This window comes from Paraglaciecola sp. (genome assembly GCF_039942875.1).
GTDB lineage: Bacteria > Pseudomonadota > Gammaproteobacteria > Enterobacterales > Alteromonadaceae > Paraglaciecola.
Genome location: NZ_JBDVBQ010000009.1, coordinates 1 through 115,343 on the forward strand (window position 1 = coordinate 1; position 115,343 = coordinate 115,343).

94 protein-coding genes (1 of these 94 running past the window's edge) are annotated in these 115,343 nt (G+C 39.9%); 37 read left to right on the plus strand and 57 right to left on the minus strand.

Annotation, left to right across the window (positions count from 1 at the left end; translation table 11 throughout):
- The first annotated feature begins 97 nt into the window (after window positions 1-97).
- A complete protein-coding gene (gene tusB / locus ABJE44_RS02200) occupies window positions 98-382 on the plus strand; it encodes a sulfurtransferase complex subunit TusB (RefSeq protein ID WP_348113336.1) in 285 nt (94 codons plus the stop codon).
- A 5-nt stretch (window positions 383-387) separates the two neighbouring features.
- Window positions 388-726 carry a TusE/DsrC/DsvC family sulfur relay protein gene (locus ABJE44_RS02205; protein WP_348113337.1) on the plus strand — a complete coding sequence of 113 codons (339 nt, stop codon included), beginning with the start codon at window positions 388-390 and terminating at the stop codon, window positions 724-726.
- A 56-nt stretch (window positions 727-782) separates the two neighbouring features.
- Here ABJE44_RS02205 and ABJE44_RS02210 read toward each other — a convergent pair whose 3' ends face one another.
- Window positions 783-1,661, minus strand: coding sequence for an EamA family transporter (locus tag ABJE44_RS02210; protein ID WP_348113338.1), 879 nt, complete (start codon window positions 1,659-1,661; stop codon window positions 783-785).
- A gap of 50 nt (window positions 1,662-1,711) precedes the next feature.
- Window positions 1,712-3,595: a TonB-dependent receptor gene (locus tag ABJE44_RS02215; protein WP_348113339.1), complete on the minus strand. Its 1,884-nt coding sequence runs from the start codon at window positions 3,593-3,595 to the stop codon at window positions 1,712-1,714.
- Between the two features lie 269 nt (window positions 3,596-3,864).
- Here ABJE44_RS02215 and ABJE44_RS02220 point away from each other — a divergent pair, with 269 nt between their 5' ends.
- A complete protein-coding gene (locus tag ABJE44_RS02220) occupies window positions 3,865-4,380 on the plus strand; it encodes a peptide-methionine (S)-S-oxide reductase (protein WP_348113462.1) in 516 nt (171 codons plus the stop codon).
- Window positions 4,381-4,489: 109 nt separating this feature from the next.
- Here the strand turns inward: ABJE44_RS02220 and hemN are convergent, their stop codons facing one another.
- On the minus strand, window positions 4,490-5,860 hold the full coding sequence (hemN, locus tag ABJE44_RS02225; RefSeq protein WP_348113340.1) for an oxygen-independent coproporphyrinogen III oxidase: 1,371 nt from the start codon (window positions 5,858-5,860) through the stop codon (window positions 4,490-4,492).
- Window positions 5,861-6,115: 255 nt separating this feature from the next.
- Window positions 6,116-7,579 (minus strand): carbon starvation CstA family protein, encoded by a 1,464-nt coding sequence (locus ABJE44_RS02230; protein WP_348113342.1) that lies wholly within the window; start codon window positions 7,577-7,579, stop codon window positions 6,116-6,118.
- A 526-nt stretch (window positions 7,580-8,105) separates the two neighbouring features.
- Between ABJE44_RS02230 and ABJE44_RS02235 the strand changes: the two genes are divergently transcribed.
- Complete coding sequence (locus tag ABJE44_RS02235) at window positions 8,106-10,088, plus strand: alpha/beta fold hydrolase (protein WP_348113343.1); 1,983 nt, start codon at window positions 8,106-8,108, stop codon at window positions 10,086-10,088.
- A 137-nt stretch (window positions 10,089-10,225) separates the two neighbouring features.
- Here the strand turns inward: ABJE44_RS02235 and ABJE44_RS02240 are convergent, their stop codons facing one another.
- The 7 genes from ABJE44_RS02240 to lrp form a co-directional block, all read right to left on the minus strand.
- Entirely contained in the window at window positions 10,226-10,753 is a 528-nt protein-coding gene (locus ABJE44_RS02240; protein ID WP_348113344.1) for a hypothetical protein, read from the minus strand.
- 37 nt (window positions 10,754-10,790) lie between these two features.
- Window positions 10,791-12,080: a serine--tRNA ligase gene (serS, locus tag ABJE44_RS02245; RefSeq protein WP_348113345.1), complete on the minus strand. Its 1,290-nt coding sequence runs from the start codon at window positions 12,078-12,080 to the stop codon at window positions 10,791-10,793.
- Window positions 12,081-12,090: 10 nt separating this feature from the next.
- Window positions 12,091-12,471, minus strand: a complete 381-nt coding sequence (crcB, locus tag ABJE44_RS02250; protein WP_348113346.1) for a fluoride efflux transporter CrcB — start codon at window positions 12,469-12,471, stop codon at window positions 12,091-12,093.
- Between the two features lies 1 nt (window position 12,472).
- Window positions 12,473-13,822 carry a replication-associated recombination protein A gene (locus ABJE44_RS02255; protein WP_348113347.1) on the minus strand — a complete coding sequence of 450 codons (1,350 nt, stop codon included), beginning with the start codon at window positions 13,820-13,822 and terminating at the stop codon, window positions 12,473-12,475.
- Window positions 13,819-14,454, minus strand: a complete 636-nt coding sequence (gene lolA / locus ABJE44_RS02260) for an outer membrane lipoprotein chaperone LolA (RefSeq protein ID WP_348113348.1) — start codon at window positions 14,452-14,454, stop codon at window positions 13,819-13,821. The genes ABJE44_RS02255 and lolA overlap by 4 nt, the downstream gene beginning before the upstream one ends.
- A gap of 32 nt (window positions 14,455-14,486) precedes the next feature.
- The gene (locus ABJE44_RS02265) at window positions 14,487-16,928 is read right to left on the minus strand and encodes a DNA translocase FtsK 4TM domain-containing protein (protein ID WP_348113349.1); all 2,442 of its coding nucleotides are present in this window, start codon (window positions 16,926-16,928) and stop codon (window positions 14,487-14,489) included.
- Between the two features lie 111 nt (window positions 16,929-17,039).
- Window positions 17,040-17,525: a leucine-responsive transcriptional regulator Lrp gene (gene lrp, locus ABJE44_RS02270; RefSeq protein WP_348113350.1), complete on the minus strand. Its 486-nt coding sequence runs from the start codon at window positions 17,523-17,525 to the stop codon at window positions 17,040-17,042.
- Window positions 17,526-17,664: 139 nt separating this feature from the next.
- On the opposite strand from lrp, the gene ald reads away from it, so the two are divergent.
- Window positions 17,665-18,798, plus strand: coding sequence for an alanine dehydrogenase (gene ald / locus ABJE44_RS02275; protein ID WP_348113351.1), 1,134 nt, complete (start codon window positions 17,665-17,667; stop codon window positions 18,796-18,798).
- A gap of 5 nt (window positions 18,799-18,803) precedes the next feature.
- Here ald and pyrF read toward each other — a convergent pair whose 3' ends face one another.
- From pyrF to gyrA, 9 genes are all read right to left on the minus strand, one after another.
- Window positions 18,804-19,499 (minus strand): orotidine-5'-phosphate decarboxylase, encoded by a 696-nt coding sequence (gene pyrF / locus ABJE44_RS02280; protein ID WP_348113352.1) that lies wholly within the window; start codon window positions 19,497-19,499, stop codon window positions 18,804-18,806.
- 1 nt (window position 19,500) lies between these two features.
- Window positions 19,501-20,670 (minus strand): lipopolysaccharide assembly protein LapB, encoded by a 1,170-nt coding sequence (gene lapB / locus ABJE44_RS02285; protein WP_348113353.1) that lies wholly within the window; start codon window positions 20,668-20,670, stop codon window positions 19,501-19,503.
- Window positions 20,670-20,942: a lipopolysaccharide assembly protein LapA domain-containing protein gene (locus tag ABJE44_RS02290; protein WP_348113354.1), complete on the minus strand. Its 273-nt coding sequence runs from the start codon at window positions 20,940-20,942 to the stop codon at window positions 20,670-20,672. The genes lapB and ABJE44_RS02290 overlap by 1 nt, the downstream gene beginning before the upstream one ends.
- Before the next feature lie 166 nt (window positions 20,943-21,108).
- Window positions 21,109-21,399, minus strand: a complete 291-nt coding sequence (gene ihfB, locus ABJE44_RS02295; RefSeq protein ID WP_133469540.1) for an integration host factor subunit beta — start codon at window positions 21,397-21,399, stop codon at window positions 21,109-21,111.
- Window positions 21,400-21,504: 105 nt separating this feature from the next.
- A complete protein-coding gene (gene rpsA, locus ABJE44_RS02300; RefSeq protein ID WP_133469539.1) occupies window positions 21,505-23,172 on the minus strand; it encodes a 30S ribosomal protein S1 in 1,668 nt (555 codons plus the stop codon).
- Window positions 23,173-23,274: 102 nt separating this feature from the next.
- Complete coding sequence (gene cmk, locus ABJE44_RS02305; protein WP_348113355.1) at window positions 23,275-23,973, minus strand: (d)CMP kinase; 699 nt, start codon at window positions 23,971-23,973, stop codon at window positions 23,275-23,277.
- A gap of 141 nt (window positions 23,974-24,114) precedes the next feature.
- Window positions 24,115-25,395, minus strand: coding sequence for a 3-phosphoshikimate 1-carboxyvinyltransferase (gene aroA / locus ABJE44_RS02310; RefSeq protein WP_348113356.1), 1,281 nt, complete (start codon window positions 25,393-25,395; stop codon window positions 24,115-24,117).
- Entirely contained in the window at window positions 25,395-26,477 is a 1,083-nt protein-coding gene (serC, locus tag ABJE44_RS02315; RefSeq protein ID WP_348113357.1) for a 3-phosphoserine/phosphohydroxythreonine transaminase, read from the minus strand. The genes aroA and serC overlap by 1 nt, the downstream gene beginning before the upstream one ends.
- A gap of 132 nt (window positions 26,478-26,609) precedes the next feature.
- Window positions 26,610-29,297 carry a DNA topoisomerase (ATP-hydrolyzing) subunit A gene (gyrA, locus tag ABJE44_RS02320; RefSeq protein ID WP_348113358.1) on the minus strand — a complete coding sequence of 896 codons (2,688 nt, stop codon included), beginning with the start codon at window positions 29,295-29,297 and terminating at the stop codon, window positions 26,610-26,612.
- A gap of 283 nt (window positions 29,298-29,580) precedes the next feature.
- On the opposite strand from gyrA, the gene ubiG reads away from it, so the two are divergent.
- The 6 genes from ubiG (at window position 29,581) to ABJE44_RS02350 (ending at window position 36,161) form a co-directional block, all read left to right on the plus strand.
- Complete coding sequence (ubiG, locus tag ABJE44_RS02325) at window positions 29,581-30,297, plus strand: bifunctional 2-polyprenyl-6-hydroxyphenol methylase/3-demethylubiquinol 3-O-methyltransferase UbiG (RefSeq protein ID WP_348113360.1); 717 nt, start codon at window positions 29,581-29,583, stop codon at window positions 30,295-30,297.
- A complete protein-coding gene (locus tag ABJE44_RS02330) occupies window positions 30,298-30,954 on the plus strand; it encodes an HAD-IA family hydrolase (RefSeq protein ID WP_348113362.1) in 657 nt (218 codons plus the stop codon). It abuts the gene before it with no gap.
- Window positions 30,955-31,410: 456 nt separating this feature from the next.
- Complete coding sequence (gene nrdA, locus ABJE44_RS02335; protein ID WP_348113364.1) at window positions 31,411-33,726, plus strand: class 1a ribonucleoside-diphosphate reductase subunit alpha; 2,316 nt, start codon at window positions 31,411-31,413, stop codon at window positions 33,724-33,726.
- 65 nt (window positions 33,727-33,791) lie between these two features.
- Entirely contained in the window at window positions 33,792-34,922 is a 1,131-nt protein-coding gene (gene nrdB / locus ABJE44_RS02340) for a class Ia ribonucleoside-diphosphate reductase subunit beta (protein WP_348113365.1), read from the plus strand.
- Entirely contained in the window at window positions 34,923-35,192 is a 270-nt protein-coding gene (gene yfaE / locus ABJE44_RS02345; protein WP_348113366.1) for a class I ribonucleotide reductase maintenance protein YfaE, read from the plus strand. It abuts the gene before it with no gap.
- A gap of 72 nt (window positions 35,193-35,264) precedes the next feature.
- Window positions 35,265-36,161: an EamA family transporter gene (locus ABJE44_RS02350; protein WP_348113367.1), complete on the plus strand. Its 897-nt coding sequence runs from the start codon at window positions 35,265-35,267 to the stop codon at window positions 36,159-36,161.
- Here the strand turns inward: ABJE44_RS02350 and ABJE44_RS02355 are convergent.
- The 4 genes from ABJE44_RS02355 to ABJE44_RS02370 are packed head-to-tail and all read right to left on the minus strand — an operon-like array spanning window position 36,158 to window position 42,152.
- Window positions 36,158-38,473, minus strand: coding sequence for an alpha-L-rhamnosidase C-terminal domain-containing protein (locus tag ABJE44_RS02355; RefSeq protein ID WP_348113368.1), 2,316 nt, complete (start codon window positions 38,471-38,473; stop codon window positions 36,158-36,160). The genes ABJE44_RS02350 and ABJE44_RS02355 overlap by 4 nt on opposite strands.
- A gap of 54 nt (window positions 38,474-38,527) precedes the next feature.
- A complete protein-coding gene (locus ABJE44_RS02360; protein ID WP_348113369.1) occupies window positions 38,528-39,610 on the minus strand; it encodes a Gfo/Idh/MocA family oxidoreductase in 1,083 nt (360 codons plus the stop codon).
- A 2-nt stretch (window positions 39,611-39,612) separates the two neighbouring features.
- Window positions 39,613-41,010: a divalent metal cation transporter gene (locus ABJE44_RS02365; RefSeq protein WP_348113370.1), complete on the minus strand. Its 1,398-nt coding sequence runs from the start codon at window positions 41,008-41,010 to the stop codon at window positions 39,613-39,615.
- Window positions 41,007-42,152 (minus strand): Gfo/Idh/MocA family oxidoreductase, encoded by a 1,146-nt coding sequence (locus ABJE44_RS02370; RefSeq protein WP_348113371.1) that lies wholly within the window; start codon window positions 42,150-42,152, stop codon window positions 41,007-41,009. Before ABJE44_RS02370 ends, ABJE44_RS02365 begins: the two co-directional genes overlap by 4 nt.
- Before the next feature lie 202 nt (window positions 42,153-42,354).
- On the opposite strand from ABJE44_RS02370, the gene ABJE44_RS02375 reads away from it, so the two are divergent.
- Window positions 42,355-44,256, plus strand: coding sequence for a TonB-dependent receptor (locus ABJE44_RS02375; protein ID WP_348113372.1), 1,902 nt, complete (start codon window positions 42,355-42,357; stop codon window positions 44,254-44,256).
- Between the two features lie 109 nt (window positions 44,257-44,365).
- Here the strand turns inward: ABJE44_RS02375 and ABJE44_RS02380 are convergent, their stop codons facing one another.
- From ABJE44_RS02380 to ABJE44_RS02420, 9 genes are all read right to left on the minus strand, one after another.
- Window positions 44,366-46,720, minus strand: coding sequence for a PVC-type heme-binding CxxCH protein (locus ABJE44_RS02380; protein WP_348113373.1), 2,355 nt, complete (start codon window positions 46,718-46,720; stop codon window positions 44,366-44,368).
- A gap of 2 nt (window positions 46,721-46,722) precedes the next feature.
- Window positions 46,723-47,421, minus strand: a complete 699-nt coding sequence (locus ABJE44_RS02385; RefSeq protein WP_348113374.1) for a DUF1080 domain-containing protein — start codon at window positions 47,419-47,421, stop codon at window positions 46,723-46,725.
- 27 nt (window positions 47,422-47,448) lie between these two features.
- Window positions 47,449-48,180, minus strand: a complete 732-nt coding sequence (locus tag ABJE44_RS02390; RefSeq protein WP_348113376.1) for a DUF1080 domain-containing protein — start codon at window positions 48,178-48,180, stop codon at window positions 47,449-47,451.
- 110 nt (window positions 48,181-48,290) lie between these two features.
- The gene (locus ABJE44_RS02395) at window positions 48,291-51,008 is read right to left on the minus strand and encodes a TonB-dependent receptor (protein WP_348113377.1); all 2,718 of its coding nucleotides are present in this window, start codon (window positions 51,006-51,008) and stop codon (window positions 48,291-48,293) included.
- A 505-nt stretch (window positions 51,009-51,513) separates the two neighbouring features.
- Window positions 51,514-52,611 carry a Ca2+-dependent phosphoinositide-specific phospholipase C gene (locus tag ABJE44_RS02400; RefSeq protein ID WP_348113378.1) on the minus strand — a complete coding sequence of 366 codons (1,098 nt, stop codon included), beginning with the start codon at window positions 52,609-52,611 and terminating at the stop codon, window positions 51,514-51,516.
- Window positions 52,612-52,637: 26 nt separating this feature from the next.
- Window positions 52,638-53,711: a sn-glycerol-3-phosphate ABC transporter ATP-binding protein UgpC gene (gene ugpC / locus ABJE44_RS02405; RefSeq protein ID WP_348113379.1), complete on the minus strand. Its 1,074-nt coding sequence runs from the start codon at window positions 53,709-53,711 to the stop codon at window positions 52,638-52,640.
- A gap of 6 nt (window positions 53,712-53,717) precedes the next feature.
- Window positions 53,718-54,650 carry a carbohydrate ABC transporter permease gene (locus ABJE44_RS02410; protein ID WP_348113380.1) on the minus strand — a complete coding sequence of 311 codons (933 nt, stop codon included), beginning with the start codon at window positions 54,648-54,650 and terminating at the stop codon, window positions 53,718-53,720.
- A 1-nt stretch (window position 54,651) separates the two neighbouring features.
- Window positions 54,652-55,536, minus strand: coding sequence for a sugar ABC transporter permease (locus ABJE44_RS02415; RefSeq protein WP_348113381.1), 885 nt, complete (start codon window positions 55,534-55,536; stop codon window positions 54,652-54,654).
- Window positions 55,536-56,996, minus strand: a complete 1,461-nt coding sequence (locus tag ABJE44_RS02420) for an extracellular solute-binding protein (RefSeq protein ID WP_348113383.1) — start codon at window positions 56,994-56,996, stop codon at window positions 55,536-55,538. The genes ABJE44_RS02415 and ABJE44_RS02420 overlap by 1 nt, the downstream gene beginning before the upstream one ends.
- A 243-nt stretch (window positions 56,997-57,239) precedes the next feature.
- Here ABJE44_RS02420 and ABJE44_RS02425 point away from each other — a divergent pair, with 243 nt between their 5' ends.
- A complete protein-coding gene (locus ABJE44_RS02425; protein ID WP_348113384.1) occupies window positions 57,240-58,232 on the plus strand; it encodes a Gfo/Idh/MocA family oxidoreductase in 993 nt (330 codons plus the stop codon).
- A gap of 119 nt (window positions 58,233-58,351) precedes the next feature.
- Here the strand turns inward: ABJE44_RS02425 and ABJE44_RS02430 are convergent, their stop codons facing one another.
- The 4 genes from ABJE44_RS02430 to uxaC form a co-directional block, all read right to left on the minus strand.
- Window positions 58,352-61,783 carry a ThuA domain-containing protein gene (locus tag ABJE44_RS02430; protein ID WP_348113385.1) on the minus strand — a complete coding sequence of 1,144 codons (3,432 nt, stop codon included), beginning with the start codon at window positions 61,781-61,783 and terminating at the stop codon, window positions 58,352-58,354.
- A 189-nt stretch (window positions 61,784-61,972) separates the two neighbouring features.
- Complete coding sequence (locus ABJE44_RS02435; RefSeq protein WP_348113463.1) at window positions 61,973-62,779, minus strand: ThuA domain-containing protein; 807 nt, start codon at window positions 62,777-62,779, stop codon at window positions 61,973-61,975.
- On the minus strand, window positions 62,779-64,296 hold the full coding sequence (locus tag ABJE44_RS02440; protein ID WP_348113386.1) for a mannitol dehydrogenase family protein: 1,518 nt from the start codon (window positions 64,294-64,296) through the stop codon (window positions 62,779-62,781). The genes ABJE44_RS02435 and ABJE44_RS02440 overlap by 1 nt, the downstream gene beginning before the upstream one ends.
- Window positions 64,293-65,708, minus strand: coding sequence for a glucuronate isomerase (gene uxaC, locus ABJE44_RS02445; protein WP_348113387.1), 1,416 nt, complete (start codon window positions 65,706-65,708; stop codon window positions 64,293-64,295). The genes ABJE44_RS02440 and uxaC overlap by 4 nt, the downstream gene beginning before the upstream one ends.
- A 269-nt stretch (window positions 65,709-65,977) precedes the next feature.
- On the opposite strand from uxaC, the gene ABJE44_RS02450 reads away from it, so the two are divergent.
- Genes ABJE44_RS02450 through ABJE44_RS02470 form a run of 5 tightly spaced genes read left to right on the plus strand, consistent with a single transcriptional unit; the run spans window position 65,978 to window position 71,915 of the window.
- A complete protein-coding gene (locus tag ABJE44_RS02450; protein ID WP_348113388.1) occupies window positions 65,978-67,006 on the plus strand; it encodes a LacI family DNA-binding transcriptional regulator in 1,029 nt (342 codons plus the stop codon).
- A gap of 51 nt (window positions 67,007-67,057) precedes the next feature.
- Complete coding sequence (locus tag ABJE44_RS02455; RefSeq protein ID WP_348113389.1) at window positions 67,058-69,091, plus strand: glycosyl hydrolase 115 family protein; 2,034 nt, start codon at window positions 67,058-67,060, stop codon at window positions 69,089-69,091.
- A 30-nt stretch (window positions 69,092-69,121) separates the two neighbouring features.
- Window positions 69,122-70,120: a TRAP transporter substrate-binding protein gene (locus ABJE44_RS02460; RefSeq protein ID WP_348113390.1), complete on the plus strand. Its 999-nt coding sequence runs from the start codon at window positions 69,122-69,124 to the stop codon at window positions 70,118-70,120.
- Window positions 70,117-70,629 carry a TRAP transporter small permease gene (locus ABJE44_RS02465; protein WP_348113391.1) on the plus strand — a complete coding sequence of 171 codons (513 nt, stop codon included), beginning with the start codon at window positions 70,117-70,119 and terminating at the stop codon, window positions 70,627-70,629. Before ABJE44_RS02460 ends, ABJE44_RS02465 begins: the two co-directional genes overlap by 4 nt.
- The gene (locus ABJE44_RS02470; RefSeq protein ID WP_348113392.1) at window positions 70,626-71,915 is read left to right on the plus strand and encodes a TRAP transporter large permease; all 1,290 of its coding nucleotides are present in this window, start codon (window positions 70,626-70,628) and stop codon (window positions 71,913-71,915) included. The genes ABJE44_RS02465 and ABJE44_RS02470 overlap by 4 nt, the downstream gene beginning before the upstream one ends.
- Before the next feature lie 289 nt (window positions 71,916-72,204).
- Here the strand turns inward: ABJE44_RS02470 and ABJE44_RS02475 are convergent, their stop codons facing one another.
- Window positions 72,205-73,386: an AGE family epimerase/isomerase gene (locus ABJE44_RS02475; protein ID WP_348113393.1), complete on the minus strand. Its 1,182-nt coding sequence runs from the start codon at window positions 73,384-73,386 to the stop codon at window positions 72,205-72,207.
- Between the two features lie 221 nt (window positions 73,387-73,607).
- Here ABJE44_RS02475 and ABJE44_RS02480 point away from each other — a divergent pair, with 221 nt between their 5' ends.
- The 3 genes from ABJE44_RS02480 (at window position 73,608) to ABJE44_RS02490 (ending at window position 77,444) form a co-directional block, all read left to right on the plus strand.
- Window positions 73,608-74,339: a FadR/GntR family transcriptional regulator gene (locus ABJE44_RS02480; protein WP_348113394.1), complete on the plus strand. Its 732-nt coding sequence runs from the start codon at window positions 73,608-73,610 to the stop codon at window positions 74,337-74,339.
- Between the two features lie 85 nt (window positions 74,340-74,424).
- Window positions 74,425-76,782 carry a GH92 family glycosyl hydrolase gene (locus ABJE44_RS02485; protein WP_348113396.1) on the plus strand — a complete coding sequence of 786 codons (2,358 nt, stop codon included), beginning with the start codon at window positions 74,425-74,427 and terminating at the stop codon, window positions 76,780-76,782.
- A gap of 2 nt (window positions 76,783-76,784) precedes the next feature.
- Window positions 76,785-77,444, plus strand: coding sequence for an HAD-IA family hydrolase (locus tag ABJE44_RS02490; protein ID WP_348113397.1), 660 nt, complete (start codon window positions 76,785-76,787; stop codon window positions 77,442-77,444).
- 36 nt (window positions 77,445-77,480) lie between these two features.
- Here the strand turns inward: ABJE44_RS02490 and ABJE44_RS02495 are convergent, their stop codons facing one another.
- Genes ABJE44_RS02495 through iolC form a run of 4 tightly spaced genes read right to left on the minus strand, consistent with a single transcriptional unit; the run spans window position 77,481 to window position 84,704 of the window.
- Window positions 77,481-79,322, minus strand: coding sequence for a metallophosphoesterase (locus tag ABJE44_RS02495; RefSeq protein ID WP_348113398.1), 1,842 nt, complete (start codon window positions 79,320-79,322; stop codon window positions 77,481-77,483).
- Window positions 79,323-79,380: 58 nt separating this feature from the next.
- Entirely contained in the window at window positions 79,381-80,883 is a 1,503-nt protein-coding gene (locus ABJE44_RS02500; protein WP_348113399.1) for a CoA-acylating methylmalonate-semialdehyde dehydrogenase, read from the minus strand.
- A 34-nt stretch (window positions 80,884-80,917) separates the two neighbouring features.
- Window positions 80,918-82,771: a 3D-(3,5/4)-trihydroxycyclohexane-1,2-dione acylhydrolase (decyclizing) gene (gene iolD / locus ABJE44_RS02505; protein ID WP_348113400.1), complete on the minus strand. Its 1,854-nt coding sequence runs from the start codon at window positions 82,769-82,771 to the stop codon at window positions 80,918-80,920.
- 1 nt (window position 82,772) lies between these two features.
- Complete coding sequence (iolC, locus tag ABJE44_RS02510) at window positions 82,773-84,704, minus strand: 5-dehydro-2-deoxygluconokinase (RefSeq protein WP_348113401.1); 1,932 nt, start codon at window positions 84,702-84,704, stop codon at window positions 82,773-82,775.
- 137 nt (window positions 84,705-84,841) lie between these two features.
- On the opposite strand from iolC, the gene ABJE44_RS02515 reads away from it, so the two are divergent.
- Both ABJE44_RS02515 and iolB read left to right on the plus strand, forming a co-directional pair.
- Entirely contained in the window at window positions 84,842-85,660 is an 819-nt protein-coding gene (locus ABJE44_RS02515) for a MurR/RpiR family transcriptional regulator (protein ID WP_348113402.1), read from the plus strand.
- 11 nt (window positions 85,661-85,671) lie between these two features.
- The gene (iolB, locus tag ABJE44_RS02520) at window positions 85,672-86,475 is read left to right on the plus strand and encodes a 5-deoxy-glucuronate isomerase (protein WP_348113403.1); all 804 of its coding nucleotides are present in this window, start codon (window positions 85,672-85,674) and stop codon (window positions 86,473-86,475) included.
- Between the two features lie 8 nt (window positions 86,476-86,483).
- Here the strand turns inward: iolB and ABJE44_RS02525 are convergent, their stop codons facing one another.
- The 3 genes from ABJE44_RS02525 to dapA all read right to left on the minus strand — a co-directional run bounded on the left by ABJE44_RS02525 (window position 86,484) and on the right by dapA (window position 89,690).
- A complete protein-coding gene (locus ABJE44_RS02525) occupies window positions 86,484-87,587 on the minus strand; it encodes a phosphoribosylaminoimidazolesuccinocarboxamide synthase (protein WP_348113404.1) in 1,104 nt (367 codons plus the stop codon).
- A 105-nt stretch (window positions 87,588-87,692) separates the two neighbouring features.
- Entirely contained in the window at window positions 87,693-88,799 is a 1,107-nt protein-coding gene (bamC, locus tag ABJE44_RS02530; RefSeq protein ID WP_348113405.1) for an outer membrane protein assembly factor BamC, read from the minus strand.
- A 9-nt stretch (window positions 88,800-88,808) separates the two neighbouring features.
- The gene (gene dapA / locus ABJE44_RS02535; RefSeq protein WP_348113406.1) at window positions 88,809-89,690 is read right to left on the minus strand and encodes a 4-hydroxy-tetrahydrodipicolinate synthase; all 882 of its coding nucleotides are present in this window, start codon (window positions 89,688-89,690) and stop codon (window positions 88,809-88,811) included.
- A gap of 156 nt (window positions 89,691-89,846) precedes the next feature.
- On the opposite strand from dapA, the gene ABJE44_RS02540 reads away from it, so the two are divergent.
- Both ABJE44_RS02540 and bcp read left to right on the plus strand, forming a co-directional pair.
- Entirely contained in the window at window positions 89,847-90,383 is a 537-nt protein-coding gene (locus tag ABJE44_RS02540; RefSeq protein ID WP_348113407.1) for an ACT domain-containing protein, read from the plus strand.
- Window positions 90,384-90,424: 41 nt separating this feature from the next.
- A complete protein-coding gene (gene bcp, locus ABJE44_RS02545; RefSeq protein WP_348113408.1) occupies window positions 90,425-90,889 on the plus strand; it encodes a thioredoxin-dependent thiol peroxidase in 465 nt (154 codons plus the stop codon).
- Between the two features lie 21 nt (window positions 90,890-90,910).
- Here the strand turns inward: bcp and ABJE44_RS02550 are convergent, their stop codons facing one another.
- The gene (locus tag ABJE44_RS02550; RefSeq protein ID WP_348113410.1) at window positions 90,911-91,987 is read right to left on the minus strand and encodes an AI-2E family transporter; all 1,077 of its coding nucleotides are present in this window, start codon (window positions 91,985-91,987) and stop codon (window positions 90,911-90,913) included.
- 139 nt (window positions 91,988-92,126) lie between these two features.
- On the opposite strand from ABJE44_RS02550, the gene ABJE44_RS02555 reads away from it, so the two are divergent.
- Window positions 92,127-92,699 carry a hypothetical protein gene (locus tag ABJE44_RS02555; protein WP_348113411.1) on the plus strand — a complete coding sequence of 191 codons (573 nt, stop codon included), beginning with the start codon at window positions 92,127-92,129 and terminating at the stop codon, window positions 92,697-92,699.
- A gap of 110 nt (window positions 92,700-92,809) precedes the next feature.
- Window positions 92,810-94,264, plus strand: a complete 1,455-nt coding sequence (locus ABJE44_RS02560) for a M48 family metalloprotease (RefSeq protein ID WP_348113413.1) — start codon at window positions 92,810-92,812, stop codon at window positions 94,262-94,264.
- Here ABJE44_RS02560 and ABJE44_RS02565 read toward each other — a convergent pair.
- The gene (locus ABJE44_RS02565; protein ID WP_348113414.1) at window positions 94,250-94,717 is read right to left on the minus strand and encodes a TlpA disulfide reductase family protein; all 468 of its coding nucleotides are present in this window, start codon (window positions 94,715-94,717) and stop codon (window positions 94,250-94,252) included. The genes ABJE44_RS02560 and ABJE44_RS02565 overlap by 15 nt on opposite strands.
- A gap of 76 nt (window positions 94,718-94,793) precedes the next feature.
- On the opposite strand from ABJE44_RS02565, the gene arsC reads away from it, so the two are divergent.
- The 3 genes from arsC to ABJE44_RS02580 are packed head-to-tail and all read left to right on the plus strand — an operon-like array spanning window position 94,794 to window position 96,161.
- Entirely contained in the window at window positions 94,794-95,144 is a 351-nt protein-coding gene (gene arsC, locus ABJE44_RS02570) for an arsenate reductase (glutaredoxin) (RefSeq protein WP_348113415.1), read from the plus strand.
- Window positions 95,141-95,734 carry an NAD(P)H:quinone oxidoreductase gene (gene wrbA / locus ABJE44_RS02575; RefSeq protein WP_348113416.1) on the plus strand — a complete coding sequence of 198 codons (594 nt, stop codon included), beginning with the start codon at window positions 95,141-95,143 and terminating at the stop codon, window positions 95,732-95,734. The genes arsC and wrbA overlap by 4 nt, the downstream gene beginning before the upstream one ends.
- Window position 95,735: 1 nt before the next feature.
- A complete protein-coding gene (locus ABJE44_RS02580) occupies window positions 95,736-96,161 on the plus strand; it encodes a DUF2069 domain-containing protein (RefSeq protein ID WP_348113417.1) in 426 nt (141 codons plus the stop codon).
- Window positions 96,162-96,472: 311 nt separating this feature from the next.
- Here the strand turns inward: ABJE44_RS02580 and hda are convergent, their stop codons facing one another.
- Window positions 96,473-97,192, minus strand: a complete 720-nt coding sequence (gene hda, locus ABJE44_RS02585; RefSeq protein WP_348113418.1) for a DnaA regulatory inactivator Hda — start codon at window positions 97,190-97,192, stop codon at window positions 96,473-96,475.
- A complete protein-coding gene (locus ABJE44_RS02590) occupies window positions 97,180-98,265 on the minus strand; it encodes a DUF2066 domain-containing protein (RefSeq protein ID WP_348113419.1) in 1,086 nt (361 codons plus the stop codon). The genes hda and ABJE44_RS02590 overlap by 13 nt, the downstream gene beginning before the upstream one ends.
- A 184-nt stretch (window positions 98,266-98,449) precedes the next feature.
- Between ABJE44_RS02590 and purM the strand changes: the two genes are divergently transcribed.
- From purM to fadE, 4 genes are all read left to right on the plus strand, one after another.
- Window positions 98,450-99,487 (plus strand): phosphoribosylformylglycinamidine cyclo-ligase, encoded by a 1,038-nt coding sequence (gene purM, locus ABJE44_RS02595; RefSeq protein ID WP_348113420.1) that lies wholly within the window; start codon window positions 98,450-98,452, stop codon window positions 99,485-99,487.
- Complete coding sequence (purN, locus tag ABJE44_RS02600; protein ID WP_348113421.1) at window positions 99,488-100,144, plus strand: phosphoribosylglycinamide formyltransferase; 657 nt, start codon at window positions 99,488-99,490, stop codon at window positions 100,142-100,144. It abuts the gene before it with no gap.
- Window positions 100,131-100,859, plus strand: coding sequence for a DUF3108 domain-containing protein (locus ABJE44_RS02605; protein WP_348113422.1), 729 nt, complete (start codon window positions 100,131-100,133; stop codon window positions 100,857-100,859). Before purN ends, ABJE44_RS02605 begins: the two co-directional genes overlap by 14 nt.
- Window positions 100,860-101,034: 175 nt before the next feature.
- Window positions 101,035-103,500: an acyl-CoA dehydrogenase FadE gene (gene fadE / locus ABJE44_RS02610; protein ID WP_348113423.1), complete on the plus strand. Its 2,466-nt coding sequence runs from the start codon at window positions 101,035-101,037 to the stop codon at window positions 103,498-103,500.
- Between the two features lie 345 nt (window positions 103,501-103,845).
- On the opposite strand, the gene sohB is transcribed toward fadE, so the two are convergent.
- A complete protein-coding gene (sohB, locus tag ABJE44_RS02615) occupies window positions 103,846-104,883 on the minus strand; it encodes a protease SohB (RefSeq protein WP_348113424.1) in 1,038 nt (345 codons plus the stop codon).
- Window positions 104,884-105,075: 192 nt separating this feature from the next.
- Between sohB and ABJE44_RS02620 the strand changes: the two genes are divergently transcribed.
- Complete coding sequence (locus ABJE44_RS02620) at window positions 105,076-105,819, plus strand: YciK family oxidoreductase (RefSeq protein ID WP_348113425.1); 744 nt, start codon at window positions 105,076-105,078, stop codon at window positions 105,817-105,819.
- Between the two features lie 91 nt (window positions 105,820-105,910).
- Here the strand turns inward: ABJE44_RS02620 and glnS are convergent, their stop codons facing one another.
- Both glnS and ABJE44_RS02630 read right to left on the minus strand, forming a co-directional pair.
- Window positions 105,911-107,572 carry a glutamine--tRNA ligase gene (gene glnS, locus ABJE44_RS02625; RefSeq protein WP_348113426.1) on the minus strand — a complete coding sequence of 554 codons (1,662 nt, stop codon included), beginning with the start codon at window positions 107,570-107,572 and terminating at the stop codon, window positions 105,911-105,913.
- 102 nt (window positions 107,573-107,674) lie between these two features.
- Window positions 107,675-108,367 (minus strand): rhomboid family intramembrane serine protease, encoded by a 693-nt coding sequence (locus tag ABJE44_RS02630; RefSeq protein WP_348113427.1) that lies wholly within the window; start codon window positions 108,365-108,367, stop codon window positions 107,675-107,677.
- Between the two features lie 284 nt (window positions 108,368-108,651).
- On the opposite strand from ABJE44_RS02630, the gene ABJE44_RS02635 reads away from it, so the two are divergent.
- Window positions 108,652-110,148 carry an amidase family protein gene (locus tag ABJE44_RS02635; protein WP_348113428.1) on the plus strand — a complete coding sequence of 499 codons (1,497 nt, stop codon included), beginning with the start codon at window positions 108,652-108,654 and terminating at the stop codon, window positions 110,146-110,148.
- A 54-nt stretch (window positions 110,149-110,202) separates the two neighbouring features.
- Here ABJE44_RS02635 and ABJE44_RS02640 read toward each other — a convergent pair whose 3' ends face one another.
- From ABJE44_RS02640 to ABJE44_RS02660, 5 genes are read right to left on the minus strand one after another with little or no spacing between them, the layout of a single operon-like run.
- Window positions 110,203-110,790: a nucleotidyltransferase family protein gene (locus tag ABJE44_RS02640; protein WP_348113429.1), complete on the minus strand. Its 588-nt coding sequence runs from the start codon at window positions 110,788-110,790 to the stop codon at window positions 110,203-110,205.
- Window positions 110,780-111,814, minus strand: coding sequence for an XdhC family protein (locus ABJE44_RS02645; RefSeq protein ID WP_348113430.1), 1,035 nt, complete (start codon window positions 111,812-111,814; stop codon window positions 110,780-110,782). The genes ABJE44_RS02640 and ABJE44_RS02645 overlap by 11 nt, the downstream gene beginning before the upstream one ends.
- Before the next feature lie 10 nt (window positions 111,815-111,824).
- Window positions 111,825-112,976 carry an RDD family protein gene (locus ABJE44_RS02650; RefSeq protein WP_348113431.1) on the minus strand — a complete coding sequence of 384 codons (1,152 nt, stop codon included), beginning with the start codon at window positions 112,974-112,976 and terminating at the stop codon, window positions 111,825-111,827.
- Window positions 112,977-112,993: 17 nt separating this feature from the next.
- Window positions 112,994-114,175, minus strand: a complete 1,182-nt coding sequence (locus tag ABJE44_RS02655) for a hypothetical protein (RefSeq protein ID WP_348113432.1) — start codon at window positions 114,173-114,175, stop codon at window positions 112,994-112,996.
- Complete coding sequence (locus tag ABJE44_RS02660) at window positions 114,175-115,011, minus strand: MoxR family ATPase (protein WP_348113433.1); 837 nt, start codon at window positions 115,009-115,011, stop codon at window positions 114,175-114,177. Before ABJE44_RS02660 ends, ABJE44_RS02655 begins: the two co-directional genes overlap by 1 nt.
- 318 nt (window positions 115,012-115,329) lie before the next feature.
- On the opposite strand from ABJE44_RS02660, the gene cysK reads away from it, so the two are divergent.
- On the plus strand, window positions 115,330-115,343 hold the 5' portion of the coding sequence (gene cysK / locus ABJE44_RS02665; RefSeq protein WP_348113434.1) for a cysteine synthase A. It continues 952 nt past the right edge of the window; only the first 14 of its 966 coding nucleotides appear in the window; the start codon lies at window positions 115,330-115,332; the stop codon falls past the right edge of the window.

Sequence of the window (115,343 nt, forward strand, 5' to 3'; positions counted from 1 at the left end):
GAATTAAAGTGTCAGAGCTTTGTATAGACATAACTCTAATTGAGCTACATGAGTTACCTACTCTACTGGCTTGCCAACAACATGTAATGAGCTTTTAATGATCTTACATAAGCTAACAACTAGCCCTTTTAGAGACCTAAACATGCAACATTGTTTGCAACGTTTAGGTGAGAGTGACGGGGTTTTACTCACTCAAGATGCCGTGTACGCATTAATACATCAAGACATCAGAGAAAAGCTAAACGCACTTAGTGGCAAGGTATTTTTACTTGAAGAAGATGCTGACGCTCGTGGGATTGAAGCAAACGGTAACGTTGAAATTATTGATTATGAAGGCTTTGTTGAGCTTACCTTTAAATTTAACAAGGTAGTCAGTTGGTAACTTTTATGGAATATCACTTTGAATATGCTGGTAAAACCATTGCTACAGATAAAGCAGGATACTTACTAAATGTAGATGATTGGCAAGCTGAGTTAGGGCCAATACTCGCGGCAACAGAAAGTATTGAATTAACAGAACATCACTGGGAAGTCGTGAATTTTGTAAGAGGCTTTTATCTAGAGTTTAATACCAGCCCAGCTATGCGCGCCTTAGTAAAAGCTATGAAAAATGAATTTGGTGAAGAGAAAGGCAATAGTCGTTACTTGTTTAAGCTATTCCCAAAAGGGCCTGCTAAACAAGCAACCAAAATAGCCGGTTTGCCTAAACCCGCTAAATGTTTGTAATTGGATAGTCTAACTGATGTATATTCCCCCCTTTCCTTGAATAACAAAGCATACCGTTAATTAGCTTGGGGGTTTGACTTATTCTTTGCAATAACCAAAGCCACTATAATTAGCAATGAACCAATTGTGAGTCGCACTAGCTGCTCTGGTGTACCGCCACTTGCTTCACCAAAAACAAACAAAGAGGTGAACATGGCCAGTGGTACTAGTGCATTATTGAAGGTTGCTAACACCCCCACACTAGTTTGGGTTGCGCCTTTATTCCATAAGAAGAAGCTCAGCCCCGATGCAACTACTCCTAAATACACTAAAACCAACCACTGAGTGGCTGTTGCACTACTGGGGATTGGCGCTTTCTGGGAAAGTAGCAAGGTAGCTAATATAGTGAAAGCGGCCCCGCCAAAATATAAAAAGCCAAACACAGCGCTGTTGTTAATATGCGGTCGAGATAACTTCCAATCGCGATAATAAACTTGTCCAAAAGCAAAGGCCAGATTGGCTATTTGCATTAAACCAAAACCTATCCAAATTTCGTTTGAACCTATCTCATTAAATTTTATGACTGCTGCACCAAAAATAGAGAGTCCTGCAGCTAGTAAGTACCTAGGCGAAAAACTACGTTGACGTAGGTCGTTAATAGCCACGATATAAAGTGGCGTTAGCACACTAAAAAGGGCGACTAAATGAGATGGCAGAAAACGAAAAGCCGACAGATAACAGGTGTACATCACACCATATTGGATGGCTCCAATAAGGGTAAGCTGCCATTTTTCTTGCCAGTTTGTCTCACGGAGCTTTAAAAAAGGAATAAAAGCAAGTAATGCAAGTAAGAGCCGCGTGTCTGCCACTTGCAGCAAATCTAGCCCTTTGAGGGTATTACCAATCAGCCCAAAAGAAAACGCCCAAATCAAGGTCGTGATAACTAAATACAACATTTATAAAAACCTCTAATTCATTTCAGTATGGCTATGCAGTTAAGCGCATTTTACCAGTGGTAACTAACCGCAATAGAGTATTGCTCTCCCCTTCCCGGTGTACCTGGGACTTCTTCGAAGGATTCCCCCCAAGGGTTATCGGCAGCAAGTGTAATGTTTAACCCTTTAAACTGTGAAGGAGCAATATTCAATGTTAGGTGGGTAAAAAAAGCCTGATTGTCACCATTTCGTAGAATGTTTTCTTCATGTTTGCGCCACTCATTATCAACACGTACTTCAACAATATCGGTAGGGCTCCACACCGCCCCTAAGGTTAAACGGTGATCAGGATAGTTAAGAGCATAAAAACTAGCGTCAATCTCAGTAGAACCATAATCTTCTGACTTATCGAGAAACGTATAACTGGTGATGATTTTTGCGTTGTCGAAATGCTTGGTTACCAATAACTCCAATCCTAAAGTCTCTATGTCCACTGGGTTTGCGGCACGAGCAGAAGTAGAGTCTAAGTTATAGGTCCAATCGGTTAGGCCATCATCAAGACGATAAAAAATAGCAGAATCGAGGGACCAATCGTGTTTATCTAATGCCAACCCTACTTCAAAATTTTGGGTTGTTTCTCGTTCAAGATTGTAATTACTTCTAAATAAGCCACCGCTATCACTTCCACCAATGGCAGTATAACCCGACACTTGACTGGCTTGTGCATAAGATACATAAACACTTTGCAAAGAGTTATCTGAGTTAACCTTGTTCCAGGTTATATCGCCCATCAATGAAAAATCAGAGTCGTCTCGATTTGTATCGTCGAAAGCGCCGCCTAAGCGAAATGTTAGGTCTTGCCCACCTGCTAACACTAATTGATATTCAGGTAACACACTCAGCTTATAATAACTGCGCGAGGTGAAATTATTTTCAAGAGAAGTGGATTGGATTGAATCTTCAATAAACTGTGCCGAGTAATTTAAGGCAAACAGTTCAGTTTGTACATGGCGACCAGAAATAGCCACTGATTTAACATCGGTTTCATGAAAGGCTTCAAATAACGAAGGGTTTTCTCGGGAATATACATAATGGTCGTTATGACGACGGTAATAGGCAGAAACTTCAAATGTGCTGTCATTATTAACAAGAGCACCGTAACTCTGTTTGTGATTAAGTACTAAAAGCCGTGTTCTAAGATCTTCAGTTTCATTGACATTAAATGGTGTGTACAAATTTGGCCAACCAAAAAACTTTTCTTGGTAGCCAAAAAACAAATCCGTCTGCGACGCTGGCCCTGTTAATTGAATTCGAGCAGAAGTACGCCTGAAATCATGGTCACCATTTTCGATAGTACCTTCACTTTCAGATAGAGAATGTTCACCTTCAAACCCTATATTCCAATCACTATGATCATCGAAAGGAATACTAAAGCTACTGTGTATTCTCTGTAAATTAAAGCCGTTATTACCTGTGCCAATCGACACACTGCCCATGGTTTTAATGGGTTTCCAACTCCGAGAAACCGTACCCACTGAACTGTTAAAACCAAATAGAGCATTATCAACTCCAGTTAATATATTCGCGCCTGTTAGCATTTCTTGAGCAATGGGGATCTCTGCGAAATAATGTCCAGTTTGCGGGTCGAGTAAAGTGGCACTGCCCACTCTAAACCCCGTATTTTCAAAAATACCGCCACGTATTGTCACATCAGCTTGAGCCTCAGCCATATTGCGTGATTGCAAGTCAACGCGAGGGTCATATTCTAAGTTTGAAACAGGAGAATTGAAGGTCCCCACTGTTTGGGTATTAGCCGTTACTTCTCCCTCAACAATGATTTTTTCTAAATCCCGATTATCTTCATTCTTTACTTCATTGACATCACTAGCTGCCAACGAAAAAGTGGATACGCTAGATAACAAAACAGGCAATATAATTGGTACAACTCGAATCATCTAAATGGTCTCAATATTCACGGTTTGCTTTATGAAAAAGCACAGTTAATTTGAACTAGGCCAAGCGAAACAGTTTTTATGTAACCACTACTATGGATTTGCTTTAAAAAGTAGTCATTACCAAACGTAAATATCGTAAGATAGGCACTAAGGACAGTTGAAATAAAATCGTCTCTACATCAATTTTGGGCGTATATTAACGGATTAAATATTTTAGATGATAACCATTAGTAATTAAATAAGGCTGTTTATACTTGCCAACTCAGAATATGAATACTCAACAGAAAATCAGTAATATAAATATCGAACAAGAAACCATATATTTTGCTGGAGGTTGCTTGTGGGGCGTACAAGAATATATGAAGCACCTACCCGGTGTTTTAGTAACCGAAGCAGGCCGAGCAAATGGGACTAGCAATACAACGCAATGCGAATATGACGGTTATGCTGAATGTGTAAAAGTCACCTTCCGTACCAGCCAGGTTAATTTAACGGACTTGATAAGCTACTTTTTTGAAATCATTGACCCCTACAGCATCAATAAACAAGGTGAAGATGTAGGAAAAAAATATCGAACAGGTATATACAGCACCCAAGACGAACACCTAAAAATAGCGACTCACTTTATAAAATGCCGCGACGACGCAGATAAAATTGTTGTGGAGATACAAGGCCTTACTAACTACGTAAAAAGCGATGATGAACATCAAGAAAGACTCACTCGCTTTCCAAATGATTATTGCCATATACCTAAAAAAACACTACACAAATACAAGACTGATTAAGGTTTGGGCACACTAATTCGAGTGCTCAATACTATGTAAAAATGAATCTCTTGGTAGTGTTGTTAACCATTAAAATATAATTGCTATGGCCGCAATGAATGCTATTGGGTTAAATGACTCTAGAAAAGCGTTGTTGGTTGAGGTGCTTTTTCATGTAGGCATCAAAAGACATACAAATATTTCTGACTAATAATCGGGCACTCGGCGATATTTGAATATTGGTGTCACGGTTAATCAGGAGGTTGTCGCTTTCGAAGGTTTTTAGGCTATCAAGTTCTTCAGCAAAGTATTGGTCGAAATCAATTTCGAACTGCGCTGAAATTTGTTGTTTATTCACATACAAATTACACATTAATTCGCTAATCACCCTTTGCCTAATCAAATCATCTTGTCCTAGAGTTAGGCCTTTTTCTACAGCCTGTTGGCCTTCATCTATGCGTTGGTAATATTCTTTTAGCACTTTACAGTTTTGGCTGTAAATGTTGTCTACCGCACTAATAGCCGACACGCCAAATCCCAGTAAATTACAGTTTTTTAAGGTGGTATAACCTTGAAAGTTTCGATGTAATACACCTTTTTTTTGGGCAATTGCCAGTTCATCATCAGCTTTAGCAAAATGGTCCATACCAATTAATTCATAACCTTGTTGCCTTAATGTATTAATGGCCTGTTTCATCAAACTAAATTTCTCAGCTGCTTTAGGCAGCCATTCATCTTTTATTTTTCGTTGAGCAGCAAAGCGACGTGGTAAATGGGCATAGCTGAAAAGCGAGATACGATCAGCATCTAAGGTTTTAGCATCTAGTAAGGTTTGTTTAAATGACTGTTCGGTTTGATAAGGCAGTCCATAAATCAAATCGATATTAACTGAGTCAAAACCAATAGATTTAGCGCGATTTATAATTTGCTGGATAAACTCAAATGACTGAGTTCGGTTGATAGCCTGTTGCACCTTAGTATTAGTGTCTTGTACGCCAATACTGATACGCTTAAAACCTAAAGAATATAAATGGTCTATTAGCTCAAGTTCAATTTCTCTAGGATCAATCTCAATACTCATGTCCACATCATCAGCAAAGTAAAACTGCTCTTTTAATAAACTAATAATTCGTGTGAGTTGTTGTTGAGATAAATAACTAGGCGTGCCACCACCAAAATGGAGTTGGCGAATTGTTTGACTAGTACACAATCTTGCGCGGTTAATTATCTCGAGCTCTACATAATCGAGATAAATATCTGCTTTATGTTTTTGGCTGGTGACAATCTTATTACAGCCGCAGTAATAACAAAGACTATGACAAAATGGGATATGTATGTACAGCGACAAATCAGGATTAATGGAGTTTTGTATCGCTGAAACAAGATCGTTGTTGGTAAACGTATCATTAAACTCTAACGCTGTTGGGTAAGACGTATAACGTGGCCCACTAGTGTTGTATTTTCCTAATAATTTTTGATCAAAAAAGCTGCATTCAGACATTTACATTACCCATTTAACGTACCTTGAAACTACAAGTATTTTAATCTGAGAGTCTGAGTATTTAATTGATAGTCATCATATTATCTGCATTTTTTATACGCTATGTATGTCAAATTTTTGAATCTTATTTCGCACACACTAAATCAATGAAAAGTGGTTTACGCTAAAAGAAACATTAGAATGACAGACATGGGCATAAAATGAACTGACAACATATAGAACAGTCTTGCGAGCACATTTGTAAAAACTAAAATGCTATGCTTTAGCAGGCTTATGTTTGTTATGCATCAATATCAAAAGTAGCAAGCCCAAAATCACCACAACAATACCAATTGGCCAGCCATAATCAGCCGATAGATTAAAGCCAATAGCAGCGGTCATAATATATGAAATAGTTACACTGCTAGTGATAACGGCTGGAATGCTGGCGATCCAATGAAATGCCCGCCGATCAAATAAATACTTAGTGGCTAGCCATAAAACACTGGTTGATAACAACATATTTGAAAACGCGAAATAGCGCCAAATAACGGTAAAATCTAGCTTAGTCATGAAATAGGCAATAGCCAAAATGGGGACAGCAAGTAATAAACGATTACGAATACTTTGTGGAACACTAAAAGCATCAACTAAGGTTAATCGTAGTGACCTAAATGCAGTATCTCCTGAGGTAATAGGAAATACAGCCACTGCAATAATTGCCATAATGCCACCCAGAGCTCCTAAATAACTACTGGCAATATAATTAACCACTAAACCTGGACCACCACTATCAAGCATTGCCTTGAGCCCAGCATACCCTTCAGGAAAAGCAGCAATCCCTGCTAAAGCCCAAACACAAGCCACCACACCTTCACAAACCATAGCCCCGTAGTAAACTGGCCTAATGTATTTTTCATTAGTTAAACAGCGCGCCATGATAGGAGCCTGAGTTGAATGAAAGCCACTGATTGCACCGCAAGTAATAGTAATAAACAATAACGGCCAAGTGGGTAACCCATCTGGATTAGGGGCTAAAATATCGTGACTATGACTATCTTTGAAATAAGCGAGAAAGTCGCCGGCCATGGGTAAATGAGGCGCATCGACTAATAAAGCAATGGCGATTAGCGTGGTCATCACTATCATCATTAAGCCAAAAATGGGGTAAAATCGCGTAATGATTTTATCAATAGGCAACAAGGTCGCTAAAAAGTAATAGCCTAAAATCACCAATACCCAAAAGGTATTGTCAGCTAAAAAAGTATCTTGAAACACGTCAAGGTTACTTAACAAACCAGCTGGGCTCATAATGAAGACCACGCCAACAAAGAACAACAGCATGGCAGTAAACAACAACATAAAGCCTTTAAAAACAATATTATAATAGTGGCCAGCTATTTCGGGTAAGCTCTTACCATCTTCTTTAATGCTCATTACACCCGAGAAAAAATCGTGAACAGCGCCACCCAAAACATTGCCAATCACTATCCAAACCAAGGCCACTGGGCCATAAAGCGCTCCCAATATCGGTCCAAAAATAGGGCCAACGCCAGCAATGTTTAAGAACTGAATTAAAAATGCTCTTACTGGGTGAACCGGCACATAGTCTACCCCTTCTCTGAAACGCGCTTGTGGCGTAGGAATATTTGGATCAAGGCCGGCTTGTTTTTCAACAAATGGGCTATAAAACTTATAGCCTAGGATCAGTAAGGTGATACAGATAAAAAAGATGAGCATGACTATGTTCTTCTCTAGTTAAGGAACTCATTAATGAGTGCACTTATACACTCAAATACCATTCACGAATTAAACTTTAGGGTTGTCAATCTAGGTCAAAATTCGTGCGCGATAATAACAAAATTGAACCCAACTAAAAATAATAAAACGCCAGAAACAGCAAGTTATAACAAGTCCATAAAACAATGAGGTTCTAACCAATAAGGAACAAGCCACAAGGTTAGATCGCTACCTTATATAGATACCTTTAGAAAAGTAAAGTGAATATGAATGAGAGGTTCTTCAACCTCCCTGAATCAGAAGCTCATGCAGATAACTATCTAACTATTGTAACTACTCTCCTGCCACTACCCCATGTAGTCACAGATAACTCCAACCATTTCGTCAACTAAACAAGCGATTATTTTACCTCTATAACCATCGACACTTTGTTGATTTCTGTTAATCGCCTATTTAGTTTCTGATTTTTAAATGTAATATTACCTACTCAACCTCATCATGTTTTTTCAAGGATAACGAAACAATAATGAAAAAAAGGCATTCATTTCTATTTTTACTAATAGCTACATTATTCTTCTATTCTGGCTCTAGTTTCAGTACCTCACTCACTATTCAAGACTTTGTCACTCCTCCTACTATTCTTAACGCCAGTATTTCTCCAAATGGCAAATATGTAGCAAGTACAATGAATAAGGGTGACGCTCGTTTAATCGTTGTTTACGACATAGACCAGCAGAAAGTAGTCGGGTCCTTTGGCGATCATATCATTAGGCCATATCACGTAAGTTGGGCCAATAACCAGAGACTACTGGTGAATTATTTGGTACCACATGGAGCGGATAGACTAAGGAAAAGAGCTAAAACAGAACAAAATTTTGATTTAAACCAGTACTATATGTACTCAAGGCTGGTTTCCACAAATATCGATGGTACTGAAAGCGTTGGGTTATTTAACGATCAAAGGGCAGCAAAAGATAACAAGAATCTAGTTTCAATTACAGATTACTTACTTAACGATGATGCGCATGTATTAATGTCTGCGAATATAAAAACTAGGCTAACCCTTTTCAAACTCAATATTAATACTGGAAAATCCACAAAAATAGTCAAAGGTGGACGTTTCACCATAGGCTTTATCAATGACTCAGAGGCGAATTTAACCTATAGATATGATTACAAAAGAGTCGCAAAAACTATCGAAATATTTCGATTTAATGCAGCGGAAGATGATTGGACATTAATAGACACCATTTACTTTGATGAAGACGACCAAAGTAAGAATAACATCGAATTTAAAGATCTAGTGGGTGTGAGAGATCAGCATCTTATCTATAGAAGGTTGAATAAAGAAACTGGTTATCACGAGCTAATGTCCGTTAATGAAACGGAAACAAAAGTATTAGTAAGTGTTCCAGACACAGATATAGTAGGCGTCATCACTGAAGGATTTAGCAACAATGTAATCGGTTATAATACAGTCAAGGACGTATACCGTTCACATTATTTTGATGCAGATAGCCAAAAAGCCTACGATAAAATTTCTACTAATTACCCGTCAGAAAACTTTCTTTTTACTAGCTTAGCCACAAATGGAACAAGAGCTTTGCTTGTTTCATGGGGAGCTGATAACCCACTTACCTACTCGCTATACGACTTAAAAACAAATAAGACATCTCACTTTAGCTACCCATATAAAACCTTACCTCAAGCTAAATTAGCAAGTGGCCAAACTATCCATTACAACACCCGAGACGGGCAGAGAATAACAGCCTATCTTTACCTCCCCGCTGATTTTGACGGCAGCAAACCTTATCCTGCAGTAGTGATACCCCATGGTGGCCCGCAATATAGGGATAAACTAGATTATGATGCATTTATTCAGTTTATTGCCACAAGAGGTTACGTTGTCATTAAACCAAACTTCAGAGGCTCGTCAGGCTATGGAATGGCATTTCAAGAAGCAGGATATAAACAATGGGGCAAACTAATGCAAGATGACGTTGAAGACGCAGTGCACTATTTAGTTGATAAAAACATTATCAATAAACAGCAAGTGTGCATTGCTGGAGCGTCGTATGGTGGCTATGTAGCATTAATGGCAACGGCAAAAACACCAGACCTATATAAATGTGCAATCAGTATAAATGGATTATCTAACTTGCCAGACCTTGTGGAGTATGAACTTGACAGAAAAAACACAAACGTCAGAAAAGACTTTGTTAGAACGTCAATTGGCGACCCCAAACTTGATAGAGACTTATTAGAAAACAACTCACCAGAATTATTAACAGAGAAAATCAATGTACCAATATTATTGATTTATGGTGATGAAGATAAAGTTGTACCCTACTCTCAATCCAAACAAATGTATAAAGCACTCACTAAGATCAAAAAACCGGTGCAAATAGTCAGATTAGAAGACACAGGCCACAACCCCTTCAATAACAAAGAAACAAGACGCAAAGTATTCGAAGAAATGGAAACATTTTTATCTGAGTATATAGAGTAAATGTAATTTTAAGAGCTCAAAAAGTAAATCGAGCAGCAAGGACGCTGTTTTAAACTCACAATAGATTGCGATTAGCTTAGTGAATAAGTAAACAAAGTAGACTCAGATGTAGTAGCTCAGATTTTCTGACAACATTTTTATTGTAAAAAGCGCTCTTCATCGTTGATTTCACAATTATCTACTGAAGTCGTCTTATTACCTTTATCGAGAAGCCAACATTCTTCATAGATTGAGCAATAACAAAGTTCAACTGTCACAGAGCTCATAGACGTTTTGAACATCTGCTGCTGCTCTTGACTACTGGTTTCGTGCACTGCTATTGCAGGAATAATTTCGTTGCTGGGCAGTGTCATACCACCTACATGTGACTGAACCGTTTTAGTTGGAAAGTTGCGGATATCTCTCCAATATTTAACATACTTTTCCCCGTCATTGATTTTTGCATACTTGATCAATGCAGGTCCAGTACCTCTATTAGAAACGTGAAAACTGGGTCTTGGAAAAGAACTTCCATACATAACCAACTTAGGCCAAACCGAAGCTCTTGCATATTCCCTATCAATATAGGCCGAATAAATACCTACAACGGTAGTCACCAAACTAATAAATAGTGCTGAAAACGCCACTATCATTTCGGGTTTTTTATACCATTTAGAGTTAGGCATTTATTCGTCCTTTTAACTTATGCGAACTATTAAGCTCTTATCCTATTTTCTGCAACCCGCCCATATACGGCTGCAACACTGTTGGTACATTCACTGAGCCATCAGCTTGTTGATAGTTCTCTAAAATAGCCACTAAGGTACGCCCTACGGCTAAGCCAGACCCATTTAAAGTATGTAATAGCTCGGGTTTATTACCTTGTGCACCTCTGAATCTTGCTTGCATTCTACGGGCTTGAAAATCTAGCATGTTTGAACATGAAGAGATTTCTCGGTACGTGTCTTGGGCTGGCAACCAAACTTCTAAGTCATAGGTTTTACAGGCACCAAAGCCCATATCGCCAGTACATAACAACATTTTACGGTAAGGCAATTCTAATAACTGCAACACTTTTTCAGCTTGGCTTGTAAGCTCTTCTAAGGCATCAAACGAGGTACTTGGCTCTACGAGTTGGACTAACTCAACCTTCTCAAATTGATGTAAACGAATTAAACCACGGGTATCACGGCCGTACGAACCAGCTTCACTCCGGAAACATGGCGTAAAGGCAGTCATTTTTAAAGGCAATTCTTTTGCAGCATAAATTTCGTCACGGGCAATATTAGCAAGTGGTACTTCAGACGTAGGAATAAGAGATAAGCCCTGTCCTTCTTCTGTAGCTGGTTTGGTATGAAATGCATCACCCATAAACTTAGGAAACTGCCCCGTGCCAGTCATGCTTTCTGCATTAACCAATAACGGCACGTTGGTTTCTTCGTAGCCGTGTTCTTGGGTATGAAGGTCTAACATAAACTGAGCAATAGCTCGGTTAAGACGAGCGACTTGACCACGCATCACAACAAAACGTGAACCCGCTAACTTAGAGCCTGCGTCAAAATCGACACCTTTATTTAAACCTGCCCCTACATCAACGTGATCTTTTATTTCAAAATCAAATTCACGAGGTGTTCCCCATTTACTGACTTCAACGTTATCGTCTTCGTCTTTACCTTCTGGTACAGAGTCGTCTGGTAAGTTAGGAATGCCAGATGCCAAAGTTTGAATTTCTTCTAATAACTCAGATAACTCTACCTTTGCAGAGTCGAGTTCTGCACCTAATTTACCCACTTCAGCGAGTAATGGCTGAATGTCTTCACCGGATGCTTTGGCTTTACCAATTGATTTAGAACGCACGTTACGTTCATTTTGTAATTCTTGGGTTTTAATCTGTAGTGATTTACGCTTTTCTTCTAAAGCAGAAAAGGTATCAACATCTAATGTGTACCCTCTTCTTTTTAGTTTATCTGCTGCTTCTTGAATGTCGCCACGTAAATATTTTGGATCTAACATCTTGTTTTATTTAACCTTTAACTATTTGAGAGCCTACCCATGCTGCGAATAAACAGCACAGAATATTTAATGTTATGTTAAGTGCTGCTTTCAACCATAAGCCTTGTTGAAAGAGAACTATTGTGTCTACGGAAAAAGTGGAGAATGTGGTAAGCGCCCCCAAAAAACCAATTCCTATTGTTGTTCGTAATAATGTGGTTTCTAGATGTCCATGCTCGAACAATGAATACAAAAAACCTAATAAAAAAGAACCGACAACATTGACCAGAAGTGTACCAAAAGGAAAGCCTTTACCAAACCATTGAAACATCAGTTGAGTCAGAAAATAACGTAAACATGCTCCCGTTGCGCCACCTAGGGCAATAAATATGTAAATGGTGGTGCTTTGCATGTTATTTGTACCTATGTTGGGTGCTTGATGCGTCTAAATTTTTTAAGAAATTTAATTTTTCTTGAAGCTTTTTCTCTAAACCACGATTAGTCGGTTGATAGTATTGAGTTTGCTGTTTTTGCTCAGGAAAATAATTTTCTCCGGCTGCATAACCGTTGGGCTCATCATGGGCATAACGATATTCTTGACCATATCCTAAATCTTTCATTAACGCTGTTGGTGCGTTTCTTAGATGCTCTGGCACTGGGTAATCAGGGTTGTCTTTGGCATCTCGCACTGCTGCTTTAAAAGCAACATATACCGCATTACTTTTAGCGGCACTGGCACAATAAATTGTGGCTTGAGCAATCGCTCTCTCGCCCTCTGCTGGCCCTACACGGTGGAAAATATCCCACGCATTCAAACAAATTTCCATGGCTCTTGGGTCAGCATTGCCAATATCTTCTGTAGCAATGGCGAGTAAACGTCTTGCTACATACAATGGGTCGCAACCAGCTGTTAGCATTCGTGCGTACCAATATAAGGCAGCATCTGGGGCTGAGCCTCTGACTGATTTATGAAAAGCAGAGATTAAATCGTAAAATTGGTCACCATTTTTATCATATTGTGCCACTCGCTCGCCTACAGCAAGTTTTACCATTTCTACAGTTAATTCGTGACAATGCGCCGGCAAAAAGTCTGCGCTCAACTCAAGGTAATTTAATAATCTACGGGCATCACCGCCTGATAAATCAATTAATACAGACTTGGCGTTATGTTCAACTTGAATACCTAACCTACCTAAACCACGGTCTGCATCTGTCAATGCTCGATTTAACACTTCTTCTAGATCGGTTTCGTTAAGGCTTTTTAAAACATACACCCTAGCCCTAGAAAGCAAAGCATTGTTTAATTCAAAGGAGGGGTTTTCGGTAGTCGCACCCACAAAGGTAACAGTACCATCCTCAATATAGGGTAAAAAAGCATCTTGTTGGCTTTTATTAAAACGATGCACTTCATCTACAAATAAAATGGTTCTTTGTTTGTGTTGTGAAGCGAACAGTTTAGCGTTATCGATAGCTTGACGTATGTCTTTGACACCACTACTTACTGCCGATAAACGCTCAATATGGGCGTTGCAGTGGGACGCGACTAATTCAGCTAATGTCGTTTTACCTGTACCTGGTGGGCCCCATAAGATCATAGAGTGGCACTGGCCACGCAATAGCGATGCACGTAAAGGTTTGTCTGGCCCAATGATATGCTGTTGCCCGAAGTATTGTTCAATTGAACTGGGGCGCATACGGGCAGCTAAGGGAACAAAGTCCTCAGTATCTGCTTGGCTGTCTGAAAAATCGAACTCACCTGTCATGGATTACGTTGGTCATCTAATTCGTATCCCATAGGCAAGCTAAAAGAAAACATGGATTGCAAAATATCTTTATTTTGTTGAATATCTGAAAAAGTCAAACGACTAGTTTGTTGCTGAGTATCTCGGGTTTCTAAACCTAATAATTTATCTCCTTTAAAAAACAAACGTAGTACTTCAATGCTGCCATTTGCAGAAATAGGTTCAATAATAAATTGCTCAGCAGCGATTGCTACATTGTAGTCTTGCCACTTTTTGCTATAGGGGTCTGTTAATAAAATAAGGGGGTTATTTTCGATTGCCGAATTTTGGTCATAAGCAACCACTTGCTCCATAAAAGAGTCTATATTCCACAAAGTATCACCATCTGCTAACAATATGCTTTCATTAGGTTCTAATAATTCCCAATAAAGCTTATTTGGTTGGCTCATCACAATTTTACCTTGGGCTTCCTGTAGTACCGCGCCTTCGGAGTCTGTAACGGTTTGGGTAAACTTGGCTTGATAAGTTCGCAAATTATACAGTTTGTCTTTTAACTGTTGTTTCACATTACTCGCACTATCTTGAGCAAACACATGGCTAGCCAAGCATAAACTGGTGATAAGTAATCCAGTAAAAATTATAGATTTTTTCATAGTTATATTTCTCGAATATCTAAAAGTGGCTCTTAATCTCTTGGAGCAGGTGAAGCTAACACTTCCCTATTACCGTTATGGCCGGGTGCAGATACGACGCCACTTTGTTCCATTTGTTCAACTAAACGCGCTGCGCGATTGTAACCAATTCTGAATTTACGCTGCACACTAGACACTGAAGCTCGACGGGTTTCTGTTATAAACGCCACGGCTTCGTCATAAAACGCATCAAACTCTTGGTCTTCACCCTCTGGTTGTTCTCCAGGAAGGAGTATTTCAGCGCTAGCGTCTCCATTGAGGATTTCATCAATATATTGGGGGGCACCACGCTTTTTCCAATCAGCGACAACCGCGTGCACTTCATGATCATCCACAAACGCGCCATGAACACGAGTAGGTACGCCCGTTCCCGGTGGTAAATACAACATATCACCCGAGCCTAATAAGGCTTCAGCGCCTTGTTGGTCGAGTATTGTTCTGGAGTCAATTTTTGAAGATACCTGAAACGCAATACGGGTCGGGATATTCGCTTTAATCAAACCTGTGATAACGTCTACCGATGGTCTTTGAGTTGCCAGTATTAAATGTATGCCAGCCGCCCTCGCCTTTTGGGCAATACGGGCAATTAACTCTTCAACCTTTTTACCCACTATCATCATCATGTCGGCAAATTCGTCAACTACCACCACAATCGCCGGTAACTTTTCTAAAAATGGCGCTTCGGTTTCCATACTTTCTTCTGACTTCCAAAGAGGATCACGAATCGGCTCACCATCTTCTATGGCTTTGAGTATTTTAGCATTACAGCCTTTTAGGTTTCTAACACCTAAGGCTGACATTAATTTATATCTACGCTCCATTTCACCCACACACCAGCGAAGCGCATTAGCCGCTTCTTTCATATCGGTCACGACTTCAGCTAACAGGTGTGGAATCCCCTCATACACTGATAACTCAAGCATCTTAGGATCAATCATAATTAAGCGAACATCTTCTGGCGTCGACTTATAAAGTAAGCTCAAAATCATCACGTTTACGCCCACAGACTTACCCGAACCTGTAGTACCCGCCACTAACAAGTGAGGCATTTTTGCCAAATCAACAAACACAGGTTTGCCAGAAATATCGGCACCTAACACCATAGTTAAGGCAGATTCTGACGACTGGAATACATCATCGGTAATCACTTCACTTAAGCGCACCATGTCGCGCTTTTTATTGGGGAGTTCTAGGCCAATTACTGACTTACCGGGGATAACCTCAACAACTCGTACTGATATGGCCGACATAGAGCGGGCTAAATCTTTAGATAAAGTGGTAATTTTACTGACTTTCACGCCGGGTGCGAGTTCCATTTCAAAGCGGGTAATGACAGGACCGGGGTACACTCCGACTACTCGAGCTTCGATATTAAAATCGGCTAATTTGCTTTCTAATAGGCGAGAAACGATTTCAAGCTCTTCTGGCGTAATAGGATTCTTAACCTTATCTGCCCGTTCAAGCAGGTCAAAAGACGGCATAGGCCCTTGAGCTTCACCATTTTCATCAGGCTCAGGTACGTGAACAGCCGTGGCTGTGACTATGCCACCAGAACCCGCTGCTGGTTCGAATTTTGGTTCTTTATGCGCTTTAGGTTCACTACGAGATTTAGTGATTTTTTTCTTTAACTCACTAAAAGATACAGGTGACTTAGATTTGTCTTCTGGCTCTTCCAAAATACTTTGCGGAACGGCTGGCTCAGGGCTTGACTCTTCAGAAACTGTAGCAAAAGGGTTTTCGTGCACAGTTGAAGGCTCTTCTCCCCAAAAATCGCTTTCTGTATTTTCTAAAGCGGGATGTTTTTTCTCAGGGCGCTTAAAGGTCAATAAGGGGATGGAAGATTGCTTTAATTTAGCAGGAGTGTGGTAGATATAGCGGCTAATAAAAAGCGTTATCTCACCCAATTTATCAACAATAAACAACCATGAAATACCGCTCAACAAGGTGAAGCCTGTGCAAAAAAAACATAGAAGTAAAAGAGTTGTACCCACTACACTGAAGTACGGGATTAAAGACGAGCTAAGAATATCTCCCACCATACCACCAGAGGTATAGGTATGAATGTCTGCTGCATTCATACTAAGCAGGCCAGTGACACCTAAAACCAATAAAATGGCACCGATTAATCGCAAAGCGATGGTGAGATAATCTATTTCAAATAGAGTTTTAGTTTGCTGAAACAAAAACCAACCTAAAAATGCACAACAAAAAGGTAAACAATAAGCAAAAGAGCCTAAAGTAAAAAACAAGATATCAGCGAACCAAGCGCCTATAGGCCCAACCCAATTGTTAACATCGTTTTGTAAACCTGCCTGACTCCAACTGGGATCAGCAGGATGAAACGAGGCCATGGCTAGTAATAGGAAAAATGCAAAGACACAGCTTACAATCATGCCCACTTCCATAACTCTTTGAATGCCACTCAGTCTTGCCATAGGTTTTATTTCGTTACTTTTATGAAGAAATTAATGCTGTATAAGATACCAGTGTCGTTGTAAAAATCCTAGTTTAGAAGGTTTCTTCGCTTAGTAATTAAACGATTAAAATCAACGAAGACTAATTTTCACTTGGGTAGACTCTTTAACCTCTTCCATCACCACATAAGTTCGAGATTCACTCACCCCAGGTAAACGTAATAAAGTGTCACCTAATAGCTTTCGATAACTAGACATGTCTGCGACTCGAGCTTTGAGTAAGTAATCAAAGTTGCCTGATACAAGATGACATTCTTGAATATCATCATGTTCCTTAACCGCAGTAGAAAATTCTTCAAATATATCAACAGATGTTTTCACTAAGGTAATTTCAACAAAAACCAACATAGCTGCGCCTAGCTTATCTGGGTTAACCCTAGCGTGATAACCACTTATATAGCCTTCGCCCTCTAGTCTTTTAACCCTTTCTAAACAAGGACTTGCGCTTAACCCTACTTTATTTGCAAGTTCAGAATTAGTGATTCTGCCATTTTGTTGTAGCTCAATTAGTATATTTCTATCTATTCTATCTAAGTGTTTTGGGGTTTTGATCAACATATTTAATTTTGCTATTTAATAGTTTTACAGAATTTTATACTTTAACTAATTTTTATTCAAAACTTCTTACTGAACAAGTTCCTTTATACTAATTCCAGCGATTAACAACTAAAACCTTTAACCATATGGGAGTAATAAAATGCTGATTGGTGTACCAAAAGAAATAAAAAATCACGAATATCGTGTAGGACTCACTCCTGCTGCTGTTAAAGAGTTTGTAAATAATAACCATCAAGTCTGGGTAGAGAAAGATGCCGGTACCGGCATAGGCTTTACTGACGAGCAATATGTAACGGCTGGCGCTAAAATTATAGCGACGCCTGAAGAAATATTTGCTGATGCAGAGATGATTGTAAAGGTAAAAGAGCCACAACCAAACGAATGTAAAATGTTACGTCCAGGTCAAATCTTATATACCTACCTACATCTAGCACCCGACCCAACGCAAACTAAACTATTAGTAGAATCAGGCGCAACCTGTATTGCTTATGAAACAGTAACCGATCGTAATGGTACCCTTCCATTACTTGCTCCAATGAGTGAAGTTGCCGGAAGAATGGCTGTACAAGCTGGTGCTCATTACTTAGAGAAAGCACAAGGCGGAAGCGGTACATTATTAGGTGGCGTTCCTGGCGTAGCGCCTGGCAAAGTATTAGTAATAGGTGGCGGTGTAGTAGGTCTTAATGCAGCCAAAATGGCTATGGGCTTAGGCGCAAACGTTACCATACTTGATAGATCATTAAATCGCTTACGAGAGCTTGATGATATTTTTGAAGGTCGTCTAGCTACGGTTTATTCTACTGCTGAAGCAATCGAGTATTACTCTTCAAGGGCTGATTTAGTTGTTGGCGCGGTATTAGTGCCTGGTGCTGCTGCACCTAAATTGCTAAACCGTGAACATATTAAGAATATGAAAACAGGCTCTGTTGTAGTGGACGTAGCGATTGACCAAGGTGGCTGTTTTGAAACATCAAAAGCAACCACTCACCAAGACCCAGTTTATGTTATTGATGATGTAGTACATTATTGCGTAGCAAACATGCCAGGTGGTGTGGCTCGTACCTCAACTATGGCCCTTAACAATGCTACTTTGCATTATGGTTTAGCCTTAGCAAACAAAGGTGCAAAACAAGCCATGCTAGATGATGCACATTTACTAAATGGACTAAATGTACATCAAGGTAAAGTCACTTATAAAGCGGTAGTCGATGCTTTAGGTGCAGAACTAAACCTTGAGTACGTTGAACCTAAAACGGCGTTAGAAACACTTTAAGTGATTTAATAAATTGATTGGTTTATATCAATCAATGCTTGTAATGGGTCGGCCGCTTGTGTAATTGGTCGGCCTATTACTAAATAATCAGAACCCGCAACAATGGCATTTTTCGGTGTCATAATTCTAATTTGATCACCTTTGTCAGCTCCGACAGGACGAATCCCAGGCGTCACTAAAGTAAAGTCTTGTGCCACTTCACTTTTTAGTAAACTAGACTCTTGTGCAGAACATACCACTCCATCTAAACCACAATTATGAGTAATCTTAGCTAGATTTAATACTTGTTGTTGCGGCGATAATGTTATGCCAATCGCATTTAGCTGTTCTTGATCCATGCTGGTAAGCACTGTCACCGCGATTAAAATTGGTTTATTGGCACCATACCCCTCTAACCCTAATCTGGCTTGCTCCATCATTTTAGGGCCACCAGAAGCATGGACATTAACCATCCATACACCTAAATCAGCTGCAGCCTGACAGGCTTTAGAAACAGTATTAGGAATATCATGAAATTTTAAATCAAGAAATACATCAAACTTTTTATTAACCAAGGTTTTCACAAACTCTGGCCCAAAGTGAGTGAACATCTCTTTACCCACTTTTAGGCGGCATAACTCTGGGTTTAATTTATCAACAAATGTTTCGGCTTGTGTCAATTCTGCAAAATCTAATGCAATCACTACTTTTGGATCTTTCACGCTACTCCCCGTCTAAGCCTTTAATCGGTCTAACCACACCCCATTTTTTACAGGAAGGGCATAGCCAATGAAGTTGACTTCCTGAAAAGCCACAACTATGGCACCTGAATTTGGGTCTTTGTTTAATTTGTTCTTCTACTAATTCTTTTAACAGGCTCAAGCTATTAGTTGATTGGTCATTGTGCTGTAAATCTATATATAACCCCATCAAGGTTTTAAAGCCTTTCATTGTGGGGTGTCTTCTAAGTTGGCCTAACAACACCTCAGCGGCTTTGTCTACATCACCGTCTTTTGCCATCAATTTAACTTTAGCCAGATAAGCAGTCGCACATTGTTGCCAATACTCATCTAACACTTGATTTAGTTTCTGATCGTCATTTAACTTTTCAGCGCACTCTTCGATAAGAGGTACCGCTTCACTTAACCAGTTAATGTCACGTACAGGTACTTCTGATAGGTAATCTAAGGCTTTTTCATATTGGTTTTCTTCCATGGCTATTTCGCCTAGCATTAACCAAGGTCGAACTGCGTTTTCATCCGCTGCACTGGCTTTATGAAGACTATCTAATGCTGACTCTATCTGAGTGTCTTTCCAATCAATATTAGCCTGTTCACAATAAAAATGAGCCACTCTAGTATAAAGCTCATTACTATCACCACCCGCTCCTATCATCTTTTCTGCAAGCTCTATGGCACGTTGCCATTCTTTTGTTGTTTGATAAATATTAAACAGTTGAGTTTGAGCATTAATGAAATGGCGTTCGCTATTCAGTAATTGCAAAAATGCATTTTCGGCACGTTCTAAAAAACCGGCAAGAATATAGTCTCTGCCTAACTCATATAGAGCAGACTCTCTTTGAGAGGGAGATATTTCTTCTTTACTCACTAAGTTTTGGTGAACTCGAATAGCTCTATCAAGTTCCCCTCTGTGTCGGAAGAATTTACCCATAGCAATATGCGTTTCAACAGTATCACTGTCTAAATCTATCATTTTAATTAGGGTATCAACGGCTTTATCAGGTTCATCTGACAGTAAAAAGTTTAAGCCTTTGTAATAATGTTTAGCAAGAATACTTGATTGACGACGCTGGGATTGCCTAGCGCTATTGCGGCCCATCATCCATCCATAACCAGCTGCTACAGGTAATAGAAGGAATAGAAGCTCTAACATTACTTATCGATTACCTGTTGGCTAAGCTTTTTATTTTTACGAGTCAGTGCCGTGATTTTCCATTTCATACGAAAATAGAAATAAATAAACCCAGTAAAACACGCACCAAACCCCAACATAAAGGCAGACACTAATACTGTAGACATTTTAACTTCTGTCTCAGCCAATAAATAGTTAACCAAAACGACATGGCCATTTTGAGTACCAATAAACCCAGCGATAATTAGCATCATCAATATAAAAATGAGTAGCACTAAACCTTTAACTTTCATTTGATGCCTCCGAGATTGTTGCTAGAAGAAGTCTAATTTGGCGTATACAACATGAATTTCTAAACAATGAAATAGGTAAGCTTTGGCCAGATATCAAAATTTGTAGCTTACTCTAACAAAAACGGCACCCTAATTGGAGTGCCGTTTTTAAAAAAATACTAAAGTATCAGTTAGCTAAGCTTTCGTTAACCCTTTCTCGTAATTCTTTACCAGGTTTAAAATGGGGGACGTATTTGCCTTCCAATTCTACTGTTTCACCGGTTTTAGGATTACGGCCAACACGTGGGGCGCGATAATGTAATGAGAAACTTCCGAAACCTCTGATTTCGATACGCTCACCTTTTTGTAAGGTTTGCGCCATTTGCTCAAGCATTTCTTTTATCGACGTCTCAACATCTTTAGCTGGGACATGGCTCACTTTATCGGCTAGTCTTTCGATAAGTTCTGACTTTGTCATTGTTAAACTTTCCCTCAATCAAAAAAACTTTCAGTACCGATAATAAGCGCGTAAGCATTTTTGTCAAAACATTAATGACTAAAAATAAATTACGCGCTGACCATTTTAGTCGTTTTTAGCTGCTTTGAACGCGTCAGCGAATGCATTAGAGAAACCAACTTCTTCTTGTTGATTTACTTTATCTAGTGCTTCTTTCTCGTCAGCTTGGTCTTTTGCTTTAACAGACAAGTTAACGATACGGTTCTTACGATCAACACCCATGAACTTAGCTTCGATTTCAGAATCAACGCTAACTACTTCAGATGCATCTTCAACACGGTCACGAGACAAGTCGCCGGCACGTACATAACCTTCAACTTCTTCAGCCAACTTAACTGTTACGCCTTTAGCATCAACTGCTGTAACGGTACCAGTAACGATTGTGCCTTTCTTAGTATCAGTGATGTACTGATTAAACGGGTCTTCTTCAATTTGCTTAACGCCAAGAGAAATACGCTCACGCTCTGGGTCAACTTGTAAAACAACAGCTGAGATTTCGTCGCCTTTCTTAAAGTCACGAACGGCTTCTTCGCCAGTTTTGTTCCAAGAGATATCAGATAAGTGAACAAGTCCATCTATGCCGCCATCAAGACCAATGAAGATACCGAAGTCAGTGATAGATTTGATCTTACCAGAAACTTTGTCACCTTTACTCTGTGCTTTAGCGAACTCTTCCCAAGGGTTAGGGATACATTGCTTAAGACCAAGAGAAATACGACGACGCTCTTCATCAATTTCTAGAACCATAACTTCAACAACATCACCTAAGTTAACAACTTTAGATGGGTGGATGTTTTTGTTAGTCCAATCCATTTCTGAAACGTGAACAAGACCTTCAACACCGTCTTCGATTTCAACGAAACAACCGTAGTCAGTAAGGTTAGTTACAGCACCGCTTAATTTAGCGCCTTCAGGGTAACGGTTAGCAATTTCTTGCCAAGGATCGTTGCCCATTTGCTTCATACCTAGAGAAACACGTGATTTTTCTTTGTCGAACTTAAGTACTTTAACGTTGATTTCGTCACCAACATTAACAATTTCACTTGGGTGCTTAACACGTTTCCAAGCCATATCAGTAATGTGTAGAAGACCATCTACACCACCTAAGTCTACGAACGCACCGTAATCTGTAAGGTTCTTAACGATACCTTTAACTTCATGACCCTCTTCAAGGTTAGCAAGAAGCGTATCACGCTCTGCACTGCTTTCAGCTTCGATAACAGCACGACGAGAAACAACAACGTTATTACGTTTTGCATCTAGCTTGATTACTTTAAATTCTAATTCTTTACCTTCAAGGTGCGCAGTGTCTCTAACAGGACGTACGTCAACCAATGAACCAGGTAAGAAAGCACGAACAGTGTTAACTTCAACTGTAAAGCCACCTTTAACTTTACCGTTAATTACACCAATGATCGTTTCTTTTTCAGTGTACGCTTTTTCTAATTCTACCCAAGCTTCGTGACGTTTCGCTTTTTCGCGAGACAAGATAGTTTCACCGAAGCCATCTTCAACTGCATCCAAAGCAACATCGATAGAATCACCAACAGCAACATCAAGTCCACCATCAGCATTTCTAAATTGTTCTACAGGGATTGCACTTTCAGATTTTAATCCAGCGTCTACCAGTACGATATCTTTATCGATTGATACGATAGTACCTTTAACAATAGAGCCAGGGCGGGTTTCAAGTTCTTTTAAACTTTCTTCAAATAGATCAGCAAAATTTTCCATATAGGTTTAATTCAATTCTTTTTTAGACATCCACGTACAATCCAGTGGGCGTGGGGTTGTTATTCATAACCAAATCAATCCTTAACTTGGCGGGCTTGTACTTTATTTACTAGCAAATAGTTTTTCTTTTGTTAACTTCTGCTTAGCAAATACTTCTATCTTTTCAATCACTTGCTCCACACTCAACTTAGTTGAATCTACAACAAGTGCATCTTCAGCCGGAACTAATGGAGCGACACTGCGATTAATATCGCGGTCATCCCGAGCTCTTATGTCGGCTAAAAGGCGCGGTATGCTAACATCATGTCCCTTTGCTTTCAACTGCTTATAACGTCTATCTGCTCGCTCTTCGGCACTGGCAGTCAAAAATACTTTAACTTCGGCCTCTGGAAACACTACCGTTCCCATATCTCTGCCGTCAGCTACTAAACCTGGAGATTGTTTAAACGCCCTTTGTCTTCTTAATAACGCTTCACGTATTGATGGTAATGATGCCACTTGAGATGCTACAGCCCCTACTTCTTCGGTGCGAATAGAATCACTTACATCTTCACCTTCTAGCATGACCTTTACACCACTTTCTGTGGCATCAAACTGCACGTCTAAGCTTGACGCGAGGGGTAATAACCCCGCTTCATCTTCGCTAGGAATTTGATGATGAATAGAAGCAACCGCTAAAACACGATAAATCGCCCCACTATCAAGAAAATGCCAACCTAGTTTTTTTGCCAACAAAGTACTTGCGGTTCCTTTGCCAGCACCACTTGGCCCATCAATTGTGATGACCGGTTCTATGTACATGTGCTCTCCTGAGCCAATAAAATCGGGCGCAATTATACGGATAGCTAACAGATAAGCAATGATACTAAAGTGACAAATAATGTAATTTTTGTGACAATTTAACACAGATGTTGAGGGGCATTGCCCCTCTAGAGGTTTATACTATTGACAAATAGTGGCAAAGCGCTGGAAATAATCAGGAAAGGTTTTCGCCGTACATTTAGGATCATTGATCGTTACGGGAGTATCACTTAATGCAACCAGTGAGAAGCACATGGCTACACGGTGATCATTATAGGTATCAATGTCTGCATGGATCAGTTGCGATGGAGGTGTAATCGTTATGAAGTCTTCACCTTCGATGACCGTTGCTCCAACCTTACGAAGCTCAGTGCTCATGGCTGCTAAGCGATCAGTCTCTTTCACTCTCCAGTTATAAATATTACGAATACTGGTATCACCCTTCGCAAATAAGGCAGCAGTTGCAATTGTCATTGCTGCATCTGGTATATGATTCATATCTAAATCCACCCCATGTAACGGTGCACCCGTGACTTCTAAATACTCTTCTTGCCAATTAACTTTTGCGCCCATTTTCTCCAACACTTCTGCAAACTTAATATCGCCTTGAATACTGTTTTTACCAATACCTGTTACACGAACGGTGCCGCCTTTGATTGCACCAGCAGCTAAAAAGTACGACGCAGAAGAGGCATCACCTTCTACCATAAACTTGCCAGGAGACTGATACTGTTGTGAGCCTTTTACTACAAAAGCTTGGTAGTCTTGGTTTTTTACTTCAATTCCAAACTTAGCCATAGTGTCTAAGGTAATATCAATGTAAGGCTTAGAAACTAGCTCACCACTAATGCTGATAGTTGTGTCGTTTTCAAATAAAGGTGCACTCATTAACAAGGCAGTTAAAAATTGACTAGAGACACTACCATCTACTGTGACATTACCACCAGTTAAGGTTTTTCCTTTTATCAATAATGGAGGGTAGTCAGGATTTTTCTGATAACTGATATCAGCACCGGCCTGACGGAGGGAATCCACTAAAGCCCCTATCGGCCTTTCTTCCATTCTGGGCTCACCGGTGAGTTCGAACTCGCCCTGACTTGCAGCTAATGCTGCACATAAGGGGCGCATAGCGGTACCAGCATTTCCTAAGAACAAAGTGATAGGGTTATCTACTTTAAATGCCCCCTGATTACCTGTCACCCAACATTCAGTCTTACAATCTGATAAACGATAATTAACACCTAACTTAGTTAAGGCATTTAACATATGATGAATATCTTCACTGTCTAATAAATTCGTTAAATGCGTTTCACCTTGAGCAAGGGCCGCAAGCAGTAAAGCACGGTTAGATAAACTTTTAGAGCCAGGTACATTCACTGTACCTTGTACTTTTGTAATTGGGGATAACATCAATTGCTGCATTATTTATGTCTCCTAGCAAACTCTTGCATAAAATTAGTTAAGGTTATCACGCCTTCTAAAGGCATAGCATTATAAATACTAGCGCGCATCCCCCCAACTTTACGGTGCCCTTTCAACGCCACTAAACCAATTGCCTCAGCTTGTTCTAGAAAAACACTATCTAAGTCTGTATTGGGTAAATGAAAAGTCACATTCATCTTAGAGCGAAAGTCAGGGTGAACCTTATTGATATAAAAATCACTTTCATCAATACACTGATATAACAGCTCAGCTTTTTGGCTATTAACAACCGCTATTTTCTCTAATCCACCTTGGGCTTTTAACCACTTAAAGACTAACCCTGCTAAATACCATGAGTATGTAGGTGGCGTGTTATACATGGAATTAAATTTAGCTATAGTTTGATACTTCATAAATGAAGGAGTTTCAGCCATAGCACTATCAAGTAAATCATCTCGAACAATTACGACAGCCAACCCTGATGGTCCTATATTTTTCTGTGCGCCAGCATAGATGACGCCGAATTTCGATACATCTAGTTGCTTAGATAAGATATTTGAAGACATATCAACAACTATAGGGACATTTCCTGTTTCTGGAATGGTATTAACTTCTATGCCATCAACGGTTTCATTAGAGCAATAATGGAAATAAGCGGCGTCTTGGTTAATCATTTCAGCCGTAATACTAGGAACAACAGACAAGCCGTCTTTATGCTCTGTTTTTGCTACTAAATTGCTAGATAAATACTTATTGGCTTCATCAAATGCGTCTTGGGACCATGATCCTGTGGTTAGAAAGGCCGCTGTTTTACCCCTACCTTGCAAGTTCATTGGAACCGCAGCAAATTGCCCACGTCCACCACCATGTGCAAACAGCACTTTATAGTTGTCTGGTATAGCGAGCAAATCTCGTAAATCTTGTTCTGCTTGTTCTGCTAGGTCTATATACTCTTTACTTCTGTGACTGATCTCCATCACAGAGCGACCTAAGCCTTGCCAATCTAATAGCTCATTCTGAGCTTGTTGCATTACGTCTACTGGCAACATTGCGGGACCAGCACAAAAATTATAAATCGTCATAACCTTCCAATATAAAGGGCGTCAAAAAAAACGAGCGGCATTGGCCACTCGTTTTGTGTTTTCAATTAATGGGTATTAATACTCATTAATTAGTAATTTTCCATATTTTTCAATATAAAAAATTAGACTCTATTATTCGTCTTCGTTAGGTGCTGCTGAATCATCAACAGCATCTGTTGAACTAGCTTCGGTGACTTCTGCGTCGGCACCTTCAACTAATTCAACTTCTAGCTCTTCGATTTCGTCAATACGCTGTAAGCCAACAACGTGTTCACCTTCAATAGTGCGAATTAATCTAACACCTTGAGTGTTACGACCAACGGTTGAAACTTCTTCAACACGAGTTCGAACTAGTGTGCCTTGGTCACTAATCAGCATAATTTCATCAGAATCATTAACCTGTACTGCACCCACTACTTTACCGTTTCGCTCAGAGACTTTTATTGAAACCACGCCTTGAGTCGCACGACTTTTAGCAGGGTAATCTGCAACAGGCGTACGTTTACCGAAGCCATTCTCTGTAGCTGTCAAAATTGCACCGTCACCTTTTGGTACAATCAAGGACACAACTTTCTGACCTTCTTGTAAACGAATACCACGAACGCCTGTGGCCGTTCTACCCATTGGACGTAATGCAAGTAACTCTTCTCCAGACTCTGGATCAAGCTTCACTGCACCGGTTTCTGAATCACGTTGTTTCTCGTTAAAGCGTACCACTTTACCCGCATCAGAGAACAACATAATGTCGTCTTCACCGTGGGTGATATCCACCCCGATAAGCTCATCGCCATCATTTAAGTTAACAGCAATTATACCGTTAGCTCTTGGACGAGAGTATGAAGTAAGTGCGGTTTTCTTAACGGTACCGTTAGCGGTTGCCATCAACACATATTTACCTTCTTCGAACTCTTGAATTGGTAAAATAGCAGTAATACGCTCACCTTCTTCCAACGGTAATATGTTTACAATTGGGCGACCTCGAGCGTTACGGCTCGCTAAAGGTAATTGATATACTTTTAACCAATACAAACGACCACGGGTAGAGAAACATAAAATATGATCATGGGTATTAGCCACTAATAGCTTTTCAATGAAATCTTCATCTTTCATCTTGGTTGCAGATTTACCGCGGCCACCACGACGTTGAGATTCATAGTCATTTAGTTTTTGATACTTAACATAACCTTCACGAGATAAGGTAACGACCACTTCTTCTCGTTCAATTAAATCTTCGATGTCTATATCATGCGAGGCAGCTGTAATTTCAGTACGGCGAGCATCGCCGTATTCATCACGCACTTTCTCTAGTTCTTCACGAATAACTTCCATTAATCGCTCTGGGCTACTCAAAATGTGTAATAACTCAGCAATGACTTCAAGTAACTCTTTGTATTCTGACAATATTTTGTCGTGCTCTAAACCGGTAAGCTTGTTCAAACGCAAGTCTAATATTGCTTGGGCTTGTTGCTCGGTTAGATAATATTGTCCATCACGAATACCATATTGAGGCTCTAGCCAATCAGGTCTAGCGGCGTCATTTCCAGCACGCTCAAGCATTTCTGCTACATCACCTAACGACCAACCTTGGGCAGTTAACGAAACTTTTGCATCTGCAGGGCTTTTAGATGCCTTGATTAACGCAATAATTGGATCAATGTTGACCAATGCAATCGCTAAACCTTCAAGAATATGAGCGCGCTCACGGGCCTTCTTAAGTTCAAATACCGTGCGTCTGGTAACAACTTCACGTCTATGTAAAACAAATGCTTTTAGGATATCTAATAGGTTGAAAATTCTTGGTTGGGTTTTATCCAGCGCCACCATATTGATACCAAACACAGTTTGCATTTGGGTTTGAGAATAAAGGTGATTCAACAGCACTTCAGCTGATTCGTTACGCTTAACTTCAACCACAATACGCATACCGTCTTTATCAGACTCGTCACGTAAAGCAGAAATGCCTTCTATTTTTTTCTCTTTAACTAAATCCGCAATTTTTTCAATTAAGCGAGCTTTGTTAACTTGATAAGGTATTTCATGAACAATAATGGTTTCTTTACCATTATCTTCTGTTTCTATTTCTGCCCGGGCACGCATATATATTTTGCCACGACCAGTGCGATAAGCTTCTTCTATACCTTTTCTACCACTTATAAATGCAGCAGTTGGGAAATCAGGACCAGGTATATGCTCGATTAACTCTTCAATAGTAAGCTGAGGATTGTCTATTAACGCGATACAACCATTTACCACTTCAGTTAAGTTGTGAGGCGGTATATTTGTCGCCATGCCCACAGCAATACCTGAAGAACCATTTACCAATAAATTAGGTACTCTGGTTGGTAATACTTCTGGGATAAATTCTGTCCCGTCGTAGTTAGCAACAAAATCAACGGTTTCTTTTTCGAGATCAGCTAGTAATTCATGAGCAATTTTTGCCATACGAATTTCCGTATAACGCATTGCTGCCGCTGAATCACCATCAACAGAACCAAAGTTACCTTGACCGTCGACCAACATATATCGGAGAGAAAAAGGCTGCGCCATACGAACTATTGTGTCATATACCGCAGAATCACCGTGTGGATGATACTTACCAATTACGTCCCCTACTACACGAGCAGACTTTTTATAAGGTTTATTGAAATCATTTTTTAATTCGTTCATAGCAAATAAAACCCGGCGATGTACCGGTTTTAAGCCATCTCGAACATCAGGCAGCGCCCTGCCAACAATAACGCTCATCGCATAATCGAGATAAGAGTTTTTAAGTTCTTCTTCAATATTAATAGGAAGAATTTCTTGGGCGTGATCAGTCATATACAGCCTTGTCCCTAGTCGTTAGTATTAGAATGTGTAAGAAGCATATTTCTGATAACTTTTGTTAGGCTAGGACTTAACATTGTTACTACCTTTACCATGCTTTTTAACACTGAATCGTTTTTCATATTGAACAAGTTATCCTACCACCTACAGATGAAAATAAATAGCCAGATGTAGCTCATATAGTGTGCAATTGGACCTCAAAACCTCATATAGACGATTTTATTTGATAAGATACTGGTATAAGCTAAACACCAAATAATAAACACAAACGCCATACATGACCCAAAATCAAAATGTTGACCCAGTTGAAATCCAAAAATTCTCAGATTTAGCATCGAGATGGTGGGACCTCTCTGGAGAGTTCAAACCCTTACATCAAATTAACCCTTTAAGAACGGATTACATCAATCAACACAGTTTAGGTTTACAGGAAAAAAAGGTAGTAGATGTAGGATGTGGAGGCGGTATTTTAGCTGAGAGCATGGCTAAGCACGGTGCAGATGTCACCGGAATTGACATGGGAGAAGCGCCACTAGAGGTTGCTCGGCTACATGGTTTAGAGTCGGGGTTAAATGTTGACTACCAACAAATCACTGCAGAAGAGTTTGCAGATAAACACCCTGCTACATTTGACGTCGTAACATGTATGGAAATGTTAGAACACGTACCCGACCCCAGCTCTGTCGTAAAAGCCTGTTATAAAATGGTCAAGCCTGGTGGTCATGTGTTTTTTTCTACCTTAAATAGAAATATTAAATCTTACCTTATGGCCATTGTTGGAGCCGAGTATATTTTAGGGCTTGTACCTAAAGGCACTCATCAGCATGATAAATTCATAAAACCCTCTGAATTAATGTCATGGATTGATGACACCCAACTACAAGTACAACGAATGATTGGTTTGCATATTAACCCTTTCACTCAAGAATATTACCTGTCTCAACAGAATGTTGACGTCAACTACATCATTCATTGCCAAAACGAGCCTAGCTAAATGCTGACAAAACCCAATGCCATGTTGTTTGATTTAGACGGTACCTTGTTAGAAACAGCCAAAGACCTAGGTAATGCCCTAAACCATGTTTTACTAGCAAAGGAACGTCCTTTAGTCACCTACGAGCAATATAGAAATATTGCATCCGACGGCGCCAAAGGCATGTTAGAACTGGGGTTTGGTGAAGAGTTAGAGTCTTTAGATTTTGAAAGTTTACGTCAGCAATTTTTAACTCATTACGAGAATAATATCTGTGTCGATACAATTTTTTTTGAAGGGATAGAAACCTTACTTAATGAACTTAATCAACAATCTATTCCTTGGGGTATAGTCACCAACAAACCAGAATTTTTAACTCAAAAATTAATCCAGTTTTTTCCGTTATTGCAAGCGTGCAAAGTTGTAATCAGTGGCGACAGTTTGCCCGAAAGAAAGCCTCATCCAAAACCTTTACTTTATGCTCAAGAACAATTGGAAATTCAATCTCCGAACACTTGGTATATTGGAGATGCGCAACGTGATATTGAAGCCGCAAATGCTGCTAACATGACTAGTGTTGTCGCAGAATATGGTTACCTGCCAAGCATTCAAGAAAGCCACAACTGGTTAGCAGATATTCATATTCGTCAACCATTGGATTTACTTGCTTTTTTATGAAAACACGACCTTAGTCTAACTTTACAAAACACGACATATAGTGGTAGATGTTGCAAGCACCCCCTATATATCGATAAATAATAAAATCGTGTTTTTTAAATCAAAAAAGTTTTAATAAAAAAAATATTACCAAATTATTCCTTGCATTCTTTTTACACGCAACTCAAAAGGAGGTTTTAGGTGAGTCACTACTAACCTTTTTTTCAATGCACCATCAGTGACCATAAAACCACCATATATTGGGTTGCAATCATCCTAAAACCTCACTATCTTGTGGTCTGTTCATAACTCAATACCTATGTATAAAATTTATGGTATTAATCCAGTTACTTTACAAAGTATGAACACATCAAAACATAGAGAATAAACATACGAGTCAGCACAAATAGCTGTTACCTCGAGCAATACACTGTCATCTCTACTACTTACAATTATAAGTTACGGCTAAACATAAATATGAATAACAATTTATACGTCACTAAGCGTACTGGCGAACGTGAAATCATTGACTTGGAAAAAATCCATAAAGTGATTGAATGGGCAGCCAAAGGATTAAATAACGTCTCTGTCTCACAAGTTGAAATAAAAGCGCATATTCAATTTTACGACGGAATTAAAACTGCCGATATTCATGAAACCCTAATTCGTTCAGCCGCCGATCTTATTTCGACAGATTGCCCTGATTACCAATACCTTGCCGCACGGTTAGCCATATTTCATTTACGTAAAAAAGCCTACGGTTGTTTTGAGCCACCTAAATTGTACGACCATATAAAAACTATGGTTGCTAAAGGCAAATACGATGAACATTTATTAGAAGATTACAGCGAAGCTGAATTTGCAGAGATGAATGAATACCTCGACCATTGGCGAGATATGAATTTCAGTTATGCTGCAGTAAAACAGCTTGAAGGTAAATACTTAGTTCAAAACCGGGTAACCGGTGAGATATATGAAAGTGCCCAGTTCTTGTATATTTTAGTCGCCGCTTGTTTATTCGCTAACTACGAAAAAGACACTCGCATGGACTATATCAAGCGTTTTTATGATGCCACGTCTAAGTTCAAAATCTCTTTACCTACTCCTATTATGGCAGGTGTAAGAACCCCTACCCGCCAATTTAGCTCATGTGTACTAATTGAGGCTGGTGACAGCTTAGATTCAATTAATGCCACTTCAAGTGCTATTGTAAAATACGTAAGTCAACGTGCAGGAATTGGTGTAAATGCTGGACGTATTCGAGCATTAGGTAGTCCAATTCGTGGAGGTGAAGCCTTTCATACTGGTTGCATTCCATTTTACAAACACTTTCAAACGGCTGTTAAAAGCTGTTCACAAGGTGGAGTTCGTGGTGGTGCCGCTACTTTGTTTTATCCTCTATGGCATTTAGAGATTGAATCACTTCTAGTATTAAAAAATAACAGAGGTGTAGAAGAAAACCGCGTACGCCACTTAGATTACGGTGTTCAGTTCAATAAATTGATGTATACACGTCTGATAAAAGATCAACACATCACCTTATTTAGCCCCTCTGATACTCCTGGGTTGTATGACGCATTTTTCGCTGACCAAGATGAATTTGAACGTTTATACGTACAATACGAACAAGACGACAGTATCCGTAAAGAGCAAATCAAAGCCATTGAGTTGTTCAGCTTATTTATGCAAGAGCGAGCCAGTACTGGACGTATTTATCTACAAAACGTAGATCACTGTAATACTCACAGTCCATTTAACCCTAAGTTAGCACCAGTGCGTCAAAGTAACTTATGTTTAGAAATTGCTTTACCTACTAAACCTTTACAACATGTAAATGATGAAAATGGTGAAATTGCACTTTGTACATTATCAGCATTTAACCTAGGTGCGATTGAAAGCCTAGACGAGTTTGCAGAACTGTCTGACTTAGCGGTACGTGCACTTGATAACTTATTAGATTACCAAGACTATCCTGTACCAGCAGCCTATAACGCAACTATGGGCAGGCGTACACTCGGTATAGGCGTGATTAACTTTGCTTATTACCTAGCGAAGAATGGCGTTAAATATTCAGACGGCAGCGCGAATGGTTTAGTACATAAAACCTTTGAAGCCATGCAATATAACCTGATGAAAGCCTCATGTAATCTGGCCAAAGAAAAAGGTGCGAGTCCTAAATTTGACGAAACGACTTATTTCCAAGGGTTAATGCCTACCGATACTTATAAAAAGGACTTAGATAAAGTATGTGATGAACCATTACATTGCGACTGGGATGCCTTAAGAGCAGACATCAAGCAATATGGTCTACGCAATAGTACATTATCAGCCTTAATGCCTTCAGAAACCTCTTCACAAATATCTAACGCCACTAACGGAATTGAACCTCCACGAGGTCATATTAGCGTTAAATCAAGTAAAGATGGGGTGTTAAAGCAGGTTGTACCTGAATACGAAAGATTAAAAGATAAATACGAATTGCTATGGGATTTACCTTCTAATGATGGTTACTTAGAGCTAACTGGCATCATGCAAAAGTTTGTTGATCAAACTATTTCTGCTAACACCAGTTACGACCCTAATAAGTACGAAGGCGGAAAAGTTCCTATGAAATTACTGCTTAAAGACTTATTAACCAGCTACAAGCTAGGCGTTAAAACCCTTTATTATCACAACACCCGTGACGGTGCAGATGACTCAACTCAGCAAGAACTGGCTGGTCAAAAGTTTGTACCTCAAGAGGTTGTGGTAGAAGAAGATGACGACTGTGCTGGCGGCGCATGTAAGATCTAAATTCGATTAGCTGCCTCGGCAGCTTTTTTCTGAGCAGTTTGAATAATAAATGGCAACAAGACTTAATGAAATATACAACTTTTAATCAAATTAATAATAACCCACTAACAGAGCCAATGTTTTTCGGTAACCCGGTCAACGTAGCTCGTTATGATCAACAAAAACATCAAATTTTTGAAAAGTTGATAGAAAAGCAAATAAGCTTTTTTTGGCGCCCTGAAGAAGTTGACGTGAGTAAAGATAGAGTTGATTTTCAAAAGTTAAGTGACTCAGAAAAGCACATTTTTATTTCTAATCTAAAATATCAAACGCTACTTGATTCCATACAAGGTAGAAGCCCAAACATTGCGTTTCTGCCGATTATCTCTATCCCAGAATTAGAAACTTGGGTAGAAACCTGGTCCTTTTTTGAAACGATTCATTCACGTTCTTATACTCATATTTTGCGTAACCTTTTTGGTGACCCAAGTAGTATATTCAACGATATAGTCGAGAACGAAGAGATCAAAAAGCGGGCTGCAGATATTTCAAAATATTATGACGATCTAATTTTTGCTACCCAGCTTTGGCAAACTCTAGGTGAAGGAGTTCATACAGTCAAAGGTGTTACGCACACTATTACCATGCGTGAATTAAAGAAAAAGTTATACCTATGCATGAACTCAGTTAATGCCCTTGAAGCTATTCGCTTTTATGTTTCTTTTGCTTGTACTTTTGCGTTTGCAGAAAGAGAGCTAATGGAAGGCAATTCTAAAATCATTCGCTTAATAGCTAGAGATGAAAACTTACACCTTACCTCTACTCAGCATGTCATTAATTTGTGGGCAAAAGGCAAAGATGATCCAGAAATGGCCGAAATTGCAGAAGAATGTAAAGAAGAAGCCACGGAAATATTTCTTAACGCTGTTGAGCAAGAAAAAGAATGGGCTGCATTTTTATTTCAACATGGCTCTATGATTGGTTTGAATAAAGAAATTTTATGCCAGTATGTTGAGTTTATTGCAAACCACAGAATGTCGGCAATAGGCTTAGGGCAACCATTTGATGTCAAAAGTAACCCTTTACCTTGGATGAATAACTATCTAAGTTCAGACAACGTACAAGTAGCACCACAAGAATCAGAAATCAGCTCTTATTTAGTGGGGCAAATCGACTCAGAAGTCAGTGCTGAAGATTTTGGTGACTTTGATTTATAAATGAGTAAAAATAAAAGCAGCTTTATTGTTGATATTAAAAACCATAAAACTGTTCAACATCAACCTAATAAAAGCTTATTAGAAACCATTGAAATACATAACATTGAAATACAATATCATTGCCGTGAAGGGTATTGTGGGGCCTGTCGTACGAAACTTCTTAAGGGTGAAGTAGAGTATCAAACTGATCCCTTAGCCTTTATTGATGATAATGAAATTCTACCCTGTTGTTGTTTTCCTTTAAGCTCGATTGAAATTGAAATTGACTAAGTCCTAGAATTCACGGCACCGGCTTACATGTAGTGACTTACTTGTAAAAGCCCTTTAATTTAAGGACATACCATGACACCTAAAGACTTACTTCTTGCCGTCTTTATAATAGTAGTTTGGGGTGTCAACTTTGTTGTCATCGCTTGGGGGCTAGAAGGCATGCCGCCTCTATTAATGGGCGGTCTACGCTTTTTGCTAGTTGCCTCTGTTGGCTCATTATTCTTTAAACGTCCTAATACCCCCATTAAGTGGTGGTTTGCCTATGCATTACCTATTAGCTTTTTACAGTTTGCATTTTTATTTTCAGCACTGGCTTTTGGCATGCCAGCGGGCTTAGCCTCTCTAGTACTTCAATCTCAAGCATTATTTACCTTAGTTTTTGCCAGTTTTCTATTACACGAAAACATTAAATCACATCAAATTCTAGCACTCGTCATTGCCGCTTTAGGCTTATCACTCATCGCCATAAGCCAAGATAACCAAAACATGACGGCCATAGGTTTTGCTCTTACCTTAGCGGGTGCCGCAGGTTGGGCCTTAGGTAATATTAGCGCCAGAAAAATTAGCCAAAAAGGTTACACATCAAATGTAAACTTGGTTATCTGGAGTGCGTGGATCCCCCCTAGCCCTTTCTTTATTTTTAGTTACTTTTTTGAAGGTCCAGAAGTCATTTATCAAACATTAACTAATTTTAGTATGCAATCTTGGTGGGCATTAGTTTATTTGGCCGCTGTTGCAACTATTATGGGATATGGACTTTGGGGGTATTTATTAGGGCGTTACCCAGCAGCACAAATAGCCCCTCTCACACTTGGTGTGCCACTCGTTGGCTTAACAGCTGCTTCGTTACTCCTTAGTGAAGAAATAACCACTCCTCAATGGCTTGGTATTTCATTAGTTCTATTAGGTTTAATAACCAACCTAGTCGGTGGAAAATTAATTAAAAAACGCGCCACCAAACTAACCTAGTACACCTCAATAATATATTTACCAGATACTAGGGGAATAAGTTTACGTTTTTCTCCCATGAGCATGCTCTGCATTTTAGGAGCATATAGCTCTCCATTAACGTTAAACTGATTAAACATGGCAGGAAGCCATAATTGTGCTTTTGTGTTGGCTGGCACTTCAATTTGCAATGTCCATTTCAACAGCTCTTGTTCATAACTTACTTTTAACTCAGTGTGAATAGGGCCTTGTATCGTAGGTGTTTTTAACTTTACATCTGAGAGTGTAGCGGGTTGCGGCACGATACGAAATTCTTTAAAGCCTGACTCAATCGGCTCTATCCCCATTAAGCGTCGAGGAATAACATTAGCAGGAGCGCTTCCCCATGCATGATTCCACGTAAGGTTAGGCTTATAATGCTCATCCCATGCCTCAGTCGTCATGGTCGATCCCACCCTTAACATGTTTAACCAACTGCGTTTTTTATCAGAAGTCATTAAAGACAACGCATATTCAGCTTCACCGGCTCGATATAAACCATCTAACAAATGCTGCGCACCATATACACTTGCAGCCATACCTCGGCTTTTGACAAACTCAGTAACAGATGAAATATACTCTTCAGGGACTAGACCAAACGCTAAGGGAAACATATTGGCATGTAATGACGCATGCTTTGTTCCAATACCATCAACAAAATGCCCTTTTTCTTTATCAAACATATGAGCCAGCATACTTGCCTTAACGATACTTGCTTGCTGCTTAAACCATGCTTGATCGCTTGTATTACCTACTACTTCAGCAATATCAGACATGATGTTTAGTACATTAAAATGAAACGCATTAACTACAGTATTGTAATCAGTAAAAACGTAACCGTCTCGCTCTCCTTCGGGTGTAGGCCCTGCATTTCTAGCTTGATTTTTGCCCGCTTCAGTACCTTTAGGCCAATCAACAATATCTCTAAATTTATTACCGTCGTAATGTAAGCGGTTTAATAAGTCTTGGGTTAGCTTATCAGTTTTAGAGCTAATCAATCCATCTTCTCTGGCCAGCTCGTGTAGAGTCTTAGCCTTTAGGTCAGTATAATAATCGACTAAGAAGTCACTGTTACCACTATACATATAGTCTTGCCATGCAATCATCAACATGTGCATATGCCACTCTGTTGGCCAAGACGCATGGTGTAGTAAGAATTTAGCGGTATAACGCGCCACACTATATTCTCTGTCTACATTGTAATGTCCTAATTGCTGTATATAAGCATCCGCTTCATAAGGCATACGCTCACGATTTCCATCAGCATAAACCCCTAAGAATGGTGTTGCTTTTAATGTGTACTTACTTAGATCCCACACTTTATTTAACGCATCACTGTTACTCGTAAAAGATGATGCCTCATCATCAAAAGGATAATACAGCGCATATTGAGTGACAGCATCAATCACTACACCTGTATTTGGAAGGATAATCTCGGCAAACCTAAAGGGTAAGACTTCTGGATAAAAAGGCGCTAACTTTTGGTGATGAGGAGACTTTGAATGGTTAGCTGGAATTTGTGTTTGATACTCGTGGGTGCCTTTTTTAATAGACAAGCTTAGCTTTTCATAACCAATAAATGAGTGCCCAGGATGTTTATTGATTAAACCATCATCAGACAAACGCTCACCTAAAAACACGGTTAACTCTGCATCTTTTGTAGCGGTAATTGTTACTTTTAAAGTAGAAAACGCCGCTTTTTCAAATTCTGCCAAATAAATGTTAGGTTTTACTTCAGCCATACTAATAGGAAGAATATCTTCGAATATTGCGGTTTGTCTGTCTTCCGATACCCATTGCTTATCGGTTAACTCAACCCATTGGCTTTCTCGTGGCCACAATTCACTTCTCATGTCATGATTGGTCTCACCCATATTGAATTGTTGCCCCTGACTGTACTGGCTTAGCTCCCCGTCAGTGGTCCATATTCTTACTTTCCAATAATATGATGTATTTGCTTGCAGAGGTGCTCCGGCATATTCAATATCTAGGTTTGACGCCCCATCAACCTTTCCGCTATCCCACATATTTGCATTATCTTGAGCGAGTAACACTTGACTACTCGCTACGAGTATCTGAAATGCCTGCTGGTCTTGCCCCTCTTGACCTAGCATCCAAGAAAACTCCGGCGCCTCGTCGGTGACGACCGCTTTTTCTGGCCAACGTAACAGTTCAGTCAACAAACCTTTAGGTGCGGTGACTAACTCTTCAGAAGTAACCGTAGACATGGATGACGGACTGGGTGAACAAGATAAGAAAATAACAATGAAAAACAAATAAACTACTGCACGCATAATACAATTTCTCTCATGATTGAAGTTTTACTAAAGACTAAAAATAATAACGATTTAACCGACTTTATTTGCCAAGTTTTGCGCCTGCATACTTAGCTCTGCAGCCTTAAAGGTATGGGCTTGTGTCATGGCGTTTTCTGTCCTGTTAATCACATCTAGAATTAGCCGCCCGAAAAATGGAAAACCACTTTTTCCTGAACAGTCAATTTCTTGCTCGGTATTACTGTTGGTTAAAAACAATTTAGAAGCTGGCGCTTGACGAGCTACATCATTATATTTTCGGCATTCAATACTGCCTTCGGTACCTAATATAAAGATACGGCCATCCCCCCAAGTTGCTTGTCCATCTGGCGTAAACCAATCGACTCGAGCATAAAAAGATGCACCGTTATCACCTGTCATTGATACTTCACCGAAATCTTCTAGTCCTTCTTTATCGGGGTTATTCATGTTGCTAGCACGAGCAAAATTTATATTGGCGCTCGTCGCACCAGAATACGTAAGAAACTGCTCGACTTGATGGGAGCCGATGTCTGTTAATATTCCTCCGTAGGCTTCTTTGTTAAAAAACCAATCTGGTCGAGTATTTTTAGACAAACGGTGCGGGGCCAAAGTAATCACTTGTAATACGCGACCAATAGCACCTGCGGCTATTAATTCACCAGCTTGCCATGCTGCCTCATTATGTAAACGTTCGGCGTAATATACTGCATACTTTTGTTTAGTCTTTGCCGCGATATCTTTAACCTGTTGCAGTTGTTCAATAGTGGTAAAGGGAGATTTATCCGTAAAATAGTCTTTACCTGCCTCCATAACTTGAATACCGATATTCGCTCTTAGATTTGGCACTGCTGCGCTGGCAACCAGTTGCGTTTGATTATCTTGCAGAATTTGTTCAAAAGAAGTCGCAACTTCAACCTGTGGAAACTTATCGCAAAAATCAGATAAGCGTTTTGCATCAGTATCGTATACATATTTAAGAGTCGCCCCTGCTTGCACTAAGCCGTTGGTTTGGGCATAAATATGACCGTGATCTAAAAACGCTACAGAAAAAAAGAACTGTCCTTGCTCGACTACTGTTTCAACGCGCCCTTCAGGGCTATAATTTGCTCCGTCTTTGATATTTTTCTCCGTCATTTTCATCCCAATTTTACATAAGTTGAATACACTACACTGGCCAAGACCGTGACAATACATAACAGCATAGCCAGATTAAACAGCAGCCTTTTCACACCTTTGGGCCTCGCATCACCTAAATAAGCTTTATTGTTATGCAATGATGCCCAGCCAATATAAGCAATAGGAAGTAAAAAACCACATATTGCTGAAGTTGGTAACACTACGTACGCCCCCATAGTCGACCATACAAATACTCCTAATACCGCTGGAGTTGGCGCAAGTAAGGCCAGTTTGTATGGCAAACTTCCTTCTTTCCAATTAAACATTGCAGCGGCAGCTGAACCACAACACAGCATGTGCATAACAAGTGAACCTACCGCCATACCTAAAATACCAAATGCAAAAATCAGACGACTGGTAACCTCATCTAAGCCAGCAGACATAAACATCTTTCCTGCTTGGGTTGGGCTTAACTTACCTTGAATATCTAAGTCTGAGCCGTAAAAAGCGCCTGCAGCTGCAATACTAATTAAACTCGTAACCAAAATGTATGGCACAACCAAACCGAAACCGATGTCGTATCGCGATAACTCAACGTGGTCGGGTGTCCATTTTTTATGAAGCAAGGTATAACCATATATAAAAGTCATATTAATACCGACAGCACTACCAAGAGCCGCCATCATGGTGGTTACACCTTCTGAAGTTTGCGGTAAAGAAGAAGGAATATAACCGGCCATCACTGCAGACCAATCAACTTTGCCATTAATTGAGGCGCTTATAACCACCCAAGCAAACGCAACAACAATCAAGCCACTCAATACTTTAATACTGGTTTCGAAAACCTTAACCGCACTATGCTTTCCAGATGGATTTTCCTCTACTTGATCACCATAACGCCAAGCTGTAAAAGCACACCCAGTCCAAATGAGTACTGCCAATAAAAGCAGATATAAATCTCTAGTAAAGTCACCTTTTTGTTGCTCTACCGAAAACCCTGTAGACACCACAATTATTTCTTCCAACATCCCAGCACTTAATGGGTAATGGGCAAACCCCCAGATAATACTCGAAGCAAAAGCGGCAATGGCCCATGCCCAGGCTAGAGGAGTATTAACATGTTTTTTCATAGACTCAAAAGGAGACGTTTGACTATGTAAGGTTTGATGGGCTAACGCAAATAACATAATACAACCAATAATCATCGCAACCGGCTGTACCCACAAAAATTCATATCCAAAGACAGCGCCTATGGTTAAAGAAGTAACCGCACTCCCTCCACCCAAGGTCATCGCTCCTTGTAACCAGCCTGGCCCACTTAATTTTAAATAAGTAGGGACTCTCGCATACCAAGGCTTTTTCGCTAGGGCTCTAAGTACTTCAATTTCATTATTCGTTTCTGGGGTTGATTGGATCATCGATAGGATGCCCCCATGTCAATGTTTGCCTTAACATTAGACTTAGTACGTAACCGTGAATGAACTAACTTCTTATTTAAAGCCTGCTGGTAACCACCACTATCTAATGGCAACACGATTCCCTGTTTTGTCCACGCAGACCACAGAATAGCATTCGCAATTGACAAAGACTTTATGCCCTCCTCTGCAGGGGCAATGAGAGACTGTTGGTTTAAAGTAGCTTCTATGAAGTTGTTGATCACCACAGCATGTTGGTTTACATCTTCTGTGGGCGTAATGTCTTGGACTGATTTTTCAGGTTGCCCAAACATATCCTTGGTTTCGCGATTATAAACTGAGGTAGAAGGAGCATTTAAGGTAAGGGTTAGTCGCTCTCCATCAAAACTTAACATCCCTTTATCTCCAACTATTTCTAAGCGATTTACACCTGGAGATTCGCCAGTCGAACCAATAAACACACCGGTAGCGCCATTGGGATATTCAAAATATGCAGTTGCTTCATCTTCTACTTCTATATCATGATATTTTCCAAAACCACAAAAACCTTGGATAAAAACAGGCATGCCACACAACCACTGTAAAATATCGACATTATGAATACATTGATTAACCAGCAATCCGCCACCTTCACCATGCCAAGTCGCACGCCAATCAGATACCTGAAAATACACCTCCGGGCGAAACCAATTAGTCATAGTCCAATGAGTACGTTGTAACTCTCCAATGACTCCAGTGTCGATAAGGTTTTTCATCTGAGTGAAAACAGGAGAAACTCGCTGATTTAACATCAGACCGAAGACTTGCTTAGGACCAACAGCGGCAAGTAATTGCTCTCCTTCAGCAACAGATAAACCAATAGGTTTTTCCATTAGCAGATGTATACCTTTACTTAATACGTAAAGACCCATTTCAAGATGTTCCATGGTAGGAGTTGCGACAAGTACGCCATCACATAATCCTGAGTCAACTAATGCTCTGTAACAGGTAAAATGTTGTGCCCCAATGCTCTGTGCTAGCTCGTTGGGTGCTCTTGAAGCAACAGCCGTGACGGTACAATTCTTCACATCACCATTAATAACATGTTTAATATGTTGCTGGCCTATATTGCCTAGCCCTACTACACCTAACCGAAAATCACTCATACGTTACCAATTTTTTATCTGTGTTAATTCGACCTACCAATAGACATAATGTAAATTGCAATTGACACCGGTGTCAATAAGCATTTACATTATAGCTACATTTAAATAGCAATTGTGAAAATCAACACGCCCAATTACTAGCACTTCATGTAAAGTAATAGGCAGTATTAATGTTTCACTTGGATATATTTCACTACCATTTATGTCAACAAACACGAAAAAAAAACTACAACTTAATATACTTACTCCTCTATATATCGCAGGCTTAGCCGCCTTTTGTAATGATATTTTTGCAAACGAAGTAGAGATATTTACTGTTACAGGCTCCCATATTCAAGACTCATCATTAACTGAGGCAGTTGCAAATATTAGTTTATCTGCTGCTGATATCGCAGCCATGGCACCTAACAACCTCGCAGATGTTTTAACAGGATTACCGGGAATAGATATTAGCCAACAAGGTGGAATTAGTGGTTTAACTTATTTATCGATCAGAGGAGGAGATCCTAACTTTGTTGTTATCTTAATTGATGGTGTAAAAGTAAATGACCCTACCAATAGTCGTGGAGGCGCATTCGATTTAGGTAGCATTGACCCAAGTGTGATCGAAAAAGTTGACATTTTTTATGGTAGTTTTTCAACAGTCTATGGATCTGATGGTTTATCTGGGGTATTGAGTGTTACGACTAAAAAATCTGACCAATTTGCAGCAAGTGCTGGAGTTAAATTAGGTGAAGATATAATAGGAGGAAATATTCGCGTCAGTTCCCCCATCGGCGAGAGTGTTAATTTCAATCTAAACGCCTCTTTACAAGACGGTGATAGCAGTACGTTTAGTGAAGCATTTCAACGTAAACAATTTACAACCTCGATACGCTCTAATGAAAATTTAAATACTCAATGGGATGTATCTGCATTCTATGTTGACGGCGAAGGCCAATACTTTCCAGAAGACAGTGGTGCAGATAGACTAGCTGAGATACGTACTCCAGAAACACGGGCTTATACGCAAGCTAATGCTGCAGCTCGTATACAACACGAGTTTACAAACGCCCTTAATGTCAGTGTACATGCTGCATTTTCCAAACGTGATGAACAACTCTCAAGCCCAGGTATTGCAGGAGGAGTGTTAGATAGCGTACCGCCAATCGAAACTACTACGAAATACAAGCGAACCGATATCAATGTGACTGCAAACTATCCATTGCTAGATAGTCTACAAGCCGCAATTGGTCTCGCTGCCAGTGATGAGGATGGAGGGATGCAAAGCATCATTGATTTTGGGTTTCCGTTGGAAGCAAATTACTCCCTAAACCGACAGGTAGAATCCATTTTTACAGAGTTAGCATTTACACCATTCGCAGCGCTAAATGTGATGTCTGGCATTAGATACGACAAAACCGATAATCTAAGTGTGACGACGAAACGCCTACTCGCTAATTTGAGCTTAGATAACAACACCCGTTTATCCGCTCAATATAGTGAAGGGTTTAAACTATCTAGTTTTTTTGCCTTAGGGCATCCTTTGGTAGGTAATCCCGAGCTGCAACCTGAACGCAGTGAAAACATTGAACTGAGTCTTGCTCATACTTTATTAAAAAGCCGCTTATCAACAAGCATGAGCCTTTATCAAAATACATATTCTAACCTAGTAGACTTTGACCCAGAGACCTTTACCAACGTTAATCGTTCAAAGGTAAGAGTAAAAGGTGCCGAAGCCTCAGGTAGCTTCCAAGCAAGTGAAGCGGTTAAGCTTACAGCCCAAATTACCTATACCAATATTAATACCTTTGAGGCAGATGTTGTTCTGCGCCGTAGGCCAGAATATAAAGGAAGTGTGAATGTAAATTATGAGGTAACGCCTACACTGAATGTGGCGGCCAAATATACAATTAACGGAAAGTATTATGATAGCTCGGTCCCGACAGGACAACTTGAATTAGATGGGTATAACCAATTAGATATATCAGTCTACTGGGCGATTAACCATAAAACTAATGTTCGCTTGAATATACAAAATGCTTTAAATAATGACCAAGAGCAGACCATAGGGTTTAGTAATTTAGGTAGCCAAGCTAGCCTTCGTATTTATAGAGATATTTGATTTACCCTAGTCAACATTAAGAAATATACGAGACAACCACCCGAATTATGTTACCTGTGACGGGGGCAAGCCCCCGATATTTACGTAAATCGATAAAATAACAGTGTTGTCACCGGTTTAACTCTTTTTCTGTGTAAGGAATATCTCTAGAAGAAGCTGCTTTTCGAAGTTTCTCAAACACGCCCCTAGCGACTCTCGGTGATGTGTTACCCCAATTATTACGAATATAAGTACTGATATCAGCCAGCTCTTGGTCTTTTAAGCTAGCAGTAAAGCCAGGCATAATCATACTCACATTGTATTGTTTACCATTTACTTTTATTGGCCCCATTAATCCGTTTAATAGTACCTTAGCTAAACGTTGCTCCGACCCATTAACCCAGTCACTCGACTTTAGAGGTGGTCCCATATTGTCAATGCCAGCGCCATCAGCTCCATGACACCCAAAACATGCGGCCTTGCCACTGTATAACGCTTTACCTCGGTTATAACTAGTTTGCTCATCAGCTGTTAAGTTAAGTGCATTACTATTATTGACATCCTCTTTACCCACACTATTCAGCATTTTCATGAACTCAGGTAAATTAGTCCCTACAAGTAATGCCTTAAACTCCTTTTCTCGACCAGTTAGCCCACTAATAGCCGCCTCTTTAATCCATGGTTTATCACCGTAGTTAATGAGTACATCTTTTAAGGCAAGCAATGCATCATCCCCCTTAATTTCACCTGCTATCAAAGCCACTTGCAGAGCATCTTCGTAACTAAGTGAAGCGAACCTTCTAAGGTATTGACTGATCTCTTGATGAGCAGACTGATCTAAACGAGTAGTAAGCTCAATAGCAGCAGCCCTCACTTTTGTATGAACATCCTCAAGCCCAACCTTGATAATATCGAGGTCAAGTTGTCCTAACCCTTCAAGGGTCCACAATGCATTAACTCTTGCACGATGGTCTTCATTACTTTCAACAAGCTGTTTAATCGCTGTCGTTACAGACATAACTTGATTTTGGACAATCAAGCGCCTTGCTGTATCTCGCCACCAAGCGTTTTCATGACTCAAGTATTCTACCCACTGAGAGGGGGGTTGCTTTGACATAGTTGGTTGCGGCCCTAAAGGCTTAGACTCCCAGCGTAAACGATATAGACGCCCCATCGAGCGATTATTTTTATCTAACCCTCGTGATTCATACTGATTACGTAGATAAGTTGTTAAAAACTCTTTGTGTTGAATAACGCCGTGGTACATGTCTACCACATATAAAGATCCATCCGGTGCGGTATTTAAATTAACAGGTCGAAAGCGTTCATCTGTCGATGCCAAAATTTCTGACTGAGGATACAACTCACTCCCCTGTAGTTTTCCTTCTGATTCAAAAACTACTCTCGCTGAAATTAAGTTACCAGCGGGCTCCGGTGTAAATGACACACCATAGAAATCTTCGGGAAATTGATCGCCACGGTATAATTGATTACCACTGGCCGCGGTAAACTGAGCTAACTTTCCGGCGTTTTCACCTTCAGATATTAACGTATTAGGTAAATAGGCACGGTTCACTCCAGGGTTTATTCGAGCAGGATAAACCCGGTTTGAGCCCAGAGCATTAGCTTTAACTGATGATTGAAAACCTGGATTTTTCATCAAGACACCGGGTCTCAAATATTCTCCCTCAGCGGGCGAACTATTGCCATTATGATATAAGCGGCCATAGTCATCCGAGCTAAGACCCCATTGCCCTCTATTATCAGTAGTGGCAATGACCATCTTCCAATATTTATTACGATAAATCTCTTTTGCTCCATTAGGAACTGCTGAGCTATGGGGTAACACACGGTACTTACGATTACTTTTAGTGTTGTAATACCAGTTATCAAGGTTGTACAACATCCCATTAGGTTTATGCTCCACATTGCCGCCAGCGGCATAGGTAGAGTCGATAACCTCACGTATCCCTAATGCATCGCCAGCCAGTACTTCAGCAAAATAAAGTTGTTGTTGATCAGCGTATAATATTCCACCTTTTACTACCGCCACAGTTCTAGGCAAAACTACATCATTTAAGAACTCTGTACGTTTATCTATTTTGCCATCGCCATCGGTATCTTCTAACAACGCAATGGTACCTTCAGGTACTTCTTCACCATTGCCATCCATGTTTGGCATAAAGGTCAGCATTTCAGCTACCCAGATTCGCCCATCAGCATCAAACGCAATATCAATAGGACTTGCAACCAAGGGTTCTGAGGCAACATTTTCTAATACAAAACCAGGCTGAATTTGCATAGAAGCCAAGGCCTTTTCAACACTTAATATAGGCGCTGGCGGAATATTCTCAGCTGCAATAGGATCAGACATATCATGCCCTTCCCTATCCCCTTTGTTTTTAGAAATTTCAGCAGCAGCTAACGTTGTAGTGATACCATTAAAAAAAAATAAACCTATAGCAAGGCCAGTCACATACTTCATAGTTAGTCCAATTCTTTAATGGTCACATTGCGAAAAAGGACCACGTTATTTGTTTTACCAGTGCTCGCTAGTTCTTTACTGCCATGATGCTGAAGCCCTATTAATCCTTCAGCATCTTTAGTGTCAATAATATGGGTCGTGAGTACATCATTTAAATAAATTTTAATGTTACTACCACGGCATTCAATTCTATATTGGTTCCACTCATTGGCTTTGTATGCTTTGCGTCGTTCTTCAGACCACTGTGGTGAGATGTCACGAATAAAATGGTGGTCAGGATGTGAACGAGTTGGATGAGTCGGGTGTAACCAATCTCGCCTTGCTTGATCATACAATCCCCCACTCCATTTTCTATCAGAAGGATCAACTTCAGCTTGATAACCCACGGCCTCTTGATAGCCATCTTTTGTTGGCTTAAGCTGCGCTCTAAATATAATCCCAGAGTTATTATATTCTTCAACATTTGGCATTTTAACTTCAGCTTTAAACACAAAGTCCTTATAAGTTTTTTTAGTCAGTAAAAAGAAATTACCTGTGGAATATATTTCAATGACTCCATCAACGACTTCTGCTACACCATAATTATATACATTTTGAAAATTGCTTAGTTGCGGATCAATAAGAGCAACGTCTTGTGCTTGTAATGAGTAAACATTAGTGACTAATGCCAAACCACAAAAAAACCTTTTAAATAATTTCATTTTTGACCTTTTTAGATGTATTAAAAACTAGAGCTTTCGAGCCCAAATATTACGGAAACTGACATTAGCGGTATGCTCTTGAATTTTTAATGGTGCACAACCATGTGCTGCATAGCTAGGATCCCCCACATTTTTGGTAGTCCCTTTAACTTCAACATGATTTTGGACCAGAACACCATTGTGTAACAAGGTAATATAAGCAGGAGAGACAAGCGCCTTATTCTGATCAAAACGTGGGGCCTTATAAATAATATCGTAGGTTTGCCATTCACCCGCTTTTAAACTCGCATTTACCAAAGGTGGATATTGCTTATAAATAGAGCCAGCCTGTCCATTTACATAAGTGGGATTATCAACCGATTGAAGTATTTGTACTTCATAGCGTTCTTGTATTTTAAGCCCACTATTGCCCCAATGTTGATTGCTATCGCCATACCGAGACATCGGCGCTCGCCATTCTACGTGAAATTGAGCATCACAAAATGACGCTTTGGTAACAATATCTCCAGTCCCCGCTTTGACTGTCATCACCTCATTTCTAAGATACCAAGAAACATCTCCCTCATCTTTACTTAACAGAGCATCAAAATTTTTACCGTCAAAAATAATCGTAGCGTCGGAAGGTATCCCTTTTTGATTAATCGTAACTGGCTTAGGAACAGGCTTCCAAACTTCCGTTCGTTTGGCGGGATCTGCCACTGTTTCAATTGATAGCAATAATGCACTTAGAATACATATATAATAAAACCGTGACTGCATAAACATAACTCCTTACTTTATTAATTTTTGTGTATACAAAATACGATTAATTTTCTAAAAATAAAAAAGACCGATTGTGAAAACACAACCGGTCTTGTATTGATGCTTAATTAAAATTTATAACTTGCACCTAAATAGAATGTTCTGCCACTAGTAGTGACGTTATAAATACGGTCAGCCGAATCATTATATTGTTCTTCTGCCACATTAGTTAAGTTAATCCCTTCAAGTGTAACTTTAAGGTTTTCATTAACTTGATAGAACGCAGAGAAATCAACATTGGTGGTAGCATGGAAGCCAATTTCATCTGCATCACTGCTCACTCCGTCACCATCTGTGATGTAGTCGCTACGATAAACAGTTGATAACCTCGCTCCCCAAACATCTGTTTCATAATACAAAGTAAAGTTTGAACTATGCTCAGATAAACCTGGGAATGATTTTGTTTGACTAAAATCTCCACCTTGGATGTTTTCATAGAAAAACTCACCATCAGCATAAGTATAGTTTGATGCAATACCTAAATTATCAAATGGAGCCGGTAAGAAATCTAAATCTAATTGGAACGAAACCTCAAGTCCAACCACGTCAGTATCATCACCATTCACTGGACGGGTATAAGTATAGATTGTGTCACCGGTTTGATCTGAACCTAAAAGAGAGAGAGGGAAACCAGTTTCACTATAAGGAATATCTACACTTTCATTCACGATAAAGTTTTCAATGTCCTTATAGAACAACCCAATAGCTAGCGCACCTGCTTCTGCAAAATACCACTCCAAAGATACATCGTAATTCAAAGACTCAAACGGTTTAAGGTCTGGATTACCAGAACTTGCAACAGGGTCATCACCAGACACACCACCATCACCAACATCCACTGTACCACCAAGGTTTAATGCACTAAGAGATGGGCGAGACAGGTTTTTTGCTACACTACCGCGTAACACCCAATCATCATTAATATCCAAGGCTAAATTTACTGTAGGTAAAATACCATCGTAGTCTGATGTAAGCGTCACAGTACTACCGTTAGTTATACCAGAGGTACTAATGTCTGTTGCATAATATCTTGCTCCAACAGCACCTCTTAGTGTCATATCACCTATCTCACTGTTCCATTCATATTCAACAAAAGCAGAAACGGTTTCTTCTTCAACATCTGAAATTGAACTTTCTTGTAACGCATCTTCGCCTAAATTAGCGTCAACGCCATAAAACGCAAGCGCTTCATTAACGTTAGCTCCTACCCATTGAATGTCATTGTGACCAGTGAAAGTAAAGAGTAAATTGTCAACTGTACGGACATCATTGTTTTGTGGTGCATCAATACTTCGACCAATATTGTCAACCTTGCTTTGCTCGTAATGATTACTAAATGTTTTACTGGAGATCCCAGCTTTTAAGAGACCTTCATCACCTACATTATATTCAATATCGACTTTAACAAGATCGAATTCACTATTGATGTCTCGTTCATCAACATCAATTTCTCGGAAAGTCCAAAAGCTTGTATCAGTTGGGTCGAAGCTATAGGTATTTACGGGATCAAAACGAAGGCCATCACGGTAATCTGTTGTAATATAATCAGCTACACCTTCGGTATAGAATTTCTCTTTATCTAAACGGAAGTCAGAAGAAGAATGCCCAGCCATGGCATTAACTACTAGCTCATCACTAACATTCCAATCTGCGGCTAATGTGAACTGTTTAAAAACAGTAGTATCTAAGTCTTGGCGACTCTCTGTACGCATTGTAACGTCTGTAAACTTACCATACACAGCTTCATAACCATCACCATCTGAAGCAGGGATGATTTCCAATTCCTCAATTCCCCCTAACGCAGTACTACTTGAGCCTGCCGTAGGTAAATGCCATTCGTTGCGGTTATTAGTTAATTTGCTATACAACGCATCAAATTCAATTGATACATCATCAGTAGGCCTGAATTGTAACGCTGTAGTTAAGCCTAAACGCTCTTGGTCATTTTCCCAAACAGTATATCTGTTACCTCGGTTAAAAAAGATTTCACCAGCGTCTAATGCTTCTCTGGTAGCCCCTGTAATATCATCGCTTACAGCTGATGCATCACTACTAGAACGCTTACGCCATCTATAACCATTATAACCTTGTTCATTAATTCCTCGCTTGCTATACGACACCGAGGCCAACGCACCAAACTGATCCCATTTGTTAGAAATTATTCCCGCAAAACGAGGATCTGTGCCGTCAGTTTGTGAATTTGTGCCAAATTGGCCGCTCGCAGCTGCAGTAAAACCGTCATAATCAAAAGGCTTAGCTGTACGAAGTGCCACATTACCACCTATACCGCCTTCATCAGTGCTTGCTTGATAAGACTTCTTAACCGTCACTTCATTGAATAGTTCTGAAGCAAACACATTAAAGTCAAATGCTCGATTACGAGAAACAGAACCTCGACTGTCCATAGCTGAGGCACTTGTGGCTAAACCTTGCATTCCATTTATATGGACTGTGGTAAAATCTGGTCCCATACCCCGTAATGAAATCTGGCGACCTTCTCCACCTTCTCGGGTAATAGTGACACCCGGGATACGCTGCAATGCATCAGCAAGGTTTAAATCTGGAAAATCAGCGATATCTTCTGCAACTATTGAATCTTGTGACCCTAATGCTTCGCGTTTTAAATCCCGCGCCTTTATTAAAGAGCCACGAAATCCCTTAACTTCAATAACCTCAGTATCATCAACGCCAGCCTCTTCTTGAGCAATCGCAGAAAGACTTAAAGTACTACCCAATGCCGAAATAATGGCGAGAGAAAGTAAATTTTTCTTATAGATATGTTTCATATTTTTGTGTCCCATCTTCAAATTCAAAACTTTAGTTCTTGTCTTTTTTCTATTTAAGATAAACGGGATTATGAAAACATTTCTCTTCCCGCCACTACCGAAACATGTTGTTTACATGTTATTAACACGCATATTAACCAAACTGACACCGGTGTCAACCCCAATAACTAATGAGACCCTGTTTTTATTAAATAACACTTATTGATTAATTAAAAACCACAACTCAACAAAACATTACAACTAGCTAAAACCGCAGAGGAAAAAGACCTATACCATTAATTAATATAGCTTTTTAAAATAAAAGAGGATTATTTAATTTATTGATAGCTAAGATAGCCAAACAAAATGACCAGCTCAATTTCCCGAGGAATGACGACCATCAATAAATAAAATGACACCGGTAACAACAAGCTGCGAATTAATGGTTACAAAGTAGGTAAAAATACTACCTACCTCTCAACATGTTAACCACATTATTTTCTATTAACATAAACGGAGGCTAAATTTATAGTAGGCAATAAGTTTCTAAGAATAACGGATTACATCGATTCAATTTATGCCCTTTAAAGCTCACCGAAAAATCATCAGATAATTTTTGTGGCGCACTAGGATAAAAATCTGTAGAAATAATTTGAGCACCACTGTCAATGGCAGATTTAGTTCGGACTTTAACATCATCTATTTTCGAGTCCGAGCCTTGGCCAGAGTCAGCTCTGGTTCGTACCATATAACCTAGCTTCACTAACTCTTTTATTTCGTCAAACTGTTTAATAGCATTATTACGCACCATAAATGCAGCTTCGGCTTCGCCGGGTAAATAAGAGCTAAATAGTGCCCTACCAGATAATGAAGGGTGGTGTTCTCGGTAAGTTTCACGCTCTTCTGGTTTTCCATCGAGAATAAATAAAAACCTACCTCGAGCTACCTCTAATAATGGCCAGCCACCATTTAGAGCACCTTCTTCTAAGGTTTTATGGTCACCACGCACTTCATCTGGTGTGATGAGTTTATCTCCAAAAGTTTCAAATAAAATATTATCGACTTCTTCGTAATCGTTACGATTAAATGGCAGTACAGGTGTGCCATTTATAAAACGATTACCGTTACCTTTGAAATTCATTAATATAACGATTGGAAGGTGTCTCGGATTGCTATTAGAAAAATGAAGCAATGCATTAAGGCAGCCCTCAAATAAAATACAATGGCTGATGAAATCGATATCTGGAATATGCATGACCTTAAAACCTGGCTTCTTAAGTTCAGTTAACTGTCGCTCACTTAAAATGTGCTGATTAGTCAACCTCTCACCTAATGGCTTTGCAAACTTTCCACCTTGAGGATCCTTAACAATATCAATTTCAAAATGCCTCATTCCCATTGCTAATTGAGTAATGAATGGAGGGTGAGAATAATCGATTTTTGCGACTGCAGCGGCATCTTTTTCAGCCACCAACGCTTTGATTTTTGGGTCTAGAGGCCCTTTATAACTATTATGAGAGCCTACCATTTGAATGTGGTTAAGCTTTGGGTTTGTATTGGGAAAACTACAAGCAGTAATGAGCATAAATAACATACCCATCACCACAAAAAATGACCGACTCATTGATGTATTACTCTTTGCAAGATTGATTAATGGGTACTAGGCAAAAGTACCTGCCCTACTTCATCAAACAAACGACACTTGTCACTTGGAAAATGTAAATTAACTTGCCCCGCATCAAGGTTGTGGTCCCCTTCGAGGCGCACCACTATTACTTCATCGTCAGCACGCTGTAAATGCAGATAGGTTTCTATCCCTAAACGCTCAACAATTTTAACGTCATATTGTCCATTATCATTATCAGCCAACTCAATATGTTCTGGCCTGATACCTAGTTTCAAACCACCACTTGCACCTTGATAACTTACAGCGAGCGGTATCCGTAAACCATTACTGCATACAAAAACGTCTGGTTCATCTTGACTGATTTCTCCGTCTAAGAGGTTCATTTTTGGGATACCAATAAACTCAGCAACAAAGGTATTTTGAGGTTGTTGGTATAAATCCATCGGTTGTCCAAGTTGCGAAATATGCCCTTGATTTAATACAACAATTTTTTCTGCCATGGTCATGGCTTCCACTTGATCATGGGTAACATAAACAATAGTTGAACCAAATTCTTTGTGTAAACGCTGTAATTCAGCACGCATTTGCACCCGTAATTTTGCATCTAGATTAGATAATGGCTCATCAAATAAAATAACCTTGGGACGTTTGACTATTGCCCTACCAATAGCCACCCGCTGACGCTGCCCACCAGAAAGTTCGGCTGGTTTCCTTTGTAATAAATCTTCTAATTGAAGCATTTTTGCGGCTTCTTTAACTCTTTGTGCGACCTCTGCTTTGTCATGTTTTTTAAGGGTAAGTGCAAAACCAATGTTTTCAGCAACGGTTAAGTGTGGGTACAAAGCATAGGATTGAAACACCATAGCAATACCACGCTTATCAGGAGAAACCTGATTCGCTACCTTGCCATCAATACGTAACTCTCCAGAAGTAATATCTTCTAAACCAGCAATCATGCGTAATAAAGTTGATTTTCCACAGCCACTTGGGCCAACCACGACTGCAAACTCACCGTCTTCAACAGTAAAAGTTACGCCTTTAACAATTTTAGTGTCACCGTATTGTTTTTTAATATCGATCAGTTCAATTTTTGCCATAAGTAATTAGCCTTTCACTCCTCCGGAAAATGTTTGGGTTAAAAATTTGCGAGCAAAAGAGAAAGCAATCACTGCAGGCAAGGTATAAATTACAGCCAATGCGGTTAAAAACCCGTAATCAATTGCATCAACTCGTAAAAAGGCACGAAACAAGCCCAATGGTAAAGTTTGTAGCTCTGGGGAAGAGGTAAACATCAGAGGCATTAAAAAATCCCCCCATGCGTTAATAAATGCAAACAGCCCAGCAGCTGCAAATCCTGGCATAGCTAGAGGGATCAACACTTTTCTTACAGTTTGCCATTGCGTCGCACCGTCTATTGCCGCCGACTCTTCATAGTCAATAGGAATAGCATCAAAGAAGGTTTTCATGATCCAAATTGCTAAAGGTAACTGCATCGCCGCTAAAATCAAGATTAGCCCCAAATACCCATCAACAAATGAAAATGCGCGACTCATGGTTTGTTGAGTTGCTACATCGGTAAACACAGCATTAATCAATGCGTTGACCCAATCGTTCAGTGTCAACATCACTTTATAAACAGGCACAATAAGTGCCGGTGGCGGCACGATACGTACGAGTATAATTGCGTACAGCAGAGGCAGTTTCCACCAAGCTTTAGTGCGAGAAATGGCATAGCCCCCAAAGCCCGCGAATACCAATGCTATAATGGTCGCAGATACATTGATAACAATAGAGTTTAAAATCCAGCGCAAGCCACTCTGGTTTGCAAATAAGTTCCAATAATGCTCCATTGAAACCGATTCTGGTATGCGCAAAAATTGACTGGCCTTGGGGTCAACAGAGGCAAGCACCACCCAGATAAAAGGCACCATGCAATACAAAGAAATTAAAATAAGCGTTAAATAGGTCTTAAACTGACTTTTAGTCATTTTTTGGTTAGTGCCCGTAGAGGCCACAGTGTTGCTAGCTAGGGTCATATCACACCTCTACCTTAAACATACGAACATAAAACACGCCAATTAACATAGACACCACTAAACTTATTACCGCTACCGATGCACCATATCCCAGTTGAAATGCCGTAAAGGATTGGTTGTAAATATAAATGCCTAGAATTTCGGTACTGTTTGCAGGCCCTCCGCGGCTTAACGTGTAAACCAAACCGAAAATTGCGAAGGTCGTCACAGTTGACACAAACATATATAAGAAAATAGTTGGCATTAGCATAGGGATAGTTATTCGCCAAAATATTTGCCTGTCCGTTGCCCCATCAATTCTTGCTGCTTCATAAATATCTTTAGGAATAGAAGACAACCCTGATGTGAGTAATATCATGGCAAAGGCTACCCCTCGCCATGTGTTTACTATGATGATCGCAATTAATGGAAAGCTGTATAACCACTGCTGAGGATCTACGCCAAACCACGCTACGATGCGATTTAAAGTGCCGTATTCACCACTTGCATACATAGAAATCCACAAAAATCCCACTACCATTTCAGGCACTGCGTTTGGCAAGCAAATCATCGCGTTAAACATGGCTTTGAAACGGATAGGCCTAAGTAATAAAACAGCAGATAAAAACCCTAGTAAAAACTGTCCAATTACCGCAGAACCAATAACAAACAAGAGGGTGACTTTAAGAGAATTCCAAAATAATGGGTCATCAAACAAGCGCTCAAAGTTAGACAAACCAACATAAGAAGACTCTTTTGCGGCAAAACCTAATAAAGCTTCATTTGTTAGACTTAATGAAAAGGCATAAAACGCTGGAAAAACAATGAATATAAACATCAGAAGTAAAGCTGGTGTCATCATAAAACGATACGTTAATTGTTTTCGGCGCTCATAGGTTAATTGCATTAGTGTGACCCCTTAACTCGTTCTTCACCAAGCACACTGGTTACGTAGTTTCTCAAAATATCCTCAGCTCCTTTGGCATCGACTCTTTGGGTTAATAAGCCCTCGGTGGCTCTAGCTACACCAGATATCACAGCGCTTGCACCAACAGTTGTGGTCACTGCACGTGCTTCAGGTAACAATTGATGTGCCTCTGTTGCATTACCTAAACTTGGATACCCAGGATGATATTTGGCATCCATTCGAGCGGGTACATTTCCTAAGCGCTTAGCATAAGCAATCGCTACATCAACCTCTCCCATCGCAAGAGCCAATTTTTTAGCGGTAAGTTTTTGCCTTGATTTGTCGTTTACTGCCCAGCTATACACCAAAGAAGCAAGTACAAAAGGTTTACCGTTTTGCGCAGGAATTTTCCATGTGGCGACAGCTTTATCAATATTGGCTATAGGATTACGGCTATTTTCACCCCAATCAAACACCACACACCATGTTCCACATGTGGTAATCATTAGATCACCATTTGGAAACATTTCATATTTAGGTATTACCCAAGGTTCAGGGTTTAGTAGCGGATTCACTGGCATAAACTGATTGGATACTAAATCAGCATAAAATTGAAAACTGTCCACAAGGGCAGGATGAGAAAGGTCATAGCGGCCATCTGAAGTTAGCAGTGAATAGTCATCACGGCCTGCTAGTAAGTATCTAAACCCTTCAGTATATGAGCCCATTCCCCAAGTAAGGCCTGCAGGAAATAACATTGCATATTTAGCTGTCTTTTCCTTTATTTGCTCAGCTCGCTGAGTTAACTCTTGCAAAGTTTTAGGCTGACTTGTATCAATACCGTATTTCGTCAACAAATCGTGTCGATAATAAAGTTGTTCTACGGCAACAATTGAAGGTACCACATAGTTCTTTTTGTCAAAGCTTCCCTGGGTCAGTGTTTTAATTAGCTCTGGTAGTTGCGAATACCCTTCCCAATCTTGCATTTCAGAAGTTAAATCAGCTAAATAACCCGCCGCAGCTAAATCATCCAATTGCAGATCTCTTGGGACACTGAAAACGTCAGGAGCATTTCCAGAGCGCAATTCAGTCACAAGTTTAGTAAAATAATCCTTAGCTGGTGCAGGGTATTCGACGACTTTAAGTTTAACATTTAGGCGTGATTCTAATTCTGGAGCCATTTCATATAGCGCTGCAAGCCTAGCAGCTCTGTGCTCTGCTATCACTAAAGTCATTTTGGTTTCTAAATCACTGTCTTTGGATGGCTGTGAGCAACTTGCCCCCCCAAAAATAAGTAAAAACAGCATACCTACTTTAGAAAAGTTGGCTCTACATACAAGCTTACTAAGCAAACAAGTTCTGAACTTCATCTTAACTGCGTGTCCCTCATCGATAAATAACATGTCAATATCAAGTAATACTTGTGCATAAATTGCATACCTTGTAAAAATATTTAACATAAGACCAACATTGCGCTAAATAATACACCGGTTGACACCGGTGTCAATATGCAATCTAATAAAAGCCTGAGCAAATTTAAAAAACCATGATTGAGAGTTTGTTGTTGTAAAAAGAGATGACTATACGACCAAAACACTAATGTAAGCACATGAAAACATAGGTTTTATTTACCTTTCGTATGTAGTAGCTAAGTTTTGTGTAATGACTATTTTTTCGATTAATGATTATAGGAGTAAACAATTTTGAACTTAAAACTAGGAATAATTGGCTGCGGAGTTAAAGCTTCACAATACATCGCAACCTGGATTGAACGTAAAGATGTTGAAATCGTCTGCATAGCAGACAATAACGAAGAGGCATTAACTCGGATTCGAAAACTAGCTGTGGACCGTTCTAAACCTGAACCTTATACCAATGTTGATTGGCAAGAGATGCTAAAGCAGCAATCTGACAACATAAATTGTGTGTATATTTGCACACCTCACGTTGCCCATGCAGATCAAGCAATTATGGCATTAGACTTAAGATTAGATGTATTACTAGAAAAGCCGATGGTAACCACAGTTGCTGAAGCAAAAGCATTGCAATTCGCTCAAGAGCGTTCTGGCAAAGAACTGGTTGTGGCTTATCAAGGGGGATTATCTCCTTTAGTACATCAACTTAAAAAAGATATAAAGACCGGAACCTATGGCAAGCTAGTCAGTCTTTCAGCCAATATATGGGAAAACTGGGCTGATACTTACAGCGGACACTGGAAACAAATGCCAGAGATATCAGGCGGAGGCTTTATGTTTGACACAGGGGCGCATCTAATGAACACCACCTCAATGCTCTGTGATAAAGAGTTCGCTAGTATTTCAGCTCTCATGCAAAATCGTGATAAACCCGTTGATATTGTAACAGTCGTTATGGGACAGCTAACTGATGGAACTTTGTTTACCATGCAAGCTTGCGGTGAAACCATTGGCTGTACATCACGTATAGAGTGCTATTTTAGCAAGTGCATTATTCGTATTTGTGCTTGGGGTCGCTGGATAGAAATAGAAGATAAAGACGGCAACATCACTCGAAAAGAACAAGAGTCAGCGAATAATTTAATAAACATCTTTCAGCAGACTTTAAAAGGCGAAATGGAAAACCCATCAGCCATAAAACAAGGCTTAAAAATGGCTATTTTATGGGATGCCATCAAAGAGTCCGCAGGTAATAAAGGGCAAGCAGTAACGCTAATGTAGTCGCTTTGAGCTTCGAGCTAAAATATGTAGGTTCAAAATTACCTAAACCTATATTTATTTTCTAAAGAAAAAAGGCATGTCGCTAATAGCGCCATGCCTTTTTTAATAGCTTCTATTAACTACTTACTAATAAAAGTAAATGAATATAGATGGGCTGCCAATGCGTCTTTTTTATCGTCTGTGATGTTTACTACTAAATAAAGCGGTTCATAAGTATTAGCATGACTCACATCTAACGTCAGCTCAATCACATCTTCTTGTTTGGCTCCTTCATAATTAAACGCGCCTTTGGCGATAGTTTTTCCGGTAGCGCTGCCGACTCTTAGTTCAGCCTCTACATTGTTATTAAGCCGCCACCAATATTTTTGTGAGATGGTGATTGCTTTTACCTGACGAAGATCAATTTTTCCAATCAACACATGGGTTTTATCACCATACATAGCAAGCGTAGGCAACCCATCAGCTTCCCTCGCCCTTAATCCATTCTGTTCGCCCACATGACTGACTAATGTATTGGCAAAAATTTGAGGAGCACGGAGAGTGAGCGATTTTTCACGAGTAATAGCCGACAATCCTATGGCACCCTGATCGGTATATTTAGCCTTTAACTGATATATTCCCGGTTCGGTGACTTTAGGCAATGCAGCATGCATAGGTAAGCTAGGCGTTGTTGATTGCAAAGCCAAAACATAACGCACCAACACATTTAACACATCATCCGACAAAAAGTCGTGGGCTGGCATTTGATGTTGTCCCCACTTTCCAGTACTACCAGCGGTTATGCTTTGTTTCAGGTAGGCTTCAGCATCACCTCTCACAGAATATCTATCCGCCACTTTTTGAAAAGCAGGTCCCACAGAATCAGCTTGTTCTTGGTGACATCCAGCACATAGACGCTTTTTGCTTTCTTTTCTACCTGGCTCTATAGGCCCACTAACATGATGCCCTAGGGTTTGTTCCTTGTCCTCTTTTTCTACCTTGGTAAAAGTAATGTCTACATTTTCAAAAGTGGTGGAGCCTTGTTTTACATGACCATCTTCGACATCGGTGATCACAACTTGATATTTAGCAGGTATTTTATCGGGCCAGATAAAGCTTTGATCGCCAATCACACTAATATCAATAGAAGGAGGGGTATTGCCCACCTCTATTAAGTGAAAACGCGTATTTGAGAGGTTTTGTTGATCACGTACTGTAAGCGACAATGCGTATCGCCCTATTTTATCCAAGGTAAAACTTGCCTTGATACCCTCATTTTTTTTGGCTTGAGTAAAATCGGCGTCCTTTAAGGTTTCTTCTGATTTTAGCGAAGTTATCTGCCATGTATATTGCAAGGGGTCATTATCTGGATCACTTGATTCTGCAGCAGATGTATTAACAGTAAGCGGTGCAGTTCCTTGTATCGGTGATGCTGACATTTTAGCGAGAGGGGGGCGATTCCCAGCCCCTGTATAAACTATCCTTGAGAGTCTCGAATCCGGATTGCCTGTATGCCACTTCGAACCATATTCCAATATATATAATTGCCCTTGATGACTAAATTTAAGATCTATTGGTGCCACTAACTCTACATCAGGGGCAAATTCTTCAAGTTTATAAATATCACCATTTACATCACTAAATACGACTTTGATCCAGCGTCGCATAAAGTCAGAAATAAATAAGCCCCCGTCATAATAATCGGGCAACGCATCAGCATGTTTGTTACTACGATAAACACCAGCAACTAAGGCATTTCGGCCTCCAGCTGCAAGTTCTGGGAAGATATCAGATTGCGCATAGGGATAATAAATAAACGCCGATTGTGCTGCAGGTAAGTCTTTTGCACCCGTATTATTAGGTGAGGTATTTTGTGGACTCAGTGGATTGTGCCATTTACCCGCCTCATCAGCTTCATAATCAAATTGGCGATAGGCTTTATTGTTAGCGATAAACAACGGCCACCCAAAATTTCCAGCCTGGGTCACTTTGTTGATTTCATCATAACCTTTAGCCCCATGTTCATCAGTGAAAGCCCTAGCATCAGGACCCACATCACCGTAGTACAAGGTATTTTCTTGATCATCAAACGCCAACGTATAAGGATTACGAGTGCCCATCACATAAATTTCGGTTTTGCCTTCAGTCGAGTCTAAGAACAGATTTCCTTCAGGTATCGTATAACTGCCATCTGGCTGCGGTTTAATACGTAAAATCTTACCGCGATAGTCTTGGGTATTGGCTGACGAACGTAACGCATCATTAATTTCTGAGCCAGCTCTAAAATCACTTGGACCTACACCAAAAGCTTTAAAAGGATTGGTATTATCACCAAAACCAATATATAGATTGCCTTCTCCATCAAACTCCATATTACCGCCAGTATGGCAACAGGTGTCATCATTTTCGGCATCTAACATAGGGATTTCAGAGCTAAGATCCAATTTGCCATTTACTAAGGTAAATCTAGATATACGTTGCAAAGGCCCTTGATTTTCTAAAGGCGAAGCTAAGTTGTACATCATATACAGATGTTGGTTCTCTGCAAAATTAGGATCCAGTGCCACGGTTAATAGACCAAACTCACCAAAACCTTCAGCTGAATATACAGGTAGGTTACCAACTTCTTTTAATGCTTTACGCTCCACATCAAACCAATGAACTTTACCTTTACGTTCAATAAAAATGACCCCTTTGCCATCTTTCGTTATATCTAAACTAATAGGTTCGTTTAAGCCTTCAAGTAAGGTTTCTTTAACAAAACGATTAGGCTCTGGGCGCGATTTTGAATAATCTCGAATATTTTCACCAATCGCATATTCAATTCCTCCCAATAGATGCTGCATATATTCTGGCTTACTGAAGTTATCAGCATTATGACCTATACCGGTATAAAACGAGCGCCCACCATCAAAGTCGTGATACCAAGCGATAGGGTGGTAACCTTTATGGCCACCACCATGGTAAGATTTTTCATCCACAGTTAATAAATCAGTTCTGCGGTCAGATAAGCTTTTAAAGTCGTACCATTCGTCAACGATTAAAAAATTATCAGCAAGATGAGCAGTTGCGGGGTGGTCCTTTGTGACGACTTGCACCCTAGCAGTTTGTACATTTGATGGAATACCTGGATGTCCAGCAAATACTCCACCCACTAAACGTCGATACCAATACCAGTCTCCTTCCCACTCTGTATCTGTCGCTGAATGTATTCCTACGAACCCACCCCCAGCCTGAATATAACGTTCCATTGCCACCTGTTGCTGCCTATTTAGAATATCTCCAGTGGTATTTAAAAAAATGATGGCCGAAAAGGTAGATAAATCAGCATCGTTAAATATTTTCGAATCTTCAGAAGCTACAACTTGCGTTCCTTCTTGAGCTAAAGATGTCGATAAATACTCAATACCAGGCTTAATAGAGTTGTGGCGAAACCCTTCAGTTTTACTAAAAACAAGCACCTTTAAATCTTGTTTTTTATCATTTTGTTGAATATTTTCGCGACCACAAGCTGTGATGGCAAATATAAAGAAAACAACACTGAAAAGGGTATTGAATAGATGAGACTGCATATCAAGAGATCCTCTGGAAGCACAAACGGTAACCGTTCACCCCCGTGAACGATGTTCCCATAAATTTATATGAATACTCTCAATAGTAGGTAAATCGTCAACCTGCGAGACGATAAGTTCATTGAGAGTATCCATCAATTATAGTTTTCTAACGTTATAATGGTTAAATAGTGTAAAAATGGTAGAGATTCATTTCGGCTTCTTGCTAGCAGCTAACTTCTCAGCCACCATAAGTTTTCTGGGCTTTTTAAAATAGGTTTGTCTAGGTGCGCCGGGTTCTAATGGCTCTGGTCGCCCCCAATTTCCGAGACTCCAGCCAGTTTGATGTGACTGATTAGTCCATTGAATAGCATTTGCTAGCACTCTGATAATGTGAGGATTACGGAAAATAGGGAACGTTTCGTGACCAGGAGAAAAGAAGAACACTCGCCCTCTCCCTCTGGTATAGGTACACCCACTACGCATGACTTCGCCACCTTGATACCAAGAATTAAAAATGAGTTCATCTGGCTCAGGAATATCGAACGGCTCTCCATACATTTCTGACTGAGGTAATTCGATCTGTGCAGGGATCCCTTCTGCAATTGGGTGTGAAGGTTTTAAACACCACACTCTTTCTCTCTCCCCTCCCTCGGCTTCACGCCAGCTTAAATTACAACTGGTCCCCATTAAACGCTTAAACAACTTTGCATGGTGAGATGAATGCAGCATGATTAGCCCCATGCCAGCGAGCACCCTTGCTTGCAACTTATCAATGAGTGCATCGTTTAATTCATCGTGATACCTATGGCCCCACCAGATTAATACGTCGGTATTTTCAATTAACTCATCAGATAAGCCTTGCTCTGGATCATCTAAGGTCGCAAGCGTTAAATTAAAACCAAAAGGCTCTAGATTATTAACTATGCAGCCCCCTATTGTTTCTGGGTAAACTTCTTTAACGTCTTCATCTTCCACTTCGTGGCGACATTCATTCCAAACCGTTACATTAATCATCACACATTTTCCACTGAGCTATTAGAACATTCCATCAACAATATTTTTAGAGCGGTTTCTACACCATTTGCCAGAATAATACCTAACCAATAAGTTAATTTTTGCCTAAACACATCTGACTCACAAAGTGATTTAGAAAACACTTTATCAAAGGTTAAATAACCATTAATTAAATTATCAATATCATAAAAATCACGTTTTTGAATATTAAATAACTGCTCTGCTAGAGGGTCTTGGACTTCTATAGGATCACCTTTTAAATCGAACCCCATTGAATACCTTAACCAGCCAGCTACTGCAAAACACAAACCATCAAAAGGAGTATTCTGGTGTAGTTTTTCCTCTATGGTGTGAAGTAAACGTTGGGGCACCTTTTGTGACCCATCCATGGCAATTTGGTAAGTACGATGATTCAATGCGGGATTTGAAAAGCGTTGCAATAGATCTAAACTATATTCCGTTAAATCAATGCCTTGTGGTGGCTCAATGGTAGGAATAATTTCTGTCTGCATTATGTGTTTTAAAAATGCGGCTAAATCCTTATTTTCCATCACTTGATGAACGTAGTCATAGCCCATCAGAAAACCTAAGTAAGCCAGAGAAGAATGGGCACCATTTAGCAAACGCAACTTAGCATTTTCAAAGGGCTCTACATCTTTCACTAAACTTACCCCTACTTTTCCCCACTGAGGTCTGTCGCTTACAAATTTATCTTCAATTACCCATTGACTAAAACGCTCGGTTTTCACCATAGCTAAATCCTGATAATCAAGCTCAGCGGTTAGCTCGCTTATATCGTCCTGAGTCGTTGCGGGCACAATCCGGTCAACCATAGTATTAGGAAACGGAACATTTTCTGCAATCCATTGCGCCAGCCCTTCATCTAGCTGCTCAGCAAACTGGATGACAATCCGTTTCAAGGTCTGCCCATTATTAGATAAGTTATCGCAACTCAACACTGTAAAAGGAGCAAAGCCTTGTTCGTATCGCTCCTTCAGGCTACTTACCAGCAATCCAATGGCGGTTGTAGGCACAGATAAATTATCTAAATCATGTCGAATCTGAGCATTTTCACAATCCAAATTACCGCTGGCAGGATCATGGCAATAGCCCTTTTCGGTAACCGTTAATGACACGATATGCGTATTCTCTTGTCCCAGAGCTGTCAGCACTTTTTCTGGTTCGTTTGGCAATACCAAAACGCTCTTTATAACAGACATCACACTATTACTATTACCACTAACATCTGTTTGACATACTGAATAGAGACCATTTTGTGGCATCAGTTGCTCTTGCACTGACGCACTTCGCAGTGACACTCCAATAATTTGCCAATTATCATCACACATCTCGTTAGCATCTTGGGTATAGACCGCTTGATGAGCCCTATGAAATGCCCCAATTCCTAAATGTACTATTTGTTTTACGGCACCTAACTCTGAGGATTTAACATTTAGTAAACCTCTTTCTTTGGCAAGGGCTAAATTCAGTCTAGGAGACAACGCTTTTTTACTCATAGTTTGTAAGCCTTCTTAGCAAGGTTGTAGGCCAAATCAGTGGCAATTGCACTGGCTTCTTCTTCATCAATTTGATGGCTAGCAACAAGTTCAGCAAGGTAAGCGCAGTCCATTCTTCGCGACATATCGTGGCGAGCGGGAATAGACAAAAACGCTCTAGTATCGTCATTAAAACCAACAGTATTATAAAAACCGGCTACTTCTGTGGTTGCCCGTCTAAAGCGAGTCATGCCCTCTGGGCTATCATGAAACCACCAAGCAGGGCCTAGCTTAATTGCTGGATAATGACCAGCTAAAGGACCTAGCTCTCTACTGTAAACAGTTTCATCTAACGTAAATAAAATGACACTCAAGCGGGGGTCATTACCAAATTTATCTAATAAGGGCTTTAACGCTTGAATATATTCCGTTTGTATTGGCAAGTCTGCGCCTTTATCTCTACCAAAATTAGTAAATACACTGTGATTATGATTACGATAAACGCCAGGATGAATTTGCATCACTAAGCCGTCTTCAATAGACATTTCAGCCATGACCATCAACATGTGAGCTCTGAACAACTCAGCATTTTGCGGAGTAACATCGCCAGCTATCAACTTATCAAACAGGGCTGTGGCTTGCTGGTGACTTAAGTCTGCTGTTGCAGGTGTTGGATGACCGTGATCGGTTGAGGTGGCCCCCATCTTTTTAAAATAAGCTCGTCTTTGTTTGAGTGCATCAATATATTGGTCATATTGGCGACAATCTAACCCAGTCACTTGGCTTAATTGGTTTAACTTTCTTTGAAATGATTCGTGCTCAGCATCAATAACCGCATCTGGTCGAAACGCAGTTATTACCCTACCCTGCCAATCAGAATCTATAATTTGTTGATGATAACGTAAATTATCCGTTGGACACTCTGTCGTCGCCAACACTTCAATGTTGTATTTCTCAAACAACGCCCTTGGTAAAAATTCAGGGGAATTCAACTTGTGATTGATAACTTGGTAGTAATAACTCGCCGTCTGAGCATTCAGTTTTACATCTAAGCCAAACGTATTGGCAAATACATAATTCAACCAAAAATACGAAGGTGTACCTTGGAACAAATAAAAATGTTCAGCAAAAATCTTCCAAACTTGCTCAGGATCTGCCGTCGTAGGACCTTGACCTACACGGGAGATACCAAGTTCATCCAATGTAACCCCCTGACTATATAACATTCTGTAAACATAATGATCAGGTTGGATTAATAATTCCGCGGGGTTAGCAAAAGGTTGATTTAAAGCAAACCACTTAGGATCAGTATGCCCATGAGGGCTAATAATAGGTAAATTGGCAACGTTCAGATATAAGCGTCTAGCGATATCTCGTTCACTAGAATTGCCTGAAAAAAGAGCGTCAGGGTGCATGCCCAAAGAGGATGTCATAAAACAAAAAGCTCCCGATGATGTAAAAGGTTAGTCAATGGACCGCCTATACTTTGCATATTAGATAAACAATTTATAAAGCTAGTTGACACCGGTGTCAACTAGCTTTATAAATTAACACTGCAAAAACGTTAAATATTTGTTATTTTTCCAATTCAGCATAAAAATTGGCAGCCACCTATAGTAAAATCAACGGCTTGTATTTTTAACGACATGAAAAGTACATAAACAATTTGATAAATTTTCTAACTAAGAGTGAATAAATATTCATGAGAGCTGCCACTATTATTGATGTTGCAAAACATGCAGGCGTTTCTAAGAAAACTGTTTCTAGAGTCATTAACAATGAAGCGAATGTACGTAAAGAAACAAAAGAAAAAGTACAAGCTTCTATAGCTGCGTTGGATTTTAAACGAAACCCTCTAGGTATGGCACTGGCTAAAAATAGATCTTTTTTTATTGCTTTACTATCTGATAACCCTAGCCCTGGTTACCTTATGAACCTACAAAAAGGGATATTACAAAGCTGTACTGAACAACATATGGGTTTATTTTTATACGATTGTAGTTATCGCTCAACAGGTCTTGTTACTGAAATAGAAGATTTAGTAGAAAACACCCTAGTAGATGGTTTGATATTAGCTCCTCCCATCTGTGACAAAATTGAATTGTTAGAAATGTTAGATGCACGAAATATCAAATATATCCGAATTGGACCAAAAGACTTGGAGCGTGGCGAGTCTATTGGTTTTAACGGCATGAAATCTAGTTACGACATGACCAATTACCTATTAAAACTCAACCACAGAGATATAGGTTTTATCACCGGTCATCCAGATCAAGAGTCAGCTCGGCGCAGTGAAAAAGGTTTTAGACAAGCTTTTGAAGATGCAGGATTAGAAGTGAATGAGTCACTCGTTGTGCAGGGCTATTACACCTATCAATCAGGTATTAATGCAGCGAATACTTTATTAAATAAAGAGAAGCGCCCTACTGCTATTTTTGCTGCTAATGACGAAATGGCCGTGGGCGTACTTTACGAAGCCCAAAGTCAGAATTTGCGAGTACCCGATGACTTATCCATTTGTGGTATTGATGACATTTCCATAACCACTAAAGTTTGGCCAAATATTACAACTATGCGTCACCCCTTATTATCTATAGGTTATCAAGCAGCTAGCCTACTGATAGACCGTCTTAAAGATAAAAAATCAATGATGCCAGCTATGGGTCCCGATCATGCCACCATTATTGATGGTGAATTAGTCATAAGGGATTCAACTAGCAAACATAAATAAATGAATAACACTAACGCAGTCAATTTCAACCACTACATAATGAGTCTTTGCATGAAATACAACCCGGTTCTATTTACATTACTACTTTTACTTTGTTGTCTTCAAACTGGATGTGTATCTCCCAAAAATGACACCGGTAACAATTCTAATATTGTTATTATTTTACCTGAAAATGCAGGTACACCAATTAGGTTGGCTGCAGAGGATTTAAAGCAAGATTTAGAAGCGGTACAGCACCCTAAAATTGACATAGCGTACACCACTGATTCATTACCCAATGCAGATTTGTATTACTTAATTGGGCAAAGCAATCAATTAAAAAACTCTTCACTACTGAGCCAAACGACTAAAACAAAGCTCGAACAACTTAAGTCTCGCGCATCTCTACTAAATGTAGGCGAAGTCAATAATCGACCGTTAGTAATATTAGGTGGTCTAGACGTTCAAGGTACCCAGTATGCCGTTTATGAATACAGTCATAAAATACTCGGCATTGATCCACTTGCTTATTGGACAGATAAACAACCCACAGCTAAAACATTTTCACAATTATCTAGTTTTGATGACCACTCAATTGCAGCGCCTGTAGTACCATTACTGGTTTATTTTGAAAATGATGTCGACGAATTACTTAATTTAAAGTCGCCTAGCCTAGAATATGACTGGGAGTCATTCACTAACATGATCGACTCATTAGTCCGCCTAAAATATAACGGCATTGAAATGTTTGATATGTTGGGCAGAATCGAGTTTTATACACGCCCAGCTTATTTAGAACGCCATCCCGATTATCAGTTAAACGTGCCTCACCTAGAAAAAATGATGCAGTACGTGCATGACAAGGGCATGTATATTCAAGTGGATATGATGCAAGGTAGGCAACTACATACACTAGATGTAGCAGCTTCGACGTGTTGGACTGATTACAAACAAGAATGGATTGATGGCTGGCGCTACTACCTCACTCACACACCAGTAAAAAATATTGATATCTTCGCTTTACGCCCTCGCAATCAATTACTCGACTGGGAGTACAAGTCTAGCTGTGGAGAAGACAAAATCAGTGTATTCAATGAGGTTTATGTCGAATTTAACAAAATAGTTAATGAATTTAAGCCCGATGCCCCCAGAGTTTGTATTTGTTATAGCGATGGCATGGAAATGTTTAATAATGGCTTTGCTCCACCAAAAGATTTTATAATTGCTTGGTCAGACGATGGTTGGGGAACATTTAAGTATCAACCAAACAGTACTAAAGGTTATAAATTCGGTACCTATATGCATGCAGGCTACTGGAAAAACCACGATGTAATGGCACCCTACCCAGAATTGGTCGAATCGGTCATGGATCAAATGTATTCAGACTACGATGCCACTCACTATATGGAAGTGAATGGCCAAACCTTCCGACCATTCATACTAAATATTGAAGCCTATGCTCAATCAGCTAATTTAGGCAAAGCATTTAATGCACAACAATTTTATAGACAGTGGATCACTCGCTATTTTGGAGATGCTGCATTAACAGATACCCAACAAGCACTTCAATACTTGTTTCAAGCGAATAATCAGCACATTGGGTACGTTGAAATTTTATGGCATGTCAAAACAATCCAAGCTTACTTGGCAGATATTCCAGTTCGCCAACCAGGCAAAAATGAATTCACTGTCACCAAAAAGATGATCGACAAATATTTACCCATCACTCAGCCTAAGATAGACGAGCTACAAAAAGCTCTAAAACATGCCGAAATGGGGAGTCGTAAAAATTCAGGCGATGCAACCTTCTATCATGATCACATCATATTACCGATTAAATTATATTTAGACTTGTTGCAGTACAATCAAACCCTAATTGACTTAGTGAGATTAAAAGACGCGCCTGCAAGTAGTCAGTCTCAATTAGCCATCAATACATTGGTGATGCAAGGTCAAGAACAGTTGCAACAAATCTACAGTAGACGTCAAGAAGGCGACCTCAACCCTAAATGGGACTCTTGGTATTTACCCCAAAAACGCCGCCCTAATAATGGCTTCCCTACCCTTATGGATTTCGAAAAAATTGCAGTGAAATTAAGTCAATGAACGCCTTCATAATATCAATGGAAGCTCACAATGAATAAGCCTAAATCCGGTATATTCCTACTCACTGCTTTGTTTATAACTGCGCTGGCGTCTGGGTTAGCGTTAGTTACTGCATCACAAGAGGAAGGGCAAATTACATTGCGTCTTCCCCACTCACTTGATCCTGAGCATGTGGTACATAAATCGTTATTGCACTTCAAACAACAAGTAGAAGCGCTATCAAATAATCAGATTAACATTCAAATATATACCAATGGGCAATTAGGCTCAGAACGAGACCAGATAGAGTTGCTACAAGTAGGTAGCCTTGCCATGACTAAGGTATCTATAAGTTCAATGGAAGCCTTTGTCCCAGAGATGCAAGTCTTCAATCTGCCATATGTATTTAGAGATAAAACTCATTACTGGCAAACATTAGAAAGTGAGTTAGGAGCAGAACTGCTCGATGCCCCCATTGATGTGGGGTTAAAAGGGCTAGCTTATTTTGATGCGGGCAGTCGTAGCTTTTATACCTGTAACAGAGCCGTACAACATCCTGATGACTTATCTGGCCTAAAGATCCGCACCATGAAAAGTCAATCAGCAGTAAAAATGACCTCGGCTATGGGAGCATCTGCTACGCCAATATCCTTTGGTGAGCTTTATACAGCCTTGCAACAGGGTGTAGTGGATGGCGCTGAAAACAATGCTATTACGCTATATAAATCAAGACATTATGAAATATGCAAAAACTACACACTTGATGAGCACAACTCTATTCCAGACATCATTATTATCAGTCAGTTAGTCTGGCAAGGATTAACACCGCAACAACAAAGCTGGATCAACCAAGCTATGCAAAGTGCTGTTTCGTATCAACGAGCCTTATGGAAAAAAGATACAGAGCTAGCCCTTGAAGCCCTAAGAGCAGAAGGTGTCAATATTATTACTCCAGATAAAGCTCCGTTTATGCAACGTGTGAGTGCCTTTAAAAGTAGCTTTAACGGCACAGAAGTTGGCGACCTGTTAGAGCGGATTGAGCAATTATGAAAACAGAAATGAAAAATAACGGGTCTTCCCTCATATTATTTTGGTTTGACAGTCTTAATATTCGGCTGTTGCAGATTATTTTAGTGAGTATTACTGCCGTCGTTTGTTGGCAAGTGTTTTCTCGATATGTGCTTGCTGAACCTAGCTCAATAACTGAAGAACTTTCTAGATTTTTACTTATTTGGTTAACGGTTCTAGGTTCGGCCTATGCCTATCGTAAAAGAAGCCACCTAGGACTAGATATCATATATAACCAAGGAACTAGATTACAACGCAGAATAATGCACATTATGATACACACGAGTGTTGCCTTATTTGCTTTGTTCGTGATGATATTGGGTGGCATTCGCTTGGTACTTATGACCTATGAGTTGGGGCAAAAATCAGCCGTCATGGGTATCGATATAGGTTTAGTCTACATAGTGCTACCTACTAGCGGGCTACTTATCCTTATCTACGCATTAAACTTTATATTCTCCTCAGCAGAAAATTTGGAGGACGCCCTATGACAGTCATATTTTTGTTGGCTTGTTTCTTTTTCTTATTGTTACTCAACGTCCCCGTGTCATTTGCCATAGGTTTAGCCACATTTTTGTATATGTTAACCGCCATGGACTTTCTTCCTGCAGTTACCACAGTCGCCCAGCGTATGACCAATGGTGTCAACACCTTCGCATTATTAGCTATCCCATTCTTTATTTTATCTGGACAGATTATGGCACAAGGAGGAATAGCCAAGCGTTTAATAAATTGTGCGATGGCTTTGCTTGGCACACTGCCAGGAGGACTTGCACTAGTTAATGTTATGTCATGTGTATTTTTTGGCGCATTGTCAGGCTCTGCCGTTGCAGCGACATCTGCTATTGGTAGCTTTATGGTGCCCCAGATGGAAAAAGCCGGTTACGATAAAGCATTTAGCGGCGCAATTACGGCAACGGCTTCTACAACAGGTCTACTGATCCCCCCAAGCAACATCCTTATAGTGTACGCTATCGCCAGTGGAGGAGTATCCATATCAGCATTGTTTTTAGCAGGCTATATTCCCGGTTTATTGGTCGCTTTTGCGCTGATGTTACTTTGTTATCTTTATGCTAAACGCAAAGGATTTAAAGGAGCTCCACGGCTTCCTTTTAACGTCGCGCTTACCCAAATATGGAAAGCCATTCCGAGTCTTGCGCTAATTGTGATTGCCATGGGTGGAATAGTCAGCGGTATATTCACCCCCACAGAAGCCGGTGCAATTGCAGTGGTGTACGCATTAATTTTAGCGGTAGGCGTGTACCGTGAAGTAGACCTCAAAGCATTAGGTAGCATTCTTACGAAAACTATAGAAACCACTTCTATCGTATTGTTTTTAATCGCTACCTCTTCGGCACTGAGTTGGTTGTTGTCCTATGAAAACATCCCTCAAGAACTAAGTGATGTGATGCTTGGTATCAGTGATAACCCGATTGTTATCTTACTTATCATTAACTTAATACTGTTGGTCGTCGGTGCATTTATGGACATGACCCCAGCAGTGCTAATTTTTACGCCTATATTTTTACCGATTGCCACAAGTTTAGGTGTTGACCCACTGCAATTTGGAATAATGATGGTTCTTAATTTATCCATTGGTTTATGTACCCCACCGGTCGGTAATATTTTATTTGTAAGTTGTGCTGTGGCCAAGACTAAAATGGAGCAAATGATAAAGCCTATGCTCCCTCTTTATGCCGCTATGATAATAGTGTTAATACTCGTCTCAGCCTTTCCTACACTAAGCACCTTACTACCTAATTTATTAGCGCCATAATCAAATGCCTAAACTAAAAACAATAAAAATAAAAAGCCTAAGCATCGAGCTTAATTGCCATACTTGAGGAAGCTACTGGCTCCAAAACAATGGCACGATGGCAAATAGATTAAATAGATTAAATAGATTAAATAGATATGCTAAGAGATATTGGATAAAGAAATAGCGTGAGTTTCGCTTTTGTTGCTTCGAATAATGTTAAAAAATTATGGCCTAAAAAGGTTCAACTTCAATGCGTAAATACCATCTTACCTGTGCATTGAAGTTGATGAAAATTCGTTATAAAGCTCTACAAACCAACAAGTGCATCGAGACAGGCACCTAATGTATGGTAGTCACATTTAGCGCCAGCGCTGCTTTTTTCATCCGAGTATTTGTCATTATTACGCTTTAGCACTCTAAACCATGCACCATACTGATGGTCTACAAGATTGTGCCAACTGTAGTCCCAAAGCTCTCGATAAGCGTCCAAATATTTAATATTATGAGTTTCTTGGTATAGCATAGCGGCGGCGGCGAAACTCTCAGCTTGCACCCAAAAATACTTATCATCGTCACACCAACTCCCGTCTGGAGCAAAACCATAAATAAGTCCCCCATGCTCTTTATCCCAAGATTTTTCATAAGCTAAGTCGAATAACTCCTGAGCTTTCTCAAGTAACCAAGACTCTTTACTATGACGATAAATTGCAATCAGTAACTTTGCCCACTCTGTTTGGTGGCCGGGCTGAAACCCCCAAGGACGATACAGGTTTTTGGGATCTTCTTTGTTGTACTCCCAGTCTGGTTGAAAATCTACTTGGTAGTGTTCCCAAACCAAACCATTAGTTAAGTTGGCCTGACCTTGAGTAATATTTTTAGCCAATACTTTTGCTCTTTCTAGATATTGAGGCTCAGCACTCGCTTCAAAGGCAGCAATCATTGCTTCACATAAATGCATGTTTGAGTTCTGACCTCGATAATCACTCAGCACCCCAGTTGGACTGATTTCATCTGCATATAGTCCAAAATCAGCTTGCCAAAATTTATTCTCTAAAAGATCAAATGTGCGGCGCATGTCACTTAAACCATCACGCACACCATGCTTATGGACAGCTGCATAAGCAAGCATGACAAACGCATAGCCATAGGCTTGTTGTGTCATATCTAAGGCTTTATGATCTTGTAAGGTCCACGCGTAAGACTCAGTACTAGGTTGCCAATGAACTTGCTCTAAATATGTTAAACCATGCTCAGCTATATCTTTATAGTGACTTCTATTTAACGCAGTTGCTGCTCTTGCATAATTTACAATGATCCTAGTGCTACTAACGAGTTGCTTAAACCCACCGTTAAACACCTCTCCATTATCTTTAAAGTTTTGGAAATACCCTCCAGACTCATCCACAACAATAGGATCGTAAAAATCTAAAATTGACTCAACATGCCCAAATAAAAACGACTTTGTATAAGAACTATCTGGTTTTAACACAACTATACTCCCGTTAATGTAGCGATATGAATATTTGAAGAATGAGGCAATCTTAAAAAATGTGAATCCCTAATCTTGGTAAATCCTTCAATCTATCCGAAAACAGATAATTTATGGATCTGTCTACAAATAAGACTAAACACGCCCCTACTTGATTAATGTTATCCAAAACGATAAATTGGTTAACCTTTATCACAAATACTACAATTGGACAGTCCAATTTGCAACAATCATCAACCTTAGATTCTCTTACAAAAGCGCACATTTCAAGCAAACGATTATATCTACAAATTGCTCAACAACTTGCGCACATGATCAATGATAATCACTTAGTTGAGAATGAGCGGCTTCCGGCCGAACGTGATCTTGCAAGTAAATATGATGTAAGTCGGCAAACGGTCCGTGAAGCACTTATCGCACTAGAGGTTTCGGGGTTAGTTGAAATAAGACCCGGTTCAGGTGTATATGTCGTAAAACTCACATCAGTTAAAAGCTCACTTATAAATGAAGATGCCCCAGGACCATTAGAAATATTAGAGGCGAGAAAATTAGTAGAAGGTGACGCCGCAGCCTTAGCTGCTATGCGTATTAGTAATGATGAACTATTAAAATTAGAAATATATTTACGAAAAATGGAAATATTAGTCACAGATAAAAAGATAACTGAGGCTGAAATTATTGACCGTAAATTTCATAGTTTAATCGCTGAAGCATCAAGAAATAGTGCCATGGTGACTATGGTAGATTGGTTGTGGGAACAGCGTAATTCATCTGAGATTAGTCGGGTTTTTGCTCAAAAAGTACGAGAGCTAAATAGCGTTCCTAACATTGATGCTCACAACGCAATTTATCAACAATTATCACGGCGTGACGCCCAAGGTGCACAACTAGCTATGCAATCACACTTGTCTGAAGTGGCAGATGCTTTTGTACAATTAATGGCCGAAAGCTAAGTTTATTTTGGACAGGCCAATATTGATGTTGGCCTAAACTCCTGATATAAATACCTATCTATTGACTAAACTTGGTATTTTAACAGTGAAGCATTCAGTCCTACTTAGATTCAAAGTCGCAATTGTCTTTCTGGCATCTTGTATATTCATGATGAACTGTTCGGCTACTGCCGATGAGCCCGTTGACCTCGTTTATCCTCATTTAGACTCTGTTAATAGCCGCTGGTTTTTCTTTGACTCAGCATCACGCCCTTTTGGACTCGTTAACCTCAGCCCTGACACAGGACTAGGTGGAGCTTGGGGTAGTGGATATCGATATAACGAAACGGAAGTTAAAGGTTTTAGTCATGTGCATGCATGGCAATTATCTGCAGTATCCATGATGCCTATATCTTCTAATCAAGACATAGCAGACATCAAACAAGACTATTTTTCTAATTTTAGTCATGACACTGAAACTGTAAAACCTGGTTACCATAAACTTCATTTAGACAGATACAACATTGATGTAGAACTGACATCAACTACCCGAGTCGGTTTTCATAAATATGACTATCCGAAAGGCCAACCGCAACAAATTCTGATTAAACTTGGTGGCGAAATGGGCCCCTCAAAATTTGGCCATGGCGAAGCACACTTAATTAGTCCAACAGCCATAGCAGGATACGTTACCAACCAAGCAACCCACAGACGCCCCAGACCTAGTAAAGTTTATTTTCATGCCGAATTTAAACAGAAAATTGCTGATATCAGTGCGTGGCGAAATGGAAAAATAGAGCCAAACGTAAACGGCACAAGCGGACTAGATGCAGGATTGTTAGTTTCGTTTGATAGTAAAGGCGATGCTCCATCAGAACAATTAATGAAAGTAGGAATATCTTACGTTTCTGAAGAAAATGCATACGCAAACATTGCAACAGAATTACCTCATTGGAATTTTGAAAAAGTTGTCACTGACTCTAAACACGACTGGAATAATTGGTTGTCTAAAATAAAAGTTACCGGTGGCACCCAACAACAGCAGCAACGTTTCTATACTGACCTGTGGCATGCCCTGCAAGGTAGACGTATTATTTCTGATGCCAATGGACAATATACTGACCAAACAGGCACACGAGCCATAGTGAAACAATTACCCCTCGATAGTCATGGGGTGCCTTTGTTTAACCATCACAACTCTGATTCTTTTTGGGGAGCTCAGTGGACCATAGCGACACTTTGGCCCTTAGCTTATCCCAAGGTCGCCTCTGACTTTACCAACAGTTTATTACAATATCACCAAGACGGAGGAATCATTCCAAGAGGTCCAAGTGGTGGAAATTACACCTACGTAATGACTGGCGCGTCATCTACGCCTTTTATAGTATCTAACTACATGAAAGGCATACGAGACTTTGATGTAGAACTTGCCTACACAGCCCTCAAGAAAAATCACAGTACTGATGGCATTATGTCTCGAGCAGGATACGAACACTTCACACAAACCGGTGGTGGTATGCAGCATTATCTTGAAAAAGGTTATATCCCCTACCCGCTTTCAGAAACTGAAAGCCTATATGGCAACCACAGACGTGGACCAGGACAAACTTTAGAGTATGCATTTCAAGATCACACTTTGGCCAACTTTGCTGCATCGTTAGGTAAAAAAGATGATGATATATACTATAGAGCTCGTTCTAAAAATTATCGTAATGTTTATGATAGTGAATCAGGCTTTATGCGACCTAAGAACGTTGACGGAACTTGGCAAACGCCGTTTGACCCTTATCAGTACGAAAATGGATTTGTAGAAGCGAACCCTGCCCAAGGCACGTGGAATGTCGCCCATGATATAGATGGTCTAGCGTCACTAATGGGCGGTAAAGATATTCTTATATCTAGACTAGAAGCTGCCTTTGAAACTGCTGAAAAACAAGGTTTCACCTCTGGCACAGCCCATGCTGATGAAAGCCTTGAGGAATTCCGACGCACCCCTATTAATTATGGCAATCAACCCAGTATTCAAACAGCTTTTATCTTTAGCGCAGTAGGTGCTCCTTGGAAAACCCAATATTGGTCTCGTAAAGTGGTAGACACGGTTTTTTCTAGTTTAAGCCCCACAAGCGGTTACAACGGTGATGAAGACCAAGGGTTAATGGGTAGTTTGGCAGTACTTATGAAAATAGGATTATTTCAGTTAACCGGTGGTACCGAGCAAGATCCAATTTATTTCATAGGCTCACCCATTTTTGATAGCATTAGCATCACATTAGATGACCAATACTACAGTGGTAAAACCTTTACCATCAAGACTCTAAATAACGGCCCTGAAACGCCTTATGTCAAAGCCATATCACTCAATGGAATCCCCCTAGACAGAACCTACCTGACCCATCAAGAAATTGTATCAGGCGGTGAACTAGTACTAGAAATGTCTAACCAACCTAACATGAACCTGCATTAGTCATGACTAAAACTTGTTTACTTTTTGATAATGATGGCACCTTAGTCGATAGTGAATACTTGTGTAATTTGGCCATTGCGCAACAGTTTGCCGAATTACAAGTAACCTTAGATGTTGACTATTTAGTTGAGCACTACCGCGGCAAAAAAATGGCCAATATATTGGCAACCTTAGGTGCTGAACATAATGTCGCCATTCCAGATAACTTTTTACCAGAGTATCGCCAGCGAGTTGCCAAATTATTCGAACAAGAGCTAAAGCCTATAGCCAATATAAAAAAGGCATTGGATAAGCTGCCACAAAAAAAGGCGGTTGTGTCTAACGGGCCAAAATTTAAAATAGAGCAAGCTCTGGCGTTATGTAAACTGCAACATTATTTTGGCGAGCATATATACAGCGCCTATGATCTAGAAGTGTACAAACCTGACCCACAAATATACCTTCAAGTTGCAAGTCGTTTGGGCGCACATCCTAGTGAATGCGTGGTGATAGAAGACAGTATTACAGGGGTAACTGCTGGTAGCCAAGCAGGGATCAGTACGCTCTTTTACAACAAAACTAAACAACAGCACAGCTTACCCCATGTCATTGATTTTGATGACATGGCACATTTGCCAGCACTCATCGCAGACTTATCACAGAGCTCAATCACACTTAAATAAGTTGGCTTGATGAAGCTTTTAATGGATGGTTGAACATTAATTTAGCTCTTTAATCTCTCCGGTTTCTAAGTGCAGACGAATGGTATCGCTGGGCTGTGCATTAGAAAATTTTGCCATGATTTCTAACATCAGTGACAACTTGTAGTTCAAATCATCTTGCTTAAAAGAACATTGGTTTAAAGCTCTGTGAAACCATATATAAAATACTTGCCGCGCTCCTGATACCTGAGCAATGGAGTCGGCATTGCGTAATCGATAAAAATCGTTAAAGAGTTCGCTCGTTTTCCCCTGTAATAATGTATTGGCGTGACTGACCGCCGTGTCTACATTAAAGCTATCACACTCCAGTGCTATAGTTTCAAACAAGCCTGTAAAGGTGTGCTCAGAGACATAGGTTACCAAATCATCAGGCCACTCTCTGGGCAAATATCGCAAGCGGATCAACTCCTGTAAATGATGGTCAGTGAACTCCCCATAATTACCAACCTCTAGTATTTTATCATTCCATAACTTACTAGGAGAGTAACGCCGTAAATGAGAGTGTTCATCTTTGTAATGACCAAATAATTCATCAAAGCGAGGTACCTCATCTAACACCACAGTTTCTACATCAACGAAATCATCACTTAAGGTAAGCAGCTTATACCCGGGGCGATATGCAGCCAAAGACGGGGCTTGAATATTAAAAAGCGTATTGTGCTCCCCTACTACACTGCCCGTGTCATTGATATGCATATGACCAGCTACATGCACCTGTAAGCCTGTGTTAGCAAGTACCTTTGCAGTACTTAACAATGGCATTCTGGCCATCTGTTGTTTACCTTTCCCAAATAGCGTTTCCATTTCGGGCTGGGCAGCATCATAAAAATCTGTCATAGGAAAATGGCTAAATGCCACTAGTTGTTTATTCTGCTTCTTTGCCCGTTGTACTACATCTGTTATCCAATTTAATAATTCAGGTTTGTACTGCAGCAAGGCGTTGTAGCCTGCACCGCTTGATCCCTTAAAATCCTCGCCCTTTTGAGTCAAGTGTTCATCATCTTTTGGTTGATACACATTAGCATCTATCGCCAGCAGCCATAGCCCATCTATAGGTTCGACAAGGTAGCTGGTGTCAGGCATGGCGATACACTTTGTTGGATTATTAGTTTCACACCACTTGAAGTAACGCTCCTCAAAAATGAATTGCTTCTGATTGGCTTGGGTAAAAGGCGTTTCAAAATACTTATCTTGAGAATTAGGATAAAACCCAAAGTCAGCTAAGGTAGCTACAATTTCTTTGTAACCCCATTTTTGCAAATCATTAGAGCACACAAGTCCATCCGTTTGCCCCTGTGCACAGCGCTTATCATCAAGGCTATAGATTGCAACCTCTTGGCCATTATCTCCTAAAAAATCCTTTTTACCTGATGCAGTGGTAAATGGACGTACCGGATCGTGATTACCTGGGATCGCGAAAAAACGCATGCCGTGCTCTTCTTTGTAACGCTTCAAAATACTGGCAAGCCCCCTTAAATGCAGGGGTTGACCATCATCAGAAAAATCTCCTGGCAAAGCCACTAGCTTAACGTCTCGCTTTACCAAGTCGTCCAATGCCGCCAGTAACACAAAGTAGGTTTCATTAAATAAACGGGTAGACTTTAACTGCGCGCCCATGCTTCGAATTAACGCATGCTTTTCACCATCAGGAGTTTGAGTAGATAAACCAAGGTATTGGTTATCATGTAGTTTTCCATACACATTATGAAAATGAATATCAGCTAAAAATGCTACTTTCTGCGGGCTATCACCACCTTCTACAGGTGCAGCCTTATCAAGGCTTTGGCATCCTAGCAGAACACTAAAGCACATACCCAAGATGAGGGATTTTTTAAACATGACTTTTATACTCACTGCATCATAGACAAAACAAAGGGGCGTATTGCCCCTTTTGGTTTTATTTCATTGTAGGCATAGTGAAGTGGTTCACATTTTGTTGCCCCTTGGGCCACCTAGCAGTGACTGTTTTCATTTTAGTATAAAAACGTATGCCGTCGGGGCCGTGCATATTAAGCGGTCCAAAAATAGAGCGCTTCCAACCACCAAAGCTATGAAACGCCATAGGAACAGGAATAGGTACATTAACACCTACCATACCAACTTGCACCTGATGGGTATAAGCATGCGCCGCTTCACCACTTGCAGTAAAAATAGACGTGCCATTACCATACTCGTGTTCATTCACTAGCTTTAAGGCTTCTTCAAAACTGTTTACCCTAACAACTGCTAAAACAGGACCAAATATTTCTTCCTGATAAATACGCATGTTAGCTTTGACGTTATCAAATAAAGTTGGACCTACAAAGTAACCTTGTTCATTGCCTGTCACTTTAAAGTCTCGGCCATCAGTTACTAATGTAGCCCCTTCATCGACACCGTAGTTAATATAATCAAGTACCTTGTCTGCATGCTGCCTACTGATAAGTGGGCCCATGTGAGGCTCTTCGGTTTCTCCTAGCCCAGGACCAACCTTCATACTATTGATTTCTTGCTGCAATTTACCAATCAAGGCATCAGCTGCCTCATCACCCACACATACAGCAACAGAAATCGCCATACAACGCTCACCGGCAGAGCCGTAAGCTGCGCCCATTAATGAAGCACTTACCAAGTCAATATCTGCATCTGGCATAACAACCATATGATTTTTAGCGCCACCTAGAGCCTGCACTCGCTTACCGTGGGCACTACCTGTTGCGTAAACATATTCGGCTATTGGTGTTGAGCCAACAAAGCTAACCGCCGCGACAGCTGGGTCTGTCAGTAATACGTCCACAGACTCTTTATCACCATTTATGACATTAAATACGCCATCTGGCAAACCTGCTTCAGTCAATAGCTCCGCAATCCTAAGCACGACGCTTGGATCTTTCTCTGAAGGTTTCATCACAAAGGTATTGCCACAAGCGATAGAAACAGGAAACATCCATAGCGGCACCATAGCAGGGAAATTAAAAGGAGCAATACCCGTACACACTCCTACAGGTTGCATTAGCGAATAGCTATCCACGCCACGGCCCACGTTCATGGATATTTCACCTTTATTTAAATGTGGAATACCACAGGCAAATTCAACCACTTCAATACCACGAGTAAGCTCGCCTTGGGCGTCTGAGAACACTTTACCGTGCTCTTGTGAAATTAATCGCGCCAATTCATCTTTATGTTTTTCTAATAACCCTTTAAATGCAAACATCACGCGAGATCTATTTAAAGGTGTTACTCCGCTCCATGCCGGTAAAGCATCTTGTGCTGACTTTATTGCAGCTTGGGTTTCTGCAGCAGTTGATAGTGATACCTGTTTAATCTGCTCTCCTGTCGCAGGGTTATATACTGCACCCTGTCTGTTTGACTGGCTTTGAATATGTTTTCCACCGATATAATTACTTAAAGTTTGCATTAATGATTCCTCAATATGACCTTAGGTCAAAAAATTAATATGGCTGTTTAGCCTGATTATCTATGTACTCTGCGTGCGCTAGATTTACCGTATCTCGCTCTGATACTTGTGGGATTGCCACATCCCACCACGAACCATTATCAGTGGTTTCATGAGGGTCAGTGTCAATGCAAATAAGCGTGCTCTTTGAGGCCTTTTTGGCTCGTAATAACGCCGCTTCTAATGCTTCAAGATCAGCCACCTTTTCACCATTAGCTCCCATTGCACGTGCATGGGCAGCAAAATCAATTTGCATGGCTTCAGGCTCACCCGCACAGTTTTCCAATAAATTATTGAACGGAGCATTACCTGTTCCCTGTTGTAAACGGTTAATACAGCCGAAACCTCTGTTGTCTAATAACACCACCACAATCTTTTGGTTGAGCATGACTGACGTAGCCAGTTCAGAGTTCATCATCATGTAAGAGCCATCACCTACAACTACGATAACGTCTCTTTCAGGACTTGCCATTTTTACACCAAGGCCACCGGCAATCTCGTACCCCATACAAGAAAACCCATATTCAACATGGTAGCTTCCGGGGCCTTCTGCACGCCAAAGTTTATGTAGCTCACCTGGCAATCCTCCCGCAGCGCAAACCACCACATCACTTTTGTCGCTGGTACGTTTAATCGCGCCTAAAACCTGAGCGTCAGATGGTAAGGATGCAGTATTCATTGCAGTTAACTTGTTATAGGTAACTTGCCACTTTTGGTCTAAATGATGGGCATAATCGAACCACTTTTGCGGCGCAGCCCAATTCCCAAGATTCGCTGTCAACTGCTTGAGTACGGCTTTGGCATCACCCACTAAAGGAATCGCACTATGTTTAATGGCGTCAAACTCTGTCACATTTAGTTGTACAAGTTGCTTATTGGGTTTTTCGAGTAAGGTCCGTGATTCTGTAGTGAAATCTTGTAGTCTCGTTCCTATGGCAACCACAACATCAGCTTCGCTTGCTAGTACGTTAGCCGCTTCACTGCCTGTCACACCAATACCGCCCACAGCACAAGGGTGTGTCCATGGCAAGCAGCCTTTCCCTGCTTGGGTTTCAGCTACTGGAATTTTATGTTTAAGAGCAAAATCAGCCAGTAAAGGCGCAGCACCAGAATACAACACACCACCACCAGCAATAATCAGCGGATTAACAGCCTCTTTAAGCAAATTTAATACAGTATTTAATTCATAGTCTTCGGCTCTTACACGGCGAATACGGTGTACATGTTTTTCAAACATATAACTTGGGTAATCAAAGGCTTCTGCTTGAACATCTTGCGGAAATGCTAAGGTTACCGGGCCACAGTTTACTGAATCGAGTAAGGTTTTAATGGCAACAGGTAAACTATGAATTAACTGCTCAGGACGCGTGATACGATCAAAGTAACGGCTAACAGGCTTAAAACAGTCATTTGCAGAAATAGTCGGGTCAGAAAAATCTTCTATTTGTTGTAAAACAGGATCTGGCTTACGGTTGGCAAACGTATCGCCTGGCACAAATAATACTGGCAACCTATTAGCGTGAGCCAGTGCCGCTGCCGTCACCATATTAGTGGCTCCAGGTCCAATAGACGAGGTACACATCATCATTCTATTGCGCTGATTACTTTTAGCGTATGCAATGGCCGCATGGGCCATGCCTTGCTCGTTATGCGCCCTATAAGTCGGGAACGTTTCCTGAGCTTGGTATAACGCCTCACCTAAACCCGCAACATTACCATGTCCAAAGATTGCAAATGCGCCAGCAAAAATAGGGACAGGCTGACTCTCTGGTTGCTCATCTAGCTGAATATATTGTTGACTCAAATAACGGATCATTGCTTGTGCAGCAGTTAACCTAATGGTTGTCATATTAATGCTCCTTACGCTTATTCCAAGCATCAACTAAGGTCATATAATTCTGACCAATTTGTTGTTTTAATTGGTCATCTGAAATTTTATTTGATAACCACGCTTCACTTGGCCCAGAAAATATAGAACGCCCAACAGCAAACCCTTTACACAATGGAAAAGAAGCACTATCGACAAACCCTTGGGTTAACTCTTCAAATGGCGCATCCAAACCTAGCAGAATAACCCCTCGGCAATGGGGAGAGCGTTGCTCAATCAAATCGCTCATTTTAGCCCATGCAGTTTTTGATGGAGAAGGCAGCTTCCACCAATCAGGACGAATATCTAAGTCATAAATCATCTTCATACAAGCAACGACAGTATCGTCGTTGCTTGACATATCTTTGGGTGGGATCACTTCCAAAAGCAGTTCATGGCCACTAACACAGCAAGCTTGATAGAGCTCTAGCAACTGTCTTGATTGGACTTGCCACATTTCTGCCTCATCATCTGGATGCATAAAGACCAAACACTTCACCACATGTTCTTTTGGCCAAGTCACTAAACGTGAACCGATTGACCGCCCGCCTTCTAACTCAAGAGGTCTAGACGCCGGTAACTCAACGGGACGACCTATCCATATATTTTGTCCTGTCACTGTGTTTAAAGCATCTTGTCCGTAGGTATCATCAATCAACACCCCAACTTGATTATTGGCTAATTGATTAGCATGCTCCTGCTGACCTAAAACTTGCTGTAATGCACTTAATATTAACTGTTTAAGAGGTTTAATACGGGAAATATCGGCACCAACTTTGTTGGCCATATCCACCAATTGAATACGATGATCGAATGCCAAAATACATAACTCTCCCCAATCATTAGGGAAACTTGTTGTCACTCTGTGTAAATAATTTAATTCAGGGTCAAGATCTGGACGCTTTATCTGATGTTGATGAGCAATATAGTAATCTAGCTCTTCAGGAGTAGGGATTGCTGGTGCACATCCATGACGAGACACCACCAAAGCACCGGAGGCATTAGCAAAGGTACAAGTTTGTTCATAATCTTTACCTGTTAACCACCCTCTTAAAAAGCCAGCCATAAACGCATCACCCGCTCCTAGTACATTCAAAATGTCGACTTTTACACCTTCAGCAAAAAATGCATCATCAATAGACGCAGGAATATCCCCATCAAAAATAGAGCATCCCATTGCCCCGCGTTTTAGCACTATTGTTGCAGCACTCAACTTGCGGATAGTACGCAGAGCAGCAACCGTATCAGTTGTACCTCCAGCGATGTGTACCTCTTCTTCTGTACCAACAATTAAGTCACATAAAGGCACAATGGATTGCAAATGCTGAGTGACGCTATCGGCAATGACAAAACGGTTATCACCATCTCCAGGTCGAGTTAAGCCCCACAAAACAGGTCTGTAATCTATATCCAAAACCACCTTAGTTTTATTAGCTTTAGCATAACGAATAGCCTGACGAGCAACCTTATCTACATGAGGTGTCGAAAAATGAGTCCCGGTAATAAGCAATGACTTTGACGACGCGATATAAGCTTCATCGAAATCATCAACATCTATTGCCATATCAGCGCAATCTGCGCGATAAAATAGTAACGGGAATTCGTCTTTGGATTTAATAGACAAAATAGCAAGTGCTGTTAACCTTTCTTTATCTGTCACTACGTGACTGGTATCGACACCTGCTCGGCTTAATTCTTCACGAATAAACTCACCAAACTGTTCATCGCCAACACGAGTCAACATAGATGACTTAAGGCCGAGTCTTGCAGCACCAAAGCAAATATTGCATGAAGAGCCACCTAACGTTTTTGAAAACGACGAAATATCTTGAAGTCGATCACCTATTTGTTGCCCATACAAATCCACTGAAGCACGTCCAAGACAAATTACGTCTAAACTCTTAGTATCTTTCATGTGTTACCCGCATATTTTAATTGAATGTAGAACATGCCAAATAAAATAGAACATATTTTCTATTTTTTCAACTATGGAATATTTATTCCTTATGCGCTATCCTTGTTTACATTAGATTTCATTACAAGAATATTTTCATGGCAGTGACTCAATCTGAACTTGAAGCAAGAATACAAAAACAAAGCGCTAATTTAAGTAAACGTCTGCAACAAGTTGCCCGATACATATTAGATAACCCAAGTGGTGTCGCATTTGGAACAACCTCAAGTATCGCAGCTGATGCAGGTGTTCACGCATCTGCCTTAATTAGGTTTGCCCAAGCATTTGGATTTGATGGTTTTAGTGATATGCAAAAGCTCTTCAAAGATAAGTTAATTATAGCTGCACCAGATTATCAGGTACGTATAGAGTCCGTTTTAAACGATCAGCCTACTCATGATGAACAAAACGGACTGGGTTGGTTAAAACAAATATCCCGAGCAAATACTCACGCCCTTGAAGATATGTGTAACCAAGTAGATGACGTCGCCTTAGATGAAGCAATAACCTTACTTAACAAAGCCCCTCTTATTCATATCCAAGGGGTAAGGCGCTCGTTTCCTACGGCATGTTATTTTAGTTATTTACTTAACAATATTGGTCGTAAATCCCATTTGATTGACAATGTGGGGCAGATGTCTCGCTCTCAATCTAACCTAATGTCGGAAGGGGAAACATTATTTGCCATCAGCTTTGCGCCTTATGCTCAAGAAACCCAAGAGATTGTAGAAGAAGCCAAATTAAGAGGATTGTCGATTATTTCGTTAACAGACAGTCAACTAAGTCCACTGATAGCGTTATCTGATGTTTGTATAAAAATTAAAGAAGCTGAAATTCACTCGTTTCGCTCTTTAACTGGCAGCATCAGTATCATCCAAGCACTCATGCTTGGCTTAATACACCATTCAACAAGCTAGTAGGAATATTTATGTCATATTTACATAGCCGCCCCCAACAACCGGATCAACAAAATAGAATTCAACATATCACTCCAGAATCAGCAAATTGGGAATATGTGGGTTTTGAAGTACTCACACTAAGTGCTGGCGAACAGCAACAGTTTTTAACCGAACAAACCGAAGTATGTGCGGTTATTGTATCCGGAAAAGTCGATATTTCTACTCAACAACAGCACTACCCTAACTTAGGTGAGCGGGCCTCGGTGTTTGATAACATCGCTCCTTTTGCAGTTTATGCGCCACCGTCAGAGACGATTACAATAAAAGCCAATACCGATGCTGAAATAGCCTTATGTAGAGCACCAGCAACAGGTAAATACCCAGTTCGACTAATCACCCCCGATGACTGCGTATCTATGGTTCGGGGAGAAGGTACAAATACACGTCACATCACTAATATCATGATGGACAATGTTAACGCCGAAAAGCTATTAATAACTGAAGTGATTACCCCAAATGGACATTGGTCTAGTTACCCTCCTCATAAACATGATACGGATGCCCTTCCAAACGAAACTGCATTAGAAGAAACGTATTACCACAAGTTTAATCCCCAACAAGGTTTTGCATTTCAAAGAGTTTATACCGATGACCGTAGTATTGACGAAACAATATGTGTTGAACAAAATAGTGTGGTGATGGTTCCTGAGGGTTACCATCCGGTTGGAGCTTCCCACGGTTACGATCTTTACTATTTAAATGTTATGGCTGGACCAAAGCGTGAGTGGGTGTTCCACAACGATCCAGCACATGAATGGATGTTAAAAAAATAGAAGCTCTATTAATCAACTAATTGATATTTATCTTTTAGAATAGTGATGATCTCAGCTTTGGGATTGTCACTAATCACAATTGCTTTACCTGTAATCTTCTCAGCGATACTCATATAAGTTTTTGATACTTGCATAAGTACCTCTACAGGTAGTGCGTTATCGCGAGCTAAAGCTTCACGTTCAGGCATTCTATTTTTGTTTAACAAAATATCTGGATCTGGGAAGTGATTCAGTAGTAACTGCCTAAAGCCTTCTTTAGAGTTCTCCTCTACTTTTCCTTGTTGGTACTTATCAGCATCCCAAATGCGTGATGAGTCGGGAGTCCCTACTTCATCCATATAAATCAGCTTGTCGTGACCTTCTAAGTCTTTTACATATCCAAATTCAAATTTAGTATCGACAAATATCTGACCGATACTCTCTAGAGCATCACTGATGACATTAAAACCTTCGGTTAGCAGCTTCTCATATAATGTAATGTCTTGTTCTTGTACAAAGTTAAAAGCAGCATAATTATCTTGAATATTCTGACGAGTGATATTCACATCATCGGCTTCCGGTACACCATCAATCCCTTTTAATACTCCTTTTGTAGAAGGGGTCATTAATAACTTTGATAGCTTACTATCTTGGGTTAAACCTTCTTCTAATTTAATACCACAAAAATCTCTTTCGCCCTTTTCATAAGCACGCCACATAGAGCCCGTTATATACTGCCGACATATGGCTTCAATCATCACAGGCTTAGCTTTTTGTACTATCCACACAAAAGGATGGGGAATATCTAATATATGACTATCTGCTAAACCTTGCTCTTTAAATAACCTAAACCAATGATTTGAGATAGCATTCAAGGCTGCTCCTTTGCCAGGTACACCTTGCATTCCTTGTTCACCGTGCCAAATACAATCGAACGCAGAAATACGGTCACTAATAACCATAATTGCCAGTGGTGTATCATGTGGAACAGAATAGTTATGTTCTTCTATTAACCGGCGGCTGTCTTGTTCGGTTAACCAATAAACCGAGCGGACTTTTCCGCTATGAACGGGTAAATGAGTACGTATAGGTAGGTCATCGTTTACTGATAAAATCGAGTCTGCAATCGACATTTAAGGTCAACTCCACAAGGTCAAACACAAAAGAAGCAACTAGTGAGCACTAGTTGATAGTTGCCAACCCAACACCTAAAACTTAAGTATTAGGTTGGCGATATTTTAAATATCTAAATTATTATCAGACATGTTTTCAGAGAAAGGTTGAAACAGGTCTGTCAGTTTGTTTACCGGAAATGGTTGGCTTTCTTCATCCATAAACGTAATGGAAGTTTTATTTCCAATATCTAGCACTTTAATTCTATATTCGTCTTCGTCAAGAGGTAGCTCACCACTTTCACTAGACCAAATATTACTCCACCAAGAGCCTTCCCCATCACTGTAACTAGTGAAGAGCATACCACTTGATTTATCGAGATCTTTTACATCAAAGCCAAGCTTCTTAAGTACTAACAACAATCGAGGCCAAGCAATGTCATAATCTGCATCAACTATAAATGCCGGTTCACCGTCTGCATCAAAACCTAGCTCTGTTTCTAACCCTTGGCGAATTTGACGGAAACGTTTAACAGATTGAACTCGAGTATTGAATTCATAATGTGCTACCACTTCATTTAAAACATTAACTTCAAATCGTCTTTGATCTTTGGGGACCAAAATTTCGGGGCTTTCAGGGGTTAACTTTTCCTTATAAGCCACTAAGTTAGCACTTAACGAAGCCGTTCTACCATGAGGCTTTTTATCGATTTTAAATTCAAAACGTTTACTTACAACGCGCTCTGAACCGTAAATTGTGTACCAACTATTCTCCAAACTTGCATCAGAAACAATCCAATCTGTTACAAGGCGCCAATTTTCTTTATCTAATTCTTGTATACCATAGCCCTGCTCTTCAACAAAACTAATAAGCTGATTCCAAATAGAGACTTCTAATGGTTCATCATCATCCATTTGATCAAACCATACTCTAGCAACTCTTGAACCTTCTTCAATATGTGAACCAGCAACAACAGGCAACACTAACGATGGAGACAAAACACTTAGCTCTTTTCCTAAAGTATCTGTCGGTGCGGCAGCACCTAACTCTGGTAACTTATAACTCTCACTAAATTTTGGAGAATCAACCCCTTCAGGGATATTAATACGTTGCCCCGGTGTTTCTTGGGTATATTCAAAGCTTCCACTAGCTAACTCTCGTTCTTCAACTGAACTACAGGCCGCTAGTAAAGTTACTAGAGCAACACCTGTTACTTGATACTTATAGGTCATGCATTCTCCTTAAGAAAGTACGCCAGAACTGCGCATGACATCTTCGATATGTTTTTGGCTCTCAAGTTCCGACTCAACCATAGGTAAACGTAAAAAAGCTGAATTAGTTTTACCCATTTTGTATAAAGCCCACTTTGGAAGCACTGGATTAGGTTCAACAAATAAGGCTGAGTGTAAACCTTCAATCTGTTTGTCGATTTTTTTCGCTAAGTCGAAATCTTTATCTTTGGCAGCATTACACATCTCTGCCATTTGTTTTGGTGCAATGTTTGCGGTCACTGAAATCACACCATGACCACCATTTATAAGAAACTCACATCCCGTTGAGTCATCACCACTTAACAACACGAAATCGTCTGGGACAAGAGCTTGAGTTTCTTTCAAGCGACCTATGTCGCCAGTCGCATCTTTTAGGCCCACAATTTTAGGGTGTGATGCAAGTTCAGCAACAGTTTCAGGTAACATGTCAGCCACAGTTCGACTAGGAACGTTATACAACAAAACCGGTAAATCAGTAGAGTCAGCAATTGCTTTAAAGTGAGCAACCATTCCCTTTTGTTGCGGCTTATTATAATAAGGCACCACGCTTAGAAAACCTTGTATGCCTGTTTCCGCCATTTGCGTACTTAAGAAGATCGCTTCCTCAGTCGAATTTGCACCACTACCTGCAATCACAGGAATCTTACCTTGGGCATACTCCACTGTTTTGCGCACAACTTCAATGTGCTCAGAAAAAGGTAAAGTTGCAGATTCGCCAGTGGTACCAACGGCTACTATACCATGGGAGCCATTTTCGATATGAAACTCAACAAGATGCTTTAATGAAGGGTAATCAATTTCACCATTATCAAACATAGGCGTGATCAGCGCCACAAAACTACCAGTAAACATGGTCTCTCCGTAAAAAATTAGCGCCTAATGGTAAAGACCTAGCCCATTAAAAACAAGCATTGAATAACTAAACACACACTTTATAAGGGAAACTGGATCAACCTCCCTAAAATCATGTATGTTATAGCCAATTTAAACAGTGGAATTTGCTTAAAAATGAGTCAACAGTTGATAATCACCATCTTAGGCGCCAACCAACTTGGGGTGTTAAGCGACTTAGTCGATACGGTGTTTAGTATTGGATGTAATATTTTAGATAGTCGACAAGCCGTATACGGTAAAGATTTCTCTCTCACTATGATTGTAGAAGGAAGCCAAAGCGCGATTACTCAAGCCGAATGTTTACTACCACAAACCTGTCAAAAGTATAATTTGTTATCCATTATGAAGCGAACCACAGAGCATTCTAAACAAAATTTGGAACATATTGCAGATGTGGTAGTGACAGGTCTTAGAACCCGTGGATTAATTGACCAAGCCACACAATTCTTCGACCAGCATAACATTTCAGTAAGTGCATTCAGGTTAAAATTTATTAATGATGAAGACGAACCCAACGCATCAAATAAACAAATGAAATGTAAAATGGTTATTTCAATTCCACATGATTTAGACGTAAATATGATTGAACAGTCTTTTCAAGCTTTGTTATCAGAGCATAATTTACAAGGTACAATTACCTTAAATCATTAATTTTATATTTTAAACAGTAGTATTTTTTAAGGGCTTCTATAATGCAAACACTTAAAGTTGGCGATCCAGCACCACAGTTTTCACTTTCAGATAAAGATGATAAAACCGTCTCTCTGACAGATTTTAGCGGCAAGAAAGTATTGGTATACTTCTATCCTCGCGCTTCAACTCCGGGCTGCACTGTGCAAGCTTGCGCCCTGCGAGATACAAAATCTGAGTTAGATTCTCTTAACGTTGTGGTTTTAGGCATCAGCCCAGACACTCCCAAAAAGCTTACAAATTTTATAACCAAGCAAGCGTTAAACTTCACCCTATTAGCTGATGAAGATCATGCAACCTGCGAAGCATATAATGTATGGCAGTTAAAAAAGTTCATGGGAAGAGAGAATATGGGGGTAGTCAGAACGTCTTTCTTAATTGATGAAAAGGGCAATATTGAACATGTATTCGATAAGTTTAAAACTAAAGACCATCACCAAGTGGTTCTAGATTATTTAAATAGCTAATAGCACTCTTTGGAGGCCAACTTAGTTGGCTTCCATATTTTTGTTGTGTATTTTAGGACTAGACCAAGCAGTACTTACTGCTTTAACTAATGTTGCCAATGGGATAGCAAAAAACACCCCCCAAAATCCCCACAAACCGCCAAAAAACAACACTGCGATAATTATATATACTGGGTGCAAACTTACTGCTTCTGAAAACAAAATAGGCACCAATGCGTTTCCGTCTAATGCTTGAATAATACTATATGCAATCATCAAGTACCAAAAGTCTGGGGTCAGCCCCCATTGAAACAATGCCACTATGGCAACGGGTATTGTGACTACAGCAGCACCGATATAAGGGATCAATACCGAAAACCCAACCAAGACCCCTAATAACAACGCATATCGCAAGTCCATAAATGCAAAAGTAACCGCTGAAACTGTGCCAACAATCACAATTTCAATAACCTTACCTCGAATGTAATTAGCAATTTGGGAGTTCATTTCGGTACCAACTTGTTTTATCAAGCGACGCTCTGCGGGCAACAAAGAAGAGACATTGCCTAACAAGATGACTTTATCTTTTAGCATAAAGAACACCATTAATGGTACTAGGATCACATATATTAACAAGGCACCTAATCCCCCTAAAGAACTAAATGATGCTGAGAGAAACTGCTCACCTAAAGAGACTATTTTTTCATTCACCCCTACTAGCATATTTTGAATATGAGAGGTTTCTACAAAATCTGGATATGTTTCTGGCAATTCTAATAACCAAGTTTGCCCCTCTTCCCAAATCTGAGGCATTTCTGTTATTAGATTAATACTTTGTTGCGTAACTACAGGCACAATGCCTATGAAAGCTAATATTGATATACTTAAAAACCCAAACAAAACTAAAACTGTCACATAACTTCTAGATAACCCCAGTTTTTCTAATTGAGTCACTGGCCAATCTAGTAAATAGGCTATCACCGCAGCCACAATTACAGGCATTAAAATGCCTCCCCACACAGCTAACAATAAAGATGTTATTATTAGTAGCATGAGTAACATGACTGAATCTGGATCGGAAAACTTGCGTTTATACCAACGTTCAAAAATGCTTAACATTTAGATCCCTTATTTTTCCATAAAAAACAATAGCTAACACCTTTGACACTTCTCATTTATGGTTAATGTGTGTGAGAATGACATTATTGCACAAAGTCATCCTGATAAAATAATCAAATAGCTCAAAGGGAGGCAATTTTTGCTACAAAATTGGAACTGTCGATTTGGCAGTATAAAGACCATAACACAGTTAAAAAAAACTATAAATATGGGGGAAATCCCTAATTATTATAGCTTGGTGGCCAATAAGCTTTATGAATTAGAAGGCACCTTTACCGATGGCTTTGATAACAATATTAAATATTTATTGAAAAAAGATAACTGGCAGTCAGCCAACTTAGTTAATGGAAAGCCTCAAGTTAGTTTAATCAAACATTTAAACGCTTATTCATTTGATTTGCATTGTTTTCCCATCATTAATGACGAACCACAAATGCTCGTAAAACCTTACGACCCTTTGTCGCCTTTTAAAGAATTTAATCCAGCAGTTCTCGGTCCATTATTACGGATACCAAATTTACAGGAGTTTATTACTGTAACGCTGCGATTAGGTGATGAGGCAGACTTGGAACTATTAAAGTATACCCATATGTTAATTGAGCAACTCATCGCTTTATTGAAGCAGAATATTTTAGTTACGGATGACACGGGGCCATCTATAAAAGAGATTTATACTGAATCAATGGCGCAACTCAATGAACTAGGCAGTTAAAGCCGATATAATTGAACTAATAATACAAAAATGATTCATAGGCACTAACCAAAACATTTAAAATTACCCAGTGATTGCTCACAAACAAGAGCAAAACCTAGAATAAATTTATGCTAAAACAAATTTTGACCACTTTATTGTCAGCACTTTTGACTGTGTTAATAAGCAGCGCTTCAGTGGACGCTGCAAATAAAAAGAATGCGCTACCCGAAATAGGTGTCGTTGCATCTAGTGCTATCACTTTAGATAAAGAGGTACTAATAGGTGATGCACTGATGCGGCAGTTGCGAGGTCAAGGGCCAGTAATTAGTGATCCTCTACTTGATGAATATATTCAAGACATTGGGAACCGATTAGTTGCACAAGCTGAAAATGTGAAATTTCCTTACACTTTCTTTATCTTGAACAGCCCAGATATCAACGCTTTTGCATTTTTTGGTGGCCATATCGGTATCCATACAGGCCTTATTTATAACGCAAGAAACGAATCAGAACTTGCTTCAGTGTTAGCCCATGAAGTAAGTCATGTTACTCAAAGGCATATAGCTCGTAGCATTGAGGCCAAGCAAAAGTCTTCACCGCTGCAAATAGCTTCGATGTTAGGCTCAATTTTACTAGCCGCAGTTAATCCAGAAGCTGGGATTGCTGCACTATCTACCGCTAATGCAGCGTCTGCCCAATCGTCAATAAACTACACCAGACAAAATGAAAAAGAGGCTGATAGGGTTGGCATTAACATATTGGCACAAGCGGGTTTTGATCCAAATGGAGCCAGTAGTTTTTTTGGCATTTTAGCCGAAAAAAGTCGCTTAAAATCGACTCGTTTAGCTTTTTTACAAACTCACCCCTTACCTGAGTCAAGAATAGCTGACGCTCGATCTCGAGCCGCTTCATATAGACCTAGAAACGTGCCCCCAAGCTTAAATTTTCATTTAGCAAAATCAAGGATTTTAGCTCGGTATTATGGCAACCCTAAAAATAACATTGCTTATTTTTCAGCATTACTAGACAAGCAAAATTATGTATTTGAACAGGCTCCACAATATGGCCTTGCCTTAGCTTATTTAGCGAATGAACAACCTAAAAAGGCCTTAACTTTAATTGAAGACTTGCTAGATAGAGACCCTAATAACTTGTTCTATCTAGACACCTTTTCTGATATTGCCATTGAGACTAAACACTACGCAGAGGCAATTGAAAAACTCTCGATACAAAGCGCATTAACTCCATACAATCAAGTGGTTACATTGAATCTCGCCAACGTACTGATTCAGAGCCAGCAACCAGAAAAAGCAGTTGCCTTGCTGAAAGATTACCTATTGATTAACCCAGAAAGCATGCTTGCCTATGAATTATTATCTGAAGCGTTTCGTAACAGTGAGCAAAAGTTAGAAATGCATCAAGCTAAGGCAGAGTTATACTCTTTAGTTGCCTCCTACCCTAGGGCTATAGATGAGTTGCATACCGCTTACAACTTTGCAGGAGATAGGCAAATCGAAAAGCAAAGAATTAGAGCCAGAATAGACCAATTCAGAACGGCTCAAGAAAGATTACAAACGCTGTAATTTATCTATTGTTTGTTTTAATTTTGCTGCACTTTGTTCACCTTTTAATTGAGTAACCACTGTCCCTTTAGGATCTAAAATAAAAGTAGTAGGTAAGCTACTAGGTACTTGCTGCCAGGGAATATTTTTTAGGGTTTGAATTATGGGAAATTTAATTTCATATTTTCGTTGTACTGATGACAATTCATCAGCCGTTAGAGGATCGTAACTCACGGCAAACAGTCTTATAGAATTTCCATACTGATGATGAAAGTCATTTAACTCAGGAAGCTCCCGTAAACATGGTGTGCACCACTCAGCAAAGTAGTTTACGACAGTCCATTTTCCTTCAGAACTGCGCCATTTATGTGCCTTCCCGCTTAGTACCTCAAAATCGCTTGCAAGGTATTGATTCAAACCAAAGCCCAGCACTAAAGCTAGCAAAGATAAAACTACAATTAAAAGCTTCTTCAAGGTTAGATATTCCTTAACAAAAACAGCAAAATTAACGGTAGAATACGTCTTTTAACCTAAGCTGAAAATTAAATTTATGTCAGAACTAATAATTTTACATAACCCTAGGTGTTCTAAAAGCCGTCAAACATTGCAATTACTGCAAGACAAAGGTTATACACCCGAAGTCATAGAATATCTAAAAACACCAATAGATAAGATGCAGATTGCAAATATCATCGAATTATTAGGATTTTCTAGTGCTAGGCAACTTATGCGAAAAGGTGAAGACGCCTATAAAGAACAAAAGTTGGCAAAAGAAGAAAACGAAACCGCTTTAATTCAAGCTATGATAAATACCCCCAAGCTCATAGAAAGGCCTATAGTGCTCGCCAATGGTAAAGCTGCAATTGGACGCCCTCCTGAATCTGTACTGGATATTTTATGAGTCGTCCAGTTTTGATTTTGTATTATAGTCGTCATGGGTCTACCCTTGCTATGGCTAAAAAGATAGCTCAAGGCATTGAGCTGCAAGGACTTGAAGCTAGACTGCGCACCGTACCTGAAGTCAGTACTAATATAGACAACCAACAAGCTGAAATACCCGCTTCAGGGGATCCTTATGTGACCCAAGATGATTTGCAAGAATGTTGTGCTTTAGCGCTAGGTAGCCCCACCCGATTTGGAAATATGGCGGCCCCCCTTAAATACTTTTTAGATGAAACTAGTGCACAGTGGTTAGCCGGAACCATGGAAAACAAACCAGCCTGTGTATTTACCTCAACATCTAGTATGCATGGAGGCCAAGAAACCACCTTAATTACAATGATGATTCCGCTTTTACACCATGGTATGTTTTTGTGTGGTTTACCCTACTCGAGTCCACAGCTACATACGACTCAAACAGGTGGAAGCCCCTATGGTGTTACTCACTTGTCCCAAGGGAAGCTTGGTAATAAATTGAGTGAAGATGAGCAAACTCTGTGCATCCAACAAGGCAAAAGACTTGCAAAATTTGCCAGTAAATTAGAGAAATAACATGACTTTTAATACCGCCTTTTTTAGAAAACTCACCCTTTTCAGCTATTTTCCTTTGGTGATTTGGCTTCCCGTATGGCATTTTTACCTAACACCAGATAAAACAACCTCGACAACTTTCACTATATTGTTTTGGATCGTGCCTATATTGTTACCGGCAATAGGCATAATAAAGGCAAAACCTTATACCCATGCCTGGACCAACTTTATTGTAATGTACTATTTACTTCATGGCCTAACGGCCATTTACGCCGTTGAAGGAGAGAGGTTATATGCTTTTATTGAAATTCTTTTATGTTGTTTATTATTCACAGGATGTAGTGTTTACGCCCGTTTAAGAGGCCGAGAGTTAGGCTTGGGCATACGCAAGTTAAAAGAGGAATTAGCGGAAGAGAAACAAGCCTTTGAAGGCCAAAAGCCCCAATAAACTTCAGCTTATTATTTTACTAATAAAATAAATGACACATGAAATACTGACACGCCATGATACGAGTCAGAAATATAGTTAAATCGTACATTTTTACCTAGAGTTACTTGGCTCAACCCTTATAAAAAATTGAAAAATAAAAGAGGCCGTTTTTCTCTGTATTACCTAGCGACTTCATAGGGAGAGCCTGAAATTAAATTACCTCATAATTAGAATCCTAATTGAGTGATTACAAAAAGGGGCTGACCTGCCTGAACATAATCAATGGGAAAATATGCAGAATTCAGGCTCTTGGTAACCTTGCAGTTTTACTATAGTGAGAGAGTATCTTTTACAAAAGGGATAGTAAGTTTTCGTTGTTGTTGCAGAGATTTTTCATCCAAAATATCTAAAGATTGTATCAGTGCCGGCATATCTCTTTGCCAATGGGTCACTAAATACCTAGCAACATCCCGAGACATATTAAGCCCCCTATGGCTTGCCTTTACTATTAAGGCTTCTTGGCGTTGCTCATCAGTCAAAGAATGTACTTGAAAGCTAGTCCCCCAAGAAAGTCGAGAAATTAAATCAGGAAGTTGCAACGTTAACTTTTGAGGGGTTTGATTACCGGTAATCACCAGGCAACTATCACCTTTTTCTTTGACGCGATTTATTAAATTGAATATTGCCTCTTGCCAATCCTGTTCGCCATCTAAATATTCTATATCATCTAAACAAATTAACTGATAATGCTCAAGACTCTGCAAAACATCAGGAGACATCTGTTGCTTTTCTTTAAAACTAAAATAAACACAAGTAACATTTACATGTTCTGCTTGCAGGCATGAAGCATACAACAAGTGACTTTTCCCCACCCCAGTGTCAGCAAACAAATACGTCAACCAATGCTCAATATTCTTATTGGTATGCTCTTCCAATAGATTTAATAAATGATGGCAGACTTGTTGATTTTTCCCTGGGATAAAACTCTCAAAAGATTCAGTATCTTTTAACCCTACAGGTAACAACAACTGACTAGTTACTTGACCCAAAAGAACTCCAACTCAAGAATTGGTTGCCCAAACTCATCCGTAACAGCTTGAACATGTTTATCTAGTCGTAATACGATTTTCAAATCTTCCTCAGTTCCTAACAAGGCTAGCTCGAAAGTAGCTTGCTCCCCAACCTGGCTAACTAAAGTACCACGGCTCACTACACTTAAGCTTTCCAAAAACTCTAAAGCCTCTGCATAGTCAGTCAACGATTTAAGGTTATTAAATTTTAACTCTATTTTATTTTCATTAGGGTTGATTGAAGCTAAGTCTACTGCATATTGTAGGGCTAAATTATCCGCTAATACATCAACTAATTTAACTGCTATAGAGTCGTGATCCGCTGCAGAAACCTGTCCTGACAATAATTTACCATCCCCAAGCATTGTCCAATCAGCAAGCCAAAGGCTGTGTAGTTGGTTTTCATTATCCAAATCTTTCGCTTTATAGATTCTGGCAGACAACACAGACTTAACACCGTACCTTTCACTTGCTCGAGTTAAATTTAGAGTGAAGCCTCCCCACACATCATAAACATTTAGGGCTTGTCGGTCATCTAAGTCCCATAAAGGCTCAGTAAACCTAACCCCTCTTAATCGCCCCTGTTGATGCAATCCATTGAATAGCTCAGGAAAGTTCTCTGCATTAATGATTTCTTTTGCACCATTATCAGACTCTGTTACCAGCCACACTAGAGTATCTGGGCGTCTTTTATCCCATATAGGAAAGCCTGCATTACGAATAAGCGTTTCGATACGTTGGGGTTCAAAATTAATAAGAAGATACAGCTGAGACTCCCGGTTTTCGTAACTATAAGAACGAATAAACCTAGTAGGCTTAGATATAGCATTTCTAATTTGCGCATCAGTCAAAATATCACTGTTGCCACGAACTTTTACTAAAACTTGTTTAATCGCCAACGTAAATGCAGCACTTTGCACTGTATTTGATTGATCAGAAACCGCTATCGTGGCATCAAACAAATCTTCAATAACAGCTGCATGTAGCGGTTGCCAAGCATTGAAACACCAGAACACTACAACCAAAAACGCAGATTTAATCTTTATTGGCATCTGGGCCAACACTCCTCAAAGCAAATATGTACTAATCAGAAAGTATTGTCTTTTATTTAGCAACAAAATTCACCTATTGTTTAGTAAATTATCTGTTCTATATAAAAGAGTGATCTGTGATTGGTATTAATTAAGCAAGCTGTTAAAATCTGCGCTCTTTTTTAGGGCCAACCGAGGAACACCCGTGAGCGAGAAGAATTCATCATTAAGTTACAAAGACGCTGGAGTAGATATTGACGCAGGAAACCAGCTTGTTGAAAGAATAAAATCGGTCACAAAAAAAACTCACAGACCCGAAGTTAAAGGGGGATTGGGTGGATTTGGAGCACTATGTTCGCTACCTGAAAAATATAAAAAACCACTTTTAGTTTCTGGTACTGACGGTGTAGGTACAAAACTTAGACTCGCCATGGACTTAGAACAGCATTCTGGCATTGGTATAGATCTAGTTGCTATGTGTGTGAATGACCTCATTGTTCAGGGTGCTGAACCATTATTTTTTCTAGATTATTATGCAACTGGTAAACTTAATGTCGATACCGCTACGGAAGTGGTAACGGGCATTGGTAAAGGCTGCGAATTATCTGGCTGCGCCTTAATTGGCGGAGAAACGGCTGAAATGCCTGGTATGTATCACGGCGAAGACTATGATGTAGCAGGTTTCTGTGTCGGTGTGGTTGAAGCTGATGACGTGATAGATGGTAGCCAAGTTGCCGAAGGTGATGCCCTACTTGCTTTGGGATCATCAGGTCCTCACTCAAACGGCTACTCACTCGTTCGTAAAATTATTGAAGTATCAAATAGTGACACAACCGAATTACTTGAAGGTAAACCTTTAGCCGATCACTTGCTTGAACCTACCCGTATTTATGTGAAAAATGTTTTAACGCTATTAGAACAAGTGAAAGTGAGCGCAATTTCACACATAACAGGTGGCGGTTTTTGGGAAAACATACCAAGAGTACTTCCTGAAGGTACAAAAGCGGTTATTGATGGAAACAGTTGGCAATGGCCTGCGATTTTTAACTGGCTTCAGGATAAAGGTAATGTCACCACCCATGAGATGTACCGAACCTTTAATTGTGGCGTTGGACTTATCATAGCGCTACCAGAAGAAAAAGCAGCCGAGGCGATTAAAATTCTGACTGATTTAGGTGAGAACGTTTGGAAAATTGGCCACATTGAAAAAGGTGATAACGACCAACAGGTAGAGATTAACTAGGTGCAAAACTCAATACCTGAAAAGTCGATAGTCGTTTTAGTGTCCGGTAATGGCTCTAACTTACAAGCTATTATCGACAACATTGCGCAGCACAAAATACATGCCAAAGTCGTCGCAGTGTTTGCCAATAAACAAAATGCATACGGTTTAACTCGAGCTAAGAATGCCGATATTCCCGCAGTCTTTATTGATCATAAAGAGTTTGCCAGCCGTGAAGAATATGACCAAGAAATGATGGAGCGTATTGACCAATACTCTCCTGACTTAATTGTCTTAGCGGGGTTTATGCGTATTCTAACTGCAAATTTTGTTGAACATTACCAAGGTAGAATGTTAAACATTCATCCGTCTTTATTGCCTAAATATAAAGGGCTAGACACTCATCAGCGGGCTATTGACGCTGGAGATGATGAACATGGCGCGTCGGTTCATTTTGTAACAGCAGAACTTGACGGCGGTCCTGTTGTCTTACAATCCAAAGTACCAATCTTCGCATCACAAAACGCCGAAGAATTAGCTGATAGAGTGCAGCAGCAAGAGCGACAAATGTACCCTTTAGTGATTTCTTGGTTTTGTGCTGATAGGTTAAAAATGATCGGTAACCATGCAGAGTTAGATGGTCAATTATTGGATGAAATGGGATATGCAGTTGGTTAAATTAATCTTATGGTCGGTTATTGTTTTAGGCTCTACATTAGTTAGCCCTGTCACCTTCGCCGAAAAGAGCAAGCTAGCGGAGTTTGAAGCTGAATATACAGTTAATAGATTTGGTAGAAGCCTAGGCATTGCAAAGTTAAGTCTGGCTGCAGAAGATGAAAATTACCGGCTCAATTATTATTCAAAAGTATCAGCTTTCTTTTTATCTGATATTCGCTCTGAAACCAGCCTATTTTCAGTAAAAAAAGATGGGGACTTACACCCTATTTCATACGCCTACAGTCGTAGTGGTACCGGAAGAAATAAAAGTACCAAAATAGATTTCGATTCGAAAGATACAAATATTATCATTAATCAGGGTGAGCCCATCAATTGGCAGGGCGAGTTAGATAACCAATTGTATCGTCTTGATGTCCAATTAAAATTGGCCGCAGGCGAAACCGAATTTTCCTATGATATTATTAATAGTCGCGGACAATTACGCCACTATAACCTAGTCGTAGTTGGTACTGAGCAATTAGACCTACCTTTTGGCATGATAGAAGGTGTGAAAGTCTTATTTAAGAGGGAAAACTCTACTCGTGAAACCATAGCTTGGTTTTCTCCACAACTAAATTACCAACTTGTTAAGTTACAGCAATTTAAAGACGATAAAGAGCAAGGGGATATTCGCTTAAAAAGCTTCAAATCAGATGCTATCTCACCAGCCTCATAGACCAATCTAATTTATCTAGATTTTAAACAGTTAAATTTACACACCGCAAGCCCATAACAAAATATTTACATCCCCCTCCCTTTATTTACTTATCGCTTGCGCTAATACTTGATTTTAATGTAACAAAAATATAACGTACCTATTGTGGTCAGACCTCTAAAAAAGGAAATACTAAATGCAATTATTTATTTGGTTTATATACGTTTTAGCTTCGCTAGCCGTTGCTAGTTATTTTCGAATGAAACTCTTCAATGGTACAGTGGCGGTATTCTGTCTATTTGTAGTAGGTAGCATTCTTGGCATTATTGGTGAATTTAGTTGGTTGTTGTTTTTAATTGCAGCTATTCCGTTGAATATTGAGTCTATTCGTAAGCAATATCTCACTACTCCTATATTAAACAGTTTCCGCAAAATCATGCCCGAAATGTCTAGCACAGAAAAAGATGCTATCGACGCAGGTACGGTGTGGTGGGATGGTGAGCTATTTAGTGGTAACCCCAACTGGCAGACCCTACACAATATCCCCCAAGCTCGCCTCACAGCTGACGAGCAAGCTTTCCTTGATGGCCCAGTAGAAGAAGTTTGCAAAATGTGTGATGACTGGGAAGTTACCCATAAGAAAGCTGACTTATCACCAGAAATTTGGCAATTTTTACGGGATCATAAGTTTTTCGCTATGATCATCAAAAAAGAGTATGGCGGTTTAGCATTTTCAGCCTACGCACAATCTAGGGTATTACAGAAGTTATCTAGCATCAGCGCCGTATTATCCACCACAGTAGGTGTGCCTAACTCATTAGGACCGGGCGAGTTATTGCAGCACTATGGTACCAAAGCCCAACAAGATCATTATTTGCCTAAGCTGGCTACTGGTGAAGAAATCCCTTGTTTTGCCTTAACTGGACCAGAAGCGGGTTCTGATGCCGGCTCTCTCCCCGATACCGGCATCGTCTGTAAAGGACAATGGCAAGGCGAAGAAGTAATAGGGCTTAGCCTTACATTTAACAAGCGCTATATTACTCTTGCCCCAGTGGCAACGGTTGTAGGTTTGGCATTCAAAATGTTTGATCCAGACGGTTTACTTGGCGATACAAAAGATTTAGGTATTACCTGTGCTTTACTTCCTAGAGATACGGCAGGTATGGAAATTGGTAATCGCCATTTTCCGCTGAACGTTCCATTCCATAATGGCCCAATACGCGGCAAAGATATTTTTGTACCGTTAGATTACATAATAGGTGGTGCTGAAATGGCCGGTCAAGGCTGGCGCATGCTAGTTGAATGTTTGTCGGTTGGTCGTGTAATTACCCTACCCTCGTCTTCAGCAGGGGGAGCAAAAAGCATTGCTTTAGCCACAGGTGCTTACGCTAGAATTCGACGCCAGTTCAAATTGCCTGTAGGTAAAATGGAAGGTATCGAAGAGAAGTTAGGCAGTATTGGTGGTAATGCATATCTTATGGAAGCTGTGACCTCGTTCTCAACCAAGGGCGTAGATATAGGTGAAAAGCCTTCGGTTATTGGTGCTATATGTAAATATCACTTAACCGAAAAAATGCGCCAAACCGTCGCTGAGTCTATGGATATCCATGGCGGTAAAGGTGTGATGCTTGGTCCAAATAATTATTTGGGCCGTGCCTATCAAGGGGCACCTATCGCTATAACGGTTGAAGGTGCGAATATCCTTACCCGTAATATGATGATATATGGCCAAGGTGCTATGCGTTGTCATCCTTATGTATTGGACGAGCTTCTAGCAGCGAATAATCAAGACGACGATGAAGCATTAGAACAATTTGACCGCGCAGTATTTGGTCATATTGGCTTTGCCTTCAGTAACTTTTTTCGCAGTATCTGGTTTTCATTATCAGGCGCACATTTAGCCAATGCTCCATTTAAAGATGAAACCGCAAGGTACTACCGCACTATGCAGAGATATAGTACCAATTTAGCCTTCTTATCAGATGTATCTATGGCTGTGTTGGGTGGCGAGTTAAAACGTCGTGAAAGGTTATCAGCTCGATTAGGTGATGTATTAAGTTATCTTTACCTAGCTTCATGTGTACTTAAACGTTTTGATGATGAAGGCCGCCAAGCTGCTGATTTACCATTAGTTCACTGGGCGATGCAAGACAGTCTATATAAGCTTGAAGTAGCACTTGAAGAGTTGCTGAATAACTTCCCATCTAAGATTTTAGGTAAAACCTTAAAACTAATCATCATGCCATTTGGTAAAATCTATAAGCGCCCATCAGATAAACTTGAGCACAAGATAGCAGGTATTTTACAGACGCCTTGTGAAGCACGTGACCGTTTAGGTAAAGGCCAGTTCTTATCTCGTGAGCCAGGTTGCTTACTAGGAGATCTTGAACAAACTCTAGAAAATGTATTAGCAGCAGAACCTATTTACAATACAGTGTGTAAAGCAGCAGGCCAATATTTACCTTTTACAGAATTAAACCTTGTAGCTGAAAAAGGCTTAGCGTTAGGTGTTATTTCAGAAGAGCAAGCTGAACTCTTAAGGGAAACCGAGAAAGGCCGCTTGCGCACTATCAATGTTGATGACTTTGACCCAACGGAGTTAATTCAAAGTATTGAGAAGCTAAAACCAAAGAGAAAACCTAGGACAGTAAAATCTGCCTAAATTAATACTTCAAAAGCCCTGATGTTCAGGGCTTTTTATTGTCGGCCACTTTATATCCCCAAGCCTTCGATAATAATGGCTCTCATAATCTCTACATACCTAGGTCAGCTGCGGAAAATAAAAAGACTACATAAGTATCCTACTAGCAACTATTACCCCCACTGTTTTTTGTTCTGTCTAATCACAACTGCTGAATGACTCCCCTGTAATATTATTACTAAGTATTTCAGTCTTGCCGTCTAATACTAAATAGAATAAGTAGTAATCTGTAACTGAGTATTTGGGACAGATACAAAAAAGCCAGCTGAAGCTGGCTTTCTAATATCTAAAACAGGTCAGAAAACCTTAGCGAAAGCTATTCGTTCCTTTACTCCACAATCTCATCAGAAGCGATTCAAAGCTCAAACTTGCAGCTAAACCTAAACGCTCTGGTAATCCTTTCTTCATGCTGTATTTAACCGTAAATATGCTCTTGTCTTTATTGGCAGTCAAAATATAATCATCAGAGGTATTGATTTCGTCTATTAGGCCTAACTCTAAAGCTCTGATGCCATACCAGTATTCACCCGTTGCAACCTTGGCAATATCTAACTCAGGACGCTGCTCTTGTACAAAGTCTTTGAACATGTGATGTACATCTTCTAACTCTTCTTTGAACTTTTCTCGGCCTTCGTCATTGTTTTCACCAAACATAGTTAGGGTACGTTTAAAGGCCCCTGCTGTATGTTGTTCAAACTCAATATTGCTTTTCTTTAGTAATTTATTGAAGTTAGGAAGCTGTGCAATCACACCAATAGAACCAATTATGGCAAACTTAGCTGCTAGCACATGATCAGCCACACAAGTCATCATATAGCCGCCGCTTGCTGCCACTTTATCAACTGAGATAATTAGTTTGATATTGCTATCTTTAATTCTTTGCAATTGTGAAGCAGCTAATCCATATCCATGAACAACGCCACCGCCGCTTTCTAACCGAACTAATACTTCATCTTCTGGCTTAGCGACACATAAAATAGCGGTAACTTCTTCTCTGAGGTATTCCACTTCGTGGGCATCCATAGAGCCAGAAAAATCAATCACAAACAGTCTGCCTTTATCAGCTTCGCTGTCATCAGACTTTTTCTTGTCTTTCTTTTCAGTTTTTTGCTTTTTCTTTTGCTCTTTTTGATATTGCTTTAATTCTTCTTTTGTCAGTAACTCACCACGAGCAAGATCTGTAATGGCGTCAAGTTTATCCGACAATGAGTCAATTTCTAAATGACCTTTCCCTTGTTTTTGTTTACTGACAATCCCAACTATGCCACCTAAAGCAAGCAAAATTGCTATCACTATCGTTACGGCTTTTGCGATAAACAATCCGTATTCGTATAAAAATTCCAACCGGTATACTCCTATTTCTTTCGTTCTCCTTATTATGGGGATAAATACCTAAAATAAAAGCCACAGCGATATCTAGATAAAGCAAGTGGCAAGTTTTTGAAAACAATAATCTGTGTTTTTTAAAGCATACAACTATCGAACATCAGTCATTAAATGTTAACATTTTGATATTATTAGACTTAATCAATCACTATGCATAACTACCAAGCGACAGACAATTATTTAAAAGACAAAACCATACTAGTAACCGGTGCAGGAGACGGCATTGGTAAAGAAGCGGCACTCCAATACGGAAAATATGGTGCTACCGTTATTTTACTTGGCAAAACCGTTGCTAAACTTGAAGCTGTGTATGATGAAATCATTGCCCTAGGTGGGCCAGAGCCTGCAATAGTACCTTTAGATTTAAAAGGCGCTACGGCCCAGCATTATCGTGATATGGCAAATACCATCAGTGATCAATTTGGTTATTTAGATGGTTTATTACACAACGCTAGCCTACTTGGGCATTTAGGCCCCTTTACTCAAATTAGCGAGAATGATTGGCAAAATGTGTTTCAAGTAAACCTAACCAGCCAGTTTTTAATGACACAGGCTTTAATACCTATTCTTAAAAAAGCACCAAGTGCCTCTGTGATATTTACCACTTCTAGCGTTGGCATAGCTGGTAGAGCTTATTGGGGACCTTATGCTATTTCTAAATTTGCGACCCAAGGCATGATGCAAGTACTTGCAGATGAGTATGACAACAGCAGCATTCGTTTTAATAGTTTAAATCCTGGGGCAACACGCACCGTGATGCGCTCTAAAGCTTACCCAGCTGAAAATCCCGAGACTCTTAAAACGCCAGCCGAAATCATGCCCTTATATCTATATTTGATGGACAACTCAGAAAGCCAAGAAAACGGAGAAACCTTTCACGCACAACCTAAATAGCCCAAGTAGCCTGAGTGAATATATCATTAAAAAAACATAAAAAAACCGGACAGTAGATCCGGTTTTTTTATTTATTAAACAGTGAGTTTTACTAACTTGATATTTTCGCCCAAGTATCTCTCAAACCAACGGTTCTGTTGAAGACGACTTTTTCAGCTGTGCTGTCTTTGTCTTTGCAGAAGTAACCTGTTCGCTCAAACTGCATAGGGGCACTTAATTCGGCCTCTACCAAGCTTGGTTCAACCACTCCTTGCTTAATCACTAATGACTCTTGGTTAATAGTAGATAAAAAGTCTTCTTCAGCCGCGGGGTTAGGTACATTAAACAAACGCTCATACAAACGTATTTCTGCTGGTATTCCATGTGTTGCTGATACCCAGTGAATAACGCCTTTTACTTTACGACCATCTGCAGGGTCTTTGCCTAAGGTATCTTTGTCATAACTGCAATAAACAGTAACGATATTCCCCTGCTCGTCTTTTTCGATTCGCTCGGCTTTAATAACATAAGCATTTCTCAAACGTACTTCTTTACCTAGCACTAAGCGTTTGAACTTTTTATTGGCTTCTTCTTTAAAGTCTTCTGCCTCGATAAAAATTTCTTTGCTAAATGGAATACTTCGCTTACCCATAGACTCATCAGAGGGATGATTGGGCGCAGACAAAACCTCATCTTGCTCTTCATAGTTTTCAATGACTAGTTTAAGAGGCTCCAATACAGCCATAGCTCTTGGGGCGTCAGCGTTGAGCTCTTCACGAAGGCAAGCTTCTAACATAGACATTTCAACTATGTTATCCATTTTAGTTACGCCTATACGTTTACAAAACTCTCGAACAGACGCTGGTGTATAACCGCGGCGGCGCAAGCCAGCAATAGTTGGCATACGTGGGTCGTCCCAACCGGCAACGTGATTACCCTCTACCAAATCAATCAGCTTACGTTTACTTAAGACTGTGTATTCAAGGTTTAAGCGAGAGAATTCATACTGATGTGGCGTAACGTCTATAGTGATATTCTCAAGTACCCAGTCGTATAAACGGCGGTTATCTTGAAACTCAAGGGTACATAAAGAATGAGTAATACCTTCTATTGCATCAGATATACAATGGGTAAAATCATACATAGGATAAATACACCACTTATCAGCGGTTTGGTGATGATGTGCAAACCTAACACGATATAAAGCTGGGTCTCTTAGGCACATAAAGGGAGAACTCATATCAATCTTTGCTCTGAGTAAACATTCACCTTCTTTATATTCACCGTTACGCATCTTTTCAAATAACGCTAAGTTTTCTTCAACCGATGTATCACGGTATGGACTATTAGTGCCCGCTTCTTTTAAAGTACCTCGAAGCTCACGCATTTTCTCTTGGCTAGAAAAGTCAACATAAGCTAAACCTTTATTAATCAGCTCAACGGCAAACCCATAAAGCTGATCAAAATAATTAGAAGAGTACCTAACGTCACCACTCCACTGAAAACCTAACCAAGAGACGTCCTCTTGAATGGAATTCACGTAATCAATATCTTCTTTTTCAGGGTTAGTATCATCAAATCTTAAATTACAGGCCCCTTGATAATCTTGGGCAATACCAAAATTCAAGCAAATAGATTTAGCGTGGCCGATATGTAAATAACCATTTGGCTCTGGCGGGAAACGGGTTTGAACCTTAGTGTGTAAACCTTCTTGTAGATCTTTATCGATTATTTGACGAATAAAGTTGGTCGGACGACTATCAGTCTCGGCCATTAATGCACCCTCTATATAAAAATTGAAAAAAAACGAAGAAAGATATTATACCAGTATCAAAGGTGAAACTAAGACTTTTTGAATTAACAGCAGATTAATCGATTAATGTAAGCGATTGTTATCAACATCTGATGTATCAGACTCAGACATGTACCACTCCTGCTGCCAAGCATCATTCTCTTCGTTACTCACCTCATCACTATTTTCATTTTCCCAATCATATTTTTTAACGACAGGTTTAGGGTCGGTATTTCTCCATATCAAAGCTGCGATAACCCCCGCCACAGCACCAAAAAAATGGTACTCATAAGAGATATATTCTTCTCTTGGGAAAATCGTCATTGTCATGCCGCCATACATCAAAAAAGCAATCATCATAATCGCCACGGACATTTTATCTCGCCTGAAAATACTCACGACGAACAGATAAAAGAACAAACCATGGGTTAAACCACTTGCACCAATATGATTGGCTTCTCTTGCAAATAACCACACGCCAATGCCTGAAAGCAACCAGACTAATCCTACAACCTTCAACCAAGATTTTGGATACCCATAAAACACCATGGTACCAAGGAGCAAAATGGCCAAACTATTATTGAAAAGGTGCTCTAAGGAGCTATGAACTAAAGGCGCGGTAACAATCCCCAACAACCCATTAGCGTGTAGTGGCACTAATCCCATAAAGGATAAATTCCACCCAAATAAGATTTCAGCAGATTTAATACACCACAATAATGCAACGGCAAAAATCGAATAGATAATACTTTGAGATAAACGTTTATTTTGGTTCATCAATTAGATATTGGGCAAGCTAGCTTGATTTAAAGGTGCAAAATAAAATAGAACACTGGGACTTTGCAGCTATCCGTAGGATTCAAATACTAGTAATTGCAGTTACAAAACAGAAATGCTTAACTATTCATGACATATAGATTTATACATCCTAAAAACAATAACAAAATAACAGGAAGTAGTACGTGCATACTAAAGCTTGCGATACCAGGTACCTAAAAAACACTTCATTAAAGTTACTAGCTTCTATAACAGCTAGCTTACTTTTTATGGGCTCGGCGCCAATGCCTGAAAAAGATTTGTCTGAATTTACTTTCACAGAAACAACAATAGAGAACATTCATTCGGCAATAGAAACAAAAACAATGACCTGCCAAGCTATTACACAAGGGTTTATTGACCGGATTACCAAATATGATGAAATAAGTAATCTAAACGCCATCATTTATATAAACCCTAACGCCATAAGCAAAGCCAAACAAATGGACCTGCAATTCGCTGAGAACCCAAAGCTCAAGCCTCTACAATGCATCCCAGTTATTTTAAAAGATAACTTTGATACCGCAGATATGCCTACCGAAGCAGGATCCATTGCATTAAAAGGCTCAATACCACCAGATGACGCTTTTATAGTTAAAAAATTAAGAGACGCTGGCGCCATAATTATTGCAAAATCAAACATGGGAGAATGGGCTTTCAGCCCAAATAATACGATTAGCTCCACCCATGGCGAAACCCATAATGCTTACGGCCTAAGCCGTGTTCCAGCAGGCTCCAGTGGCGGCACTGCGTCTGCTATCGCAGCTAATTTTGGCGTTATTGGAATTGGCTCAGATACGGGCAACTCAATACGAGGACCATCATCACATCTAGCATTAGTGGGTATGCGTTCAACCATAGGAGCCACTAGCCGAGACGGTATCATTCCATTATTACTCAACCGAGATGTAGGTGGCCCTATGCTCAGGACGGTCAAAGACACTGCCCGTGTTTTCAACGCCATTGCTGGCTACGACGAAGCAGACCCGACAACCAAAGTATACTTAGACCATCAAGTAGCTGATTACACAGCTAAATTAAGCCTAAACGGATTACAAGGTGTGAGGCTGGGCGTTTTAAGGGAAATAGTCGATGAAACCACTGCAGACAAAGACACCCTAAAAGTCTACTCCCAAGCTTTACAAGATCTTGCTGCCCAAGGTGCGGTTATTGTGGACCCCATCACTATTCCAGAGTTTGAAAAGCTCACTAAAGCGACGGGTTTTTGTAGCCGTTTTCGGTATGATTTAAATAACTATTTAGCCACTCTAAACAGTAGTAATGGGATTAAAACATTACAAGATGTGGTGACTCAAAAGAAACATCGTCCTGAAAATGCCGGCTCTATGAATTGGGCGATGAAAGTGCCTGCCAATATAACGCCTGCTGAACAAACACCACCTTGTGTAGACGTAGAAGGTGACCCAAGAAGAAAAGCATTGTTAACCGCCGTGGTAAATACCATGGATGACTTAAAGTTAGATGCCATTGTCTACCCCACTTGGAGTAACCCACCCAGAAAAATAGGCGATTCACAGAGCCCTAGTGGCAATAACAGTGGCAAAATAGCCCCACATACTGGGCAACCAGCGATTACAGTGCCAATGGGTTATGTAAAAAATGGCTTGCCGGTTGGTTTACAGATATTAGGTAGACCCTTTACTGAAGATAAATTATTTCAATATGCCTACGCCTATGAGCAAGCCACCATGCATAGAAGAGCTCCGCTATTATTCCCCTAGCCAATACTCTTTTCACTAACAGACAAAATGCAATACAAGTTGGCTCGTGAGTTTTTACCGAGCCAATCTTAACAAATCGTCTTGGGTATCAATATCAATGGCGGCCTCAGACATAGTGACTTTAATCACATTACCATTGTTATTTTGCAGAATATCCCTCGCCCCTTTGTCACCCTTAAGCATACTCAGCTGAGAAAAAAAAGCTTTAGGAAAAATAGCCGGCACACCGGCTTTGTCTTGATATTCCGCAGCAATTATTTTTTGAGGGTGCCGTTTAGACGCTTCTAAAAGAGCTTTGATAGCTTGGCTGCTTATGGCTATTTGATCAGCCAACCCAACTAAAACATGAGTTGTAGATCTAGATAACACGCCTATAGATTCAGCTAAAGAATGCCCCATGCCCTGCTCCCATGATTGAGCAATATAGCGATGAACAGTACTAGGAAGTACCTCAGAAACGACGCTTGCGTTAGCCCCTATAACCACAGTGCCATTAGTCATACCCTCAAGCCACTTACCATCTTGCTGATAAGCCGAAAGGCAGTGACAAACCATGGCTTGGCCATTTATATCAGCGAGCTGTTTAATTCCAGCAAACCTGCGACTTTTTCCTGCGGCTAACAGCAGCAACTCAGTTTTCATTTTGGGTATTTTGAATAATTGGTGTTAACACATTACTGATGGACAGCCCATCGGTTTGCTCTAATGCGGCATGCACTTCTGAGAGCATAGATAAAGCGATGGATTCTGGTAATTCGCCCCCCAACCTTAAGCCAACTGGGTTAGCTAATGGTTTACATAAATCATCTCGATCCATAGCAACATGCGCTAATACTCGGTCGGTTCTATGTATTGGCCCTAGTAAACCTATATATTTAGCACGACTTACTTGTAACAGTTTTAATGCAGTAGCGTCTAACTTTATATTGTGGGTCAATATCAAGGCAGCATCAATTTCAGATAACCAACTCGCATTTGACAAATTATCAAATGGTTCGCGAATAATCTGATTTGCCTTTGGGAAATGCTCTGGTTTGGCATACCCCATTCTAGGGTCTAGCAATAACACATCCCACCCTAACTCAGCAGCTATCGCCACTACAGGCATAGCGTCAACACCTGCACCAAATACAGCGATTAGCGGCGCAGGGCCAAGAACTTGCGAAAACACATTGACACCAGCATGAGTTTTAATACCAACTTTACTCGTGGCCTTTATTGAACTCACCGGCACTAAGGAGTTTTGAGGGACCAGTTCATCAACTTGTTGTTGATACTCGACTCGTTTACGTTTAGCAATATTGTTAAGAAGTTCGTCGAGCCTTAAGTAAAGATTACTGGCATTTACTGGCTGCAATAATATTTTGACCATGCCACCACATCCAATACCTAATTGCCACGCTAAGTCTTCTTCTTCACGCATATCATATTCAACAATACGGTTTTGAAGGTTATCCCAACAGCGCCTAGCTTGACGCATAATATCAGACTCTAAACACCCACCGCTGAGCAAACCAAAATATTGCCCTAAATCATTTATCATCATCATAGCCCCTGCCTTGCGGTAAGAGGAGCCATCCGTTTCAATAATAGTAGCTAAGACCCAAGCTTGGCTGTCACGCTTATCTGACCAATAACTTAACAACTGGTTAATTCTGTTTGCCATAAATAGTAATTTATTCTTGTTCGTTTTCAGAAGTGCCTAGAGTGACTTTGGGGTAACGTAAATCGATGACTAACGTCTCAGAAATTTTATCTTGAATGGCCTGACGATTAGGATCCCAAAATATCTGTAAAAACCCTAATAAACCAGTGGCAAGCCCAGCACCATAGCCACCATAGCGTCCAAAACTTTCCCACAAATTTAAGGCTTGGTTGTCAAGCTTAACCACTTGAATACCCATTATTTTTTTGCCCGGAGTTTGACCTCTCCACCAAGCAGTAAATACACTAAAATAAAATGCTGCCCAGCCAAACCCTAGACCTAGTTCTTCAATTAAATCTTTTAACCAATCAACAATTCCTTTAGGAGAGGTATTTAGCGACTCTTTCTCAGTTTCATCTTCTACATAGTCTGATATTACTTTTTCAAGATCATTAGGTATATCGGGATCTGTCTCTGTTATCGCTTTGACTTCAGATAATGCTTTTAGTGATTCTAATAGTTGAGTTTGCTCCTCAACCGTAAGATGCCCTGACATGACTTCAATATAAGTCTCGATAGCTTCTGCCACGCCCTCATTCCCAATACGGGCACCTACTGTGTCATCTATTAACTGCTCACCTAACGTTTTAATACAAGCGTATTTAGGCGTACATTCACCTTGTTCTAATTCTTTTAGTAGCGCGCTCGATTGAATTAAATATTGAGCTGTAATACCAACGACCGCAAGCTTCTCTATTTGCTGCGCGCTTACCTTTGCGTCATTAGATTTAGATTCTGGTTTATTAATTTCATCCACAATTCCAACTGCAATAACAAAGAGTAAAAACGCGACGATAAGACGTAAAAACAAGCGTCCAGCATTGTACCGCTTTTTGGTTTTTAAACGATTACCCGCTCTGAAAAACGTCGCTGCAGCAACCGTAGCCAGTATTAAACTGCTCACTTTTGTTAATAAAGCGACAAAGATTAAATCGATAGTTAACGCCATACCTCGTTTATAGGGCCCCGCTAGCCTAGTTCCCAACAAACTGTCAGCTACGAAAAAAGCGTAAGGAGTGACGATTTGGCGGGTTTCTTTGGCTGTAATAGGAGGCGGAGACTGATTATTGCTATCAGCGGATTGTAACCGCTTTGAACCCAAGATGTTTTTATTATTTTCCATTAGCTTATCCCGCTAGTTTATATTTTTTTGGTTAAATGCTTTATACCCTCCCCTATGCCATCAAGTGTTAAGGGAAACATCCTGTTTTTCATCAGGTCTTTTATTATGCTGATAGAAGCATAATAATTCCAATACTGACTTAACTGAGGATTAAGCCATATTGCATGTTCAAAATGATTTAGTAAACGTTGCATCCACACACTTCCAGGTTCTTCGTTCCAATGCTCAACACTTCCGCCTGGATAAGTTATTTCATAAGGACCCATAGTGGCATCACCTACAAAAATGAGTTTATAGTCAGCACCGTATTTATGTATTACATTGGCAATGGGGATCACCTCGCTCCCGCGGCGCTTGTTATCTTTCCACACACCTTCGTACACACAATTATGAAAATAGAAATATTCTAAATATTTGAACTCTGTGTGCACTGCAGAAAACAACTCTTCACATTCTTTAATGTGAGCATCCATTGAGCCACCTACATCAAAAAACATTAGAACCTTTACGGCATTGTGCCTTTCTTGCACCATATGGATATCAAGCATGCCAGCATTTTTTGCGGTGCTACCAATAGTCGTGGGCATATCTAATTCTTCTGAAGCGCCGGTTCGAGCAAATTTTCTCAATTTACGGAGGGCAACTTTGATATTTCGGGTACCAAGTTCTACATCACCAGAAAGATTCTTAAATTCTCGTTTGTCCCACACTTTCGCAGCAGAAAAGTTACGATTACCCTGCTGTCCTATTCGCACTCCTTCAGGGTTATAGCCATTCGCCCCAAAAGGTGAGGTGCCCCCTGTACCTATCCACTTGTTACCTCCTTGATGCCGCTTTTCTTGTTCAGCCAAACGTTCTTTTAAGGTTTTCATTAGCTCATCAAGGCCGCCTAATGCTTTAATTTTTTCTTTTTCGGCATCACTAAAATAGCGGTTTAGCGCATCTTTCAACCATTCTTCAGGAATATCTTTTCCAAATAGGTCAATGCTTTGAACTCCTTCAAAATAATCTGCGAAGGCTCTGTCAAATTTATCAAATTGGCTTTCATCTTTAACCATGATCATTTTTGATAAAAAATAGAAGTCATCAATACTTCCAAAGACCACTCCTTTTTCGAGCGCTTGAATCAAATCAAGTAACTCCCTTAAGCTTACCTTTAATTGGTATTCTCTAAGTTTAAAAAAGAAATCAACTAACATTAACGGCGCGCCATAAAGACCAATTTTTCAAATAGATGAATATCCTGCTCATTTTTAAGCAAGGCTCCGTACAAAGGTGGGATACTTTGCTTTCCGTCTTTATTTTGTAAGGCTTCAATAGGAATATCTTCAGCAACCAGCAGTTTCAGCCAGTCAATTAACTCTGAAGTAGAGGGCTTTTTACGTAGGCCAGGTACATCTCGCAAATCAAAAAATGACTGTAATGCTTGATTAAGTAGTTCCTTTTTAATGTTTGGAAAATGCACATCTACAATTTTTCGCATCTCTTCTACTTCGGGGAATTGAATATAATGGAAAAAGCAACGACGTAAAAAGGCATCAGGAAGCTCTTTCTCATTATTAGATGTGATGATCACAATTGGCCTTTGCTTAGCTTTTACGACCTGCTGGGTTTCGTAGACAAAAAACTCCATTTTGTCGATTTCTAACAGCAAGTCATTTGGAAACTCGATGTCAGCTTTATCAATTTCATCGATTAACAATATACTGCGCGTATCTGACTCAAAAGCTTGCCACAACTTGCCCTTCACTATGTAGTTTGCAATATCATGAACTTTTTCATCCCCTAGTTGTGAATCCCTGAGCCTAGAAACCGCGTCGTATTCATATAAGCCCTGTTGTGCCTTGGTTGTAGATTTGATGTGCCACTGAATCAATTCTGCATCTAAGCTTTTAGCCAACTCCTCAGCCAACATGGTTTTTCCGGTACCGGGTTCCCCTTTTATAAGTAGAGGCTTTTCTAGGGTAATAGCTGCATTCACAGCTAATTGTAACTCGCGACCCACTATATATTTATCTGTTCCACTAAATGACATTTAGACCTCAAACTGTATTAACATAAGTTTAACCATAAGATATAGCGAAAAAGCACTTTGAATTTAGCGACTTCACCACACCTATAGAAGTAATATCATTATGATAAAACAGATTCATTCGCTTTATGCATCAATAATATTTATTGGGGAACTCACTCTTTTTTATATGATTTAAATTTTTTTATAAAACTGAAATTAATGACCTCAAGTACGGTCTACTAAAAAAGAGAGCGTATCCCTTATTTACAGAACAATTCATTAATGGTTAACTCCCACGATTAACCGTTTGTAAAATATATAATAGGCAAGGAAATTTTTATGCAAATTTATGA

Excerpts from the sequence above, each read along its gene's own strand:
- crcB (WP_348113346.1), bottom strand. The coding sequence starts at position 12,471 with ATGCAAAGCACCACCATTTACATATTTATTGCCCTAGGTGGCGCAACG.
- ABJE44_RS02440 (WP_348113386.1), bottom strand. The coding sequence starts at position 64,296 with ATGAGTAAAAAAGCGTTGTCTCCTAGACTGAATTTAGCCCTTGCCAAA.
- ABJE44_RS02515 (WP_348113402.1), top strand. The coding sequence starts at position 84,842 with ATGGCAGTGACTCAATCTGAACTTGAAGCAAGAATACAAAAACAAAGC.
- lrp (WP_348113350.1), bottom strand. The coding sequence starts at position 17,525 with ATGTTGATCAAAACCCCAAAACACTTAGATAGAATAGATAGAAATATA.
- ABJE44_RS02435 (WP_348113463.1), bottom strand. The coding sequence starts at position 62,779 with ATGATTAATGTAACGGTTTGGAATGAATGTCGCCACGAAGTGGAAGAT.
- tusB (WP_348113336.1), top strand. The coding sequence starts at position 98 with ATGATCTTACATAAGCTAACAACTAGCCCTTTTAGAGACCTAAACATG.
- ABJE44_RS02630 (WP_348113427.1), bottom strand. The coding sequence starts at position 108,367 with ATGAACCAAAATAAACGTTTATCTCAAAGTATTATCTATTCGATTTTT.
- ABJE44_RS02650 (WP_348113431.1), bottom strand. The coding sequence starts at position 112,976 with ATGGAAAATAATAAAAACATCTTGGGTTCAAAGCGGTTACAATCCGCT.
- ABJE44_RS02210 (WP_348113338.1), bottom strand. The coding sequence starts at position 1,661 with ATGTTGTATTTAGTTATCACGACCTTGATTTGGGCGTTTTCTTTTGGG.
- aroA (WP_348113356.1), bottom strand. The coding sequence starts at position 25,395 with ATGCAGCAATTGATGTTATCCCCAATTACAAAAGTACAAGGTACAGTG.
- iolC (WP_348113401.1), bottom strand. The coding sequence starts at position 84,704 with ATGAAAGATACTAAGAGTTTAGACGTAATTTGTCTTGGACGTGCTTCA.
- ABJE44_RS02215 (WP_348113339.1), bottom strand. The coding sequence starts at position 3,595 with ATGATTCGAGTTGTACCAATTATATTGCCTGTTTTGTTATCTAGCGTA.
- ABJE44_RS02350 (WP_348113367.1), top strand. The coding sequence starts at position 35,265 with ATGACACCTAAAGACTTACTTCTTGCCGTCTTTATAATAGTAGTTTGG.
- ABJE44_RS02395 (WP_348113377.1), bottom strand. The coding sequence starts at position 51,008 with ATGAAACATATCTATAAGAAAAATTTACTTTCTCTCGCCATTATTTCG.
- ABJE44_RS02290 (WP_348113354.1), bottom strand. The coding sequence starts at position 20,942 with ATGAAAGTTAAAGGTTTAGTGCTACTCATTTTTATATTGATGATGCTA.
- ABJE44_RS02410 (WP_348113380.1), bottom strand. The coding sequence starts at position 54,650 with ATGACCCTAGCTAGCAACACTGTGGCCTCTACGGGCACTAACCAAAAA.
- ABJE44_RS02385 (WP_348113374.1), bottom strand. The coding sequence starts at position 47,421 with ATGAAATTATTTAAAAGGTTTTTTTGTGGTTTGGCATTAGTCACTAAT.
- ABJE44_RS02330 (WP_348113362.1), top strand. The coding sequence starts at position 30,298 with ATGCTGACAAAACCCAATGCCATGTTGTTTGATTTAGACGGTACCTTG.
- ABJE44_RS02420 (WP_348113383.1), bottom strand. The coding sequence starts at position 56,996 with ATGTTAAATATTTTTACAAGGTATGCAATTTATGCACAAGTATTACTT.
- ABJE44_RS02370 (WP_348113371.1), bottom strand. The coding sequence starts at position 42,152 with ATGAGTGATTTTCGGTTAGGTGTAGTAGGGCTAGGCAATATAGGCCAG.
- ABJE44_RS02365 (WP_348113370.1), bottom strand. The coding sequence starts at position 41,010 with ATGATCCAATCAACCCCAGAAACGAATAATGAAATTGAAGTACTTAGA.
- dapA (WP_348113406.1), bottom strand. The coding sequence starts at position 89,690 with ATGTTTACTGGTAGTTTTGTGGCGCTGATCACGCCTATGTTTGATAAT.
- ABJE44_RS02605 (WP_348113422.1), top strand. The coding sequence starts at position 100,131 with ATGCAGTTGGTTAAATTAATCTTATGGTCGGTTATTGTTTTAGGCTCT.
- ABJE44_RS02460 (WP_348113390.1), top strand. The coding sequence starts at position 69,122 with ATGAATAAGCCTAAATCCGGTATATTCCTACTCACTGCTTTGTTTATA.
- ABJE44_RS02400 (WP_348113378.1), bottom strand. The coding sequence starts at position 52,611 with ATGAGTCGGTCATTTTTTGTGGTGATGGGTATGTTATTTATGCTCATT.
- lapB (WP_348113353.1), bottom strand. The coding sequence starts at position 20,670 with ATGTTAGAGCTTCTATTCCTTCTATTACCTGTAGCAGCTGGTTATGGA.
- ABJE44_RS02470 (WP_348113392.1), top strand. The coding sequence starts at position 70,626 with ATGACAGTCATATTTTTGTTGGCTTGTTTCTTTTTCTTATTGTTACTC.
- ABJE44_RS02645 (WP_348113430.1), bottom strand. The coding sequence starts at position 111,814 with ATGGCAAACAGAATTAACCAGTTGTTAAGTTATTGGTCAGATAAGCGT.
- ABJE44_RS02655 (WP_348113432.1), bottom strand. The coding sequence starts at position 114,175 with ATGTTAGTTGATTTCTTTTTTAAACTTAGAGAATACCAATTAAAGGTA.
- fadE (WP_348113423.1), top strand. The coding sequence starts at position 101,035 with ATGCAATTATTTATTTGGTTTATATACGTTTTAGCTTCGCTAGCCGTT.
- ABJE44_RS02230 (WP_348113342.1), bottom strand. The coding sequence starts at position 7,579 with ATGCTCATCTTTTTTATCTGTATCACCTTACTGATCCTAGGCTATAAG.
- hemN (WP_348113340.1), bottom strand. The coding sequence starts at position 5,860 with ATGTCTGAATGCAGCTTTTTTGATCAAAAATTATTAGGAAAATACAAC.
- ABJE44_RS02550 (WP_348113410.1), bottom strand. The coding sequence starts at position 91,987 with ATGTTAAGCATTTTTGAACGTTGGTATAAACGCAAGTTTTCCGATCCA.
- ABJE44_RS02590 (WP_348113419.1), bottom strand. The coding sequence starts at position 98,265 with ATGCCAATAAAGATTAAATCTGCGTTTTTGGTTGTAGTGTTCTGGTGT.
- cmk (WP_348113355.1), bottom strand. The coding sequence starts at position 23,973 with ATGTACATAGAACCGGTCATCACAATTGATGGGCCAAGTGGTGCTGGC.
- ABJE44_RS02220 (WP_348113462.1), top strand. The coding sequence starts at position 3,865 with ATGAATACTCAACAGAAAATCAGTAATATAAATATCGAACAAGAAACC.
- uxaC (WP_348113387.1), bottom strand. The coding sequence starts at position 65,708 with ATGACATCCTCTTTGGGCATGCACCCTGACGCTCTTTTTTCAGGCAAT.
- ABJE44_RS02450 (WP_348113388.1), top strand. The coding sequence starts at position 65,978 with ATGAGAGCTGCCACTATTATTGATGTTGCAAAACATGCAGGCGTTTCT.
- ABJE44_RS02660 (WP_348113433.1), bottom strand. The coding sequence starts at position 115,011 with ATGTCATTTAGTGGAACAGATAAATATATAGTGGGTCGCGAGTTACAA.
- bcp (WP_348113408.1), top strand. The coding sequence starts at position 90,425 with ATGCAAACACTTAAAGTTGGCGATCCAGCACCACAGTTTTCACTTTCA.
- ABJE44_RS02580 (WP_348113417.1), top strand. The coding sequence starts at position 95,736 with ATGACTTTTAATACCGCCTTTTTTAGAAAACTCACCCTTTTCAGCTAT.
- ABJE44_RS02635 (WP_348113428.1), top strand. The coding sequence starts at position 108,652 with ATGCCTGAAAAAGATTTGTCTGAATTTACTTTCACAGAAACAACAATA.
- ABJE44_RS02525 (WP_348113404.1), bottom strand. The coding sequence starts at position 87,587 with ATGTCGATTGCAGACTCGATTTTATCAGTAAACGATGACCTACCTATA.
- ABJE44_RS02235 (WP_348113343.1), top strand. The coding sequence starts at position 8,106 with ATGAAAAAAAGGCATTCATTTCTATTTTTACTAATAGCTACATTATTC.
- ABJE44_RS02380 (WP_348113373.1), bottom strand. The coding sequence starts at position 46,720 with ATGAAGTATGTGACTGGCCTTGCTATAGGTTTATTTTTTTTTAATGGT.
- ABJE44_RS02465 (WP_348113391.1), top strand. The coding sequence starts at position 70,117 with ATGAAAACAGAAATGAAAAATAACGGGTCTTCCCTCATATTATTTTGG.
- ABJE44_RS02500 (WP_348113399.1), bottom strand. The coding sequence starts at position 80,883 with ATGCAAACTTTAAGTAATTATATCGGTGGAAAACATATTCAAAGCCAG.
- ABJE44_RS02640 (WP_348113429.1), bottom strand. The coding sequence starts at position 110,790 with ATGAAAACTGAGTTGCTGCTGTTAGCCGCAGGAAAAAGTCGCAGGTTT.
- serS (WP_348113345.1), bottom strand. The coding sequence starts at position 12,080 with ATGTTAGATCCAAAATATTTACGTGGCGACATTCAAGAAGCAGCAGAT.
- gyrA (WP_348113358.1), bottom strand. The coding sequence starts at position 29,297 with ATGACTGATCACGCCCAAGAAATTCTTCCTATTAATATTGAAGAAGAA.
- ABJE44_RS02205 (WP_348113337.1), top strand. The coding sequence starts at position 388 with ATGGAATATCACTTTGAATATGCTGGTAAAACCATTGCTACAGATAAA.
- iolD (WP_348113400.1), bottom strand. The coding sequence starts at position 82,771 with ATGACAACCATTAGGTTAACTGCTGCACAAGCAATGATCCGTTATTTG.
- ABJE44_RS02355 (WP_348113368.1), bottom strand. The coding sequence starts at position 38,473 with ATGCGTGCAGTAGTTTATTTGTTTTTCATTGTTATTTTCTTATCTTGT.
- glnS (WP_348113426.1), bottom strand. The coding sequence starts at position 107,572 with ATGGCCGAGACTGATAGTCGTCCGACCAACTTTATTCGTCAAATAATC.
- iolB (WP_348113403.1), top strand. The coding sequence starts at position 85,672 with ATGTCATATTTACATAGCCGCCCCCAACAACCGGATCAACAAAATAGA.
- nrdB (WP_348113365.1), top strand. The coding sequence starts at position 33,792 with ATGAAATATACAACTTTTAATCAAATTAATAATAACCCACTAACAGAG.
- ABJE44_RS02430 (WP_348113385.1), bottom strand. The coding sequence starts at position 61,783 with ATGCAGTCTCATCTATTCAATACCCTTTTCAGTGTTGTTTTCTTTATA.
- ABJE44_RS02375 (WP_348113372.1), top strand. The coding sequence starts at position 42,355 with ATGTCAACAAACACGAAAAAAAAACTACAACTTAATATACTTACTCCT.
- ihfB (WP_133469540.1), bottom strand. The coding sequence starts at position 21,399 with ATGACAAAGTCAGAACTTATCGAAAGACTAGCCGATAAAGTGAGCCAT.
- ABJE44_RS02265 (WP_348113349.1), bottom strand. The coding sequence starts at position 16,928 with ATGGCAAGACTGAGTGGCATTCAAAGAGTTATGGAAGTGGGCATGATT.
- ugpC (WP_348113379.1), bottom strand. The coding sequence starts at position 53,711 with ATGGCAAAAATTGAACTGATCGATATTAAAAAACAATACGGTGACACT.
- arsC (WP_348113415.1), top strand. The coding sequence starts at position 94,794 with ATGTCAGAACTAATAATTTTACATAACCCTAGGTGTTCTAAAAGCCGT.
- bamC (WP_348113405.1), bottom strand. The coding sequence starts at position 88,799 with ATGACCTATAAGTATCAAGTAACAGGTGTTGCTCTAGTAACTTTACTA.
- ABJE44_RS02255 (WP_348113347.1), bottom strand. The coding sequence starts at position 13,822 with ATGACAGGTGAGTTCGATTTTTCAGACAGCCAAGCAGATACTGAGGAC.
- lolA (WP_348113348.1), bottom strand. The coding sequence starts at position 14,454 with ATGAAAAAATCTATAATTTTTACTGGATTACTTATCACCAGTTTATGC.
- ABJE44_RS02415 (WP_348113381.1), bottom strand. The coding sequence starts at position 55,536 with ATGCAATTAACCTATGAGCGCCGAAAACAATTAACGTATCGTTTTATG.
- nrdA (WP_348113364.1), top strand. The coding sequence starts at position 31,411 with ATGAATAACAATTTATACGTCACTAAGCGTACTGGCGAACGTGAAATC.
- ABJE44_RS02240 (WP_348113344.1), bottom strand. The coding sequence starts at position 10,753 with ATGCCTAACTCTAAATGGTATAAAAAACCCGAAATGATAGTGGCGTTT.
- ubiG (WP_348113360.1), top strand. The coding sequence starts at position 29,581 with ATGACCCAAAATCAAAATGTTGACCCAGTTGAAATCCAAAAATTCTCA.
- ABJE44_RS02540 (WP_348113407.1), top strand. The coding sequence starts at position 89,847 with ATGAGTCAACAGTTGATAATCACCATCTTAGGCGCCAACCAACTTGGG.
- ABJE44_RS02620 (WP_348113425.1), top strand. The coding sequence starts at position 105,076 with ATGCATAACTACCAAGCGACAGACAATTATTTAAAAGACAAAACCATA.
- ABJE44_RS02495 (WP_348113398.1), bottom strand. The coding sequence starts at position 79,322 with ATGTTTAAAAAATCCCTCATCTTGGGTATGTGCTTTAGTGTTCTGCTA.
- ABJE44_RS02560 (WP_348113413.1), top strand. The coding sequence starts at position 92,810 with ATGCTAAAACAAATTTTGACCACTTTATTGTCAGCACTTTTGACTGTG.
- rpsA (WP_133469539.1), bottom strand. The coding sequence starts at position 23,172 with ATGGAAAATTTTGCTGATCTATTTGAAGAAAGTTTAAAAGAACTTGAA.
- ABJE44_RS02455 (WP_348113389.1), top strand. The coding sequence starts at position 67,058 with ATGAAATACAACCCGGTTCTATTTACATTACTACTTTTACTTTGTTGT.
- ald (WP_348113351.1), top strand. The coding sequence starts at position 17,665 with ATGCTGATTGGTGTACCAAAAGAAATAAAAAATCACGAATATCGTGTA.
- ABJE44_RS02390 (WP_348113376.1), bottom strand. The coding sequence starts at position 48,180 with ATGCAGTCACGGTTTTATTATATATGTATTCTAAGTGCATTATTGCTA.
- ABJE44_RS02490 (WP_348113397.1), top strand. The coding sequence starts at position 76,785 with ATGACTAAAACTTGTTTACTTTTTGATAATGATGGCACCTTAGTCGAT.
- ABJE44_RS02360 (WP_348113369.1), bottom strand. The coding sequence starts at position 39,610 with ATGACGGAGAAAAATATCAAAGACGGAGCAAATTATAGCCCTGAAGGG.
- wrbA (WP_348113416.1), top strand. The coding sequence starts at position 95,141 with ATGAGTCGTCCAGTTTTGATTTTGTATTATAGTCGTCATGGGTCTACC.
- yfaE (WP_348113366.1), top strand. The coding sequence starts at position 34,923 with ATGAGTAAAAATAAAAGCAGCTTTATTGTTGATATTAAAAACCATAAA.
- serC (WP_348113357.1), bottom strand. The coding sequence starts at position 26,477 with ATGACGATTTATAATTTTTGTGCTGGTCCCGCAATGTTGCCAGTAGAC.